Consider the following 115343-nt stretch of genomic DNA (forward strand, 5'->3'; position numbering starts at 1 on the left):
CCCCGGCGTTGTTGCAAGCGTTGAAGGTTCGAAATCTCCCACCACCGAATCGAAGGAGCATGGAGTGCACAGGTGATTAAGCGAAGATCTTTCAACGCGCTGAACTTGAGTCTGGCTCTCTCGCTCTCACTGCTTCTGACGGCGTGCAACAAGTCAGCGCCATCGCAGGCACAGGCGAGTACACCGGTTGGACAACCAGTACCCCTACCGCTTACGCGGTTCCAGCCGTCGGTCGCCAACGGAACACCCGCTCCTCATATCGCGCCCGTAGGCATGGCTTGGATTCCAGGAGGTGAGTTTTCGATGGGTGCGGCAGATGCACCTGATGGGGATGAGGTAGGCATGCAGGCCACGCGCGATTCACGGCCCATCCACCAGGTCTATGTGGACGGCTTCTACATCGACAAGACCGACGTCACTAACGCCCAGTTCGCAAAATTTGTTCATGCCACCGGTTACGTGACCGTGGCAGAACGCAAGCCTCGAGCAGAGGACTTTCCCGGAGCTCCTCCAGAAAATCTAATTGCAGGATCGGTGGTCTTCACCCCGCCCGATCATTCCGTGCCGTTGAACGATCACTTCCAGTGGTGGAGTTTTGTACACGGAGCTAACTGGCGGCATCCGACTGGTCCGAAGAGCAACATTAATGGTAAGGACAACTATCCTGTAGTCCAAGTGGCCTACGAGGATGCGGAAGCCTATGCAAAATGGGCCGGACAGCGACTACCCACAGAGGCGGAATGGGAGTTTGCCGCTCGCGGCGGACTTGCAGGTAAGCCCTTTGTCTGGGGCGATGAGTTTCGTCCCAAAGGGAAGTGGATGGCAAACACCTACCAGGGACACTTTCCCAACTCGGACACCGGAGAGGATGGCCATGTCGGCCTCGCCCCCGTAGCCAGCTTCGCTCCGAACGGATACGGCTTATATGACATGGCTGGAAACGTCTGGCAGTGGACCAGCGACTGGTATCGCCCGGATTACTATCGTCAATTAGCTGCATCCGGTAAGGTCGCGCGCAATCCGCAGGGCCCCGATGCCTCTTTCGATCCAGCCGAACCCAACGAACCCAAGAAGGTTCATCGAGGTGGTTCCTATCTTTGCACGGATCAATACTGCTCGCGCTATATGGTCGGGACACGAGGCAAGGGCGAAGTCAGCACCGGCACAAACCATCTCGGATTTCGTTGTGTCAAAAATGGTGTGTAGCGTAGTTCTTGATGGGCGTATGTGTCGATGGCGATAACGAGAACAAATTCCAAATGCTGGGGCAGCCACAAACCCTGAAGTGCAAACCAATTGGAGATCGCTTCTAGTCCCCAACCTATGTTGCCGAATCCCACTCGATGCTGCGACCTATTCGATGACGGAGTATTCGCGAATCCTAGGGGCCATCAAGATCAAGCGTATAAAGATTACCCGTCCGAGTTCGTGATCGCACGATCGGTACGCTCTCCAGCGTCAGGCCGCAGAAAAAATAGTCTTCCGTATCTCCCCCGTTGAAGTTTGATAGATTCGCAATCTGCTCCAGTCGACCATCTGGAATCGACGCACGGTAGATCGGCTGCATCTCGGCCGACGATGCGTGAAAGAAGATCGCCTTACTATCCGACGACCAGACGGGATCCGCGACCGTAGTCTCCGCGATCGTCCGCCAGGTGTGCAGTACAGTATCAAAAAGCGAGAGCTTACGTTGGTCAAGCGAGACTGCGGCAATATAACGTCCGTCCGGCGACCATCGCGGACTGAACCACCCCTCGGATCCAGGGACCGTCGACAACGCGTGAGTGCGCAGATCGAAGATCTGAATGGCTCGTGGCCCATCCTCTTTCCCCATAATATCGGTCACGCGCCCAAAGGCGATCTGCTGCCCATCCGCAGACCAGGATGGGTCCGCTGCATTACGGCTCTCTCGCAGAAGTTTCTCGGGTGCCCCGCCATCCGCAGGCACCAAATAGATCTGCCATGCTTTACCCGACTCCTTTGCCATAACTGCGATCCTTTTTCCATCGGGCGACCAATGAGCGAGAAATACCTGTAACGAATCCGGTGTTATCTGGATCAACTCCGACCCATCCGCCTTCGCCCGCCATAGCTTTCCCGATGCATCAGTCCAGATGACCCACTGTCGATCGCGCGAATACTCAATCCTGTTTGCCTCCGCGAGGAATCCCGGCATTGCTACAAATTCGTGTCGGCCAGCGTCGTAACGCTGAAGAAGGGACTCGGTTTCGAGCCCCAGGAAGAAGATCCGATGCCCGTTCCGCGAGGTCACTGGCCCAACAAAGCTCAACGGCCCATTCGTCACTCGTTTCGGTTCGCCGATACTCTCTCCCTCAAGCCGCCAAAGATCGCTGCTTCCTCCACGGTCCGATTGAAAGACAAAGTACTTCCCATCGCCGGTCCAGATTCCACAGCACTCCGACGAAGGCTTGGTCCAATTACCAAGAATCGGACGAATCGACTTACCATCGCTCGACGCCTCCCAAAGACCCAACGTGTGTTTTATCGGGTCAAGGAGAGTGAATCTCAGAACTTTCCCGTCAGGCGACCAGCGCAACCAGAATGCGCGTTCAGGCAATTTGGCGAACACGGAAGAGGAGCCATCTTGCGGTCTGTTGATCAACAACTGGTTGCCAGTGGCGTAGAGAATGCTCTTGCCGTCAGGCATCCATGTCGCATCGTGAGCCACAACATTGGCCACCCGCAGCGCACTGCCTCCACCAACCGGTACCGTCCATAGGGACTGCTCCGACTCCGGAGATAAATGATTTCGCAACAGCAGCGTGGACCCATCGGGGGACAGGTCTCCAAGCGTGGCGGAAGAGATCTCGCTCGGCAGCGGAAGGTTCTCGACCGCCCCAGTGCGCACATCTACCTGCGCCAGAACGGATCTGCCTCCTGAAATCACTGGTATATAGATGCGTAGCCCATCCGTCGCCGAGGCCGGAAGGCTCTCCATGGCCTGCACGCCCGGCGCAATCCGTCCGGTCCGCGTCAGGCGCTCGATACGCGGTAGAGGTCCCGAGCTTCGAGAGCCATAATAAAACCCAGCCAAACCCGCCAGGACTCCCACCGGGATCCATAGCCAGAACCCGAACACCTTGCGACGCCGATGCATTAGATCAAGTTCGTTCGGAAGGGAGGAGACCTCAATTTGAGGAGCAGTCCCCGGCTGCCCTTCCAACACGACCGGGGCCGAGCCAGACTCCGAGGTGAGATCAAGGTTTATCGACTCAGTCGACTTGATCGCTGAAGTTCCACTCAGCACCGTAACAGGCGCGATGAACCGGTAACCGCGCTTTGCCAGCGTTTCCACAAATCGCGGATTATCTGCTGTGTCCCCTAGAGCATCCCGAATCTTATTAATCGCAGTGCCAATCGAGTGATCAAAGTCGACGACTATGTTCTTGCCCCAGACCCGAACCTGCAACTCCTCTCGGGTGACCACGTCGCCGGCTTTCTCTAGCAGTACGGCCAGCACCTTGAAAGGCTGACTTTGAAGCTTGATCTTTCGACCCGCCTTCCAAAGTTCGCCGGTCTGAAGATCAGCCTCATAAACTCCAAATCCGAATCTGGAGGCGACTTCAGGATGAGAGAGCATAACCAAGTTCCTTGTAGTCAAACTTTATCACGCTGAAAACCACCTCATCGGATCAACTGCCTGTTGATGACCCTCAAGAATGCTTAGACGAATCAATCACTTACTAGGTGATCAAAGATTTATCGAAAATGGGTGTCCGGGCGATGGCGAGGAACCCAAATAAATTGCCATCGTTTTCCCGCGACCCTGAATTGCACCGCGATTACACCATTCAGGTTGCACCTCTGGAGGCCTCACCATGCACACTGATCTCAACCGACATCGGCAGACACTCGCCGGCAAATTATTACTGCTCCTCTGTCTGCTGCTCTTCCCAGTCCTCGGGCTGCGGGCCCAGACAGACACAGGTCGAGTCACCGGTATTGTTACCGACCCCTCTGGTGCCGTCATCCCGGGTACCACGCTCAAACTCATTAATACTGACACTGGCATTACGCTTTCCGTAATCGCTGGGAACGACGGAAATTTCACCTTCTCCGCCGTCCCCCGTGGCAACTACCGCGTTGAAGCCAGCCACAGCGGATTTCAGAGCGTCAATCAGTCCTTCGCTCTACAGGTCTCCCAGGTCCAGACCATCGAGTTCAAAATGACCATCGGCTCCTCCAACGAAACCGTTGAGGTAACCGATGCCGCTCCAGTCGTCGACGTCTCTACCTCATCCACCGGAGCTGTCATTGAGGGCAAGCAGGTCACCGATCTCCCTCTCAACGGCCGCAACTTTACCAGTCTCGCCAATCTGATCCCCGGCGTCACCCGTGGAGCCTTCAACTCTGACGCCAGCGGGCGCAACGGTAACGTCGAAACTTTCCGCTATTCGGACTCCGGCGGTGGCGCTCTCTCCGTCAATGGACTTCGTCAACAATCCAACAACTTCATCCTGGATGGAGTCGACAACAACGAGTCTCTCGTAAATTCCATCGTCTTCTTTACCCCGCCCGAAGCCATCCAGGAGTTCCGGGTCACCACATCCGTTGCCCCCGCAGAGTTCGGTCGCGCCGGCGGTGCCATCCTTCAGAACTCCGTCAAATCCGGAACCAACAGCATCCATGGCTCGGCCTTCGGATACTTCCGCGATCAGATCTTCGACGCCAACCCCCTTTACTTCAATCCCGGCAATCCAGCGCCAGCCTTTCAGCGCAAACAGTTCGGCGTTGCCGCAGGGGGACCCCTCTGGAAAGACAAGATCTTCCTCTTCGGCGACTACCAGGCACTCCGTCAGAAACAGCCAAAGGACACCGGCTTCTACACCGTCCCCACAGCACTTATGCGTCAGGGCAACTTCTCCGAGTTGCTCGGTCAAAACGTCACCAGCAATCCCGGGGCCTTCTCTTCGGCAACCGGTTGCCCCGCACCAGCCGCAAACGCGACGCTTGTGGTCGGAGCCATCTACGATCCGACAACGTGCCAGCCCTTCGCCGGAAATATCATCCCGCAAAATCGCATCAACTCCGCCGGTCTAAAGTACCTCAACGCGTTCGACGCACCCACCCGCGGCGGCATCCTGAATAACTACTTCGCAGTCCGTAAAGCGATCCAGAACTTCAACGACTTCGACGTGCGCCTCGACTATCACGTCTCCCAGAAGGATTCGATCTTCGTCCGTTACAGCTACGGCCAGGACAACCTCAACGTCAACAGCCTCTTCACCAACCTTCCGGCAGGTTTTGCCTCCGGCGCCAACGTAAACCACCCACGCGGTGGAGCGGCCGGGTACACCCACATCTTTACCTCTAATCTCGTCAACGAATTTCGCTTCGGCTACATCCGTCCCGAGTTCGCCTACATCAACCCAGACCAGGGCACACCCATCTCCGCCAATCTCGGCATCGTCAATGCAAACCGTAACCCCCTTCTGGGAGGCGGCGCTCTTATCGGCGGCAGCAACACGCAGATCGAGTACACCGGTGACGGCGGTCCCTACTCCGTCCCCGAGAAAACCTTCCAGTATCTCGACAGCGTCACCTACACCCGCGGCAAACACACCATGAAAGCCGGCGCCAACGTCCTGCGCCGCGAGGTTGACTTCTTCCAGGGGAATGACTCCAAAGGCTACTTCGTCCTGGGCGGAGTGAACTATCCCGGAACCGGACGCTTCACCGGATATGAAACCTCCGAGATCCTCGCTGGCTTCTCCGACTATGAGATCGGTGCAGCCAGCACCTTCTTCAAAACCTTCAACTACGAGACCGGCTACTTCGTCCAGGACGATTGGAAGGCGACCCGCAGGCTTACTCTCAACCTCGGCATTCGCTACGATCTCTATACTTACCCGTACGAGCAGAACAACAACCAGGCGAACTATGACTTTGCCACTGCATCCCTCCAGGTTGCAGGCGTCAACGGGAACTCACGCTCGCTCATTAATACAGACAAGAACAACTTCGCACCGCGTATCGGCTTTGCCTACGATCTCTATGGCAACGGTAAGACCTCACTCCGAGGCGGCTACGGCATCTTCTACTTCCTCGACCGTGGCGGCGTCGGCAACCAACTCTCCAACCAGCCCGGCTTCAATGGAGTCAATCAGTACGCCGCGACCAACGGCTATCGCATCACCTTCACAGGTCAAAGCCCAACCACTCCTAACGACGCAGCCACCGCAACCGCAGCTCTTCCCATACCTGCCTTCGGACCAGGTGCGATCAACTCCATCAACCTGTCGAACGCTACCGTCATCGCCGTGCCAAAGAACAATCAGAACGGTTCGGTGACGCAATACAACCTGCAAGTCCAGCAGCAGCTCGATCACGCGACCTCGCTCAACATCGCGTATGTCGGCAACAAATCCGATCACCTGATGACCTGGTACAACGCCAACTCGCCTGTCCTCGACGGCACCACGAAGGGCCTCTTCCCCAACCGCGGCACCATCACCGAGGGTCTGGCTGGCGGTTCCTCAAAGTATGACGGCCTGCAGATCTACCTTGACCGCCACGTCGGCTCGAGCTTCCTTGCAACCGTCGCGTATACCTGGTCTCACACCCGCGACAACTCGAGTGGAGCCTTCAGTTCAGGCGCAGGCGCAAGTTCCAGCGGACGCATCTTCATCACCCAGCAGGGAGTCGATCTGCCTGCCAACTACGGCAACTCCGACCAGGATCAGCGTAACGTCTTCGTCGCCAGTGCCGTCTACTCGCTGCCCGTCGGCCGGGGCAAGATGTTCGGCTCAAACATGAACCACGCGCTCGACGAGGTCGTCGGCGGCTGGCAACTCAACACTATCGTCACCCTCGACAGCGGCACGCCGATCGACCTCAACACCACCGGCAGCCCAGGAACCATCGACAACCGGCCAGACCTCATCAGCTTCAGCAAGGTATCCCGCCAGCTGGTCGGAGGCTCGACCAACTCCAACAACCGCACCTTCTTCACCGGTGTCTTCGCGACTCCGCCCATCAACTCCTCCGGCATCTTCACTCGTCCGGGAACCCTGCAGCGCAACGCCTTCGCTGGGCCCGGCTACAAGACCGTGGACCTGGGTCTTTTCAAAGGATTCCACATCACCGAGCGAGTCAACGCCGAGTTTCGCGCTCAGGCATATAACCTCTTCAACACACCGCAGTTCGGCAATCCCGACACCAACATCCGCGACGGCGTCAACGTTCCCGGATCGACAACCATCTTCACCACCGGCGCAAACGCGAGCGGTGCAAATAACGGCTTCGGCAGCATCAACAGCATTCGCCTCAACACCGAACGCCAGCTTGAGCTCGCCGCTCACATCAACTTCTAACCCGCAGCAACCTCAGGCGGCATCATTGAGCTAGTCTCATGATGCCGCTCCTCTTCCCGGCACAATCCGCCATCACTCTTTCCTCTCGGGATTCCAACCATGCGCCGCATTCTTGTAGCTCTTTTACTCACAGTATCGGCGTTCGCCCAATCTCCTCGCATCGAGAAGATCGATCCCCCCAACTGGTGGGCCACCATGCCTGCGCCCATGCTCCTCGTCCAAGGCGAGAACCTCACCTCCGCGCACTTCACTCTAAGCGACGCATCGCTGCACATCAACAAACTCGTCATCTCCGCCAACGGCCACTACGCGCAACTCTGGCTCTCTGCCTCACCCGCGCACTCTCAAACAATCCAGATCAACGTCCGCACACCAAACGGCCGAACCTCCAGCCGCTACTCCTTCGCGTCCCGCCGCAGCTCCTCCGACAGCTTTGCCGGCTTCTCCTCCAAAGACGTCATGTACCTCATCATGATCGACCGCTTCGCCGACGGAGATTCCACCAACGACGGCCCCGACCACGCCGCCGAACTCGCCAAACCCCGCGGCTGGCATGGCGGAGATCTTCGCGGCATTACCCAACACCTCGACTACCTTCAGCAGCTCGGCATCAATACCGTCTGGATCACACCCGTCTACCAGAACCGCGGTAGTCAGAGCTATCACGGCTACGGCGCTACCGACATGTACGCCGTCGACGACCATTTCGGCACCCTCGCCGATCTCAAAGATCTCGCCTCCGCTCTTCACGCCCGTCACATGAAGCTCGTCCTCGACACCGTGCCCAACCACATCGGCCCCAACCATCCCTGGGTTCGCGACAGCCCCGACCCCACCTGGTTTCACGGCACCCTCGAGCATCACACCATCGCCCAGGGCGACTTCGCTCCCCTCACCGACCTCCACGCTCCCTGGCGCGACCAGCACAACGTAACCGAAGGCTGGTTCGCCAACACGCTTCCTGATCTCAATCAGGAAGATCCCGCCGTAGCCCGCTACCTCACCCAGAACTCCATCTGGTGGATCGAGCAGGGCGGCCTCGACGGTCTGCGCATCGATACCTTCCCCTACGTCGCTCGTCCTTTCTGGCAGAGCTTCCACGCCCAGCTCCATTCACTCTATCCGCACCTCACCACCGTCGGCGAAGTCTTCAACGGCGATCCCACCATCACCTCTACCTTCGCCGGTGGCGTCACCCGCACCGGTATCGACACCGGCCTCGACACACCCTTCGACTTCCCCTCATACTTCGCTCTCCGCGACGTCTTTCTCAAAGACGCGCCAATGACGAAGCTCGCCGACGTCCTTCGTCTCGACAATCTCTATCCCCACCCCGAGCGCCTCGTCCCTTTCGTCGGCAATCACGACACCACTCGCTTCCTCAATGACCCCGCGACAACCCCGCACACTCTCGAGCTCGCCTTCGCCATCCTCACCACCATGCGCGGCATGCCCCAGATCTACTCCGGCGACGAGATCGCCATGCGCGGCGGCGAAGATCCCGATAACCGCCGCGACTTCCCCGGTGGCTTCGTCCCCGCTCCTGGCGCTGTGCAGAACGACGCCTTCAACCCATCCTCCCGCACTCCCGAGCAGCAGCAATCCTTCACCGCACTTCAAACCCTCCTCGCTCTCCGTCGCTCTCACCCCGCCCTCCAAACCGGAGACGAGCAACTCCTCCACGCTGACCAGAACGTTCTCGTCTACGTCCGCACCCTCCACACCCCCACCCAGCCCAGCCAACGCATTCTCGTCGCGATAAACAAAGCCGCCCAGCCCTCCGACACCATCGTCAACATCGAGGCCACCGCACTCGAAGGCGCTCAACAGGCCAACACCCTCTACGGATCCTCCGAGGCAACGCTAACCACAAACACCCTCACCCTTCACCTCGCACCTCAAACGGCCGCAATCTTCGACCTCAAGTAGAAGTTCCAACTGTTCAAAATTCTGAGTGCCCCATCCTTCGCGTCTTTTGCGAAGGGTGGGATGAAGCCCGCCAGTACTGCCAAGCCCACCGGCCTAAAACGCTTCGAGCAGACCAAACAACTCCCCCCTGCCAGGCCGCGTCTTTGAAAGCATCAACCCCTCCATCAACTCACAAGACGCCATCCAAGAAACTCTCCAACAAACTCGCGGACAAAGATGTCTCCATAGACCCGCCAACTCTTCCGCTCCACGTCGAGGTCTATAATCTCGGCTACCACAAACTTTGGAGGTCTCTCGTGAAAAAGCTCGTAGCTCTCACCACCCTCGCACTCGCCTTGACCACCGCAGGCGCCTACGCCGAGTCCTTCAAGGGCTTCGTCTCCGACACCATGTGCGCCAACAAAGGCACCAAAAACAGTGCCGACTGCGCAGCCAAGTGCATCAAGGGAGGCTCCGCCCCCGTCCTCGTCGTCGGCGACAAAGTCTACAAGATCACCAACCCCGACACTCTCGTCCCCCACGCAGGCCACGACGTCACGGTCGAAGGCACTCTCAAGGGAGACTCCCTCACCGTCGAATCCGTCAAAATGTAATCAGGCTTCGATCGGGCTGCTGAGCCAAATTCACGAGAAGGGCGCTCTGATTCAGATCAAGTAGCCCGACACAGTTACGAACAACGTACCCGTCGACCCACCCGGGCTGTATCCCGTGACGACGATAAACGTCCCCGGGTCAGCGTACAAACGCACCGCCTGCAGAGCGGCATAAAAATCGTAGCCATTAGAGCTCTGAGCATAGGCAAAGGTTAGTGGGACAAACAAACTAACGTTATTGCCCCCACAGGGTAGTTCACGAAAGCCTCGAGCTGACTCCCCGGCGGACTCACGTCCAACTGCACACTCAAGGTCTCCACCACCAGGTGTCTCCCGGCCGGCACTGCGATAGACGGCGACCCAGTTGCTCCAAAAGGATTTGCCGGTAAGCCCGGTACAGATGCAACGGCGCTGACTACATCAACCTTCTCCATAAACGCCTCCAAGGTATCCCAGTTTTGCCGCTCAACCAATTAGCAACACGGCCTCCAGATAAAACAAAGGCTCAAGAATCCAGAGGTCCAGGCTGTCGGCGGTGGCCCGTGAACGCTACAACCAGACTGTAAACTGTCTAAGGACAATCCTTATGACAGCAACTCCAATGATCGGTAAACCGGTGGCGGATGCCATCGTAGCAAAGGTAGTAGCAGATGTTGCCTATCTGAAAGAAACCTACGACGTTGTCCCGCAATTGAGGGTCATACAGGTCGGAACAGATGCTTCCTCCGAAGTCTATTTGCAAAACAAAATAAAGAGCTTCTCCAAGATCGGCATCCAAGTGCGGCCCCACACCTTTGAGTCATCCGTCAGTGCGGCCGAGATAGAAGACCTGGTGAGTGCCTTGAGTGAAGACAGGTCCGTTCACGGAATCATGATTGGGTTACCGCTTCCAGCTCACATCGAAAACGCCACCGGTGCCGCAAGAGGCAAATTCGATATCTTCGACCGCATACATCAATTCAAAGACGTCGATGGTGTGTCCCGGCACTCCACAGCAGAGCTCTATCGAGGGCAACTCGAGCGCCTCACCTTCTTGCCCTCTACAGCTCTGGCCGTTAGTCGAATACTAAAGTTTTATGGTGTTGAAACGACCGGAAAACGGGTCGTAGTCGTGGGAAGGAATGACATCACCGGCAAGCCGATTCACCACATGTTGGGCGGCCGCATGGGAAACGCAACGGTCTCCTGGTGCCACCGCTTTACACCGAAGGAGACGCATGACGACCTGACGAGAGCGGCGGATATAGTCATTACCTGTGTCGGCAGCGCTCGATATCAATTGAAAGCAGATGTTCTTCGCAGCGGATCCACAGTGATCGACGTAGGCACCCGAGTCGACAAGAACGGCAATCTGATCGGTGATGTACATTTCGACGACGTCAAGCACGTGGCAGCTTTCTTGACGCCTGTACCCAGAGGAGTCGGACCCGTTACCGTCGCATGCCTGATGGAAAACGTAGTCAGAGCTACGAGGTTTTGCGTTGGAGAAGATGTGCGCGGATACCAACTTTAGGCCAACTCTATGTACGTCACAATATAATGGCGTCTCATGCGTTCCCTTCAGGTTGCCCTCTTCGTGTTCTTCGTGTCTTCCTTGCTCTGCGCCCAGGAGCTGGCGACTCGATCTTGGGGAGGGACGCTGCAGAACCAAACCGGTGCCTCGACAAAGGACGCAACCATCCGCCTCGTCTCTAAAGAAGGCGAACTCAAATCCAATACCTCGGCAGACGGAAGTTTTCAGTTTCCCAATCTACCCCCGGGCGATTATGAACTCGATGTAACGGTTGACGGAATCGTTCACCACTCTGTGGAGTCACTCAGCCTCAAAGCGGATTCGCCCCGAGCTATCATAACTCTCTTCGCAGATGGCACCGTCGCGGTTGCACTTCGTTCAGAGGAAACCGCTAAGACTGGCGGAGAGAAGCTCTCAAGTCAAACCGTCAGTGCAATTCCATTGAACAAACGCGACTTTAGCCAGCTACTCCTGCTCGCGGCTGGAACCATGACCGACGCGAACGGCCAGACAAACTTCACCCAGCAGTTCGCCATCAACGGACAGCGCGGCGTCGAGGCAGTCTTCGCCATGGACGGCGCAGACACCAGCGACCCCGAGATGGGTGGCGCAACATTCAGTAACTTCAACGTTGATGCCGTCCAGGAGATTCAATCGACCTCAGGCTGGATGCCGGCCGAGATTGGCCGCGGTGCCGCGGGCTTCACCAACATCACAACCCGTTCCGGAAGCAGTGGCTTTCACGGGTCTATCTTCGAATTCCTGCGCAACTCTGCGCTCGATGCGCGCAACTACTTCGATCATCCCTCGATCGCCGAGCCCGGCCGAATCCCACCCTTCCGCCGCAACGAGTTCGGCTTCACAAATGGTGGCCCGGTCATCCTGCCCCACCTCTACGACGGAAGCGGAAAGACCTTCTACTTCGGCCAGTATCAAGGTTTTCGCCAGGTCCTGGGAACGACGCAGGTCCTTCCGGTTCCTACTGCTTCAGAGCGCCAGGGCATTGACACCACCGCCTTTCCGGGCGATACGCTGGTGATCACGCCCACACCTGCGATAGCGAAGATCCTCTCTCGCTATCCGCTGCCAAATAACCCGACAGGCTCCTACGGTGCTAACACTTATGCCGTGTCCTCGAAGGTAGTCACAAACGCGAACCAGTTCTCCGTGCGCATCGACCAGGTACTCTCGCCTAACAAACACCTCACCGCAAGATTCAACTTCAACAATCTCTTCGGTCCCACCACGAACCCCGACCAGACAACCATCGATCCCAGCTTCGGTGTTGTCTACGTCGATCACCAGCGCAATGGAGTCGTTACCTACAACCAGACAGTCTCCCCGCGCTTCTCCTTCGAGAGTTCCATCAGCGCAACTCGAACGACTCCCCAGTTCCCAACGCCCAACCACGTCGATCCTGCGGTGAAGTTCAACGACGGCCTCTTCGAAGCATTCAACTCGGCTGGCGGCTCGGTGATGTCCGCCTACGGTAACCTCTTTGTGGCACGGCAGAACTTCGTAATCAACATCGGGCGCCACCTCATCAAGGCTGGTGGAGAGTTCCGGGCCAATCGCGATACGACTTACTTCGGCATCAGTCCAAATGGCGAGTACGACTTCGGCGGAGGAACCGCCTACTCCCCTGTAAACATCACCTCGCAGAGCGGTGCTCATAACATCCGCGTCGGCGACCCCCTACCAGATACTCTAAGCGGGCTCCTCACCGGGAGCGCTTTCGTCTACACCACTGCGGTCGCGCCCTCTTACGTCTCGGGTGGTGATCACATCGGCCCCGCAGCAATCTCGCGCAACGGCGGAGCGATCTATGCTCAGGACACTTTCAAGATCACCGACCGCGTCGTCCTCGACTACGGACTCCGCTACGAGATCTACTCGCCCATCACCGAACGTGCGCATCGCACCTCGGGCTTCCTCATGAACGGGTCGCAACAGGAATATCTTGACAATCCGCAGCCCGGATATCGGTTCGACTGGGGCGGTATTGCTCCGCGCGTTCAAGTCGACTGGAGGATCACAAACACCCTTCACCTTCACGCCGGCGGCGGCATCACAACAATCCCGCCCAACATCTGGCAAGACAATTTTCTCACCGGCGCCGTTCCCTTCGTGATTTATCCCCACGTTACCGCCGCCGCCGGAGCGCCAATTCTATACGGCTTCCAGATCACCTCTTCGCAGCTCCCAACCTTCTACACTCCAGCCGGGCAGAATGTCTTCGCCAGTGGCAACACCAAGAGTGTCCCTTCGAACACCGTTCTCGACATAGAGCGCTACCAGAGAGATCTCGGCGCACTCTCGCCAGGCGCTCAGTTCACGCCGTTGAATCTGACAGGAATCGACCGCCGCTTCGGCAACGGGTATCTGCAAACGTGGACACTCGGCGCGGAACGTCAGTTCGGCAAACTCACCGCTGACGCCGCCTACGTTGGCACGGCTTCGGTCAAGCTGCCACGCATCACCTTCCCCAACAGCTACTCCGGTGCCTCTCCGGGATTCGCCCCTTTCACGCAGTTTGACAGCTCCGGTAATGCCGTCGGCGGCTTCGGCACAGAACAGCTGATTACAAATAATGCTCATTCCACCTACCACTCGTTGCAAACCTCGCTTGCAGGGTCGGTCGTTCAGAATGGCCCCAGCGTCCAGGTAAGCTACACATGGTCGAAGTCCATTGATGACACGAGCGGAGTCGGGGCAAACGGAAACACCACCGGCGCAGTATCCATCCCGTACCCGCAGAATCCTTTTGATATCCACGCGGAAAAGGGGCCGTCCAGCTTCGACGTCACCCATGGATTCACCATGAGTCTTGCTCAGGATCTGCAGTTGGAGAAAGTGCAGTTTCTGCAGCCGATCAACCGAAAAGTCACCGCCGGGTGGGAGCTGCTGAGTATCTCCACCATCAGCAGTGGCCAGCCGTTTACGGTCTACTCCGGTGTACAGCAGACGGGAGCCGGTTCCAACGGAGTGGATCGACCGAACCAGATCGCAAAGCCGAATCTCTCCACCGCAAGAAAGGTTCGCGAAGACTACTTCGGGCAGGGAGCGAACAACGCCAACTTCTTCTCAATCCCAATCAACGCGCCCGGTGGTACGGGGCCGAATCAAGGTTTTTTTGGATCTCTCGGCAGAAACACCTTTCGCGGACCGGCGTATTACGACTTTGACTTCTCGCTTATCAAAGACACCCCTGTGGGGAGACGCGCGGGCGGTAGTGAACTATTTGATGTGCAGTTCCGGTCAGAATTTTTCAACCTGTTCAACATTGTGGATATGGGCTTGCCAGCCAACACAATCAAAGGCTCGGGATTCGGTGTCATCAGCAAAACCGCGGGAACCTCCCGGCAGATTCAATTCTCAGTTAAGGTGCTCTTCTGAGTCGCTCCATTTGAGGGAGCAGGATAGGACGTCTCTGTCCTTTTGCACCTAACGTTCATGCGGCGATGAAAGGAATAGGAGAGAGCCTGCATGGCTAACCCCGAGCCTTTCCTTTCGGAGGAGCACGAATTCAGCTGACAGTTGGAGCCGCAGCCGAAATTATGAGGGTTATACTTGTGCGACGATTTCGCCAACAACAGAGGTGAGGCGAGCTGATGGCGCAAGGGCAAGCTCATTCGCATAAAATCCTGCCGATCATCCAACGCTACGGCTTCGCGGTCGTCGCTGTTCTTCTTGCCCTCCTGCCAGGGCTTCTGCTGCAACACTATAAGTTTCGCGACGTAGAGTTGCCGCTCTTGCTCTTTGCGATCGCTCTCACAGCATGGCACGCCGGAGTCGGACCCGCAGTGCTATCGATCATCCTCTCGAGCCTGTGTTTCGATTACTTCTTCGCTCCGCCTCTTTATGTTTTTTCCATAACGCCCGCGGACATCCCGGCGATATTGGTACTGATCTCCTTCGCCGTGTTGATCATCCGTTTCAGTGCCGTAAGACATCGAATCGAGACTCAACTCCTTAAGACTCGCGACAAACTTCAGGCGGAAGTAATTGAGCGAACCCAACAGGCGAGCCTGCTGAATCTCACCCATGACACGATCTTCGTCCGCGACATGAGCGATGTCATCACCTACTGGAACAGAGGAGCCGAGGAGTTATACGGTTGGGCGCCATACGAGGCGATTGGGAAACGTTCAAACGATCTGCTGCACACCGTCTTCAGCACACCAAGCGACGACATCGGCGCGGAGCTATTAGAAACCGGGCGCTGGGAGGGCGAACTCAGGCATGCAAAGTCCGACGGAACTGAGGTAGTGGTGGCAAGCCGATGGTCGTTGCGGCGCGACGGGAACAACCTTCCTGTCGCCATTCTGGAAACGAATAACGACATCACAGACCGTCAACGTCGAGAAGAAGAGATTCGTACCCTCAATACCGAACTCGAAAAAAGGTCGACGGATCTCGAAGCCAGCAATAGGGAACTGGAGGCCTTTGCCTACTCTGTCTCACACGATCTACGCGCACCTCTCCGCCATATGGCCGGATATGCGGAGTTGCTCCAGAAAAACTCATCTGCCGCGTTGGACGAGAAGGGGCTGCGGTACATGCGGATGATTCTGGAGGCCGCAAAGCGAATGGGCAATCTTATCGACGATCTGTTGGCGTTTTCGCGAATAGGACGCGTCGAAACGCAGAAAAACCAGGTAAATCTGGAGCAATTGGTGAAGGAGGCTCTCATCGAGATACGGCCGGAGACCAATGGTCGTAACATCGTCTGGAGAATCGACACACTTCCAGTTTGTTATGGAGACCGTTCCATGCTCAGGCTTGTTCTCGTCAACCTCCTTTCGAATGCGGTAAAGTTCACACGCCCTCAAGCGAAGCCGGAGATCGAGATCGGATGTGTCGATGGAAACAGAGATGAGGTAGTGGTATTCGTAAAAGACAATGGTGCGGGTTTTGATATGAAATATGTAGACAAACTGTTCGGAGTGTTTCAACGTCTGCATCATGCCGACGCGTTCGAAGGTACTGGTATAGGACTCGCTACCGTTCAGCGCATTATTCATCGCCATGGAGGCAAAGTCCGGGCGGAGGGGATAGTCGATCAAGGCGCGACCTTCTATTTTTCAGTTCCTAGAATCTAAAGTCAGGATGAAGCCATGGAAAGACTGGGACGTATCTTGATGGTGGAGGACGACTCTAAGGACGTCGAACTCACTTTGACGGCACTCGAAGACTACAACCTCGCAAATGAGGTCGTCGTCGCTCGAGACGGCGAAGAAGCCCTGGACTACCTCTATTGCCGCGGCAAATTCACAACACGTTCCTGCGATAACCCCGCCGTCATCCTGCTGGATCTGAAGCTGCCCAAGGTCGATGGATTAGAGGTGTTGAAGCAGATCAAATCTGACGAGAATTTGAAGTTCATTCCTGTCGTCGTGCTCACCTCCTCCAAGGAGGAAAAGGATCTGGTGACAAGTTACAAACTAGGAGTGAACGCCTACGTCGTAAAGCCGGTCGATTTTCATCAGTTCGTCAACGCCATCAAGGAACTCGGCGCCTTCTGGGCTGTCATTAATGTTCCTCCGCCAGCGAGCGTGAATAAGTGAGCACGAGCCACCGTCTGCGGATCCTCTCCCTTGAGGACGATCCTAACGACACCGAACTGATTCAGGCCTCCCTCGAGACCGAAGGCATAGACTGTGTAGTTACACGGGTCGACACTCAGGCTGCATTCAGCGCCTCGCTGGAACAAGGCGGGATTGATCTCATTCTCGCGGACTATAAGCTTCCCTCGTTTGACGGTCTCTCAGCCCTGAAGCTCGCGACGAGCATCAGCCCCGAGGTGCCATTCTTGTTTGTCTCCGGAACGCTCGGGGAAGAGGTAGCCATTGAAGCGCTGAAGATCGGTGCCACAGACTATGTTCTCAAGACCAGGCTTTCGAGGCTGGCGCCGTCCGTCCTTCGCGCCCTCCGCGAAGCCGACGGGAGAACCGAACGCAAGCGGACCGAGAAAGCGCTCAGTCGCAGCGAGACATTTTTGGCCGAGGCCCAGCGCCTGAGCCGCACAGGCAGCTTCGGATGGAACATCCGCACCAGGGAAGTCTTTTGGTCCGCCGAGACATACCGTGTCTTTGAATGCGAACCGGGGACAACGCCCTCGGTCGAGCTGGTCGTCGAGCGAACCCACCCCGAGGACCGCGAACGTCTTCAACACGTCTTCGAACATGCCTCTGAGACGGGCGACTTCGACATCGAGCATCGACTGATCTCGGACGACGGCTCCATAAAGCACGTTCGTGTAGTCGCGCGTGTCATCAGAGGCGACGAACCGGAAGATCTGCAAATCGTTGGAGCCGTCACCGACGTCACCGAAGCCAAGCGGGCACAGGACGCCCTGCGACGGAGTGAAGGTTACTTAGCCGACGCGCAGAGATTAACCCGCACTGGCAGTTGGGCCTACGACGTAGCCACAAGACGCGGTATTCACTGGTCGCAAGAGAACTTTCGGTTGTTGGGCTTTGATCCAAAAGAAGGTGTTCCCCCGCACGACAAGTTCTTTCAGCGCATCCATCCAGACGACCAGGAAAATTACAGCAACGCCTTCGAAAGCGCAATCACTCATCAACAGCCCGATCTCGACCTCGAGTACCGGGTCGTTCTTCCCAATGGAGAAACCAGGTACGTCCACTCCGTCGGCCATCCTGTCTTCGACAACTCCGGCAACTTCTCCGAATACATCGGCACCGCAATGGACGTGACCGAACAGCACAACGCGAGAGCAGCTCTGGAGACGGCCTTTCAAGAGATACAAACCCTCAAGGATCAGCTCTACAAAGAGAACATCGCCCTCCGCGAAGAGATCGTTCAGACCTCCATGTTTGAGGAGATCGTTGGCGAGTCGCCCGCTCTGCGCGCCGTGCTCGCCCGCGTCACCAAAGTCGCACCAACCGATTCAACCGTCTTGATCACCGGTGAAACAGGAACCGGCAAGGAGTTGATCGCACGCGCGATTCACAAGCGCTCCCAGCGCTCAGCTCGCGCCTTCGTCAGCGTCAACTGCGCCGCTATCCCTGCCTCACTCATCTCCTCCGAGCTCTTCGGGCACGAAAAGGGCGCGTTCACTGGCGCCATGCAACGCCGTCTCGGCCGCTTCGAGTTAGCCGAAGGAGGCACGCTCTTCCTCGACGAGATCGGAGAGCTCCCGCCCGAGACGCAGATCGCCCTGCTGCGTGTTCTGCAGGAGCGCGAGTTTGAGCGCGTCGGTGGCTCCAAGGTAATTCGTGCGAACGTTCGCGTCATCGCCGCGACCAATCGGGACCTTCAGGGGTTGATTGACGCTGGTACATTCCGCGGCGATCTCTACTATCGCTTCAACGTATTTCCCATCGAGATGCCATCTCTTCGACAGCGCCGAGAAGACATCCCTCTCCTGGTCGAATACTTCATCGATCGCTACTCCGCGAAGACAGGGAAGAAGATTCGAAGTATCGACAAGTCGACGCTCGACCGCCTTCGGCAGTACGCGTGGCCCGGCAACATTCGCGAGCTTCAAAATGTAGTCGAACGATCCGTCATTCTCGGCGAATCCGAGATCTTCACTGTGGATGGAAGCTGGCTCTCCGGAGGAGTCGAGCAACCGGATCGAGCCGGCCCAACCCTTCTCAAAATCCCTCCCTCCCAGGAGAAGCGCGCAATCGAAGCCGCGCTCGCCGAGGCGCACGGTCGAGTCTCCGGCCCGTCGGGTGCCGCAGCAAGGCTTGGAATTCCTCCCTCAACCCTCGACTCCAAAATCAAGACGCTCAACATAAACAAACACCGCTTCACAACGAACTAAGCGTCCGAATCCTCTCCCGCTAATTCACGAAATTCGCTAATTCACGAAATTCGTGAAACCGGATACTCTCAGGTCCATTTAGTATCAGCAACTTACAAACGGTCATGCAGTTGCAAATAAATCGCTCAAATGTTCAAGATTCGAAGATCCGAGGACAAGGGGCTTGTGACCTTCGCCCTCAGTGGCCGAATCCAGGAGGAGCATCTACCGGAGTTACAGAAACTCCTGGAAGTCGAGACTCAAGCCAAATCAACCGCCATAACGCTTGATCTCGTCGATGTGAGGCTGGTAGACCGGGAAGCAATCCGGTTTCTAGCCACCTGCGAGGCTCAGGGAATCATGCTCAAGAATTGCCCATCGTACGTCCGTGAGTGGATTGAAACAGGCAGGGGGTATAAGCAATGAATCAAAGCATTGAGCAAACCATAAGCACCATCGAAGCCGTCTCTTCCCGAGACCTCGGCCCGCTCTTGGGAAAGGTGTCCGCCGGCCCATCCGAGCGCTCGTTTGGTGGAGTTCTGCGCCGGGCTCGTCGCGTTTTTGACGACGGCCTCACCATCTTGCCGAAACTCCGCGCTCCAGGGTGCACCTCTCCAACTATCGAACAGTCTCTCTCCGGATTTCTCGAGAATTTCTCAACCGCTGGAGCACGCTGTCAGATCTGGGTCACCGGAAAGCCGCAGTTACTGGAGCCAACGATCCTCGAGGAGCTCACGTTGATTGGACGAGAGGCGCTGGCCAACGCGTTGCAGCACTCTCAAGCGACACTCATAGAGGCCGAGGTAGAGTACTCGACCCGCGGATTGCGCCTCATCGTCCGCGACAACGGACGCGGAATGGCTCGACCCGACGTGCGCTCGGGAACAGACACCCACTGGGGCGTGTCGGGAATGCGTGAGCGGGCAAGAAGGATCGGCGCACAACTCAGCATATGGAGTCGATTCGGAGCCGGGACAGAGGTCGAGATCTGCATCCCGAACCGCTTCGTCGCCATCACGTGGGCCTGATCGAACTCGTAAAACTCAGGAACAGTTTTCTTTGTGCATTCTTTTCTGAGATAACTTCTCCATCGGCTCTTCGCCCTTTGTCGTCTTCGGACCTCTCGTTGCACCCCAATCGAGCTATCTTCCCCCAAACCTAAATCGGCTTTCCTGCGAAGTCGTTTGCAGCAACAAATGTCTTCAGAAAACCGAGGTTCTGCGCGAGCAATCCTGCACCGAAAGATTGAATTCCTAGTTAGACGAACGCTTCAACCGCGCGGAAGGAAATGGGCCGATCAAACTTATTGCGGTAGACACAAAGTTTTCGGTCAAACGGGCTAACATCTCGAAGAGCATCGACCTACTCCGGCATATCACTCTCATCGCAGGGGTCGCCATAGCGACCACCACATTCGCGTGGGCCGAGTGATGCTCTGCAACCACCCTGCTTAGCGCCTTTCATAAGCAAACACCCAAGAATCGTCATCTCAACCGAACCAACTCCATAACACCTAAAAATCGTCATCTCGACCGAAGCGACGGAACGTCTCATCGTCCGTCGCGCAGTGGAGAGCCCCCGCATTTCGCTCTTGCTGTTATCTGTCCTCCCTCGAACCCTGCAATAATCCAGCTATGATCCAGTAATAAAAAGAATCGAGTCCTGCGCGCTTTTAGCGCCGATTCGCCGTATTCCACTGGATGGCCGCTTAATATGCGGCGGCCAACCCTGTGGATCGGCATCGAATATACTAAGTGCTGGCATGAGCGAAGAAGATCTCAAACAACGGCTTGCGTATTTTCAGCAAAGGCTCGAAGAGGCCAAGCGAAGACACTCCGCGAAAGAGCCGCACCCCCGAACCTTCGATGCTGGTTACACCACAGATACCTTCAAGACCTGGGCAGAATCAATCGCCGTTATCAACGAACGCCTTGCAACCATAAACGATCAGCTAAAGGCGGAGACCCAAAAGTCCCATTCAACTTCAAAAGACCGTTAAAACAACATCACCGTAGCTGAAGAACAGCTGCAAGTCGACTCGGGCCTTGAGTTCCAAGCGGGCCGGGCAACTCCTCCGAGAGTTTACTCATCTGACAACAGAACAACCTAAACCTTCTTGTAAGGGAGATCGTCATGGCTGATCAAGCCTCTGCTACACATCCCCATCGTCCAAAGATGGATGGATCATCTGATTCGATTTGTTTGAATTGCTTAGCGACAGTCGCCGCAAAACAAGAAGCTGACCGGTCCGACGCCGAACTACGCCACGTCTGCAGTCCTTACTTCACAGCGAAGCGGACCTCCCTCCTGCAGCAGCCTGCCTGAATTCGGAAGCCTGAAGGTTCTCGCTCACCAGGTAAGTCCGTAAAATACCGACGCAACGAAGTCAACCGCGGGGATGGAGCTACTATCAACATTCCGGCAGAGACTCGTTTTTCCGACGATTCCCATAAGGGGAAAGCTAAAAAATAAATGCTGAATCGGTGGCGTATTTTTCAGAGCCTGAAAAGTGTCAGTCAAATGACCATCTTTACCACGCAATCCACCACGAGATGACCATCAAAACACCACGTTCTAAAACCCATTTCCCCCAAAATCGCCCCAAAAACACACTTAGTGCCCTTTGAAAAATTTATCTCAAAGCAGCGGTAGCCGAGCTGGTCGCGTTCGTGGGTAAATTGTCGGCCGTGCCCATCAGATGGCCCGTTACGAAGCTTCTGCCTCGCTTCTCCGGACCAAACCAGAAGATCAGAAGCAGCGAAACGATCACCAGCGTCTCGAAAGAACATAGCGCCCACGGATAGCCGAATCTGCTCCGTAGCAGGTTCTGCAGCGGCAACACCGGCGAAGCAAACAGGACGCCTAGTTGATACACAAACCCAGGAAATAGCCCGCGAATCGCATCCGGCGCCAGCTCATTCAAATGCGCCGGAATCACGCCAAACGCCCCCTGCACGCCGCTCTGCATAAGGTACGAGCCAACGACAATCGCCAGCACCGACCCGCCGAACGCCCACATCGGCATCGCCAGCAGACACACCCCAAGCGCAGCCATCACGGCATATCGCCGTCCAATTCGTTCCGACATCGCGCCCACCGCAACCGCTCCAATGATCGCCCCAACGTTGTAAATTACAGGAATTCCAAGCGTAGCTTTCATCCCCAGCACGGTCGCACCATTCATCCACGGCAACGTCTTCAGGAAGTCGGGATAAAGATCCTGAGTGCCGTGGGAGAGGCATGTGATCGCCGCCATCAGCAGCAAAAGGTATCCAAAAACACCGAGGTGTTGGAATAGCGTTCCGAAGATATTTCCAAGGGACGGCGTTCGATGCATCCGCCAAGCGGCCGATTCAGGCGCTACCGCAGCCAGCGCCACAATGACTAGGGTGACCCCGACGCCAACGAAGAACATCGTCTGCCAGCCGAACGCCGGTGCAATCGTCTGCATTCCGATCGCCGCCATCAGATATCCAAAGGGATAACCGCCCTGCATCAGGCCAGAGAGAACGCCGCGTCTGTGCCGAGGTGCGCTCTCCATCGCATAGGAAGCACCAATGCCCCAATACCCGCCCATCCCGAGACCATACAACAGCCTCATCGCCAGAAAGATCCAGTAGGTTGGTGCAAGCCCGCTCAGAACCGTCACGGTCGAGAAGTACAGAACGCATGCGATCAGAGGCTTCTTGCGGCCAAACCTGTCGGCCAGGGCTCCAAAGAAGAGCGCTCCAATCGGCCGCATGGCCAGCGTAAGTGTCATGCTCCACACAATCGCGGCCTTCCCCACGTGAAATTTGCCCATCAGCTCCGATATGAGAAAGACGACGACGAAAAAATCGAATGCGTCGAGAATCCATCCCAGGATGCCGGCTGCCACGGCAAATCTCCATCCTGGAGCTCCAGCTTCAGAAGTTGCTGCAGCTGCTTCGGTCTCTTCAAAATGCATAAAGGCGGTCTCTCTTCCGGCGAAGCTAGGCGATGGATGATCGTCAGTGTCTAGAGAACAGACAAACCTTCGACCACCTCGAACAGCGTTTTTGATCCCTTGCAGGAATACTATCGCGTCGTGGTTCGTGTTGAATGCAGGTCTATTCCAGTCGGCAAGATTTCTCTCGTCATTAAAACCAAGAGTCTTCCATTGGAAGGTTGAGTCTCTCATCAGGGCATCTCCTGTGGCTCACAGAAGAAACGCCTATCTCTCTGCCTTCACTATTCCCGCAATGAAACCAACTACTCGGAAGGGCTTAGATAGCTTTCTGAATGGTCGGAGTCGGTCCAGAGGGAAGAACGACCGATTCGTCAGAAGCGGTCAACGGTGACGCCTGGAATATTTGCAACAAAGATCCTGACGCAGTGATCGTCGGAAGGGGGCTAAAATCTTGAAACAAGAAGAACGAGCGCTCCGTAGATCCATGCGGCGCAGCCGAAAGGAAATGCGAGCACTACCGGGGCCGGCGAACTTTAGGTGTCTGTCTGCTTTCGGTGCCCAGTCAAGAACCGACTCTTTGTTAGATCGATTCATTTGCCCCAATTGCGAAGACCCTCTTTATTCCATTACCTTGGCCCGTCCACGAAATTGGCTGACTGGTATCGTGCCCAAATAGTTGGGTCTCGGGTCCTACCATTCAACGAGAGTGAATCCAGGGAAGGGCAACATGAACAAAGGACGAAGCGTCATCGTCGGCACAGCCGTACTTGCTGGTGCGATGGTCTACGCCGGAGTCACCTTTCCCAACGCATCTGCGATTGCAAAGCCGCCCACTACTACTGAAGCGACACTCGGACCTGTAACGGGAGAGGGTCCTTGGCGTGCCTCCTGTAAATACTGGACCGCCGCGCGTTTAATCAAGCCCTTGGGTCAGGAGGAGACAAATCAGCCGAAGAACGCACAGAGAGAGAGTAAAACCAGCGCGGTTTCTCAGCTCGTGGCATCCATGAGCAGCCCGAAGACTGACTGTGAAGGTGACGATGACTGGGGTATTCCTCAACTACCGTCCGATCACATCGACGCAGCCACGACAACCTCGACGGAAGATCTCCACCAGCCAGAGATCCGCGTCATCCTTGCGTCCGTCCCCGACCCTATTCACAGTCATCTGGCACTCGAGTTCGATAGAACCATCGATTCATTCATGCAGGCAGCAGCCGACCGCCGATATCTTAGCAGTAACTACTGGTTTCCGTGGAAGATTCAGCATGGCTCCGACGCCGTCAATGAATCATCCACCAATGCGACAAACACCGAGGAAGATCGCTACCGGGAGCAACAACCGGGGCTCATCATTCTCAAATACAGTCCCCAGCGAGACGAAAAGAACTTCTCCTGGCTTAGCTACCATCGCGTCATCTATCTCTTTCTGGTAAGCGAGTCTCCCGCCTTGGGCATGAACGGCCTTCAGCTTCGCAATGCGCTCCGTTACGAAGCCATGCTGCGAAGCCGATACGGCGCCAAGCTTTCTATGAGCGACGATGACTCTCAACTTGCCGTCATTGGTCCCGGATCCTCAGGTTCCGCCGCCTCTCTTCGCGAAGGAATTGTTAATGCACCATTTGCCGAAGAGGTCATTCCATCTGAAGAAAAGAGTCGTGAAAAACTCAAGACCAAGAACGGAACCAGAGATGGATTCGAAGGTGCAAATCAGGCCAAACCAAAAGATATAACCAACGTCATCGTAGCGGGTACCACCTCGACACTCATCGCCGACGCCGAACTGAATTCGCCGTCTTCAACCAGATTCATCACGTACTACTCCTTTGGAGAAGACACCGTCTCCGAAGAGCATCGAATCCTCGACTCGTTTAGAAGCGCTCATTCCGATGAGCAACATATCGCTATCCTTAGCGAAGACGACACCGTCTTTGGAGAAGCCAGCAGTCGCCCCAGCGTGCCAGATACATCGGAGGGGCTAAACGCGACCGGGTGGCCATACAGGCCAGCCATGCCGGATGAATCCGCCGCGCCTTATCATCCAATCTATATTCGCTTTCCGCGAGAGATATCGCTCCTGCGAAATGCTCAGGGCGAGAAGCCAGGAAAGAATTCTTCTTCAGAGATCCCCACTCCCTATTTGAATCTGACGCTCAAAGACTCGAGTGCAGATGACACGATGCCTCGGTTTTCTACGACTCAGACGCCGTTATCGCAAGAGGCACAGTTGATGGCCATCGCTCATCAGCTTCAGCGAGCGCGTGTCGAATATATCCTTATCACCGCGTCAAACATCCTGGACGAGCTCTTTCTCGCTGAGTTTCTCCATCGCGCCTGTCCAGACGCCAGGATCGTCTTCTACAACGGCGGCGATCTGCTGGTCGAACGAGACGTTGACAACGCCCGCTACATCGGCTCCCTTACGATCTCTCCGTATAACCTGACGACGTTGAGCAGGCCATTTTATGCGGGCCGCGCCTTCTCGGACTCGCAGGCCGAAGCTACCTATAACGCCGCCAGTTACATCTTGTGGAAGGGATCGAAGGACCCGAAGACCCAGCCGTTAAATTTCTCCGGCTATCTACGTGGGGAGGACAAGATGCAAGCCCCTCTCTGGGCAACGGCCGTCGGTAGCGATGGGTACTATCCTCTTGGACTCGTCAATGGATGCGCCAGCGAGTGGCCCCGGATTCTACCGAGTTTTCATGGCGCAGAACCCGTACCGTGTTCGGAGAGGGAGATATCCTCCATGCAACTCCTTCCTCTTCCGTCTCCGAATGCAGCTCCATCGTTGGCTTGGTCTATTCTCTGCGTCATCCTTACTGGTCTCTGCATCGGTCACGCCGCCATCATGCTTTCAGCAGAGTATTGGTCGCCCTTCACCCGTGATCTGGCGATCGATCAGAACGATCAGCCTCGTCGCAGATCGGTCTACATCAATATCGGAACCTCCGTACTCTTCTGCATGTCGTTCGTCCTGGCCTCGCCGATGTTTCTCATCCTGCGGGTCTACCGATGGGAAAGAAGCAATCTCGTTGTCGCCTCTATGACCCTGCTTGTCGCAGTCGCGGCCGTGCTCGCCACTCTCTACAAGACGTGGCCTTATCTCAAATACGAGCCTCAGAGAAATTCGAAGTATCCAACAGGTCTCTACTTCTTGTTCAACCTGCTCGCGTTTGCCACGCTCATTGTGGTTCCACTGTTCTGGCTTCGGATCTGTCTGCACAATGCTGCGAACGGTGTTCCCACTTATGTAGGCCTCTTCTTTAGTTATCGTTCGCTTCACCCCGGCAGCGGTGTCTCCCCTGTTATTCCGGTTCTTCTGCTGCTCTTTGGCTGGTACCTATGGGCAATCTTTCAGACGGCGCGTCTCCGCTTCTCCACCATGAACCGCCCCAGACTTCCCGATCAAGTCGCCATTGCATCCTCCTATCCCCTCTACGTTCCCGACCGCCAGCTAAGCGCGTGTAGAAATCCGACTAACGTCTGTCTCTTTGAAAACATCAGTTGTCTTCTCATCACCCGCGAAATCCTGCGTCGTTTCACTCGGTGGCCTCACAGAAAACTGAATGTGATCTTCTTCATCATCTACCTGGGCTTGTTTCTGCTTTGCGTTTTCTGCGGCCGTATTCAGAGCCTGGAGCGGTTCCTCTTGCATCCTAGTTACGGGCCTACACCCTACGAGTTCCTCATCGCCGCGCTCTTCTTTCCACTCATTATGGTCGTCCTCACAGGATGGTTGCGCATGATCTTCGTGTGGGGATCCCTCAGTCGCGGCCTCCTCGAGCCACTGGAGCGAATGCCCATTCGCGCTGCCTTCAGCCGCCTCAAGGAGGTTGGGTGGATGACCATGCTTAGCCAGAGCAGCCTCCACATCCGTTGGCGCGACATGGCGCGTTCGAACGAGTCTGTCCGCCAGCTAGTCAATAACGAAGAGCTTCGCAAGGCGATCGACGATGATGCGAAATGGACCGTTTTGAAGAACGCGCATGATGATCTCAGTCTGAAGCTAAAGCAGCTAAGAGAGCACATTCAGTTTCGAAAAAGAGATAAGAGTCTGCCCATTCCTCCAATGGAATATCCGCGGAACGACTGCGACCTCCCGCCGGAGGAACATCGCCAGGATCTTAGCTTCATCTACGCCATTGAGAAACGATATGCTGCTTTCTGTGAATTAATCTTGTCGGATCTGTTGATCCCTTACTGGGATAACCAACGTGTCGGCTTTGTCGAAGACGATGGGGATGACCTCGGCGCAAACCGAGCCAAACCGGAGACCCCCGCGCAGGATCCCCTTCCAATTCTTCTGGCGGAAGAGCTACTTGTTATCCGCTACGTCGCGCTCATCCGGTCTGTGCTCGTAAATATTCGCTACCTCATGCTCTTCACCTGCGCGGCCTTCGTGCTCTCCATCGTTGCGTGGAACTCGTATCCCTTTCAGCCCCATCAACTGATTGACTGGTGTTTCACTCTCCTGCTTGTCTTCCTCGGTACCGGTGTCGTCTGGGTCTTCGCCCAAATGCATCGCAATTCCATCCTTAGTCGCATCACGGATACAGCGCCCAACAAACTCGGTCTCGACTTCTACATCCGAATCGTCACCTTCGGCGCAGCTCCGGTTCTCACGTGGTTGGCTTACCAGTTCCCAGACGCAGGTGGCAATCTTCTCAGAATCCTTCAACCTGGTCTTCAAGTGGTTAAGTAATTTTCCATGCAGTTCTTCTTCAAAGCAGGCCGGGATACATAAATCTTGAATGCTAGTTCAGCTGTGCGAGTGATGCGGATCATTCGGCACGATGACATTCAGAGGTCATATTGCCATCGATAGAATCCGACGAAAAGGTAACCCCTCGGCCTCCCGCATCCCACCAGATGAACCCTCCGGCCGCGTACCGCGCGCCAGAACCTGAAACTACATTCGCAAAGATGAGCGAATGCCCAGAGACGGGAACGATCGCAAGGCTGTTACCTGCTCCGTTAATATATTCAACCGAAAAAACTTCCGCAGGCAGTCCCATTTTACTTCCTTGGGCGTCACAGCGGTACTTCATCATATGCCGCGAGATCGGTTCCGAGCCACTTAGGTGAATCGTTAAGTCAGTCGCTCTCGCAAAAACGGAAAAGGTGAGAACAGCCACACCGGCCAGAAACCTATTAAATGAGGCGCTCATAAATTACCTCTTCGTTCGTGATTGAACCTCGAAAGTGCAAACATCATAATCCCAAAGGTGATGGCTCTCGATAACTTCGTATGGGTCTTCCATAACAACCTGAGTTGGTCCTTGTAAGTTATTCCAGAAAACGCTTGAGCCCAGCGGAGATGATTTCAATCGATAAAAAAGATAGAAACCTGCGGAGGTGATGTCTCCCGTCACCTCTCGCAGGCGTCACCAGCCCGAACAACTCAACTTGGCTGGAACCTAAGATCAATTCGTCTGGACTGCCCTCGAGGCAGCCATTAACTGCTGATGCAGATCCATCAGATTCTCGGTATAGACGACGATCAGATCGATCATTGCAGCGAAGTAGATTCGCTCCGCGCCGCTCGTCCAGCCGGGACGATGAATGACTGACAGCAGCTCTTCATAATAACTTTCACTGGGAAGCCTGCAAACAGCATGTTTAGCTTCGTCGAGCTTCTCTTCAAACCGAAGCTGATTTATCGATGCCTGGGATGTTACCTGTTTCAGCGAAGCCATCAGTTCTCCTGTCAAGTACGTGTCTGCGCAAGCACACCCTGTAGTGACGGTCGGACCAAAATCGTTTCAATTGTGCTGAAACCATTTGAAAAATAGCTAAATCAAGAAAGTCTCTGATTTGAACCTTTTGAAGATTGAGATAAGGCCTCTACGAACCGGCATAGAGTTGAAATGCTGCCCAATACATAGGCTTGCGCGTGACACCATCAGAACGCATCATCGCTAACTTGGCCGTTCGAAGCGCCTCGTCCGGTTTGCTTCCGCTTTCAAGGCCGCCATACAATCGGTCCATGAGTTGCGGTGTCGAAGCGTCGTTCACCTCCCACAACGCTCCGATTACGTTATGCGCTCCCGCCCGCAAGAACGCCCAGGACAAACCCACCAACTCCTCGCCCGCGTAAGCGCGTAACCCTGATCCGTAGCAGGATGAGATAGTCACAAGTCTGGCATGCAACGGATGATGCACGATCTCCCGCGCATACAACTTATACTCCTCGGGGTGAGCCGTTGATGCCGAAAGCACAACCGCCGAATCCAGCGGACTAAGCCGGCTTGCGGTCCCGTGAGCGACGAAGTGGATGTACTCAAAACGATCCGGCCTGACCGTTCCATACGCCGAAGGCACTGCCTCTGCCTGCGTGAGCACTGTCTCGCGATCCACCGTAAAATGCCTCTTGATCTCATCCACTTCAGCCGGCGCGTTTCGCAGGCTTTCATACTCTGTGCCCGACGAGACTGGATTGCCGATCAACAGTAAATTGTCCGCCTCATTTGAAGAAGAGACAGAATCGACCTTCGACAGAAGCCGAATCGAGTTCGCGTTCGTCAGCGTCACATCCTCGATCCAGTAATGAAGCTTTCCGACCCCCGGCTTAAGCAGCGTCTCGAAATTCAATCCGTTGAGGCCGCCGTCAGGAATGATAAATACCTTCGCCCCATCCGGGATCATAGACGCTGCTGGAGCGACGATCGTGTCATAGAGATATCTACCGTCAACGTTCGCCTCCCGCAGCGCATCGCTCGATCTCAAAATCGCCTTCTGGTAGGTCTGGACATGAGATTCGATCTCTTGTTCCTTCGGAAGCAAGAAGAGACTCGTATGAGTTGCTGTGATTGCCCACAGATAAGACTTTTCTGATCCAAGCGAGTAGAAGAGAATTACGGCATTGAGCTTACGCGCGATCGCCTGCGGATTCATCACCTCACGTAGAGTCGGCGAATTCTTTCTCGTCCCGAGCCCCTCGGCCAGAGTGCGCGCTCTCCCAAGGTCGAGAAGCTTCAGGGCTTCGTCTTCCCTATGCGAAGCGATTAAAAAACTAGCGTAGTCTCTGTAAAGATCATTTCCGTTCGCAAAGAAAGGTAATTTCAGTTCTTCATCTGTGACTTCGTTTCTCTTATCCTCAAAGGTCTGAATAGATCTTCGGTACCAGATCTCAGCTTGTTTTTGGTTTTGTCTGACGGTGAAGTATTTTGCGAGGCCGTCTTCAATCTGCCATCGCACATAAGGGGCTCCCTCCGCGCTCTCATACACCTCCATCAACATTCGTTCTGCATCTTGCCCGTTCGGCTGATGTATCGCTAGAAGTGCCTGCACGAACTTGGCGTCAATCTCCGCTCCCTTGTCGCCGGATAAATTCGCTGCACGGACTGCCTCGTCGCTTTGAATCTTCGCGGAATCGAATTGCCCCTCTTGGAAATACAAGAGTGCTAGTTGTGTCTCGATGTCAGAGATCTGATCCGTAGCATTGATGGCGGTTGCGGACTTTAGCGCTCGTTCGTAGCAGGTCTTCGCCTCCTTGAGATCCCCGAGTTTGTAATAAGACGAACCGGCCTCCCATAACCAAACGACCTGTGCGCTTGTAGTACCTATCTCCCTGGCTTCTTTTTCAGCGGCCTGGAAATTCGACAGAGCCTTCTCGTAATCTCCAAGCCGATAGAACGCGTCACCCATATCTCCCATCGCCGCTTCTGTTACCTGTCTTGCCTGCACAGATCTTGCAAATTTAGTCGCTTCCTGCAGCAGAGCCACCGCTTCGTCGTAATGCTCCATCTGCAAAGCCACATATCCAAGATTTAAGAGATCGCTGGCTTCGAGGAAAGCATCCGCATGGCCGCGCGCAGCCTGCAAACTTTTTCTATACAAGTCTGAAGCAGCAGTCAGGTTATTCCGGTTGAGCTGTATCCTCGCTTCGGCATTGAAAACCTCACCGTCTAAATGCGAATTACTCAAATCGCATAAGACCCGCGCCTGGCGTAACTCTTGATCTGATTGTTGGGATTGGCCCAATCCCGCATGCGCCAGGCCACAGAGCAAGTCCCTTTGGATTGCTGCATCCCCTGTGTCGGGATACGAGACCGTCTTATCGTCGAGTAAGTGGAGGACATCCGTTCGGCGTCCCTGATAGGTGAGAATCTCGCCTTCCAGGAGGCGAAACTTCATCGACCAGTTTGCATCTCTGCTGGCGAAGCGTTCGCGTGCCTCCTCCGCTTCCGCTTGTGCCACATCCAGACTGCCATGCAGAAAGTCGCTTCGGATGTGCTCGAACGTCGCCGCTGGATCTTCGATGCCCACCGAGGAACGGCATCCCAAACCGCTAATGGCAAACAGCGAGGCGGTGGCCAGTACTATGGCGGAACAGTACGGCCACCAGTGGTCAACGAAGATATGTTCAGGTTTCCTTCTACATTGCAACCTAGCTCGGCCCGAATCATCGATAACGAAACCGTCCCGCGACTGATAAAAAATTCTCCAAGGAAGATCCTTCCGAACTCCGGAATCTCCAAAACGTGGCCGAAAGATCTGCCTGGAACCGCCTGATCCACGCCATCCACCAAGGAACACAGAACACATCGATCTTCTCCCGGCTTTGGATCCGAATCCATCCAACCAAATCTGTCGCTCACCCATCCGGCTTTCTTTGCGTTAGCGCTCTTGACTATTTTGCGACCCTGATCGCGGCTGGCCTGCTGAAAGTGTTTGTGGGAAAGTGGTTCGTCAGCTTCGCCCCGTAGAGTCATGAACTTTTCGTTCATCACTGGTGCAACGTCGCGCCCAGCTACTCGAAGCTGGTCGAACCGAGATCCAGCAAACGAGATTCGAGGGTATTTGCCGTCTTTGGAGTATTCGATAGAGACCTGGGCCACAATCCGCTCAGCCGTCAAAACCTCCAGAATGTTTAGTCCCTCGACCACAGAAGTGGTCACCATAGACCAGGGGCCGTCCGTCTGTTGTTCTCTACCCGAAACACGAGTATAAGCCGCACGGCACGAGACGATCGAATCATGATTAAACGATCCGGTCGATGTCGTCACATGGCCGCCGACGGCGGGCAGTAAGGAGTGTGCCTGCGACGGGATTATTTTCTGAGAAGGATGTTTGACGAATCCGCCTAGCGAGTGCGCGTCGGATTGAAAGTAGAATGTCTTCGTTGAAACGGGTCGCATATCAGCCCTTCAGTTTCAGTAGTCTAATCCTGAACGTTCAAAGTAAAGCGATAGTGAGCTAGTTCAACAGCGGGCCCGACCGAAGCTCGATCCGTATCTCCCCGTACTACCAAGGTGTAACTGCCCGCCACCTTTTCGACTCCGGGGACTCGTATCGAAACAGTATCCTTCGCTTCCTGCGCAGAGACCTGGACGTGCCAGGCAAGCGAGCCGGAAGGTGAATACAGAGAGCAAGTGTAGCTCATAAAACGGTCTTGTGTAGGAACATCGACAAGTAAAAGAAAGGGTTTAGCTTTCGACACTGTGATCGCCGCCGCGCCGTCGCCGCGGCTATTTCCGTTTACTAAGGAGAGAGAAGGCAGAATCTCTGGAGCCTTCAACTGAGCAATCTCGTTAGTCAAATGTGGATACACCACGATATTTTGGTAAGCGGTTACCAGCAGCGACGCCGCCAGTGCCGTCCAGGCAAATACCGGCTTCCACTGCAGCATAGAGCGGGATCTCTTCGGGGCCTCCGACGCCGGCTTCGAACGGGGAAAAGACTTGAGTTCATGCTTTGCTGTATCAAGGAATGCAGCAGTCGCGCGGAGATCGGCAGCGCACTCCGGACAGTCGAAGAAGTGTGCTTCGAACTCATCACGCTCTAGAGGGGACATCTCTCCCAGCAAATACTTCTCTACCGCTTTGCTCTGTGTGGCTTCGAAATGGTCCATTGGGAAAAATGCCTCAACTCTATAGTGTTTCCGGCCGCAAAATCGTGTCACGAACTTCTTTAGTTCATTCTGCTGTCGCCTAAGTGGCTTATATAAAAAGACTTGAAAGATTGCTTGGCCCGGTGTACCAACACCCTCAGATACTCCCGGTTTATGCCAAACTCGGCGCAAACCTCATCCTTGTCGCGCTCATCCAGCAACACCGATTGCAGCAGCCGCCTATCCCGCTCGGTCAACTCCGCCATAATCTGATGAACGATTCGATGCGCATCCTTCGTCTCAAGAAGACTGAGAGCACTCGGTTCATGATTCACCAGGGACGCTTCCGTGTCGGGGTCGAGGAATGACTCGGTCTTGTTCTTGGAACGGTAATGCTCCAGCAACACATGGTTACAAACCGAATTTACAAACGCCCCCAGGCGGTCAGGCTCCCTCAGGCCATGTGCCGAGCGCACCAGCACCAACACCCGCACAAAGGTCTCCTGTCTCACATCTTCGATGGCTTCTCTGGAGTTTAATCGCGAACGCAGCTTAAGCTGGATCAGTTCTCCGAAGTAGCTTACAAAGTGCTCCTCGGTGCGGGCGTCTCCGGATCGGAGCCTCTCCAGATAAGCCGCGTCGAACGCAAAAAATTGCAAGCTCTGTCCCCCCAGGCGGCTGTACTTGCGCCCAAGTTTACACCGTAGGACGAACTTGTCACGAACCGCTCCGGTAATCGTGGGTTCGGATCTTTTTGTATCTTGATGCCCCGTTCCAATTGACCATTTCGACTAGGTGCGGGTGGTGTTCACCAAGAGTGAATCAAGGCAGAGAAGCGCTGCAAATCGAAATACAAGACTCCCGCCCGTAAAGGCGCGATACCCAGATAGTGCCTGCCAAGTCACGACCGTTTCACAAGTTCCGGAAAAAGAAAGTTGACTTCAAACTGTAACAATCCCTTCCACGTCGTAGGCCCCTGCCGATCGCGCGCCCCATCGACCAGGCGGGATTCGGAGTTCTCTTCCTCCGACTGGTAGGATAGTGCTCTCAAGAGGAGGCCCGCCTATGTCCGCCACATCCACACTGACCCCACCCAAAGCCACTGACCGCCAATTGAGAGAGGTCCACCACTGGGTTAACGGCGAAATCATGGTCGGAGTTTCCGGACAGTTCGGGGACATCTACAACCCCGCTACCGGGAAGATCCAGGCCAAGGTCGCGCTCGCAACCAGCGCCGAGGTGGATGTCGCTGTAGCCGCCGCCGCTGCCGCATTTCCAGGATGGTCGTCACTGCCGGCCCTCCGTAGAGCCCGTGTACTCTTTCGGTTTCGTGAAATCTTCGAGCGCCGTCTCGACGAAGTGGCGACCCTGCTCACCAGTGAACACGGAAAGGTTTTCTCGGATGCAAAAGGCGAGGCGACTCGCGGGCTCGAAGTCGTCGAGTTTGCGACCGGCATCCCCCAGTTGCTCAAAGGGGAGTTCACCGAGCAGGTCGGCTCCGACATTGACAGCTGGTCCATGCGGCAACCTCTCGGCGTAGTAGCCGGAATCACGCCCTTCAACTTCCCCGCGATGGTGCCTATGTGGATGTTCCCCATCGCCCTCGCGTGCGGCAACACCTTCGTTCTCAAGCCAAGCGAGCGCGACCCCAGCGCTTCGCTGCTCCTCGCTGAGATGCTCAAGGAAGCTGGCCTGCCCGCCGGAGTCTTCAACGTCGTCCACGGCGACAAGACCGCAGTCGACGCGCTCCTCGCCCATCCAACCGTACAGGCGATAAGCTTCGTAGGCTCCACGCCGATCGCCGAGTACGTCTACCGCGAAGGAACCAGACACGGCAAACGCGTGCAGGCTCTCGGCGGCGCCAAGAATCATATGATCGTCATGCCCGACGCGGACCTCGATCAGGCCGCCGACGCGCTCGTCGGCGCAGCCTACGGATCTGCAGGCGAGCGATGCATGGCAATCTCAGTAGCCGTGACAGTAGGCAATGCCACCGCCGACAAGCTGATCGGCAAAATCGAGCATCGCATCGAAGGCTTGCAGATGGGCGATGGTATGAAAGAGGGCGCAGAACTTGGCCCGCTGGTCACAAAGGCTCATCTGGAACGAGTCACCGGCTACCTGCAACACGGTGAGTCCGAGGGGGCAGAATTAGTGGTTGATGGACGCAAGAATGCGCTCACAAAGGGGGAAGGCTTCTTCCTTGGTGCTTGCCTCTTCGATCACGTCAAGCCAGAGATGAAGATCTATCGCGAGGAGATCTTCGGTCCAGTGCTGGGCATCGTACGAGCCAGCGACTTCGAAACAGCGCTGCAGCTGATCAATGAACATGAATACGGCAACGGCACCTCCATCTTCACGCGCGATGGCGACACAGCACGAGACTTCGCGCACCGAGTACAGGCCGGCATGGTCGGCATCAACGTCCCCATCCCTGTTCCGATGGCGTTCCATAGTTTCGGCGGATGGAAGCGTTCTCTATTCGGGGATCACGCGATGTATGGCCCGGAGGGTATCCGCTTCTACACCAGACTGAAAACAATCACGTCTCGCTGGCCCACGGGCATACGCAAGGGCGTCGACACTTCCATGCCAACTCTAGGCTAGGGCTGCGGTCCAATCTCCCTCCCGACCAACGGGAGGACCAATGCAACTCACCAGCCAAGGCCGGTACACAAGTCACGAAGTGACCGCCCCACGCGGAGTGGGCCCGTCCGGCAGGACGTACTCAAGCTCCGATAGCAGCGTCAGCCAAGTTCAGATGCCTATCCAGAACCGAGATGCCAAGGTCAATCTGTTCTTTAGTCACAATCAGCGGCGGAGCAATCACAAAGTGTGAAACCCATGCCTGGATCGTGACTCCATCCGCCAGTATCTTCGCCGCGATCTGATCCACTAGCAGTGGCTTCCCAGAAACTTTATCGGAATAAGTGTTGAAAGGCTCCTTAGTGATTTGATCCTTCACCAGGTCGACCGCCCAGAAAAGGCCCTTTCCCCGAACATCTCCGATACTTGGATGTTTAGCCTTCAACTCCATGAGCTTGCCTTCAACATAGGGCGCAAGCTCACGCGCGCGCTCCACAAGACCGAGCCGCTGCATCTCGCGAATCGTAGCGACCGCAGGAGCAAGCGTAAGCGGATGCGCCTCATACGTATGGCCATGGGCGAAGTAATGATCCTGAAAGTAGTCGGCTATCTTCTCACTCGTCGCGCAGAGACCCAGCGGCACATAAGCCGAAGTAATTCCTTTCGCCGTGACCAGAATGTCCGGAACGACTCCCCAATGATTCATCGCGAACCACTCCCCAGTACGCCCCCACCCGGTCATCACCTCATCCGCAATCAGCAGAACGCCATATTCATCGCAGATCCGGCGAAGCTTCGGCATGTACTCTTCCGGAGGAACGATCACACCGTTCGTGCCGACGATAGGCTCCACCAGAACAGCAGCCACATCCGATTCATTGCGGATCATATGCTCAATGTAGTCCGCGCACGCAATGCCACATCCCGGATAGGTATGTTTGATCGGGCATTTGTAACAGTGAACCTCCGGCGCAAAGAGAACACCCGGACCCTTGCCGCCCGGCTCCATAGCCCACCGCCGTGGGTCTCCAGTTGCAGCGATTGAGCCAGCAGTCGAGCCATGGTAAGAGCGGTAGCGAGCGATGATCTTCGTCTTTCCGGTATACATGCGCGCAATCTTGAAGGCCGCCTCGTTAGCCTCTGTGCCGGAAGTGGTAAAGAAAAACTTACTGAGGCCCTTGGGTAACACTTCGAGTAGAAGCTGAGACAACTCCGCTCGTGCCGTAGTAGCGTAGCCCGGCATAGCGTAGCTCAGCTCTTGTGCCTGCCGCGCAATCGCATCAATAACAGCTTGATTCTTGTGACCAAGGTTTGAGCACATCAACTGCGACGAAAAGTCCAGATACCGCTTGCCCGATCCGTCGACGATATAGCAGCCCTCCGCGCCGACGATGTGCATCGGGTTCCAACCTTTTTGGAGTCGCCAAGTGCCGTAGTTATGCTGTCGTGTCAGGTCGACAACCTGCTGGCTGGTGAGCGGTTCTGACTTATTGGAGCTCTTAGGCTCGACGACATCAATGGGACTCATGACTGCATCCTATTCCTGAGAAGTTAAGTGTGTCACGACGCCACTCCCGTGCGAAGATCCGCTCGATACCCCAACATGAGCAGATAGTAGCTGACCGCCGCAACAAAGAAACCAACGAACCACGCGTAATCGTAGAGGAACCGCAAGGAGGGAACAGCAAGACCAATTAGAGCGACAATTACACCGGCGCCCAGCGCAATGATCGCTCTGGGATTGATCCCACGAGTGTACTCGTAGGGTCCTCCGCGACGATACAGAGACACCGTATCCAGCCGCGTCCCACGAATCAAAAAATAATCCGCGACCATGATGCCTGCAACCGGTCCCAGCAATCCCGAGTAGCCGATGAGCCACCCAAAGATGTAGTTGCCGAAGCTGCTCATCAGCTTCCACGGCATCATCGCGAGCCCTAACAGGCCGGTAATCAATCCCCCAGTTCGGAAGCTGATCAGTCCAGGAGCAAGGTTTGAAAAGTCGTTTGACGGCGAAACCACATTCGCGCCAATGTTCACATTCAGTGTCGCAATCAAAAGAGCAACCAGCGCCAGCAAAGCTGCGAACGGTTGATGAAATCGCCCAAGCAAAGTGATCGGCGACCAAACCGGCTCTCCAAAGATAGTGACAGATGCCGAAGTGCAAGCGATCCCGATGAACGAGTAAAGCACCATCGCAACCGGCAGACCGAACGCCTGTCCGACGATCTGCGAATCTTGAGACCTCGCATAGCGAGTAAAGTCCGGGATATTCAGCGACAGCGTCGCCCAGTACCCAACCATCGCCGTCAGCGACGGAAAGAAGAACCGAAGAAAGCTGCCAGTCGTATGGAAATGGCTAGGCGCCGAAAGCATCGGGCCAAACCCACCCGCCTTATGCAGCATCCAGAAGAGAAGCGTCAGCGACATAACGAGCATGAAGGGAGCAGAGAAACTCTGCAAAAATCGGATCGACTCGACGCCTCGCCAAACGACATACATATTCAGGAGCCAGAATCCAAGAAAGCTCGCCCACAACACGAAGGGCATATCTGCGGTCTGAGGCCACAGCACACCGATCATCGCTGCAATAGCCTGCCCTCCAAGCCACGACTGGATCCCGAACCATCCGCAGGCCACAACGGCCCGCAGCATCGCCGGAAGATTAGCTCCCCGTGTCCCAAAGCTCGCACGGACAAACACGGGGAAGGGAATACCGTACTTCGCCCCCGCGTGCGCGTTCAGCAGCATCGGCACCAGTACGATCAGATTCCCCAGAAGGATCGTCAAAATCGCCTGCTTCCAGTTCATGCCGCCCGCGATCAGTGAAGACGCAAGCATATACGTCGTCACCTCCATCGACATGGAGAACCACAGCGCGATGTAGTTATAAGTCCCCCACGTTCGCTGCGCAGCGACAGTAGGTGCCAGATCCGCGTTATAGAGGCGCGAGTCATGTTTCACTGCGAGATCCGCCGCGGATTGATCGAGAGCTCGCGTCGAAATCGAACTCACTGCCATGCCCCTCCCCTTGCCTCTCGCCGTAGATACTGACCGCGGCCAACCGCAGCAACATACCCTCCTCCATCTGCAACAAGCTCACCGCGCGAGTAAACCCGCCGTGCATTGCCCTTCACCTTCCATCCTTCAAACAGAGAAAAATCACACCGCATGTTGTGGGTTGTTGCGGAGATAATGTGTTCCACCTCGGGATCCCACAGAACGATATCTGCATCGGAGCCTGCAGCAATCGTCCCCTTCTTCGGATACATCCCGAAGATGCGCGCTGGCGCGGTGGACGTAATCTCGACGAAGCGCTGCAGCGAAATCTTTCCCGCATTCACGCCGAAGTGATACAGCAACTGCATTCGATTCTCCACGCCGGGACCGCCGTTGGGAATTTTGCTGAAGTCGTTCCTCCCTAGCTGCTTCTGATCCGCAAAGCAGAACGGGCAGTGATCGGTCGAAACCACCTGCAAATTATCCGTAGCCAGCCCATCCCAAAGCTTCGGCTGGTTCTTCTTCTCGCGCAGCGGAGGAGTGAAGACATACTTCGCCTCCTCGAAACTCTTTCCGGGCATCTGGTCTTCGATCGACAACAAGAGATACTGCGGACAAGTCTCTGCAAACGCCGGAACTCCTCGATCACGAGCCTCGCGAACCTGGTTCAGCGCGTCTTCGCTCGAGAGATGAACGATGTACACGGGTACTCCAGCCATCTCGGCCAGGGCGATCGAGCGGTTCACCGCCTCAGCCTCGGCCTTTGTCGGCCTTGTAAGCGCATGATAAACAGGAGCAGTCTTCCCCTCCGCAAGCGCCTGCTGCACAATCACATCGATCGCACTTCCATTCTCGGCGTGCATACACACCAGCGCACCATTCTTCGCAGTCTGCTGCAGCGCTTTGAAGATCGTGCCGTCATCTACCATCAGCACATTCGGGTAAGCCATAAAGAGCTTGAAGCTGGCGACACCCTCCCGCACCATGTCGTCCATATCGTGCAGACCCTGTTTGCCGTTGTCGGAGCCAAGGTCGGTCACAATCATATGCAGTCCGTAGTCAATGCAGGCCTTACCGTCAGCCTTCGCCATCCAGATATCGAGCGCGTCCCGCATACGCGTTCCCTTCGCCTGAATCGCAAAATCGACGATAGTAGTTGTCCCGCCGATCGCCGCTGCACGAGTGCCGGTCAGGAAGTCATCTGCAGAGACCGTCCCCCCAAACGGCATATCCATATGCGTATGCGCGTCGATGCCGCCCGGCAAAACAAAGAGCCCAGCAGCGTCCACAACCGTATGCCCCGCAGGATCGATGCTAGCCCGCACCTCCGATACCGTGCTGCCATCAATCAACACGTCTGCCTTTTCGGAGCGATCGGCCGTGACAACGATGCCGTTCTGAATCAGAGTTCCCATACGTTGCTCCCGACTGTTTGAGCGCTACAGTTCACGACACAAGATGATGCTCCATCCCCCAAAACACATCGAATTATGTATTCGTACTCATCACTTCACTAGCGCCCGTCGGGACCAAGCCTTTGGCAACACGCTCCTCCCAGCTCTCGAACGGAAGATCCTTGTCGATGCGCTCCATCGTGATGCAGTTCTCAACCGGGCAAACCAGCGAACAAAGATTGCAGCCCACGCAATGGTGTTCGTCTACCCGCGGGATACGCTCAAGCGGCGTAATCGCATTCGTCCTGCCCGAAGATCCCGCGTCAAGCTTCGGAATAGGCGTAGTCGAAATTCGCCGCGCAGATTCAGCCTCAACCATCCCCGGCGTTCGCGTCGTATCCGGCGCAGAAGAGGTGCGATCAAGATGGATGCACTGATGCGCGCCATCCCAGCACGCCGTATAGCAAAGCTGGCATCCGATACATAGATCCTCATGAATGCGAGCAACGATCTGGTAGTTGAGATTCAGCTGCTTCCACTCGCGAACATTCGGAAGCGACAATCCGCGAAAGTCTTCAATCGTTGCGAATCCCTTTTCCCCCATCCAATTCAACAGTCCGTCCTGCATATCTTCGACGATTCTGTAGCCGAAGTGCATCGCGGCAGTGCATACCTGCACAGTGTTGCAGCCCAACAAAATAAACTCTGTCGCATCTCGCCAACTTCCAATCCCGCCAATCCCTGACAGAGGAAGCACACTCGCAGCGTCAGCCTGAATCTGTTGAACCATATTGAGCGCAATCGGTTTCACTGCAGGCCCGCAGTACCCGCCGTGTGAACTCTTGCCGTCTACATTTGGATTTGGCTGAAACGTATCAAGATCGATGCCTGTAATCGAGTTGATCGTATTGATCGCGGAGAGTGCATCGGCCCCTCCGCGCTTTGCAGCTCGCGCAGGCACACGAATATCCGAGATGTTCGGTGTCAGCTTAACAATCACAGGCGTTCGAGCCTTTTCCTTCACCCATCCCGTAATCTGCTCACAGTACTCCGGTACCTGTCCCACCGCAGATCCCATGCCCCGTTCGCTCATCCCATGCGGACACCCAAAATTAAGTTCTAACCCGTCTGCGCCCGCATCCTCCGCCCGTTGGACAATGTCATGCCAGCTCTTACGCTTGCTCTCAACCATCAGCGAAGCGATCACTACATGCTTCGGATATCGCCGCTTCACCTCCGCGATCTCCTGCAGGTTCACCTCGATCGGGCGATCCGAGATGAGCTCGATATTATTGAAGCCCATCATCCGCCGCCCCTCCCAATCGATCGACGAGTAGCGCGAGCTCACATTCGTAATCGGCTCGCCAATCGTCTTCCACACCGCTCCTCCCCAACCCGCATCGAAGGCCCGCATGATCTGCTCGCCGCAGTTGGTCGGCGGCGCAGACGCGAGCCAAAATGGATTCAGGCACTCAATGCCGCAGAAAGTGCTCGCAAGCGTCGGTTTAGACTTTGACATGTTGCACCCCCAACCATCCAGCGATTCCGATTCCAGCGCGCTTCCCGTCCGCCACCGCGTCCACGACCTCGCGCCCCCCGTTCGTACAATCTCCCCCCGCAAAAAACTTAGACTGTGAAGTCTGTCCTGTCGCCCGATCGATCACAATCCGGCCACGCTCCAGCTGAATCTTCCCGAACGCACTCGAAGACCCAGAGAGAAAATCCGCATGCGTAGCCTGTCCAATCGACAACACGATCAGGTCAACATCGAGAACAAACTCCGAACCCTTCTGAAACACAATCGAACCATCCTCGGTCGACTCAAGTTTCGTCAGCTCGATCCCCGCCACAACCCCATCCCCGCAAATGCCCGTCGGCTGAACGTGCCAGAGGAATTTCACACCCTCGTTCTTAGCGTGCTCATATTCAAACGTGAACGCCGACATCTGCTCCGCACCTCGCCTATAGACAATGTGCACATCAACTGCCCCGAGTCGCACCGCAGCAATTGCCGCATCAATAGCGGTATTTCCCGCTCCCACCACTACCACGCGCTCCGGTATTGTCGTCATCGAACCGGACTTATACCCGGCAATCAGGTCAAGAGCATTCGTCACTCCCGCAAGTTCCTCTCCGGCGACGCCAAGCTGATGAATCGCACCGAGCCCAATTCCTAAAAAGACCGCATCATGCTTTCGTTGGAGTTCAGCAAGTCCGGATGCATCGATCCGCGTCTCAAAGTGAAAGTCCACTCCCAACTGCGAAAGCATCTCGATCTCCCGCAGACTCTCCACCAGCGGCAGCTTGTACTCCGCAACCCCATACGTGTTCAGGCCACCGGGCAACGGTCGCGCATCATATAGACGTGCACGAATTCCACGCCTTCGCAGCTCGGCAGCGCAAGCAAGTGAAGCAGGTCCCGCGCCGATCAACGCGACCGACAGCCCAGTCTCCGGCCCAGGTTCAAACGGAAGCGGAGCTCCGCTTTCGTACAACGCATCCATCGCGAAGCGCTGAAGCCGCGCAATCTGAATCGGCTGTTTGTTGTAGCGATGCATCACACAAGCCCCTTCGCAAAGCACCTCTACCGGACAAGCGCGAGAGCAACTGGCACCCAGAATATTCGCATCCAGTATCGTGCGCGCGGAGCCAGAAAGATTCCCGCTTGCAATCTTCTTGATGAAGCCCGGCACATCGATGTGCGTCGGACAAGCGATCGTACACGGCGCATCGAAGCAATAGAGACAGCGATTCGCCTCAGGCACCGCCGCCTGCCTGTCGAACGGTGGATGCAGATCGCCAAAACGTTCTGCCACCTTGGGCGCAGTTACGATCTGCAGAGGAAAGGGAACTCGCTCGCTCATCAGAATCCAATCACCTCGTCAGGCTCATCGAAACCGCAGCACTCAATAGACGCATTCCTCATTGATGTCTCATGCATGGGCCTGCTGCAGTTGGCGAAACTTCCATGGAATGAAAGCAACTGCATCATGGAAGACAACATGAATCCTCCTTGGGCTGCATACTCTTCCGTCAGGAGTGACTATTATGCACTATCTCAACCAAACTTACGGCCAGATAAAGAAATCTAAGACTTCACATCGCGCGTTGCATGATCCAGAGATGAGACCAACTCCAATCTCGAATCACGACGCCTGGCCGTTTCTCTCCTGATCCCTCAACCACTTCATAGTCTTCCCGGCAAGCCGGTCAAAGGCCCGCACGGCCAGCATCAAATCTTCGACCTTCGTATCTTCCGCCTTGTTGTGGCTCAGCCCGGCAACAGATTGAGTAAACATCATGACAGTCGGAATCCCGGCGCGCGCCACCTCCGCAGCATCATGCAACGGCCCGGAGGGCAGCCTGTGGAACGTGCCAGCAATCTCAAGGATCGCCTCCTCGCAAAACTCAATCAGTCGCGCATCAAACGGTATCGGCTCAATACTCCAGATCCTCGACCAATCGACTGTGCAGCCTTCTTCCTTCGCAAAGCGTTCACTCGCAGTGCGAGCCTCAGCCAGCATAGAAGCGAGTACCTCCGCGTCGAGATCACGCATATCAAGCGTCGTCTCGCAACGCCCAACCACAGCCGTCACAATCCCGGGAAAAGTCTTCACGCTTCCCATCGTCGCAACGGCGTCCGGGTGTTTTCGTGCAATCGGGCGAATCTCAAGCGCCAGTTTCGCCGCAGCAGCCAGTGCATCCCGCCGTACACTCATCGGAGTAGACCCAGAATGAGCCTCCTGTCCGTGGAACGCAACCGCGTGTCGTTCAACACCCTTGGTGCCGAGCACCGCCCCCAGCGGGATCCCCATACTCTCAAGCACCGGTCCCTGCTCGATATGTAACTCCAGATAAGCGGCGGCGTTTCTCCGTTCCCTTGTCGCTTCTCCAATCTGTTCCACGTTGATCTGACAACTCCGAAGAGCGTCCTCCAGCCGAACTCCATCGCGATCCGTGCGACTACGATCAGCCTCAATCGTATGGGTCCCCGCAAACGCGGAAGATCCGAAGAGACTTCGCCCAAAACGCGCGCCCTCTTCATCAGCCCAATCGACCAGCCGAATCGTGATCGGCGGCTTGCCGTCAAAATCTTCCACTAGGCCGCGCAACACCTCTAAGCCAGCCAGGACCCCAAGACATCCATCCAGCCATCCGCCGTTAGGCACCGAGTCAAGGTGACTCCCAAGAATAAGAGCGCGATCCGAATCTCCGCTAAGCGTAGTCCAGGAGTTTCCAGCGGCATCGTAATGATGCTCCAATGGCAGTCCCTTCAGCTTGCTCTGGAACCACGAACGCGCATCGAGCCAAACCGAAGTCCAGGCCACCCGCTGGGCGCCATTCTCGTCAGCCGTCAGGGCACGAAGTTCTTTAAGATCAGAGACTACTCGTAGTGAATCAACGGGCACGCATCTTCTCCTGAATAATTAACGTTATACCTGCCAACCCGATATATATAGAGAGATGAATTGGATACACGAGACTGTAGGTTCGACATCTCATCCTCAAAACCTGCATTTCGCCACTCCGCGGCGTTGCCAGCTCCGAATCTCTCATCAGCACAGGAGAGGTACACTACTCGCACCGCGACTACTGTATTCGTCTCGTCCAGACGGAGCACACCCATCCCCACCGGAGGCCACGCTGTTTGATCTGCTGCCGACGTTGTCTGAACCTCGTTCTCTCCCTTACGCTCTTATCCTCCACGCTCCACGCAGCCGAAATCGGCGATTCCGCGCGCTGGAAGCGAGAAGCAGCCAATGTCTCCATCACACGCGACGACTGGGGTATCGCGCACATCCACGGTAAAACGGACGCCGATGCCGTCTTCGGCATGGAGTACGCCCAGGCCGAAGACGACTTCAACCGCGTCGAGACGAACTACATCAACGCCCTCGGCCGTCTCGCCGAAGCTGAAGGCGAATCGCGCATCTACCAAGACCTTCGCATGAAGCTCTTCATCGACCCCGTGGCGTTGAAGAAACAATACGCAGCCAGCCCCGCATGGCTCCGCACCCTCATGGACGCCTTCGCCGACGGCCTCAACTTCTACCTCTATAAACATCCCGAAGTAAAACCCCGAGTCATCCAACACTTCGAACCGTGGATGGCCCTATCCTTCACAGAAGGCAGCATCGGCGGCGACATCGAACGCATCGACCTCGCCCAGCTCGAGGCCTTCTACTCTCATCCCGCCGCAATCCACGCCTCCAAACCCATCACCTCTCGCGACGAAGTAGCCTACGTCCACGACAGCGATCCTCCCGAGCCCACCGGCTCCAACGGAATGGCCATCGCGCCCTCGAACACCGCCGATCATCACGCCCTCCTCCTTATCAACCCTCACACCTCCTTTTTCTTCCGCTCCGAACTTCAAATGGCCAGCGACGAAAACCTCAACGCCTACGGAGCCGTCACCTGGGGTCAGTTCTTCATCTACCAGGGCTTCAACGAGCGAGCCGGCTGGATGCACACCTCCAGCGGAGTCGACGCAGTAGACGAGTATCTCGAAACCGTCGAGAAGAAGGGCGACCACTTCACCTACAAGTACGGCAATCAGCAGCGCCCCGTCACCGCCGAGCAAATAACCGTCCCCTACAAAACCGACCACGGAATGGCCGAAAAGAAGTTCATCATCTACCGCACTCATCACGGCCCCATCATCCGCGAAGAGCCCAGCCACGAAGAGCCCAGCCGCGAAGAGAACGCCAGGTGGATCAGCATCCGTCTCATGCACGAGCCCATCAAAGCGCTCACCCAGTCCTACCTCCGCACCAAAGCCACCGACTACAAATCCTTCCGCCAGGCCCTCGAACTCAAAGCCAACTCCTCCAACAACACCATCTTCGCCGACGCCGACGGCGACATCGCCTACTTTCACGGCAACTTCATCCCGCGCCGCGACACCACCTTCGACTTCACCAAGCCCGTCGACGGCAGCAATCCCGCCACAGACTGGAAAGGTCTGCTCACCATCGACGAACTCCCCCAACTCCTCAACCCAGCCAGCGGTTGGCTCTACAACAGCAACAACTGGCCCTGGTCCGGAGCCGGCATCAGCAGCCTTCGCAAGCAGGACTTTCCCCCCTACGTCGAAACCGGAACCGAAACCGCACGCGGCCTCCACGCCATCCGAGTCCTGCAGAATAAAAAAGACTTCACCCTCGACACCCTCATCGCTGCCGCCTACGACAGCTACCTTCCCTGGTTCGACAAAACCATCCCAGCTCTGCTCAAAGCCTGGAACGAAGCACCACTCTCCAGTCTCCTCCGCGCCCGGCTGACCGAACAGATCGCTGCCCTGCGCACATGGGACCAACGCTGGGCCGTCGACTCCATGCCCACCTCTCTCGCCGTCTTCTGGGGCGAAGACATTCGTCGCCTCACAATCGCCGACGCCAAAAAAGCAGGCATCCCCGTCGAAGAGTACATAGCCACCCAAGTCTCCAGCGATCAACTTCTCCAATCCCTCTCCAACGCCTCCGACAGGCTCACCTCCGACTTCGGAACCTGGAAGACTCCATGGGGCGACATCAATCGGTTCCAGCGCCTCACCGGCGATCTTGCCCAGCCCTTCAACGACGCCCAACCGAGCATCCCCGTCGGATTCACCTCCTCGCTCTGGGGTTCCCTCGCGTCCTTCGGAGCCCGGCCCTACCCAGGAACAAAAAAATGGTACGGAACCGTTGGCAACAGCTTCGTAGCCGTAGTCAAGTTCGGAGACAAGGTCCGTGCAAAAGCCGTCACCGCCGGCGGCGAGAGCGGCGACCCCTCTTCCCCCCACTTCAACGACCAGGCAAAGCGCTACACCACCGGCGACCTCCGCGATGTTTACTTTTATCCTTCCGATCTAAAAGGACACATCGAGCGCCAGTACAATCCCGGAAATTAGTGTTCGAATCTCTGACTCCGGTCTCAGTCCTGCTCAATCAATGTCGATCGGCAGGAAAGTAAGTCAGGAAATCTCCCAAAAATGAAAGAAGTCTCGATTTCACGCCACCCATACGAGCTCCAACCTTCGGTCGTGTAGAATCCTCCAGACCACCATCATGATTAAGCTGGCTAAAATCCCAAACCTTACAGAGCTCACCTACCGGAGCATTAAGCAGAGCGTGCTGAATGGGACTTTAGGCGAACTGTCCAGGCTCACCGAAGAGTCCCTTGCCACTCAACTCGGAATCAGCAAGTCCCCGGTCCGCGAAGCGCTCAATCGATTGGAAGCAGAGGGGCTAGTTCGCATTGAAGCCCGCCGCGGGGCCTACGTCCGCCAGTTCTCAGCAAAAGAGATCCGGGATCTCTACGAGCTCCGCGAGGTTCTCGAGGTCCATGCGATCGATGCAGCGACCATCACTCCGAAGTTGCTTAGCGATCTGTCAAACAGCATCAACCGCACCAAAAAGTTTCTCAAGAACGGCAACAAGCTCGAACATATCGAAGAAGACATGCGGTTTCACGGCCTGATCACCGCAGCCACCGGTAACCAGGAGCTCTGCCACGTCCTCGAAAACGTGCAACAAAAAGCTCTTCTCTGCCGTTCCAAATCATATGAACTCTCAGCCACCACCGCGCCCGTAGCTCATACGAAGATCTACCAGGCCCTGAAAAAAGACTCCAAACGCGAGGCGCGACTTGCCATGCGGGACCATATCGTCTTCGTTCGCGAGCGCTTGCTCGCTACCTTCAAGACGCCGGACTGAGCTTCCACTGCACAGCGTCACAGAAACTCCTCTTCAGCGCACGCGATCTGCGACCAGCTCTCAGGCGAAACGATCCTGAGACAAGCGATGAGCCTCCCGGAACTTCGACGTTGTTCTAAAAATCCAACAACTCAAACGTTCACAGCGACGACAAGTCCCCCTGTTTCTGTCCACTCGTTCCCAATTCTTTTCCTGAAACCGTGATTTAAACACCAGCTTCTTGGATCTCCCCTTCTTCACTAAGTCACTGATTCGAAAACCGCGCTGCGCGAATCTCCGCTGCCCATCGGCGTTTGAGGAGACACCGGCGACACATGCGCTGAATTTTCTCCTTGCATGTCAGTACAGTTGTCTATACTATTTGGCCTTCAAAAGAACTGATGATTTTTCGGTCTCAGAAGCGACCCCGAAAGTTCTGTTTTCTGGGTATTTCGGAAGGTTTTTAGGACACAGTTTCATCCGAGGATGTTTACAACACAAGACGCGAAGGATCTGAATTCGCTGCAAGAAGCCACACACTGCAGTGACTCAACCCTAAGGCGCAAACACCAGACAGAAATCTAAGCGACAGTCAAAGTCGCTCGAACAAGAACGTTCCACGAAGTTCGCAACACTCTTTGAGAAAGAAATGGAATTGGAGGCCACCAATGAGAGCACGCATCGCATTATTTAGTTTCTTCACGTTTCTGGTTTGTTCCTTCGCGCACGGGCAGGACATCAGCGCTAAGATCACCGGAACCGTAACCGACGCCTCAGGCGCCGTTATTGCCGGCGCTACCGTCACCGCTCGTGAAAGCTCTCGTGGCACTGTCTATCCCACCAAAACCAACGCCGCCGGTGTCTACTACCTGTCTCCTCTGCCTGTTGGGCAGTACGTGCTCAAGGTGGCAGCTCCCGGCTTCTCCTCCTCAGAGCACCAGGCCATCTCTCTCGACATAGCCCAGACAGCTCGCATCGACGTCGCATTGACCGTCGGTCAGGCCTCGCAGACCGTCGAAGTCTCCAGTGCGCCGCCTCTGCTGCAGACCGATGACAGCTACCTTGGAACTGTTCTCGATGCGCGTGCCAACGTCACTCTGCCGCTCGCAACTCGCAACTACAACCAGCTCACCCTCCTTTCTCCCGGCGCCGTCAGCCTCAATCCTGGCTCCTTCACCGGCTCTCAGGCCAGCTTCCAGGTCGGCCGTCCCTACATCAACGGCAACCGCGAGCAGACCAACAACTACATCCTCGACGGCATGGACAACAACCAGATCGACAACAACGATGTAGCCTTTTCGCCCAGTGTCGACGCCATCCAGGAGTTCAACCTCATCTCCCAGAACGCGCCCTCGTCCTACGGCAACTACCTCGGCGGAATCATCAACGTCACCCTCAAGTCCGGAACCAACCAGTTCCACGGCGACGTCTTCGAGTTCATCCGCAACGACGCCCTCAACGCCAACACCTGGAAAAACGGCCTCACCAAAGGACAGCCGTATATTCCGGGCACCAACAACCCCGACGGAACTGGCCTGAAGCCGATCCTCCGCTGGAACGAGTTTGGCGGATCGGTGGGCGGTCCCATCATCAAAGACAAGCTCTTCTTCTTCGTGGATTACCAGGGCTCGCGTTTTGACCAGCCGGCGACCTCCGTGCCGTACACCGTATTCACCGCTGCAGAACGTCAGGGTAACTTCGCCAGCATCTGTTCCGCGGGCTTCAACGCATCAGGCATCTGCAACAACCTCACCCAGCAACTCTACAATCCGTATTCATCGCCAACGCCCGGCGGCCGTACCCCATTCCTCTACAACAAGATCAACATTCCGCTCAGCTCCGCCGCTTCGAAGATTCTCAACTCGAATCTCTATCCCGCACCCATCAACGATCTGACCACAGGCAACCAGGTCAACGTGACGCACTCCTTCACAAACAGCGATCAAGGCGATCTTAAAATCGACTGGATTGCTAGCCAGAAGGATCATGTCTACGCCCGCTACTCGCAGCAGCACATTACCAACCCAACCACCAACAGCCAGCTGCTCACCGGCGACTCCGACAACGAGTTCCCACTCTATAACGGTGTCATCGACTACACCCACACCTTCAACCCGTCCCTCCTCAACAATGCCCGTATCGGGACCAGCTACTTTCCAGTGACCGAAGGCTACACCAATCCCACCGGACAGAACCTTCCCTCCACCTTCGGCATCGCAGGAGCCGCACCGAATCAAACCTTCCTGCCCCTGCAGATGTTCTCAGGTGCCAGCTACGGCCCGATGTTCGGCAACAACAATCTCGTCTCGCAGTTCCATGACACCGTCGTTCAGGCGGAAGACACCGTCACCATCATTCGCGGCAAGCACACCGTCAACGTCGGATTCGAGTTCTACAACTACCGCACCAATGTTCTCTACGTTGGCAACTCAGGTCTGGCCGGTGAGTTCATCTACAACGGCTCGTTCACCAGCAATCCCTCAGTCGTCATCCCACCCTCTGGCCCAGGCGGAGCCTCCTCGACCCCAACCGGCTGGGCAGAAGCCGACTTTCTCCTCGGCCTGCCCCAAAACGTTGGACTCGGCTCGGGCGGTGGTCGCAGTCTGCGCAACAGTCTTTATTCCGGATTCGTTCAAGATGATTGGCACGCGCTCCCGAACCTGACCTTGAACCTCGGCCTCCGCTATGAAGTCGTTACCCCGCGCGCTGAAGCCCACAATCAGGCAACCAACTACGGCCTCTTCACCGGAGAAGTCCAGATTGCAGGACTGAACGGCAACTCCAAAGCCCTCTACAACCAATACAACGGCCCCACCAACTTCCAGCCGCGCCTCGGCTTCTCCTGGCAGCCAGGCGGAGATAAATCCATGGTCGTCCGCGGCGCCTACGGTATCTCGAACTTCACCGAGAGCACCGGCACCGGCAACCTCCTCATCCAGAACCCGCCCTTTGCCATCCCCCTCAACGTCACCTACGCGGGTGGCACCCAGGCCCTCCCCACCACTACCCTCGACGAAGGCTTCTCCAGCTTCCCAGCATCCGGATGCACCGAAGCCGCTGCCCTCGCGCAGTCACCGCTCTGCTTCTCAGGCTCTGGCATCCACGCCTTCAATCCCAACGAAATCCGCCCCGCCGTCTCGCAGCAATACAACCTCACCGTCCAGCGTCAGATCGGCAACTCCTCCACCTTCTCCATCGGCTACGTTGGCCAGAAGACCGACCACCTCATGACCATCGCCCTCATCAACCAGAAGGTTCTTGAGGCCGACGGCACCATCGCACCCAGCCCCTACCTCAACCCCACCCTGCAGGGACTGATCGGCCAGGCGCGTCTCACCGCCTCCACCGGTTACTCCAACTACAACGCCCTCCAAGCCAGCTTCCAGCAGCGCCTCAACCACGGCCTCGAACTCCAGGGCAACTACACCTTCTCCAAGTGCCTCGGAAACTCTTCAGGCTTCTACGCGCAATACGGCGACACCAACGCCAGCCTCACCCAGGCCGGCAACAACCACTTCTTCTTCCAGAACACCTACAATCCCGCAGCCGACTACGGTCGATGCGACCAGAACGTAACCAACTCCTTCAACGGCTTCGTCACCTATGACCTTCCCTTCGGCCGAGGCCGTACCTTCGGCTCAAACATCAACCGCGCAGCAGATCTCGTCGCCGGCGGCTGGCAAGTAAACTCCATCCTGCAGTTCCACACCGGCTTCCCCATCACTGCACAGGCCTCCGACAACTCCGGCACGACCTCCGGCTTCCCCCGCGCCAATTGCACCGGGCAGCCGATCGAAACCCCGAAGAAGAAGTCCACCATCCCCGGCAGCCCCGGATACGTCTGGTTCGACTCCTCCTCCGTCTCTCAACCCACCAGCGGCTTCGGCGACTGTCAGGTTGGTAGCTTCACCGGCCCCGGCCTCCAGGCGATCGACTTCAGTGTCTCTAAAACCTTCCACATCGTCGAAAGTCAGAGCCTGCAATTCCGCGCCGAAGCCATCAACGCACTCAACCACCCCATCCTGGTCGCGCCGAATTCAAGCATCGGCACCACCTTCGGTCTCGTCAACAACGCCCAGGGCGAGCGCAACCTTCAATTCGCCTTGAAGTACATGTTCTAACCCTCATTTCAAATTTCCCTTGGGGGAGAGCGCATCAGTACTCTGCGCTCTCCCCTCCTTTTTTAAGGAGTAACCAGCGAGAGTCCGGCAAAACTCCGAAACGTCCGACCACTCGCCCTCGAAATCCGACGTGTGCCCGAGGCCGCGCCCCGCAAAGAGCCCGTCAAGCCCCGCGTTGATCGAATGATCCTCACCGGCAGAGAAACTGGTAAGACCAGTAACGGTGAAGAGTCTCGTCAGCCTCTACAGAGTCACCCCGAGACCAAAAACTTTCTTGACAAGCAATAGTCTGATCCAGCAGAATCCTCAGCCGGGGAAGATTGACGACATTTCCCCTACTCAAACGTTTGAAGTAAATGCAGGACGAGCAACATTTGCCCGGATACGGCGACTTCCATCAAACAAAAACCGTAAGCGAAGCATTTTCATTGTGTTGAAGCAGTCTCAAGAGAACTCTGCCAACACAAGCAGCAGAACGTTAGATCGACTTAAACGTTTTACAAACCCAAGAACCGAAGGGCAGGACAACATGATCTACGATTCAACCACCCAGATGACCCGCCTAGGCCAGTGCGGACGCAGACTATCTCGGGGATGGAGCAAGCCGGCATATCTTCTGGCACTCCTGGTCCTCTTCACCTCAGCAGCCTTCGCGCAGCTGACCACCGCCGACATCCTCGGAACCATCACCGATGCCACAGGCGCCGTCGTTCCCAACGCCACCGTCGTCCTCACCAATACCGGGACGAACGAGAAGCGCACCACCACCTCCAACAGCTCTGGCGACTACAGCTTCAACATCCTTCCGGTCGGCCACTACTCCATCTCCGTCAAAGCCACCGGCTTCGAGGCGGCGATTACCAAGGATCTCTCTGTAGAAGCTGGTGACCGCGCCCGCAACGATGTCCATCTCCAGCTCGGCGCAGAATCAACCGTCGTCGAAGTCACCGCCAGCACTCCGCTCCTCCAGGCCGACAGCGCGACCGTCAGCTCCACCGTGACTGCAAAAGCCGTGCAGGATCTTCCCCTCAACGGACGTAACTTCGTTCAGCTCGTGGGCCTCGTCCCTGGCGCCAACGAGGGAGCAGGCAACGGCCTCTCGAGCGGTGGCCGTCCCGACGATCGTCGTACCAATGCAGCCGGTCTCTCCGTCAACGGACAGGATGACACCCTCAACAACTGGGTAGTCGACGGCATCGACGACAACGAACGCATCATCGGCACCATCGGCATCAAGCCGAACGTCGAAGGTATTCAGGAAATCACGATCCAGACCAACAGCTACGCTCCGGAAGCTGGACGTACTGCCGGCGGAGTCATCAACCTCGTCACCCGCTCTGGAACGAACGCCTTCCATGGTTCGGTCTACGAGTACTTCCGCAACGACATCTTTGACGCCCGCAACGTCTTCGCATCCACCGGAAAGAAACCCGAGCTCCGTCAGAATCAGTACGGCGTCAGCATCGGCGGACCGATCTTCCGAGACAGAACCTTCTTCTACTTTGACTGGGAAGGCCTCCGGAACGTCGCGGGCGTTACCTATACCGGTACCGTACCGACTCAGTCTGAATACAACAACGTCAACAGCATTAACGGTGGATCGCCAGAGGCATTTTTTAGCACGGCTAACGGTACCGCCCAGGCGCATGCGGGACTAATCCCAGCCACCGGTGGACCGGTACCCATCAACCCGATCGCACTGAACTATCTGAAGCTGTTCCCGGCACCTACCAACAGCAATCTCTCGAACAACTACATCATCAGCCCGAGTAAGACCCAGGACTACAACCTCTATGACGCTCGCATAGACCACAGGTTCAACGATAAAAACGTGCTGTTTGGCCGCTGGTCCTACAACAAAGTCACTAGCTTTACGCCCCCCAACTTCGGCACTGTAAACGGTGTCCAGGTTTCGGGTGGAAGGTACAACTTTGACGGTCCCGCATCCGACTTCGCAACACAGTTTGCATTCGGCTTCACGCACATCTTCACACCAGCTCTCTTGCTCGATCTCCGCGCAGGCTACACTCGCATCAACAACCTCTCTCTTCCACTCAACTACGGCATCGGGATCGACCAAAAAGTCGGCTTCCCGGCCAGCCAGACCAACTTCAGCCCGTTTGCTGACTCCTTGACCCCGGTCTCAATCGGACCCTTCGGTGATATCGGCGACGGCGCTTACGTTCCTCTGCAGGACATCGACAACACCTTCCAATACTCCGGTACCGTTAGCTGGACCCTGGGCAACCACAACATCAAGGCAGGCCTCGGTCTCATCCGCCGGCAGGCTCGTAACGTGCAAAGTGCCTCCGCGGTCGGAGCTTATGGCTTCAATCTGACCACAGACAGCAACGGCGATCAGCTGACCCAGCAGAACAACCAGATTGCTTCTACTCTGCTCGGCGCCTTCAACAACCAAACCCGCAACTTCAATATCAACTCTCCTGACTACCGCAGCTGGGAGCCAAGTGGCTTCGTGCAGGATAGCTGGAAGATCAACCCCAAGGTGACCATCGTCTACGGCCTCCGCTACGACGTCTTCACACCATTCACCGAAGCTCACAACCACATCTCAAACTATGACTTCCTCGATGCGCTCTCCAACCCGGCGGCAGCTACCTCGTCTGCGTTGAAGATCGCCAATGTGAATGGAGTCAACTCACAGGTCAACATTCCTACCGATCACGGCGATGTTGCGCCACGCGTTGGCTTCTCCGCATCGCTCACCCCCCAAACCGTTCTCCGTGGTGGTTACGGGCTCAGTTACTTCCCCGGGAACTACACCTCCAACGCCGACCTGAAGAACGTTCCGTTCACCTCCATCTTCAGCCCGGCTTGCCAATCCACTCTCGCGGTTAATATCGAAACCTATGTAAACAACGGCACACTCCCTCCAGGCCAGAACCCGGACTGCGCAGGCGGTCCTTTCAATACAAACTCGAACTTTAGCCAGGGAATCGTTGGTCCGTCTGCTCCGAGTCCAGCGCAGCTCGCAAACCTGAGCCTCATCCCCGGTCTTTCGTTCGTCGCGGAAGCACCGCACTTCAAAAACGCCATGATCCAGCAGTACAACCTGCAAATAGAGCAACAGTTCGGCTCCAACGTCTTCACCATCGGCTACGTCGGCAACATCGGTCAGCATCTGCCCGAATCGATTAACAACATCAACCAGCCGCTGCCCTTCAACCCCATCACCAACGCCGCTGGCGCTGCTCGTCCGCTGGATGCAGCCTTCATTGCAGCCAATCCAAACAAGCCGACCAGCTCGAATTTGGGCGGCGTCAGCTACATCAACAGCGGCGGTATCTCCAACTACAACGCTTTGCAGACCTCCTACCAGCGCCGCTTTACCAAGGGTCTGGCATTTGATGCGAACTACACTTGGGGCAAAGCTCTGAGCGACATCACTGGCTTCTCCCAACAGGGCAGCAACCAGGGTTGGAGCAACGCGGATCCGTTCAATATCCGTGCAACTGAATACGGCATCGCGGAGACCGATATTCAAAACCGCTTCGCTCTCGGTCTGAACTACGAACTCCAGTACGGCAAGCAGTTCACCGGCGCCAAGAAACTCGCCTTCAGCGGATGGTCCTTCAATACCATCACCGTCTGGCAGAGCGGAAAACCCTTCACCATCACCAGCACTGGCAGCGGAGCAGATAACCCTGCTGGCGACGACCCTCTACATCCCGCCAAACGATTCGGCTTCAACAACCGCGCCGTTCCCCAAAACAGCGGAGGCAACGACCGCCCCAGCCAGATCGGAGATGCTCGTGGATCGAGGGCGATTCAGCACTTCTTCAACACTGCGGCCTTCGTTCCTCAACCCCTCGGAACCATTGGAAACGTTCAGCGCAACTCGCTGTTCGGGCCCACCTTCCGCCACGTAGACCTATCCGTGTTCAAGACGTTCGCCATTACCGAGCGGTTCGGACTTCAGTTCCGCGCGGAGAGCTACAACATCTCGAACACGCCCAACTTCTACCTGGGCAATGGCCAACCAGGCGATCAATTCGGCAACCCCGGCTTCGGAAGCATATCGCAGGCCGACCCGAACTACACCCCGCGCCAGTATCAGTTTGCCCTCAAGGTGCTGTTCTAACCCGAACGCGACACAACCAGCCCGTCGGCGAAGAGAAACCCTCTTCGCCGACGGGTACTTTTTGCTCCGAGTCTCAGCTCAGGCTGTTGGGATAGGACCAGAGACGCATTCACAGCCACTCCCTCAGAAGTCGTCATCCTGAACGAAGTGAAGGATCCCTGTATTTCCGTTCGCTCCGGCGCACTTCACAAAAATAAATCTCAAAAACCTGTCACATTTTTCGCCCCTCAAAACCCACCATCTCAAACACCACGTTTACCACCCATCTCACCACGACTTCACCATCAAATCACCACGTCTCCGACTAGGTTTCCCCCCAAAACCCTTCTAAATTTGAGTTTTCCCATTCCCCATTTTTTTCGAGCACTTCGTCCCCATAACAACCCGCACGGAGACTACCTGACATGAATCGCCGAAGTTTTCTCGCCCAAACCTCTGCGTGGGCCGCAGCCGCCGCGCTCCCCAGGCTATCCGTAGCCTCCGTCCTCCCCTCACTCGACGCCACCGCCGAGCAAACCCCAGCCGTCGGCGAAGTCAAGTTCCCAAAAGACTTCCTCTGGGGCACCGCCACCGCCGCCTATCAGGTCGAAGGCGCCTGGAATGTTGACGGTAGAGGCGAGACCGTCTGGGACCGCTTCAGCCACTCCTTCGGCAACGTCAAGGGCGCCTACACCGGCGACGCCGCCTGCGACGACTACCATCGCTACCCCGAAGACATCGCCCTCATGAAGCAGATGAATATGCGCAGCTATCGTTACTCCATCGCATGGTCCCGCATCCAACCCACCGGCGAAGGAGCCATCAACCAGAAGGGAATCGACTACTACAAGCGCCTCACCGATACGGTCCTCAAAGCCGGCCTGCGCCCACTCGTCACGCTCTATCACTGGGATCTCCCCCAGCCCCTCGAAGACAAAGGCGGCTGGCCCAACCGCGACACCGCCGCCCGTTTCGCCGACTACGCAGAGATCGCCGTCAAAGCCCTCGGCGACCGCATTCAAACCTGGGCCATCTTCAACGAGCCCTGGGTCTTCACCTATCTCGGCTACGGAAGTGGTGTCCACGCCCCCGGAAAACAAGACTTCGACCTCTTCCTCAAGGCCTCACACACTGTGAACCTCGCACAGGGCGACGCCTTCCGCACCATCAAGGCCATCGCTCCGAAATCCAAGGTCGGCAGCGCCTTCAGTATGTCGTCAACTACCCCCGCAACCTCCTCCCCCGAACACGCCGCCGCCGCCAAACGCTTCGACGCCTTCAACAACGTCTGGTTCCTCGAGACCGCCTTACGCGGCCGCTATCCCGAAGCCTTTGTCCACGGTGTTCCCCTCGAGACCATGGGCTTCCAAAACGGCGACGACAAGCGTATGACTGCACCTCTCGACTACATCGGCGTCAACTACTACTTCCGCCAAATCGTCGCCAATCTCAAAACACCCGCTCCCACCAAACCCTCCTACGACGCCATGGGCTTCGACCACTTCAATGGAAAAGAAGGCCCCCTCACCGAGATCGGCTGGGAGGTCTATCCGCGAGGCATGTATGAGATCGTCCAGCGCGTCTCGCAGGACTACAAACTCCCCATCGAGATCACCGAGAACGGCTGCTCCTACGGCGACTATCCCGACGCCTCCGGCCGCGTCGCCGACGTCCGCCGCATTCACTACTATCGCGAGCACCTTCGCGAACTCGCCCGCGCCATTCACGACGGAGCCGATTTTCGCGCCTACCACTCCTGGTCCATCCTCGACAACTTCGAGTGGTCCGAAGGCTACACGCAACGCTTCGGCATGGTCTTCGTGGACTTCCCCACACAGCGCCGCTTCATGAAGGATTCAGCGAAGTGGTACTCTCGTGTCGCCGCCACCAACACCATCGAAGCCACCCCTGCCACAACATAACCAACCAAAGGACTGGGCACAGAGGTAAGCGATAATACCTCTGTGCCTCCGTCCGATCTTTCTCCCTCCGAAGAGTACAAGCAGCGCCAGCAAGCCCGCGAGCAGAAGGTCGCGCATTTCGAAAAGCTGCATCGGCGCTTCGGAAATCTCCGACTCCTGGTAGTCATTGCAACCCTGATCGCCTGCTGGTTCTCTCTCCACAACACCGCCTTTTCACCATGGTGGCTTCTCACGGGCCCTGTAGTATTCCTCGCGATTGCCTTCCTGCACGCAAAGATCCTACGTCAGCGCACCTGCGCCGAGCGCGCCGTAGACTTCTATCGCAAGGGCATTGCCCGCATCGAAGACCGCTGGAACCTCTCCAGCCAGATCGGCCCTGGCCACACCGGCGAACGCATCGATACCCACGCCAGCCTTTACGCCACCGATCTCGACCTCTTCGGCCCCGGCAGCCTCTTCGAACTCCTTTCGCTCGCTCGCACGCGAATGGGCGAGGACACCCTCGCCACCTGGCTCCTCGCTCCAGCCCCCGTCGCCGGCCTAAAGCAGCGCCACGCCGCAGTCTCCGAACTTCGCACCTGCCTCAACCTTCGCGAAGACGTAGCTGTCCTTGGTGAAGATCTCAAGGTTGGTATCCACGCCGAAGTCCTCACGCACTGGGCAGAGGCTCCCAATCAGCTCAAACACCAAGCTCTCCGCTGGCTCGCTCTCTTCCTCTCTCTCGCGTCCGTTGCCTCAGCTGTCTTCTGGGCGCAACGCGGAGAAAAAACTCCGTTCTTCCTGGTCCTCATCCTCGCAACCATCCTCACCGCGTCCCTTCGCAAGCAAACCGCCGAAGTCCTTCAATCCACCGAGCACGCCCTCAAGGATCTGCAACTCCTCTCCTCTTTGTTGGCCCGTCTCGAGCGCGAACAGTTCGAATCGCCGCGCCTGCAGACTCTCAAGAAGCAACTCTCCTCTCATCACCTCGCAGGCTCTCAAGCTATCGCCCGCCTCCGCACCATCGTGGAGTACATCAACGCGCTCGAAAACCCGATCCTACGCGCCCTCAACGTTCCGCTCGTCTACGGGGTCCAGGTTGCCTTCGCAGCCGAAGCCTGGCGCAGCGCCCACGGAACCGCAGTACGCTCCTGGCTCGCAACAATCGGCGAAGCCGAAGCGCTCCTCTCCCTCTCGGCCTACACTTACGAGCATCCCGCCGATCCATTCCCCGAGTTCGTCGAGGGCGCACCCTGCTTCATCGCCGAACAAGTCGGCCACCCTCTCATCCCCGCCGCAAAGTGTGTCCGCAACAACGTTAGTATCTGTGGCGAAACCCGCGTCCTCCTCATCAGCGGCTCAAACATGTCCGGCAAAAGCACGCTCATGCGCGCCGTCGGCATCAACACGGTCCTCGCCATGGCTGGTGCTCCCGTCCGCGCCGAGAAATTGCAGCTGACTCCGCTACAAATAGGAGCAAGCATCCTCATCAACGACTCGCTACAGGAAGGAAGCTCTCGCTTCTACGCCGAGATCACGCGCCTCCGCCAGATCTGCGACCTCGCCGAAAAAAATCCCCCCGTCCTCTTCCTCCTGGACGAGCTCCTCCAGGGCACAAACTCGAAAGACCGCCTCATCGGAGCCGAAGGCGTAGTCCGCGCCCTGCTCGACAGCGGAGCCATCGGCCTTATCAGCACCCACGACCTCGCCCTCACCAACATCGGAGAACAGCGCGACCCCCGTCTCCACAATGTGCATCTTCAGGACGAGATCGAGGACGGAAAGATGAAGTTCGACTTCAAGTTGCAGGAGGGCGTCGTCACCAAAAGCAACGGCATCGAACTCATGCGCCTCATCGGCCTCAAGGTTTGATCTCCATCTTCCTCCGACCAACGGGAGGACCAACGCACCCATCCAACCAAGACCGGTATACAAGTCACGAAGTGACCACCTCCCGCTCAGGGAGCCAGTCCGGCAGGACACATGCCTTTGGAATGGTTCATCGTGCCTCGTTGACGAACTGAACGATCATTCAGTATCCTTCTCGCGTCGGAGCAACGCTCTTTTCACGAAGCGATCCAAGGTGTTCAAGCGTATCTCTCGATCTCAACAGACGCGGCATCGAATGACAACGCCGCATCGCTCGAAAGAGTCAAACGACACGATGCATAGGATGAGGTAGGAACTACATGCGCATACTGACGTACATTCGGCAGGTTCTCGACGCCGAAGAGAGCGTGCACATCGCGAACAACGCCGTCGCGCTCGAAAACAGCAAGCTCGTCATGGACACCATGGACGAGTACGGGGTCGAAGAGGCGCTGCGCCTCCGCGAGAGCGGCATCGAAGCCGAGATCGTAGCCGTAGCTGTAGGCCCCGCCCGTGTGCAGGACGCCCTCCGCACCGCCCTCGCCATGGGTGCCGACCGTGCTATCCACGTCGAAACCGACATCCGTCTCGACGCCATCGCACTCAGCAAAGTCCTCGCCCAGCTCGCCAAGCAGGAAGAAGCAACCCTCATTCTCTCCGGCGGTCAACAGGCCGACTGGGACTCGCACGCCCTCGCCGCCGCTACCGCCGAGCGCCTCAACTGGCCGCAGGTCACCTGGACCAGTGCCCTCGCACTCGCAGGCACCATCCTCACCGGCAAGCACGACGCCGACGAAGGCAGCGAATCCTTCACGCTCGAGCTCCCTGCCGTTGTCACCACCCAGCAGGGGCTCAACGAGCCGCGCTATCCCACGCTCCCCAACATCATGAAATCGAAGAAAAAAGAGATGCGCAAAGAGTCTCTCGACCAGTTCAACGTAACGCCAAAGCTCAACTTCGTCAGCGCCGAGATCCAGGTCAAAAATCGCCTCAACAAAATCCTCGATGGCAAAGACGCCCCTGCTGCCGCCGCGCAACTCGTAGATCTTCTCCGCAACGAAGCAAGGGTGATCGCATGATTCTCGTCGTCGTGGAGTATGCCAATGGAAAAGTAAGCAAGAGCACCTGGGAGATGATCACCGCCGCCCGCGAGTCAGGCCGCGAAACCCCCATCACCGCACTGGTCCTCGGCAGCAACATCGCAGCAATCGCCGCTGAAGTAGCCAGAGCCGTCGATCAGGTCCTCGTCGCCGATCTCCCCGCACTCGCCCAATACGATCCCGAACTATGGTCCGCCGCCGTCGCCCAGATCGCAACCGAAGGAGAAGCCTCTCTCGTCCTCATCGGCGGCAGTCGCAGCGGCCGCGAGTACAGCCCCCGCGTTGCCATCAAACTAGACGCGCCCCTTCTCGAAGACGTCATTTCCCTCAAGGCCACCGGTGAAACCATCACCGCACAGCGCTACACCTTCCTCGCCCGTGTCACCGAGACCATCGAGTCCACTGCGCCCATCGCGGTAGCCACTATCAAACCCGGCGTCTTCAATGCCGCAACCCCGAAGGCCGAAGCCGCCGAACAGTTCGACGTCGACCTCAGCCTTCCCGCGCCACGACTCAAAGTCACCGGCAAGACCGCCGAGCGCAGCTCACGCATCTCGCTCTCCGAGGCCGAGATCGTCGTCTCCGGCGGCCGCGGTGTAGGCAGCGCCGAAGGCTTCACCCAATATGTCGAAGCCCTCGCCGACCAGCTCGGCGCCGCAGTCGGAGCCACCCGCGCCATCGTCGACGCAGGCTGGCGCCCCTACTCCGAACAAGTCGGCCAGACCGGCAAGACCGTGCAGCCTAAGACCTACATCGCCATCGGCATCTCCGGCGCGGTCCAGCATCTATCCGGCATGAACAAGAGCAAAACCATCGTCGCCATTAACCGCGACGCTGAAGCCCCCATCTTCAAAATCGCCGACTACGGCATCATCGGCGACGTAACCCAGCTAGTCCCAGCCATCCTCACCGAACTCAAAAAATAGTCGCTGGGTTCAAGCTAAAGAGCACTCAGCTTCTGCTGTCAAAAGAGATCTCTTATCGAAGCCAGCCTTTGCCGGAGAGATCGCTTGAAGAGATCCGCCTTTAGTAAAGTCGTCTGGTTTTGCTGTTGCCCGTTCTTTTATTTGTCATTCCGCACCCTGAGCGTAGCCGAATGGGGGAGGAATCTACTGTTACTCCTTCTGCGCCGCGTTATCGCCCGGAGTTCAGTCGCTATAAAGGCAGGTTAGATATTCAAGACACGATGCTCGTCTCAAGGATCTTGCATCTAGGTACCCCAAGGCTTTAGCCTTGGGTCTCTCAATCCGCCACTAACGTGGGACTTTAGCCCCTGGGGGTATGTCTTTCATCCCGCGCTTCGTAGAAAGATCCAACAGCGCATAGAAACGACTCAATTCAGATCGTCATCACAAGCTAGACGAGCGTCTCAAGCCCAATGCTTCCATTCCCCCAGAAGATCGCCTTCCTCCTCTTCGCCGTCGTCACCCTAGCGCTGGGCTTCCACGGCTTCTATCGCCTCTACCTCCGCATCCGGCGAGGCACCCCAGACCCCGAACCTCGCTTCAACAAACTCCCGCGCCGCCTCCTCTATGCCCTCACCACCACGCTCACCCAGCAGCGCACCTTCAAAAAGCGTCCAACCATTGGCCTCTTCCACTCCTTCATCTTTTACGGCTTCATCTTCTACGGCCTTGTCAACCTCGTTGACGCCGCCGAAGGCTACCTTCCTTTCCTGACAATTAACGGCCTTTCTTCAAATCGCATCGGTGCGCTCTATGCCATCATCATCGTCGTCGCAGCCTACAGCTTCCTCGCCGACCTCCTCAGCTTCCTGGTCCTCCTCGGCGTCGTCGCGCTCGTCATCCGCCGCTTCGCCCTCCCCAGCCGCACCGACTTCCGCTTCAACCCGCGCACCCTCCTCCACAAAGACGTCCAACAATCCAAGATCACCCGCGACTCTCTCATCGTCTCCGCCTTCATCCTCTTCCACGTCGGCAGCCGAGCCATCGGAGCCGGAGCGAAGATCGCCGCCGAAGGTCCCGACCCGCTCCAGCCCTTCGCCACCCTGCTCTCCCACCTCTTCACCCCCGCCAACGCCGAAGCCTTCCGCATCTTCGGTTACTGGGGAGCGCTCGGCTCTGTCCTCGCCTTCCTCGCCTACTTCCCCTACACCAAACACATCCACATCTTCATGGCCCCGGCGAAGTACCTCGTCGCCCGCGAACCCTCCTCCGGCGTCCTGCCTCTCGCGGCCCTCAATCTCGACACCGAAGACGAAAGCGAACCCGACACCAAAGCCGAACCCAATCCCAAAACCATCGGTGCCGCCAAGCTAGAAGACCTGGCCTGGCCCCGCCTCCTCGACGCCTACGCCTGCATCCAGTGCAACCGCTGTCAGGACGTCTGCCCCGCCACCGCCACCGGCAAATCCCTCTCCCCCGCCGCGCTCGAAATCAACAAGCGCATGGAACTCAACGACCTCGCCGCCGAGCGAAGCCCCTTCAGCTTCACCCCCGCCCCCTTCGAAAAGAACGCTCCCACCCCCCGCCCTCTCCTCCAATTTGCTCTCTCGCCCGAAGCCGCCTGGGCCTGCACCACCTGCGGAGCCTGCATGGAGGTCTGCCCCACGCAAAACGAGCAGATGCTCGACATCATCGACATCCGCCGCAACCAGGTCATGATTGAAGGTGAGTTCCCCAGCCAGCTTCAATCAGCCTTCCGCGGCATGGAACGCGCTCAAAATCCCTGGGGCATCAACCACGAGCAGCGCCTCGCCTGGGCCGACGGCCTCAACGTCAAAACCACCGACGAAAACCCCAACCCCGACGTACTCTACTGGGTAGGCTGCGCCGCCAGCTACGATCCCCAGGCCCAGAAGACCGCCCGCGCCTTCGTCGAGCTCCTCAACCATGCCGAGGTCAACTTCGCCCTCCTCGGCAAAAAAGAGTGTTGCACCGGAGACAGCGCCCGCCGCGCCGGCAACGAGTACCTCTACCGCCAGCTCGCCGACAAGAACGTCTCCACCCTCAACACCGTCCAGCCCAAACTCATCGTAGCCAGCTGCCCCCACTGCATGAACTCCATCGGCCACGAGTACAAACAGATCGGCGGCGACTACAAGGTGATGCACCACACCGAGTACCTCGAAACCCTCGTAGCCACCAAAAAACTCACCGCCACGCCCAGCGACGCGACCATCACCTACCACGACCCCTGCTACCTCGGCCGCCACAACGGCGTCTACGAAGCCCCCCGCAACCTCCTCAACATCCTCTCGAACTCCACCCCCGAGCTCCCCCGCAACCGCGAAAACTCCTTCTGCTGCGGAGCAGGCGGAGCCCAGTTCTGGAAGGAAGAAGAGGAGGGAAACGAGCGCATCTCCGACAACCGCTTCCGCGAAGCCCAGCAAACCCTCGCCCCCGCCACCGGAGAAAAAGTCCTCGCCGTAGGCTGCCCCTTCTGCAAGAGCATGCTCGGCAGCACCCCCAACAAAGCCGACTCCGAAGACATCGCGATCAAAGACGTAGCCGAGCTCCTCCTCGAAGGAGTCCGCCGCAGCAAAGGCCTCACCACCGCCGTCACTCCGCCGCGAAGCGAAGCCACCCCCCAACCCACACTCGAACCCGCGATCATCACCCCCATCGCAGCCCAGCCTCCTTCAGTTGAACCTCATACTCCGGAAGCCCCTCCGGTCGCCACTCCATCCCCCGAGCGCAAAAAATGGCAACCCAAATCAGCCGCACCAACTCAGCCCGCGGAGAATCCCCCCATCGCGGCTCCCGTCACAGAACAGGCTCCATCAACCGCCGCTGTTCAAACCCAGACCACTCTCGAGCGCAAAAAGTGGCAGCCCAAAACGACAACAACGCCTCTACCGGAACCAGCAAGCGATCAAACTCCAACCCCAGCGATCGCGCCAATCCAACAATCAACCGCCGCCGCGCCCGCATCCGAATCCGCTTCCATTCAGGACGTTCAACCACCGTCCCCCGAACGCAAAAAATGGCAGCCAAAATCCGCTGCCCTCACCGCCGTCCCTGAATCCGAACCCACCCCAACCCCGGAATCAGAAACTCCCGCAACCCCCGCGGACGCAGCCGCCCCGGCGCGCAAAAAGTGGATCCCCAAAAAGCCCACCTAGCCTAGCGACCCGCCTTCACCCAATCCGCCACCCGCCGCAGCATCTCCTTCGCCTGCGGCAAAAACGGAAACTCATTCGCCGAAGCCGCGAACCCATGGTTCATCCCCTCGGCAAACACCTCCGTCACCTCAACCCCTGCCTCCGCCATCCTCTTCGCGTAGGCCTGCCCCTCATCCCGCAGCACGTCATACTCCGCCGTCACTACAAACGCCCTCGGCAGTCCAGCCAGCGAAGTAGCCAGCAGCGGCGCCACCCGAAAGTCCGCCGCCTCCCTCTTGTCGTTTAGATAGTGATCCCAAAACCAGATCATTCCCTTTCGCGTCAGCCCATACCCCTCAGCATTCTCAAGGTAAGAAGCCGTAGGCGGATCATAGTGGGCGGCAGCCGGATAGAGCAGAATCTGCCCCGCCAACCCAGTCACACCCTTATCCCGCAGCAGCAAAGCCACCACCGTTGCCAGCGTCCCCCCAGCACTATCGCCCCCCACCATCACCCGCAAGCCGTCCCCACCCAACTCCCTGGCATGCCCCATCACCCACTCCGTCGCGGCCAGGCAGTCTTCCAGCCCCGCCGGAAACTTGTGCTCCGGAGCCAGCCTGAAGTCCACTGAAACCACCACCACTCCGGCCTCTTTTGCCAACGCCCGGCAGTACGGATCATGCGTCTCCAGCGTCCCGGCCACCCACCCCCCGCCATGGAAGAACACCACCACCGGAGCCGAGCCACCTGATTCCGGCGCAAAAACCCGCACCCCAATCTCCCGCCCTGCAGCACCGATCGTCCGATCCGCCACACGAACATCGGCGTACTCCGGCATCGGAACAAACCGCGCCATCATCTCGGCTCTCTCAGCCCGGGCCTCTTCTGGAGTCTGCAGCTCAACCGGAGGCCGCGCCAACGACTTACCCACATTCAGAATCGCCTGTACCTTTGCATCCAACGGCATGGACCCATCTTATCCCCGTTGGCACGTGATAATCCTTACCCATGCACATCGCCGGATCCTGGATCCTTCTCGTCTTCCTAACCCTCGCCACCGCACTCATTCTGCTCGTCCTTCACCTCACCAAAGCCGGTCAGATCATCCACCAGCAGATCCCCGACCGCCCTCAGCGGCGTCTCTTCCTCGCCTCGGTCAGCTTCTTCATCACCTTTCTCGCCGTACGCCTTCTGGTAGCCTCCATCACCCATCACATTGGACCCTTCGGTTATGTCGAAATGGGCGGCCGCCACATCCACCATCTCGTCTGGGGCATCCTCCTGCTGCTTCTCTGCGGCTATGCCGAACTCGCAGACGTCGGCACCGGAGACGCCTCCATCTCCATCCTGCTTAGCCGGCTCCTGGCTCTCAGTTACGGCATCGGTGCCGCCCTCACCCTCGACGAGTTCGCCCTTTGGCTGAACCTCGACGCCGCAGCCTACTGGTCCCACGAGGGCCGCGAAAGCATCGACGCCATCGTCCTCTTCGGCGCCCTGCTCTCCATTGGCGCCTGGGGAGCACCGCTCTTCCGATGGATCGCGCGGCCACGCCACCGCGCCCAGCCGAATTAAACAACACCGGCGCCCCGAAGGACGCCAGCCCGGACAGTCAAAAAAGACAAAGAGATGAGACTGAAGAAAGTCGAAATCCCGCCGATAAAGCAGCCAGGTCCTAGTTCTGGAAGGTCAGCAACTCCAGCCGCACGGGGTCGACCCCGCTGTTGACCATCCGCAGCTGCCGCGCAGCTCCAAGGGACAGATCGATCACACGACCCGGGAACAGAGCACCTCGATCGGTGATGGTCACAATGACTGACCGATGGTTCCGCAGATCGGTCACCTTGACCTTGCTGCCGAACGGAAGGGTCTTGTGCGCCGCAGTCATCTCGTTCATATCGAAGATCCGGCCGCTCGCCGTACGGCGTCCCTGCCACATCTCCCCATACCAGCTGGCCAAACCGCTCTTTATCCTGGTTAACACTGTGGCCTTTGGCAGTCGCATCGTGGTCACGATCTCGGACGGGGTGACATCATGCATCACCGTCGTTGGTTCTGCCGCCCGCGCAGACGCCGGAATGGCGGTGTCCGTCGCAAAGGCCGACAGAACGACCATCGCCGCCAAAGTAAAAGCGGTCCGGGCCCTCCCTAAGGTGATTGCGCTACGTTCGTTTCCGGGTGTGGGTTCCATCCCTTAAGTATAAGAAATTCAAGGCTTAAAGGGTATTTTTTGTGCACAGAAATCACCCTCGGTTCACCACAGCCAAGGCTCGTTGTCAACCCTTTTCGGGGTTGCCTGAACGTCCAAAAAAAGTCAAAGATTTTCCCGTTTTGGCAACTCCACGTTACAAAGGAGTTACTTCCGTCAAACGGAAGGTAGAGCTACGGCCTGGTTAGTTCTCGTCATTTTTTATTTCTCTCGGCGCGGCAAACAGGCCCCCGCAACCACGTGCCCGAAGATCGGGATCTCCCGGCGCACTCAAAAAACAGCCTCCGCGAACCGAAAACAGCGATCCGTTCGAGTGAATTCCGCCACCGAATGCGACGTTATGCCGCCACTCGACTGGTTGCCGGGTGGGTGTTCAAAATCTCAGCCGCGCCGAAGGCGTGCGCGGGAGATTCGAACTTGGTCAAAACCCCGTTTTTCGCGCACTGGGTTAGGCATTGGTCATTCGAGCGCCTTGATCAGACCGATCTGGTGGCCACATCTGGTACTGTTACAACGATCGCATCCCCGAGTGAAAGGCAGTTTAGTTCACCCGGTGGAAGGTCCGGCTCCAGCGGGTCTCGTCAAAGAAGTGGAGCACGGTGTGGAGCGTGGAACTTGCTCTTTCTGACGGGGAAGTTTTGTACAAATCGTCCTCGGGTGTTTTGAAAGACCAGTAGACGAAAAGTGGACGGCCGATCAGGTTGGCTCGAGGGACCAGGCCCCAGTAGCGACCGTCGTAGCTGTTGCTACGGTTGTCGCCCATGACGAAGTACATGCCGGATGGAACAACGAGGTCTTCACCCTGGATGTGGTCGAGGAGGTCAAGCGACCACTCGGCGGTGACTCCGCGTCCTTTTGCTGGTGAGATAGCGGGGAATTCGTCGTTGTAGGGATCGTAATTAGCGGAGGTGGGCTTGGCTGCGTACGGCTCGTCCAGGGAGAGGCCGTTGCGGTAAACGATGCCGCCGCGGAGGTGGATGCGATCGCCGGGGATACCAATGACGCGCTTAACCAAAATATCGTGCTGACCCTTGGGATTAGGTGCCGGGCGGAAGAAAACGACGGGTTCGTCACGCCGGAGTTCGCGGTACGGGATGAGGTTCGTCCAAGAGGTAGCGGGGGCCAGGGTTGCGCGCTCTACGATTACGTGGTCGCCAACGAGTAGGGTGCTGGCCATAGAAGAGGATGGAATGACGAAGTTTTGAAGTACGAAGCCTATGACAAAGGACCAGATGATGAGCATGCTTATGATGGAAGCCAGCCCTTCGAGATGAGTCTCTTCGCGAGGCTGGCGCTTACTGTTCTGTGGGGCGCTGGGTTGTTTCTTCTGTATCATCATGACGCTTTATTGTAGCCGTGAACAGGTTGATCATTCCCGAATGTCGAGAGATGTCAGACGGAGCTTTACGAGGACCCTATCGCTCATCGAACTGGCCGAAAAGTCATGCCAGCTCAACCGGTCGATGCAACACTATCTAATCAGCTGATCCACAAATGCTTACCCTGAAGAATCGATCTGTTTGGCTGATGTGGCCAAACCTAGTCAGGGTAAGGTTCCGGCTGATCTAACCCTAGCCAGGCATTTAGCTTTTGTTTTCAATGAATGTGGGTCTGAGCTGAGTGTTGCGTCGACCCATTGAGACCACCCACCTTTTGAGCAAGTTCCCAAAAACCAGATCCGACTTTCGAGGACTCGATCTGGATTGGCAGTCCAGATCACGCCGATTTACGTGGCGAGATGCGAGTGTAGTGGGTGGCGGGATTTCATTGCACTGGGTGGCGACATATTGTTGCAGCCAAGTGCTACCGACAAATCCTGTCAAGCCCCGAAACGCAGGAAACCCTCGCCAATCCGGCACTTTCGCGTGGCGTATGAGTTATGTGCAAACCGCTATAATGGATACAGAGAAAGAGAAAGCCCCGGCATCGAGCCGGGGCTTTCTATCTGCAACCGGTAACCCCTTTGATTGGACGAATTTGCGCGTAACCCATTTGTTATGACGATTTTACGAAACGCTAATTTAGGTAAATCACTAGAAATAAAGGGGTTATTAGAAAATACTCCCCCCCCGGGGGGGAGGTACCCTCCCGGAGGAACTATGCAAACACTAGGCACTGCGGTCGAGAGAGAGGAAAACTCTTCCCCGCGTCCGTCAGCTTACCCGTCTTCCCGTCGCGAGCCAGCACCGATATGTTGTCCGACTCCTGATTCGCGATCAACAGCCACCGACCACTCGGATCCAACGTCAGATGGCGTGGAACCTTACCCCCGCACGCCATCCGGTCCACCAGCGTAAGCTTGCCGTCGGTCGGCGAGATCGCGAACGTGACCACAATGTCGTCAGAGCGGTCCGTCGCGTAGGCGAAGCGTGCTCCACGATCGATCACGATGTCGTTCCCGGTGGTTACGCCCGAAAATCCGTCGGGCCTCATCACAACCTCGTGCACCGTCTCGAGCGCCCCTCGCTGCGAGTCCCAGCGCAGCACCACCACCGACGAAGTCATCTCGGTGACGCAGTACGCCACCTTGCCGTTCGGATGAAAGCGCAGCGCCCGAGGTCCCGCCCCCGGAGCCGACTTCCACGCCGCCGGTTCATTCGGGGTCAGCTTCGCCGTCCCAGCGTCCAGCCGGTAGATGTGAATCTCATCGATCCCCAGATCGTTGACCAGCAGAAACCGGTTATCCGGCGACACCGTCACCCGGTGAGCATGCGGAGCCTCCTGCCGCTCCTTATCCGGTCCGTGTCCGCTGTACTGAAAGAACGAGACCGCGGGACTCAACTCACCACCCGCTCCAACTGCGAACGAAGCCGCGCTGCCGCCGCCGTAGTTCGCCGCAAACGCCGCCCTCCCAGTACCGTCGAAGGCGACGTGGCAAGTTCCTCCGCCGCCCGAAGCAACCTGATTGACCTTGGACAACCGCGTCTTGGTTCGGTCCAGAGTAAAAGTCGACACCGCACCGCTGTCCCTGCCCCCGAACTTGTCCAGTTCATTGGCCACAAGGACGGTCCTCCCATCAGGAGACAGCGCCAGAAACGTAGGATTCTCCGCCTCAGCCGCAAGGCCAAGCGCCGTCAGATCTCCGGTCGACGCCACAAAGGAGTACGCGTAGATGCCCTTGCTGGAACCCGAGGTCTGTGTCCCAACCAGCAGCCGGGCCCCATCCTTTGCCGCCGCAAACCCAGCCCTGCCCATCACCGATAACGCTGCCGAACCGAAAATAAATCCACGCCGATTAATCTGTCTCAATCTCAGCTCCTTTTTCCCTCATCCACAATAACGCGATTTGCAGATAGTCTGTTTCTTACAGCGGTTGAGCTTACCTCTCCTCAAAAGCTGCCTCCAAGGAAGCAAACAGTGTCTCAAGGCTCTAACTCTTCCTTCAACTCGCCATTCCATCGACTTCGTGGCTGCGTCATCGTCTCCTGTCAGGCCGCAGAAGGTGATCCGCTCGACGATCTCGACACGCTTACCCGCATCGCAACCTCCGTTCTGCGCGGCGGAGCAGGCGGTCTCCGGGCCGAAGGCACAGCGCGCATCGTTGCCTTTCGTGCCCTCACCCAACTTCCCATCATAGGCATCATCAAGACCTACGACGCGAACGGAGACGTCTACATAACCCCCAGCTTCCACTCCGCCAAAGCCGTCAGCGACGCTGGAGCCGACATCATCGCCCTCGACTGCACCGCTCGCCGCCTCACCGCCCCTGAACCCTGGCCGGAACTCATCCCTCGCATCCACTCCGAGCTGAACCGCCCGGTACTCGCCGACATCGCCTCCCTGGATGACGCCCTCGCAGCCGAGCGCGCCGGGGCCGATGCCGTCGCCACAACCCTCTACGGCTACACCGCCGAGACCAGAGGCATCCGCACTCCTTCCTGGCCCTTGCTCCAATCCCTGGTGGCACACTTGACAATACCCGTCCTCTTGGAAGGCCACATCACCCACCCACCGGAGGCCCTGCTAGCCCTGGACATGGGTGCCACCGCCGTCGTCATAGGGTCCGCCATCACCCGTCCCGAGACCATCGCAAATCGGTTTGTGCAAGCGACTCGACCAGCAGACGGCTAATTTTCCTGCGAACAATTTGGCAAAGCAGTATAGTCATCTAGACAATACGAGAAACGTGTGCACGAACAGGGGATTGAAATGGCACTTGGAGTCACGGGAGAAAGCTCTATCACCACGGTCGAGACCAGCGGCAAGAATTACACCGTTCCACTAATGCTGATGGTCTCTTTGTACTTTGGCATTGGTTTCATCACCGCTCTGAATGACATCCTGGTTCCTCACTTCAAGGATCTCTTTCATCTCACCAACGTCACTGCGCTGCTGGTCCAGTTCTGCTTCTTCGGAGCGTACTTCGTAATGTCGCTCCCGTCAGGATGGATCGTCGGACGGATCGGCTACAAGCGCGGGATCGTGGTCGCGCTGTCAGTCATGGGGCTTGGCCTGCTTCTGTTTCTTCCTGCCTCCATCATCATCTTTTATCCACTGTTCCTCTTCGCACTATTCGTCGTTGGCAGCGGCCTGGCACTTCTCCAGGTAGCCATTAATCCCTACGTCGGTGCATTGGGACCTCCGGAGACAGCGGCTTCTCGGCTAAATCTGGCTGGGTTCTTCAACTCGATTGCTACAACTTCCGCTCCCCGAGTTGGCGCTGCCTTCATCTTCATAGCCGCGGGTGCCTCGACGGCGCAACTCGCCCACTCTGTGCGGAAGCCCTACCTCATTCTCGCCATCTGCGCTTTTGCCATGGCAGTCATCACAGCCTTCGTGCAGTTACCCGACGTCATTGAAAAGGGCGATTCCAAATCCGGTGCTGATGGAAGCGCATGGAGCTTCAGCCATCTAAGACTGGGTGCGCTCGCGATCTTCTTCTATGTGGGAGCCGAGGTTGCCATTGGAAGCATCATGATCACCTATCTTGGCCAGCCATCGATGGGGGGCTTGAGCCACGAGGTCGCTGCGCGATACGTCTCCTACTATTGGGGGCTATCCCTGATAGGCCGCTTCGTCGGATACTTCGCGATGCGCTGGATTCGAGCTCAAAGGGCACTTGCTGTCGTCTCGCTGGTTGCTGCCGGCCTCATTGCTCTCACCGTCGCAGCCCATGGGCACATCGCTATGTGGGCGGTAGTTTTTTGCGGCCTTTGTAACTCGGTCATGTGGCCCTGCATCTTCCCGCTGGCGGTAAAGGGGTTGGGAAGATTCACGAGCCAGGGCTCCGGAATTCTAATCACGATGGTCGTCGGTGGGGCAGTGATCCCGGAAATTCAGGGTTTTCTCGCCGATACGCTTGGCTATCAGCACAGCTTCGCGATTGTTTTGCTTTGTTACGCTTACATTTTCTTCTTCGCAATCAGGGGGCATCGCAATCTGAACTCAGCCGATGCATCGCTCGCTCCGAGCGCAGCCCTTATTCAATAGTCGTGGTTGGCACGCGAATCGAAGCACGATATCTGTCGCCGCGATAACGGGAACAGGCTACCTCGATCGGTGTCTCTTCGGTGGTCATAATGGTCCGCGAGATAGAAAGGATACTCGCCTTCTTTGGGATTGTCAGTAAATCGGATTCTTCGCGAGTCGCGGGCAGCGCCTCGATCACCTCATCGGCCCAAGCCACGCGCACACCAAATGTTTCGCGAAGGACGAAGTAGAGGGATTGCTTCGCGAAATTGATCTTCTCAAGACCTGGAAATTGTTTTAATGGAATATGAGATAGTTCGAGCGCCATCGGAATTCCGTCAGCGAGCCGTAGTCGACGCAACCGCATCACAGCCTCTCCCGTTTCGACCTTCAACTGCTCCGCGAGTTCTGCCGTCGCTTTCACCACCGTTTGCTCGATTAGTTTTGAACTCGGGGCCATACCGAGATGCTTCATATCTTCGGTAAACCCGCGCAAATGCATGATGTTCTTCTCGAGTTTTGGTCGGGTGACAAACGTGCCGCGCCCCTTTTGGCTGATCGCGAAGCCGCTAGTCTTCAACCCGTGTAGAGCTTGCCGGGCCGTCATTCGACTCACCTGATAGATCCGCGCCAGTTCCTCCTCAGAAGCCAGAGGGTCCCCTGTGGATAGCTCCCCCGAGTGAATCTTTTCCATCAAGGCCCGCTGAATCTGGTAGTACAACGGTATGAATCCGCTCTTATCCAGGGGACGTACGGCTGAAACAGTTTGATTTTGAGGCTTCGACACTCTATCTCCTGAGACCTTCCGACATTATTTGTGTCTGCATGGCTCGCAGCGACGCCGGATGGGCAGTTTCAGCCAGCATCTTGTGGACACAACATATCGAAATAATTGACGTCCCTTGTCTTTTTAGTCTTAACGCGGTTCAGTTGTCTATACACACCTTGTCAGACGTGGATAACAACAGGTAGCGGATTCAGCGAGCTGTGTTGGCTGAACGCAAGATAGGAGCGACTCCACTTCATGCAATCATTGATCTTCCCGACAAGAAGGTTTGTATGACCTCCGCAGAAGGTGATAGCACGGTGATATTGGCTTCGCGACCCTCGTCGAGACTGCCCCAGCTGTCATCGATGCCCATCAGTCGAGAAGGATTTCGCGATGCGGCAGCGACAGCGGTATCCATGCTTGCGCTGGTAAAGTTGATGAAGTTCTGCACTCCGCGGTCCAGAGTCAATACGCTGCCTGCAAGAGTGCCATTTGAGGTGCAGCGCCCGTCACGCACTTCAACCTTCATGTCGCCCAGCATGTAAGTCCCGTCAGGCATTCCGGTGGCACTCATACCATCGGTCACCAGAATGATGCGGTCCTTATCCTTTGCTTTGAAGAAGAGCCTGACCATTAAGGGGTCCACGTGAATGCCGTCACAGATGATCTCGGCAAACAGTAAATGCTTATCCAGTACATAGGCCGCTAATCCAGGCTCCCGATGATCAATGGCCCGCATTGCATTGAACGTATGGGTTGCGGAACGCGCTCCAGCCACAAAGCCGGCATCCGCCTCGCAGACCTTGGCATCGCTGTGTCCCATGCTGCAACGAACGCCAAGCGCAGTGGCATGCGCGATCAGTTCAGTCGCCCCGGGCAGCTCGGGAGCAATCGTCATAAGGCGAATCTGGCCTTCTGCTGCCTGCCAGAAACGATCGAACAGTGAGACAGTGGGCACTTGCAGCAGAGCATCCGTATGTACGCCACGTTTCAAGTGAGAGAGAAACGGCCCTTCGAGATGTATTCCCAGAGGCGTGGCGCCACAGACGACAGCCGCCGCTCTCCGCCTGATCTCAGTCGCGAGTCCCGTCAAAGAGCGTAGAGTCTCGTCCGTCGGAGACGTGACCGTGGTCGGAAAGTATGCTCCCACACCCCGGCTGGAAAGATAGGACCCAATCGCGTCCAGCGCCTCCGCGTCGGCCTCCATGACATCGTGTCCAGCGCAACCGTGAATATGTATGTCGACATAAGCCGGTACCAGGGTGGCCTCAGGAAATCTATATGTTGCCTCTGTCAATTTGTGGTCAGCCGCGTTCAGGCTCTCTATCTGGCTGATCCGACCATCTTCTACTCTAACGAGCGGGTATTCGACCGCCGCGTCTGAACTTATGAGTCTCCGCGCCGCTATCGTACTAATCATTGCCGCCCTTTCGTTAACTCCACGCTAAACGCAAGCTCTAGTTAACCATGTTCTGAACCTTCGCGCGGACATCGCGAAGGCTATGAGCCGTCGTCACCACGTTCGCAAACAAAGCTATCCTTGATATCGCAAATCCAGTATAGTCGTACATACAAGTTTGGCGAAGCAGAGATTTCATCTTTCAATACAGGTCATTGTCGATGATGCATAGTCTGCATAAGCTTGATCTAAGCGACTGCTTCCCCCATAGCTCAACGGTAGTGCTCAACCGTCTTCAACGGGTCAGTTGCTCCGCAGCGCTGCCCGCCATCCCTTAACGCAACTAAAAGCAAACGGATGCCAAAGCAAATGACAGAACCGACGCTCACTCCGCAGGAGCTTGTGACATTTCCTCACGCCATGCTGCGTGAGATCTACGAACAGCCCCAAGCTCTCGCCGCGACTATCGAGCAATATGTCCCAGGCGGCGTTTCAACAGCAGAGACGTTTCAACCGGTTGTCGATGCCCTTGGGGGGCGGGAGCGGCTCGTTATTGCCGCCAGTGGCTCTAGCCGACACGCGGGTCTCGCTGGTGAAATCATGCTTGAAGATCTGGCTGGAATCTCTGTCGATGTCGAATACGCCAGTGAATACACCTATCGCTCAACACATACGCTGCATAATCCTGGCGTAGTCGTTATCTCCCAGTCCGGGGAAACAGCCGATACACTTGCCGCTCTCCGAGAGGCCCAAGCCCGGGGACTTGCCACCGTCGCGATCACCAATAATGCTCGTTCCAGCATGGCAACCGAGGCAAGCGCCTCGCTGCCAACTTTCGCCGGCGTTGAAAAGGCCATCCCGGCAACAAAAAGCTTTACCACGCAGCTCGCCGTACTCTACTCTCTAGCTCTTCACCTGGCTCGCGTTCGCGGTCGGATGACGCTGCAGACTGCTGAGGCTCACGGCCGCCAGCTTCAGGAGATCCCCGGTCTCCTGCGGACAGCATTGCCGGAATGGCAGAAACAGATTGACGCGCTGACGCCTCAGCTGGCAAGCTCTCGCGCGCTGCTTTACCTCGGTCGCGGTGCTCATTATGCGATCGCCCGCGAAGGAGCGCTTAAGCTTAAGGAATCCGCATATTTGAATGCCGAAGGATATCCCTCAGGGGAACTGAAACACGGTCCCAATGCTCTCGTCAGCAAGGACTCTCCGCTAATTATGATAGCCACTGCTGACGCTGGCGATCCCGATTCACTACTGCGTTATTCCAAGGTCCTACAGCTAATGAAGGACATGCGGGCGCAAGGTGCAAGAATCATTGCCTTGGCGACTAAAGGAGATCAGGAGGTCCCTCAGTGCAGCGACGCCTGCCTCTTTATTCCTGCTAGCAACGATCTGCTCTCAACAATTCTAGAGGTCGTGCCATTTCAACTGCTCGCCTACTCCCTGGCGATCAGTCGGGGCATCGACGTTGATCGGCCCAGAAATCTGGTCAAGGCCGTCACAGAGGAATAGTTCCCGGACAAGCTTCCATTACCAATCGACCCGTATTCTTAGACGCTGGAAGTAACTTCTGGCTCTAGGAGTGCCTACCCTTGTCCTACTTAGGCGGAGGCGAGTCGTGTCCCATTTCATTTAATAATCTATTCCAAGCGCAATCGCAGCGGGCTTCGTTTGAGTACAAGCAGGCCTCCCCATTGCATTTGTGGGGCTTCCTAACAATATCCAGCGAGATTGGGGCCAAACGAGCCATCGCTATGGTGCAACTTTCGTGTAATAGGTAGTGCCGACTCAGGAGGTTACGGTGGGTACTAAAGTTTGGTCGAAGTAACGAGCCAAGGGGACCCTATGAAGCGCTTGTCTCACCGTTCGCCTTGTTTTTCTGTCTCGGTTTTTAGAGGTATTCGCCGAACACGGGTTCTTTTCCCCCTCGTGTTGATGTCAATTCTTTCCTCCGCGGCCTTTGGAACAACGCCTAACCCAACGCCAACTGTCACGACATTGGCAATCTCAGCGACTACGGTCGCCTATCAGACACCAATTACCTTAACGGCAACCGTTACAGCGGGAAATTCGCCAATCAGTGCCGGTTTGGTGCTTTTTTGTGAGGCGACGGCGAAATTTTGCGAAAATAACTCCGCTTTGGGCATTGCGCAACTGACCTCTCCCGCAGCAACCGCGTCCATAAAAATCGGCAGCGGACCGATTGGAAACCACAGCTATAAAGCGGTCTTCAGAGCGAATAATATTTATGCCAGTAGTGAGTCAAATACAGTCACCTATGCAGTCACGGGCACCTATGCTTCGACCCTGACTCTGGCATCTACAGGCTCCATCGGGAACTACAGTCTCACAGGAACAGTCGCTGGCTTTGGCTCGCTCAATACAGGCCCCACTGGTAGTATTTCGTTCCTAGACACCAGCACAAGTAACAGTTTGCTTGGTACCGAGAACCTTGTCGCATCTACGCTTTCGACAACCTTCCTCCAAAATCAGCCATTTGCCATAGGAGGCAATGGCACCACCCTGAGATCCGTGGCAATCGCGTCGGCCTATCTCGACACCGATAACAACCTAGATGTTGTCACCGGGGACGCTGCCCAAACGATCTCTGTGCTCCTTGGTAATGGAGATGGAACGTTCAAGCCGAAGGTAAACTACGCCGGCTGCGTCGTTGGTAAAGCGCTCCAGATTCTCCTCGCCGATTTCAACCGAGACGGCGTCACTGACATTGCTCTCGGCTGCTCCGATGGTACGAACGGTGGTCTTGTGATCATCCTCGGCAGTGGGGATGGTAAATTCCAGACTCCCGTTTATTATCCGACGGGCGATGTTGCAAGCATTGCCATTGGAGATTTCAATGGTGATGGTCTTCTGGATATTGCGCTCTCCAATAAGTCACAGCAAAACATCACAATCTTTATTGGTGATGGCAGCGGCAAGTTCCTGCCAGAGGCAGTACCTCTCGTTACTCCCGCTCTTGCGCATGGTGTCGTGGTTGCAGACTTTAATCTAGATGGCAAGGACGATGTAGCCTACGCAGTCAACACCGCAACCCCGAATAGTTCGTTGTCAGATCTCTACCTCGCTCTCGGAAACGGTGATGGCACATTCCAACTCCCGACTTCTCCCGTCGCCACCCAGATAGGCGAATTTCTTACCGCTGGCGATACAAACGCCGACGACTTTCCAGACATTATTTCGAGTACGATCACGCGACCGGGAAGCGGCAACAATATTGGAAACAGCCTTTTTGTGCTTCTTGGAGATGGAAAGGGAGATTTCACGACGACGACCTATGTGTCTGACATTCCCTCGGATCCCCACCTTGCCGACGTAAATGGCGATGGAATCCCTGACATCATCGCAGGAGGTAGTACCGGTGCTCTCGTATATCAGGGCAATGGCGATGGAACTTTTCAGAACTATCAGGAGCCTGGCATAGGTGGCTTCGCCCTCACGTACGCTGTAAATGCCGGAGACTATAACAACGACGGCAACGCTGATCTCATCGGAACTGATGCGGACACACCTCGCGCTGCTGTTTCGCTGAGTCAGGTCCAACAGACATCTGTCGCCTCCGCCCTCACTCATGTCGCTGTCTTTCCACTTGGCAGTGGCGTTCATCAAGTGGATGCGAGTTATTCTGGTGACTCCATTTACATAGGCAGCCTCTCAGCCACAGTCCCACTCACTGCGGCGCCTGTAAATACCACACTCACTTTGACGGCATCTTCAACTTCAGCAATTTTGCCTGGACAGTCTGTAGTGTTGACCGCTGTCCTGTCTCCCTACACAGTCGGACCACCGACTACAACAACTGACACTGAGTCTGTTAAGTTCTTCACCGGAACTACCTTGCTTGGTTCCGGAAAGCTTGTGAAAGGAGTAGCCACCCTGACGACAACTGCGTTGCCGATAGGAGCCGACGCCCTCACTGCTACATTCGCTGGAGACTCAAACTACAACCCCAGTAATTCGAACATGGTAACTGCGACAGTTTCTAATGTTCTGCTGAGTTCTTCGCCAAACCCATCAACTTATTTGCAATCTGTTACCTTCACAGGAACCGTAGCTACCGGAAAAACTGGGACGATAACCTTCTTCGATGGCACGAAGAGCATCGGCAGCGGCGTCATATCGGGAGGCACCGCCACACTCACAACTTCTAGCCTTTCGGGGGGTGCGCATAACATCACAGCACAATATAGTTCTAGCAAATCCCCTGTCCTGGTTCAGGTTGTCAATAAGGCAACACCAACTGTAAGTGTCACGACCTCTGGGCCCAGCAACTACGGCGACACTGTTACGATCACAGCTTCGGTCCCCGCCGACGCGACTGGCACAATTGTCTTTACGAGCGGTAGTATCGCCCTTGGCTCTGGAACCATCACGAGTGGCACCGTATCAGTAACTACGAAGCTGCTGACACCGCCAAGCGATCTCATCACGGCCGCTTACAGTGGTGATGGCAACTACAACTCTGCTATAGGAACCACTCTGCAGACGGTGGCTAAAGACAGCCCCACATCGACTCTGACTTCCTCCGCAAATCCGTCCCTACCCGGAGGTCCAGTCACCTTCACAGATACGTTGTCAGCAAACCTATCTGGTACGGTCTCATTTGCGAGCGGTTCAACCCCTCTTGGGAGTGCAATACTGGCGAACGGTGTCGCCACATTCACGACCTCGACGCTTCCACTTGGTAATAATCTCATTACTGCCACATATGGTGGAGACGGAGATGACAATGCTTCCACCTCTACCTTGACTCAAGTCGTTGCGAAGTTGAGTCCTGCGGTGACAGTTACTACTTCCGGTTCGAGCATCTACGGCCATTCGGTCGCGATCACTGCGTCCGTGCCGCCCGGTCCGACCGGCACGATCACGCTAACCAGCGGCGGCGTCACCCTGGGATCAGGCGCAGTCACTTCAACTTCTGGAGCAGTGACGATATCGACCACGATATTGCCGGTAGGAAGTGATCTGATCACGGCAAACTACAGTGGAGACAACGTTAACAATCCGGCGACAGGAGCGACTACTCAGACGGTAACGAAGGCAACTCCTATTGAGACGCTCTCTTCTTCGATCAATCCATCTGCTGCGAACCAGTCAGTGGTCTTTACCGCGTCTGTTCCTTCCAATGCAACCGGTACAGTGACCTTCACTAACGGGTCGACTGTTCTGGGCACCTCAACCTTGATCAGCGGGATAGCGACGGTAAGCAGTACAGTCTTGCCGATCGGTTCCGATACGATCACCGCGACCTACAACGGCGATACGAACAACAACACCGCGACGGCGACTCTGACCCAGATAGTAAATAAGGCGACTCCGACAGTGGTTGTAACTACCTCCGGTTCGAGCACGTATGGCGGTCCTGTCACGATCACGGCGACGGTGCCCCCTGGTACCACTGGCACAATAACGATCACCAGTGGAGGAATGACGCTGGGCTCTGGAACAGTAAATCCGACAACCGGAACTGTAACCGTCAGCACGACGACTCTGCCTGTTGGCAGTGATCCCATCACTGCTTCTTATGGTGGCGATACGAATGACAACCCAGCCACCGGCACTACCACGCAAAGCGTGACCAAGGCCACTCCGATAGTAACTCTAACCTCCTCTGCCAACCCATCTGCGGTGAATCAGTCTGTGACCTTTACCGCTTCGCTTCCATCTGGCGTAACGGGCACGATGACCTTTACCAGTGGTGCAACTCTCCTCGGAACCTCAACGATAACGAGCGGAGCAGCAACCATCTCCACCTCCACCCTGCCGGCAGGAAGCGACACGATCACTGCTACCTACAGCGGCGATACCAACTACAACGCCGCAACAGCTAGCCTCACCCAGTCGGTCGGAAAAAATACGCCGCCCGTAACGGTGACAACCTCTGGATCTAGCACCTATGGTGGTTCGGTCACGATCACGACGACTGTTCCCCCTGGCACAACCGGCACAATTACTGTTACTAGCGGCGGCCTAACTCTTGGTTCAGGAACAGTGAATCCCACAACCGGAACGGTGACGATTACTACGACCACACTTCCGGTAGGTAATGATCCAATTACAGCTTCCTACGGGGGCGATACAAACAACAACCCAGCCACCGGCACCACCACCCAGACTGTGACCAAGGCCTCTCCTCAAGAAACCCTTTCCTCGTCGATCAACCCATCCGCCGCCAATCAGTCAGTTGTCTTCACGGCATCTCTTCCGTCGAACGCAGCCGGAACAGTAACCTTCACCAGCGGATCGGTTGTTCTGGGCACATCCGTATTAGTGAATGGGATAACTACTGTAAGCACTTCGACGCTCCCGATAGGTTCTGATCAGATCACCGCTACGTACAATGGCGATGCGAACAATAACTCTACAACCGCAACTCTGACACAGACAGTTAGCAAAGCTACGCCGACGGTCATTGTCACTACGTCTGGTTCGAGCACCTACGGCAATCCGGTCACGATTACGACGACTGTACCTCCTGGCACAACCGGCACAATAACGGTCACCAGTGGAGGCGAGACGTTGGGATCTGGCACAGTTAATCCCACGACCGGAACGGTAACAATCACCACAACGACGCTTCCGGTTGGTAGTAATCCGATCACAGCCTCCTATGGTGGCGATTCGAACGACAATCCCGCGACCGGTTCAACTACCCAAACTGTGACAAAGGCAACTCCTACAGTAAATCTGACATCTTCCACCAACCCGTCTGCTGTGAATCAAGCTGTAACTTTCACAGCCATGCTTCCGACCAGCGTAACTGGGACAGTGACCTTCACGAGCGGTTCGAACATCCTTGGATCGTCAGCCCTGACCAACGGCATGGCAACAGTAATTAGTTCTACGCTTCCGAGCGGGAGTAATACGATCACAGCCACTTACGGTGGTGATGTTAATTACAACACCGCGACGGCAACTCTTATTCAGTCAGTTGGTAAGACGACTCCGACAGTGGTTGTTACTACCTCCGGTTCGAGCACGTATGGAAGTCCTGTCACGATCACGGCGACGGTGCCCCCTGGTACCACTGGCACGATAACGATCACCAGTGGAGGAACGACGCTGGGCTCTGGAACAGTAAATCCGACAACCGGAACTGTAACCGTCAGCACGACGACTCTGCCTGTTGGCAGTGATCCCATCACTGCTTCTTATGGTGGCGATACGAATGACAACCCAGCCACCGGCACTACCACGCAAAGCGTGACCAAGGCCACTCCGATAGTAACTCTAACCTCCTCTGCCAACCCATCTGCGGTGAATCAGTCTGTGACCTTTACCGCTTCGCTTCCATCTGGCGTAACGGGCACGATGACCTTTACCAGTGGTGCAACTCTCCTCGGAACCTCAACGATAACGAGCGGAGCAGCAACCATCTCCACCTCCACCCTGCCGGCAGGAAGCGACACGATCACTGCTACCTACAGCGGCGATACCAACTACAACGCCGCAACAGCTAGCCTCACCCAGTCGGTCGGAAAAAATACGCCGATCTTGCCCCCGCCCGTTGTGTCGTCGTCTAACCTACCCATCGATACACCTGAGACTATTACCGAGACAGTCCCGACAGGGGTGACGGGTACAGTTACTTTTTCTGACGGCATAACTCCATTAGGGTCAGCGACCATTGTGAATGGAGTTGCAACTCTTACCGTTCCATCGCTGCCGCTCGGAGTTGATCCCATTACTGCAGCCACCTCTGGAGACGCGAATAATAATCCGGCTACGTCGCCACCTACTCTAGTAACAGTAGGAAAGACAGCCACAGTTGTAACTCTGACGTCGTCGACTAATCCATCGGCAGTTAGTCAGCCTATAACCTTCTCCGCGGTCGTACATCCTGGGGCAACTGGTTTGGTGATCTTCCTCGACGGTTCTACCACTCTGGGCACTGGAGTAGTCAATATCTCAGGAGTCGCAACCTTTTCCACATCGACATTGACGATTGGGTCTCACCCCATCACTGCATCCTACGGGGGGGACTCGAGCTATAGTTCATCCATCTCCTCGGTGTTAGTACAGGTCATCAGTAAGATCCCGACTATTATCACGATTACCGAAAGCACACCTGCCCAACTGATCAAGACTGGAATAACCTTTACGGCAAACGTCACGGCTTCTAGTCCTAACGCAACGGGCACGGTAACCTTCTTAGATGGTACGACCGTATTGGGAACGACTTCGCTTACCTCAAACGGAGGTGTCGCGGTGTCGCTCAACACGAATGCGAATGCGGCCCTGCTCACCGCGAATCTGGCAATGGGGACACATCAGATCGTAGCGGTGTATTCCGGAGACAGCACCTTCGCATCCAGCACGTCAGCTCCCGCGAACGACATTGTGGAAGACTTCACAAACACAAATAGTGGTCCCGCTAGCCAGAATGTCTTTCCGGGCGCGGCGACAAGCTATAACTTTAGCCTCGCTCCCATAAGCGCGACAACCTTCCTCAATGATGTGACAGTCACGGTCACAGGCTTGCCACCGGGTTCAACCTATACTTTTACTCCATCTGCCATCGCAGCTGGTAGTGGCCCCACGGGAGTGGTTCTCAACTTGCAAACCAGCAGTTCTCTCAGTGCGCGAAATTACTCACCCCAAGGACCTATTTCATCAAAGAATGAACTGTCAGTCGCACTCGGAATGCTTAGCCTTCTCGGCCTCGGAACAATGCGGACACTTCGAAAGAAGATGCCTCGTACTTTGATGCTGGCCCTCCTGACGCTCGGTTCTCTTCTGCCAATCGCCGCACTTAGTGGCTGCGCAGGCGGGTATTTCACTCTCACCCCCACGACCTACACCGTCACGGTAACCGGTATCGAAGGTACCGTCCAACATGCGGCAACCGCCACTTTGATTGTGCAGTAGGAGAAGGATGATGCATCTTCGAAGCGTCCTGTTAGTGGCACTTCTATCCGTTTTGTCCGGGATTCTGCATGCCCAGGCCATATCCATGGGCGGGATTCACGACGACATACCTCGATTCGAGCTCGGAGCCAACTATAACTATTTCCATGCGAACGCCCCTCCAGGCCAATGCGGCTGCTTCTCGCTGAGCGGAGGCAGCGGAACAATACTCATGAACGTGACCCCGAGGTGGGCCGCTGTAGCGGATATTGCTGTTGCGCATGCTAACCAGGTGGACAACACTTCTCAGAACATCACCATCGTCAACTATCTCTTTGGTGCGCGATACACTCGCCGCAACTCAAGTAGATTTGTTCCTTACGGGGAAGCGCTGTTTGGCGGCGCGAAGGAGGATGTTAACTTTCAGTTCACCATCAATCGCAACTCGTTTGGCCTGGCAGCAGGAGGAGGCGTAAGCGCACAACTTAAGCGACGATTGGGTGTTACCCTGGCTCAATTTGACTATGTCTACACCCAGATCCCGAACGCTAAGAACGATCGCCAAAACAATATCCGAGTAAGTACCGGCGTCACCTATAACTTTGGTTTCAAGTAGCTTGACATCTGTCGATTTTAAGTACTTCTGCTTTACCAATTCAATCATGTAGTCTATCCGTGCACCCCTTACTCACTAATGGGACACAACTAAATTAGTGATCTCGTTGACCTGACTAGCAATGTCGTTCTAGGTAGGATTCGCCAAAAAGATCTTACCGAGCAGGTGACCGTACCAAGCGATCCGCCAGATTAAACTACAATTGATACCGAAGGTAGGTCTTTTCGGATCAGCTTCGGATGCCTTTGTAGCGAAATCCATACACAACCGAGCCCGCTGCCAGGATCAGCCCGGCTGTCCGCATCTCTCGCAGGAAGTTCGGTCGTGAAAAGAGGATGAAGACAAATCCACCCAGCGCCAGCAGCACAGGCAGCGGATACGCTGGCATCCGGAACCCTCGCGTCTTGCGCTCGCGGCGGTGCTTTGGTAGCAACGCGGCTGTTCCCTGTAGTAGGAATTGAAACAAAATGCGAATCACTACAAGAGTCGTGATGACTTCCTGCAACCTGAAGATGCAGCACGTCAGTGTTATGCCACCGAGGGTCAAAAGGGAATGCATTGGGACTCGATGTTTCGGGTGTACCGCGCCAAACCATGAAGGGAAGTTACCATCTCGTGCAGCAGCGAAAGGGATACGCGAGTATCCGAGCAATAACGCAAACACAGATGCAAGTGCTGCCAGAGCGATTAGCAGAACGATCACTCCGGCGGCAGTATGCCCATACAGCTTCTCCATGAAGACGGCCATAGTAAACGTACGGGCGTGGCTGTCGCTGTACTGTGCCATCTCTCGCCATGGGAGCACGCCGAGAACGCTAATGTTCATCAGCACGTACAGAGTTGCGACAAGACCGATTGAGCCGAGCACTGCGCGGGGGATGGTTTTTGCGGGGTCGCGGACCTCGGCGCCTAGGAAGCAGACCCCGTAATAACCCCAATAATCGTAGGCTGAGATCAGCATTCCAGCGCCGAGGCCCGCGAAGAATGCATGGTTGATGTGAAAGGCACCGGGCGGAAAGTCGAAGGCTAGACGAGGGCTGAAGTGCATAAATCCAACCACGATCAATAACACCAACGTGAGACCTACAACGACTCCGAGCCAGCGTGCGATTCGACCGATGGCGAAGATGCTCCGGTGCAGAATGACCAGGGCAGCAGCGCATGCACTCATCGCAATCAGCGTCTGTCCGCTTAGTACTACTGGAACCCCAAAAAGCGATGCGGATGCAAAAGGGTGGCCCGCGTTTGGAAGAAAGAAGGAGACGTATTGTGCGAATCCGATGCATCCTGAGGCGATCGAGAGTGGCGCGCTGATCAGTACCTGCCACGCGTAGAGAAAAGAAAACGCCCGGCCCCAGGTCTTCTCTCCATAGAGGTGCTTTAGGTAGGCGTAGGAGCCGCCGGCCTCAGGGTAGGCGGTGCCGAGTTCGCTCCAGATCAAGCCGTCGCAGAGAGACAGGAGGGCACCCATCATCCAGCCGAGCATCGCCTGCGGTCCGCCCATGACTCCGACGATCAGAGGGAGCGTGACGAACGGGCCGACTCCGACCATGTCGATGACGTTGAGGCCGAGCGCAGCGCCGGTTGAGAGGCCGCGATGGAGCTCATTTGCTCTGGGCTCGGAGTTCATCCGGCGCTGGCCACGATCCGTTTGCCGAAGAGTGCGGTCCCGACTCGGACGCAGGTGCTGCCTTCTTCGATGGCTACCTGGAAGTCGTTCGACATTCCCATCGAAAGCTGCGTCAGCTTCGGGAAGCGAGCGAGCGACTGGTCTCTCAGGCCGCGAAGGTCGCGGAAGTAGGGCCTCGCCAGCTCTGCGTCCTCGGACCATGGTGGAACCGTCATCAGGCCTACGGCTTTGATCGACTCGAGCGGCTCCATCGCCTCCAGGAGAGCGGGTAATTCTGCCGGAGCGAATCCATGTTTTGACTCCTCGTGGCTCAGCTTAACCTCTACCAGGATTGGCAGCTTCTTTCCTAGTGCTTTAGCGGCTGCGTTCAGCCGTTGTGCGATCTTCAGCGAGTCGACTGCATCGATCGCGTGGAATAACTCGGCTGCGCGGGCTGTTTTGTTGGATTGAAGCGGGCCGATGAGATGGAATTCAGCGTCAGTCAGTGCGGCGAGATGGAGAGATTTTTCTTGAAACTCCTGTACCCGGTTCTCACCGAAGAGGCGCTGTCCGGCGGCGTAGGCCTCCAGGATGACCTCGACCGGATGGACCTTGCTGACTGCCATCAGGGCTACTTCGCTGTAGGAGCGATTGGCTCGGCGGCAGGCTTCGTGAATCTGTTGATGGAGGTGCTCGAGGTTTCCGGCGATGGACATGCTCTTTGCATCTTATCGTTAGCTTCCAATTAGATTGACTGGAGACAGAAACGAACTATGTGGACCATCTTTTTGCTGATTGGGTCGAATATTTTTATGACCTTCGCCTGGTATGGTCACCTCAAGTTCAAGGAGGTGCCGCTGTGGAAGGTGATCCTGGTCAGCTGGGGCATCGCCTCTTTGAGTACTGCCTGCAGGTACCAGCCAATCGGATCGGGTCGAAGACCTTCAGTCCGGATCAGCTCAAGGTGATTCAGGAGGTGATTACGCTGACGGTGTTTGACGTCTTTTCGACCTTTTACTTTGGCGACAAGTTGCACTGGAACCACTTTGCTGCCTTTGGGTGCCTCGGCCGGCGCGTTTTTTATGTTTCACAAGTTCTAGACCTCGGCTGACCCTCACCCCCCCTCCCCCTGGGAGTATTTTTGGCGTAAAGTATTTGGATGGAGTGGTTTACAGAAGTAATAATATACTTGACTGAATAAGTCTGCTATGATTCAGCATGCCTTACTGCCGAGGTGCGCATCTCAAGATCAAACGGGCCGACAAACACATTGCGGATCTTGAATCTTGCATTCACCGCCTGAAAAAGGGACTGATCGTTGCGGCTCATGTAGACGCGAGTAGTGGATGTGAATACATCGAGTGCGACTTTGCAGGTATCGAGGAAAGAGATATTCGAGATGATCTCGCCACAATCATCGGTGACGCCGTCCACAATCTTAAGTGCGCTCTCGACCATGTTTGGCTTGAGACGATTACCCGCCTGATCCCGTCCTACGATTGGGAAAAGACTAAGTTCCCCGCCTATCCCACCTCTGATTTGCTTGAACTTAAGCTCAGGGAAGTGACCGCCCTCCGCGTAGGAGACCCGTTCGGCAGGACATCAGCAGGGCAGCCGAACCGGAACCCCAGCACGCTGCAACTCCGCCTTCAACTCCCGTGAGTCCGTCACGCCGAAGTGAAAGATACTAGCCGCCAGCGCCGCATCCGCTCTCCCCCTTCCAAACACCTCAACAAAGTGCCCTGCAGTCCCCGCACCACCCGAAGCAATCACCGGAATCTGCAACGCCCCGCTCACCATCGCGGTCAACTCACAATCGAAGCCACCCCGCATCCCATCGGTATCCATCGAAGTCAGCAGAATCTCCCCCGCCCCTCGCTCCTCCGCCTCATGAACCCAATCCAACACCCGTCGCCCGGCAGCCTTCCGACCACCACTCACAAAAACTTCAGCCTCTTCCACCCCGCGTCCTTCAATTCGCCGAGCATCGACCGCCACAATCACCGCCTGCGCTCCAAAGCTTCCACCGATCTCTCCAATCAACTCCGGCCTCGCAATCGCCGACGAGTTAATGCTCACCTTATCTGCGCCCGCATCGAACACAGCCGCAGCATCCTCCGCACTTCGAATCCCTCCACCAACCGTGAAAGGCACAAACAGCGCCGCAGCCGTCCGTTTAACCGTCTCGAGCAGTGTTCCGCGCCCCTCATGTGTAGCCGTAATATCCAGCAGCACAATCTCATCCGCTCCCGCCGCAGCATGACGATGCGCCAGTTCCGCCGGATCGCCCGCATCGACGATGTCCACGAACTGCACACCCTTCACGACACGGCCGCCTCGCACATCGAGACACGCGATGATCCGCTTAGTCAACATCGGCTATCCCAATCTCAGCGGCACCGCCGCTGGCACGGTCGCCGACTCACCCTCACACACAATCCGCGCCAGCGAGTCTCCATTCTCGATCACCGCCCCATGCTCCACAAACCACTCCACCAGCAAACCCTGCCTCGGCGCCGGTACATGAAATTCCATAGCCCCATCCGTCAAAGTACAAACCGCCTGCCCAGTTCCCACAAGCGACCCCGCCGGCACCAGCTGTTGAACAAACGTGTAAGAAGGTTCTTCCGCCGCAATCTTCAACTCATACAAAAAAGGCATATTCTACAGCTCCACAAAGTTCTTCAAAACCTGTAATCCCACCGCGCTCGACTTCTCAGGATGAAACTGCACTCCCATCACATTGTGCTTCTCGACCACTCCCGTAAACGCCCCGCCATATTCTGTAACCGCTGCAGTTGCATGAATCACCGGGGCGCGCCACGAATGAGTGTAGTAAACAAATCCACCATTTTCGATCCCACGCATCAACCTGGAATCAGCACTCACCCTCTCAAGCGAGTTCCATCCCACATGTGGCGACTTCAACTCCGCGCCCTCGAACAGAGCAGGGAACCGCTCGCACATTCCCTCAAAGTGTCCCAACCCCTGCACACCCGGAGCTTCGGTCGAACCCTCAAACAACCACTGCAACCCAACGCAGATCCCCAGGAACCATGAGCCCTTAGCAACACTCTCCCGCACCGCATCCGCCAACCCAAGCTCGCACAACAGGGAAGTAGCCCGAAAGTGTCCTACCCCTGGCAGCACCACCTTCGCCGCTCCAGCCACCACCGCAGGATCCTGAGTCACCACCATCTCGCGCGCACCAAGATAGTGCAGCGTCTTTACAACACTGGCCAGGTTTCCCGCTTTGTAATCGATAATCGCGATCATACAATCAGCCTTATTCGTACATGTGACGAAGAAGAAAATTAAGTCCGCTAAAGTAGTCCCTTCGTACTCGGCAACATCTCCCTCATCCGCTCATCCCGAGAACAGGCCCCACGCAGCGCCCTGGCAAACGCCTTGAAGATCGCCTCGATCTTGTGATGATTGCTGCGCCCATACATCGTTTTCACGTGGACATTTGCTTTGGCGCCGCGCGCGAAGCCGTCGAAGAAGTCGGCCAGCAATTCGCTCTGAAAATCTCCCACCAGCCGCACCTTCACTTTATCGTCGACAACATAAGCAACTCGTCCACTAAGATCTACCGCTGCGACAGCAAGAGTCTCGTCCATTGCCATCACAAAGTACCCCGCGCGCATGATGCCCTTCTTGTCACCCAGCGCTTTCCCAAATGCCTCGCCAAGAGCAATCCCCACGTCTTCCACGGTATGGTGCTGATCGACATCAAGATCACCCGAACACTTCAACGTGAGATCAAACCCTCCATGGCGCGTAAACAGCTCCAGCATGTGGTCAAAAAAACGAATGCCGGTCGACACTTTGTACGCACCTTGCCCGTCAATAACGAGCCTCAACGAGATCTGCGTCTCTGTAGTATCGCGCTTGATTATTCCAGAGCGCACCTTCAAAGTCTTCGCCGCCGTCATACCGCAGCGCTCCATTCAATCTCCTGGAGGGAAGTCTTCAACGCATCCAGTCCACGCGTCACGTGTTCTTCAATTCCAATGGTGATGCGCACAAAACCATCACATCCAGGATCGGTCGATCGATCTCGCAGCAGTACCCCTTGCCTTCTCATCGCGCCTACCAGCGCCGCATGCTTTGGCCCAATATTCATAAGAACAAAGTTTGCATGACTAGGAAAGAAGGGAACCCCCAGCTCTCGCAGCCCATCCATCATTCTCTGCCGTCCAATACGAACCTGCTCTGTGTACCAGGAAAGATATTCCTCATCGGCAACAGCAACTGGCAGACAAGCCAACGCTACTCCATTCACGTTATACGGCGACGACACCTTGCGCAGACTCTTCAAAAGCGCTGCATTCCCGGCCAACAAGCCGACTCGCAAACTAGCCAATCCATAGGCCTTTGAAAACGTCCTGGCTACGATCACGTTCGGCACCGTCGACAGATCTTCAAGTATCGACTCGCCGTGGAAATGGTAGTAAGCTTCATCAACCATCAACACCGCGTGAGGAGCCGCAGCGGCGATCGCCAGCAGATGCTCTTTGCTCACCGTTGCTCCGGTCGGATTATTTGGCGAAGCAACGATAATCAGCTTCGTCTTATCCGTGATAGCAGACATAAAGCGTTCGAACGGAAACTCCATCGTCGCATCTGCCTGTACCTTTCGCAGGTGAGGCGTCATCATCTTGATACTCACGTCGTACATGAAAAATGTCGGGGTCGCAATCAGCGCTTCGTCATCCGCCTCGAGAAACGCCACACACATAAGGTGAATCGCTTCATCGACGCCGTTTGTCAGCAGTACCTCCTCTGTCTTTAATCCGAAATGCGTTGCAACGACCCTCTCCACCGGTTCCCTCTCGGGATACTTCGTTAGCCCCTCGGCTGTAAGCGCCAGTAACTTCTCTACGACCCGTGGCGAAGGCGCAAACGTGTTTTCGTTGAAGTCCAGACGCAACGCGTCACGTCCAGCCAACGGGGGATGGTACTCCGGCATCTCTAGTACAGCCTTGCGCGGCTGCACGATTTTTCTATCTGTAACCAAGTCAGTAGCAAGACTCATTTCATCCTCACCCGCACGCTCTCTGCATGTCCCTTCAGTCCCTCAGCTTCCGCCAGTGCGATCGCATGGGGACCCAACTTCTTCAATCCTGTCTTCGTGTACTGCTGCACTGTAATGACCTTTACAAAATCCACCACACTCAATCCACCTCGGACCCGGCCGAAGCGCCCGGTCGGCAATACATGATTCGGTCCTGAGACGTAATCACCCATCGACTGCGGCGCGAACGCTCCGACAAAAACAGACCCAGCATTCTGAACCCACTTCAGATCGGCCTCCGAATCGACGGTTAAATGCTCTGGCGCAAGTCGGTTCGTTAGCTCCTGAGCTCCGCGTACTGAGGCGGTCACAAATAAGCATCCGCGCGCCGCCAGTGACTGCTTCGCAATCTCATTCTCTCGCGTCCGCAACTTCACCTCTGCCTCAACAGCCTTCGCCAGCTCTTCCTTGCTCGTAATCAGAACAGCCAATGTCTCCGGGTCATGCTCTGCCTGCGCAACCAGATCTGCCGCGATCCCCGCCGCGTTTCCGCTTTCACTGGTTACCACAATCTCCGTTGGGCCAGCCGGCATATCGATCCCGCATTCATCCGAAGCCAGCATTTTGGCCGCAGTCACATAAAGATTTCCCGGCCCAACAATCTTATCGACTCGCTCAATAGTAGTCGTGCCGTAAGCCATAGCTGCAATCGCCTGCGCTCCGCCCACCCGATAAAACTCCGTTACCCCGGCGAGCCATGCCGCAGCCATTGTCTCTTTTGCGGGCTTCGGCGAACACACCACAATCCGTTCCACCCCAGCGACTTGCGCAGGAATCACTGTCATCAACAGCGTCGAAGGCAGTGGATAGCGCCCTCCCGGCACATAGCAGCCAACGCTGCCCAACGGCCGCACGATCTGCCCCGTCCTCACTCCATCCACCGGGGAGATCGTCCACTCCTGCGGCAGCTGCGCCTCGGCGAATGCAAGAATATTTCCTCGCGCCACCATCATCGCCGCTTGCAGTGCCGGTGCAGTCGAATCCCAGGCCTCCTTCATCTCATCCCGCGACACCAACAACGTCTGACCCTTCGCAAGCCCATCGAACTCTACCGCATACTTCGCCAACGCCCGATCACCGCCCTTGCGCACCGCTGCGAGAACGCGTCGCACCACTGGCTCCACGCGCGCCGTGTTCACAGCCCCTCGCCGCTCCAGCGATTCGATCAATGCATCTGCCGCAGCTTTGCCGCGGCCAAACGTCTTTACCAGCTTCATCACAAAACTCCAGAGGCAACTCGTTAGCCTAAAGCAGGAACGATCTCCTACAGCACAACCTTACTCAGTGGATACTCAACAATGCCGGTAGCACCTGCAGCTTTAAGCTTAGGAATCACCTCGCGCACCAAAGCTTCATCCAAAATCGTATTCAACGCGACCCATTCCTGATCGCTCAACTGCGATACTGTCGGCGAGTTCAACGCAGGCAACTCACCAACGATCTTCTCCAAATCGGCCTTCCGCGCATTCAACATCAAACCAACTCGTCCCTGTGCAGCAATCGCGGCATTCAGCATCAGGGAGATATTCTCAATCTTCTCCCGCTTCCAGGCATCTTTGTACGCCGTTTTATTTGCAATCAACTGAGTCTCGCTCTCCATCAGCGTCTCGATAATTCGCAGCCGATTCGCGCGCAACGACGACCCTGTCTCGGTCACCTCGACAATCGCATCAGCCAGAGTAGGAGGTTTCACCTCGGTCGCGCCCCAGCTAAACTCCACCGTCACAGGAATCTTCTTCCCGGCAAAGTACCGCTTCGTAAACTCAACCAGCTCAGTAGCAATAATCTTCCCCGCAAGGTCCTCCGGCTTCTGGAACGGTGAGTCTTCCGGCACCGCCAGGACCCACTTCACCTTCTGACGGCTTTGTTTCGAGTAAGTCAGACTCGTGACGTACTCCACGTCCGTCTCATTCTCTAGCACCCAGTCATTACCCGTCAGCCCGGCATCCAGCGCCCCATGCTCCACATACCGCGCCATCTCCTGCGCCCGCACCAGCATGCATTCAATCTCCGCATCATCGATAGAAGGGAAGTAGCTCCGCCCGTTAGCGAAGATCCTCCACCCAGCGCGTTCAAACAGCGCAATCGTCGCGTCCTGCAGACTGCCCTTCGGTATTCCCAGCTTCAACCGCTTCGTTTCGCTCACTTCGCCTCCATCGCAATATTTTTCGTAAAGCAGCTCACTGTACCCTCGTGACAAACCAACCCATCGCCCTCGACTTCAACTTTGAACAAAAGCGCATCGTTGTCGCAGTCGGTCGACGCCTCGATCACCCGCAGCCGATTACCGCTGGTCTCACCCTTCATCCAAAGCTTCTGCCGCGTCCGGCTCCAGAAAGTGACAAATCCAGATTCCAGCGTCTTCGCGTAGCTGACCTCATTCAAAAAACCGAGCATCAGCATCTCGCCCGTCTTCGCATCCTGAACGATACCCGGGACAAGGCCATCCATCTTCGCAAAATCTATCTTCACTGTATTCACCATCTCAGTCTCCCATCTTCATCCGCGCAAGAAAAAGGCCCGCTCGCGGTATGCGCGTCAGCGGGCCTTTCGAAATCCTTAGTAAGCGTTCGTTACTTCGCCACTCCGGACACAGCCGCCAACACGCTCTTTGCGTGATGATGCGAATGGCCGTGATGGAGGTGCAGTCTGCTCATCTCCCCTTCAGGGTAGCGTTCAGCCTTGGAGAAGTCAACCCGCGCAGCGCCAGCCGCACACTTCATCGCCCTTAACCCAACTTGTTCGTTGACGCAGCCCACACACTCTCGTACTCTTCCGCTGTAAAGTATTCAGCCCAAAGTAGGAGATCCAAGATGCTCACTCTTCGCCACAAACTTCTCGCCGCCGCGCTCCTGCTCTTCGTCGCCCCGGTCTTCTCGGTTGCCCAGGCCTCCAAAGCAGGCACGCCAGCCGCCGCCGCAGCCGCCGCGCCGCTCGACATCAACACCGCCACCGCTGACCAGCTCAAGGCCTTCCCAGGCATCGGCGATGCTTACTCGAAACGCATCATCGACGGACGCCCCTACACCGCAAAGAATCAGCTCGTCACCAAGGGCGTCCTCCCCAAGGCCACTTACGACAAGATTAAGGACCAGATCATCGCCAGCCACCCCAAAAAATAGGCGGTAGCTCGAGCCCTTGCTCAGGCGGGCATCCGGACCAGGATGCCCGTCCCATTTAACCCGTTATCTTTATCCTCGAAACTCCCACGCCGCTGCTACCATCTCTCCAACTGGCCTATGCCCCAGAGATCCGCACGCCTCCAGTATTTTCTTCTCGCTGTCGTAGCCGCACTTGCGCTTCTGCATGCGTACGGTGCTGCTATTCGCGACTTCAACGTTTTCGTGCACGGCCAGTCCATCGTTCGAGCCCCGTTCGAAAGCGGCGCGCGCCTGGCGACCACGACCAACCTCCGCGAAGAGGCTCTTGCCGCAGGTATCAAACCTTTCGACACCATCCTCACTATCAACGGCCAGCCGTACACCAGTCGCAGTATGCTTCTCGGCCAAATCCGTCGGGCCTCGCCGGGCGACCCAATGACAATCACCTACCGCCACGGCTCTGACGCAGCAATTGAATCAACCAGCATCCGACTAGCCGCGCTTCAGTCCCAGAAGCTCTCGCCCTTCCAAATCTCAGTCAACGTCATATTCGCCGTATTGCCTTTCTTCTGTCTTCTCATCGGTTTGTGGGTGGTCTTCGCTCGTCCGAGAAATTTAAATGCCTGGCTAATTCTGGGGATCCTCTGCTACTTCGACGCTCTTATCATCAACCCGACCCTGATCGTCGGACCCTACCTCCTTCCCCTCGCCTTGACCTGGAATATCGTGGCGCAGGCGGCAATGCCGATCTGCCTTATGTTCTTTGGGGTCTACTTTCCTGATCGCTCACAAACCGATATCAAGTTCCCCTGGGTCAAATGGGTCATAGCGATTCCCCTCATCCTCCTCTGCTCCACGGATTTCATCGCCAACTACGGCGACATGTGGAGCTTCGCTTCGATCTCCTGGTTCGTTCCTTACATGTACCCCGTCAACGTTACGGAAAATGTCTTGAGCGCCATCGCAATCTGTTGGTTCTTCTTAAATCTCGGTCCAAAGATCGGGCAAGCCACCGGAGATGCCCGTCGCCGCCTCCGCGTTCTCTTAGTCGGAACTTCGGTCGGACTCACCCCACTGTTTCTCCTCCTTGCGGTATCCATCTTTCGCGAAAGCGACGTTGGACAGGGAATCCCTGAGTGGGTCAATATCTCCGTCTTCCTCACTCTTCTTATGTTCCCGCTCTCGCTCGCCTACGTTGTCGTCGTACAGCGTGCAATGGATCTTCGCATCATCATCCGCCAGGGAACCCGCTACGCCTTCGCCCGCGAATCTCTTACGGTGGTAAGAGTTGGACTCGCCATTTGGTTGGCCTTCTCCCTCAACGACTTCTTCAGGCACCCCGACCATCAACGCAACGACATCATTCGCATTCTCTGCATCATCGGAGTCTTCTTCGCCTTCCGCTTCGTCGTCTCCAAACGTCTGCAACAGATGATCGACCAGCGCTTCTTCCGCGAGGCTTACTCCACCGAGCAGCTTCTCTCCGAGCTATCCGACGAAGCCCGCAACTTCACCGAAGTCACTCCGCTCCTCGAAACCATCACCCGCCGCCTCAGTTCAACCCTGCACATCGACCGCATCGCCGTCTTCCTCCGCTCCGGCGATAACTATCATCTCCAACTAGCCACCGGAATGCCCATGCCCGCCGCTGGTGGACCCCAGTTCTTCTCTCTTCCGGCCGCCTCGACCACCATCACCACGCTCAGCCGGGCTAAAGCCCCCGCCAATGTCTATCGCGACGACCCTTCCAGCTGGCTCATCGACGCCACCGACGCCGAACGCAACGCCCTAAACGACCTGTCCACTGAGCTCCTCGTTCCTCTGCCCGGCCGCACTCGCCTCGCCGGAGTCATCGCCCTCGGCCCCAAAAGCTCCGAGGAGCCCTACACCAAAACCGACCGCCAGCTCCTCCAGACCATCGCCTCACAGACCGGCCTCGCCCTCGAAAACGCCGAACTCCTCCAAAACCTCACCACCGAGGTAGCCCAGCGCGAACGCATCTCTCGCGAGATCGAGATCGCCCGCGAGGTCCAGGAGCGCCTCTTCCCGCAGACCTATCCCAAACTTTCAGGCGTAGATCTCGCAGGATTCTGCCGCCCCGCTCAGGTCGTCGGAGGCGACTACTACGACTTCTTCCTCCTCCCTTCAGACTCAACCACAGACTCCCGCCTGGCCCTCGCCCTCGGCGACATCTCCGGCAAAGGGATCTCCGCCGCGCTCCTCATGGCAAGCCTCCGAGCCAGTCTTCGCAGCATCGCCGGCCTGCAGCAGAGCGATCTCGCCGCTCTCATCTCCCACGTCAACAAACTTGTCTATGAGTCCTCCACGGCTAACCGCTATGCCACCTTCTTCTACGCCGAATACGATCCCATCAATCATCTACTCACCTACGTCAACGCCGGTCACAACCCTCCTTATGTCCTCCGCGGCACCGAAACCATCGCCCTCGAACCCACCGGAACCGTAGTTGGCCTCCTCCCCGACGCCGAATACTCCCAGGCTACGCTCCAACTGCATCCCGGTGACGTCCTCCTCGCCTTCACCGACGGCATCTCCGAAGCCATGAACCACGATGAAGAAGAGTGGGGCGAAGACAACATGCTTGCATCGGCCCGCCAACTCCTCAACCGCCCGGAGTGCACCACAACCGCTGACCAACTCCTCACCTGCATCTTTGACGCTGCTGACAAATTCACCGCCGGCGCTCCGCAGCACGACGACATGACCCTCCTCGTCTGCACCATCAGCCGCACAGCTACTAATAATTGAAATCTCCAACCGCAATCCAGTCACGTCGCTTTATGAAGTGAAGCAGCGTATCTCCGCACCGTGCGGCAATCGGTCCGACTCGCGCGTTACAAAGTCCTGGCAATCACAAACAAAATCTGATGATTACCCCGTATCCCACAGATTGGTCATACCCTCCATCCGTTCTGCACTCTCCTGCGTAGTGAAATCGAGTAAAGTGGAAGCAGCGCGGCGCCTCCATCAACTTGAGGATCACTAGTCGACGGTCTATGTTCAATCTCATTCATCTCGTCGCTCGCGTCGCCGCGGCCATAGCGATCCTGCTCACACTTAGCGGATGCGGAGCCATCGTCAACACTGCTCCCGCACCTCAGGTTCGCGTCGTCACCGCCTCCCCTGACGCTCCCAGGCTCGACATCTATCAGGGCTCCAACGCCCTCGCTCACAACCTCGGCTTCGGCACCATCACGTCCTATATTCCGCTCTCACCCGGCAGCGACACGATCGCCGCAAACACGGCCGGAACCAGGCAGCTTCTCTCCATATCGAGGATGAACTTCGCAGCCTCTGGTCAATACACCGTTCTCATTGGCAGCACCGCCGCCAGCATGCAGCAGCTCACCCTCACCGATCAGAGCCAACCCGCACCCCAGGGCCAGATCGCGCTCCGTTTCCTCAACCAGGCCACGCGCTCGGGTGCCGTCGACATCTATCTCGTCCCCGCCGGTCAGAGACTCACCGCCGTCGCGCCCACCGTGACCAACATTTCCTTCGGCGCGAACACCGGCTACCTCAACATCCCGGCCGGTGCCTACTCATTCGTCATGCTGCCCGCCGGAACCGTCCCCCCCAATTCATCTCTCGCGGTCTACAACGGTTCGCAAGTCACATACTCCTCCGGCTCAGCCCATACCGTCATCCTCATTGATCAACAGCCGGCCTCCGCACCGGGCCTCCAGGTCATTACCGCCAGCGACTTCGACCCCGCCACGAACTAGCGCCGCCAGGCCGTTCTCGCAAAGTAAATCCACAGCAAGCCTCGCGCATACCCATAGAGCGCGCGAAAGTCGCGGCGTTTCGAAAAAATATACTTCTTCGATTTACCACAACACCCGCAAAGCCCCTGTGTCTATTCCCTCCGTAAGCGGTAGCAGCAAGATTGAAGCGACCGCAATAAATTACAGGAGCGCCACCATGAACCTCACCAAACTTGCCCTCATCGCCTCTCTCACTCTCGCCCCCGCCGCTATCTTCGCGCAGACCCCCACCCCTGGCCAGAACGACTACAACATCAACCAGCGCAAAGCCGACCAACAGCAGCGTATCGGCCAGGGCGTTCAGAGCGGCCAGCTTACCGCCGGCGAAACCGCTCACCTCGAGCATCAGGAAGCCGGCATCAATAAAGAAGAGCGCGGTATGCGCGCCCAGGACAACGGCCAGCTCACCAAATCCGACCGCCAGACGATTCACAAGCAGCAGAACCAGGAATCCCGCCGTATCTACCGCGACAAGCACAACAACAAGGTGCGGTAACGGATACGCCTCCCCGATCTTCCACTGCAATCCTGAATACTGAATGAACGTGCCTTGTTCTCTCCATGCAGCAAAACAAAAAGGCCGCCGAGGAACTCCTCAGCGGCCCTTTGTTTCGTCTTGAAGCTTAGTACCGGTAGTGATCCGCCTTGTACGGTCCTTCCACCGGAACGCTCAGGTAATCCGCCTGCTTCTTGGAGAGCGTCGTCAGCTTCACGCCGATCTTCTCCAAATGCAGCCGTGCAACCTCTTCGTCCAGCTTCTTCGGCAGAATGTAGATCCCGATCTTGTACGTATCCTTGTTCTTCCACAGATCAAGCTGCGCCAGCGTCTGGTTGGCAAAGCTGTTCGACATCACAAAGCTCGGATGCCCAGTCGCGCAGCCCAGGTTCACCAGCCGGCCCTCGGCCAGAACGAAGATGCTGTTGCCGCTCTCGAACGTGTACTTGTCCACCTGAGGCTTGATGTTCAGCTTCTTCACGCCCTTCAGCGCATTCAGCGGCTCCATCTGAATCTCGTTGTCGAAGTGGCCGATGTTGCACACAATCGCCTGGTCCTTCATCAGCTTCATATGCTCAACGGTAATGATGTCCACGTTGCCCGTGCAGGTAACGTAGATATCGCCACGGCCCAGCGTCTCTTCAATCGTCGTGACCTCGTACCCTTCCATCGCAGCCTGCAGCGCATTGATCGGATCGATCTCCGTTACGACCACTCGCGCCCCAAGGCCACGCAGCGAAGCAGCCGAGCCCTTGCCCACATCGCCGTATCCGCAAACGACTGCAACCTTACCCGCAATCATCACGTCAGTCGCGCGCTTGATGCCATCCACCAGCGATTCGCGGCAGCCATACAGGTTGTCGAACTTCGATTTTGTAACCGAATCGTTTACATTGATCGCCGGAACCAGCAGGGTGCCCTTCTCGAGCATCTTGTAGAGCCGGTGGACGCCCGTCGTCGTCTCTTCCGAAACGCCGCGCCACTCCTTCGCCACATCCTGCCAGCGCCTCGGATGCTCGGCATGCACCTTCTTCAACAGAGCCTTGATCACATCCTCTTCGGTCGAGCTCGAAGGCGAGTCAATCCACTTGTCGCCCTTCTCCATATCAACGCCCTTGTGGATCAGCAGCGTCACATCGCCGCCATCATCGATCACAAGCTGTGGACCAAGCAGTCCACCCTTTCCATCAGGGAACTTCAACGACTCATTCGTGCACCACCAGAACTCCTCCAGCGTCTCGCCCTTCCAGGCAAACACCGGCACGCCTGCCGCCGCAATCGCCGCCGCCGCATGGTCCTGGGTTGAGAAGATGTTGCAGCTCGCCCAGCGCACATTCGCGCCCAGCGCCACCATCGTCTCAATCAGTACAGCCGTCTGGATCGTCATATGCAGCGAGCCCGTCACGCGAACGCCAGCCAGCGGCTTACCCGCGGCATACTTATTGCGGATCGACATCAACCCGGGCATCTCCTGCTCGGCGATCTCAATCTCCTTCCGGCCAAAATCCGCCAGAGAAATATCGGCTACTTTGTAGTCCGCTGCTGCCTTATCGACTGTCGCTGTCGCCATAATAGGAAACCTCAAAATGCTGAATTTTTACTTGATCCAGAATATCATCGCAACCATTATTCCCCGATGAAATAAGCGTCGCTGCAATTGGCCCCATCGAACTCTTCCTAAGTCTTTTCAGTGAGATGACCATGCTCTCTGTTTATCAAAATCACGCAGCCGTTAGACATCTCAGGGATGCAAAGCAATCAAGAAAACTTGGCCCACGAAAATTGCTAGTGCTCATTCTCCGCAATCGCCCGAGTCTCTTTACTCCTTGCCACCAGAGCCAGCCCCGCAGCACCCAGCGCCATCGCACTGATCAGATACAGCCCCCCGGTAAAGCTCTGCGTCGCATCTCGCAGCCGCCCCGTCATATATGGTCCCGCAAATCCCCCCACTCCCCCAACCATCTGCAGGATCGCCACCGCCCCCGCTGCCGCCGTCCCACTCAGCATGCTCGTCGCCAACGTCCAGAACGGCCCCATCATGCTCCAGAGTCCAATCGCCGCCAGCGTCATCGCGCACAACGCAACTACCAAAGCATGCGCCCACGCTGCCCACGCAAACCCCACCGCCGACAACGTCAGACATCCAGCAATATGCCATCGCCTCTCATTCCGTCTATCCGAACTCCACCCCACCACCACCGTCATCACCGCTGCCGCCAGATAAGGAAACGTCGCGTAGCGCGCAATCAAGATCGCATCTCGCTCCCCGCCATGCGAGAAGCTCTGCAGAATAAGCGGCATCCACAGATTCACGATGTACACACCCACTTGACTCACAAAATAAACACCCGCAAGCACCCAAAGCGCCGGCAATCGAAATGCATCGAGCAGCTTATGGTGCGTCGATGCCCCAAACCGCTCCTTATCCCTCTGCAACTCCCCCTCAAGCCACGTGCGCTCCTCAGGCCGCAGCCAACCGGCCTTCGACGGCCCATCCTTCAACACAAACAGCACCGATATCCCCAGCAGAATCGTAGGAACTCCCTCCGATACAAACAGCCACTGCCAACCCGCCAATCCCCCCACTCCATCCAGCTTTAGCAGATAACTCGAAAGCGGCCCACCCACCACTCCCGCCAGCGAAGTCGCCGTCATAAACTTCGCCACCGCCCGCGCCCGCTCCTGCGTAGGAAACCAATACGTCAGGTAAATAATCATCCCCGGGAAAAATCCCGCCTCACTCACACCTAGTAAAAACCGCAGCACATAGAACGACTCCTTCGAGTGCATAAACATCATGCAGGTCGAGATCACGCCCCAAGAGATCATGATCCGCGCAATCCATATCCGCGCACCAACACGCGTCAGCATCAAATTACTAGGCAGATCGAACAGCACCGACCCAAGAAAGAAAATCCCCGCGCCCGTCCCATACACGGTATTGCTGAAGTGCAGATCCCGCTGCAGATCATAAGCAGCAAACCCCACATTCACCCGATCCAAATACGCCACAATGTAAAGCAGAAAAATATAAGGAATCAGCCGCCACGTAATCTTCGAGTAAAGCGCCCGTCCATCCACCGCCATCTCAGGAACCGCTTTCGACATCGCTCTACTCTAATCTTTCACGTGCGCAAGATCGAGAATCTTCTCGGGTGAACACAAGGCAGTAATTGAGAGACATTCTTTGTGAGTACAATCCCCAAATGTTCAGTTTGAAGACTTATGCGCAAGCTCCTGGGTGTGGAGCGCACTCCCCAGCACTGTCCTGCGCATTCTCAATACCTCCAGAGCTGCCGACACTGTCGGTCAGCCGAAAAGCGAGTTGCGAAAACATGGGGACGTTACTGGAACACCGGCAGTTCGCCGAATCCCTACCTAAATCCTCCCAGCTTTGACACAGTCCCCATTCCGCCAGCGTCCGACTCCGGTTTCACTGGGTTCGGCGCTGGAGATAGCGGCGGGGGAGGCGCTAGTTTCTAGCGTTGTCTCACTCTCGACGGATCGATCCATTAGTCGTGGCTATCGCTTTAACGCGCCGGCGGAATAATCTGCACTCGCTTTGACTCTGAATAAGATCGCCATCCTGCGAACGCCAAAAGCACAAACAGCCCCGCGAACCCAAGTACCACGCCGAATGCACCCGCTACTCCCAGCAGCGTGACCCAGAGCGGATTCGTCTTCTCGGAAAAATAAGCGAACGCCGCAACAATATCCCCGAGCAAGAGCATGAGCGAAAACAGCAGCACCGATACGCTCGCTATGATCCAACTCTTGAACCCATCCGGCAGCGGTTTGCTCCTGGCAGCACTCATCGTGCAATCATTGTCGCTCACCAGCAAACCTCACGCCCGCTCAGCCTCCAGCAGCCGCCTCTTCCGCTCAACGCCCCATCGATATCCAGTGATCGCCCCACCCTTACCCACCACACGATGGCAAGGCACCGCAATCGCAATCGGATTCGCCCCACAGGCCCCCGCTACCGCACGCGAAGCCGAAGGCGCGCCCAACTGCAACGCCACCTCCGAGTAACTCCTCGTCTCCCCCCGCGGAATAGCCTGCAGCGCCTTCCACACACGCTGTTGAAACGCCGTAGCCCTCACATCCAGTGGAAACGTAGCTGCCAGCGGATGCTCCCCAAGCTGACTCGACACAAACGCCACCGCATCCGCCAGCCACCCCGTGTTCCCCTTAGCCACCACCAGCTGCGCCTTCGAGAACTGCTCCCGCAGCCCAGCAATCAACTCCTTATCATCCTTCCCAAACGCAATCGAGCAGATCCCCACATCCGTCGTCGCCACCAGCATCCGCCCCAACCGACTAGCCGCCGTACAGTACCGAATCAACAACCCAGCCCCACCCTCCCGCATCACCCGCGGAGTCATCCCCAGCGTCGCCTTACTCTTCTCATACAACCTGCTGCTCGACCCAAACCCCGCGTCGTAGATCGCATCCGTAATCGGAGCCTTCACCTTCTTGGGTTCCCTCACCCTGCTCTTGAACCGTTCCAGCCGAGCCTCCTTCGCATACTGCCCCGGACTCACCCCCAGCACGCGCTTGAACCCACGCAGAATCGTCAGTCGCCCCACACCCGTAGCCTTCGCCACATCGGCCAGTCTCGTCCTCTCCTCCGCATGATCCTTCAAATACTCCGTCACCGCCGCAATCGCACCCGCCTGCGGATCAGCCTTCGCCTCGGCACTCTCCGGCTCACACCGCTTGCAAGCCCGGTATCCCGCAGCCTCAGCCAGCGCCGGGGTAGGGAAGAACGTCACATTCTTCCGCGAAGGCCGACGGCTCGCACAGCTAGGCTTGCAATACACCTTCGTGGACTTCACGGCGTACACAAACTGCCCATCCGCGCTCGCATCCCGCCCCAGCACCTGCTGCCACTGCTTCCCGGGAAAGTAACTCGGAACCACCACATCGCTCTTCGCTGCACTCGTCATCGTCATTGTCTCTGTCATTCCAGTATCCTCCCACCCACCGAAGATCCGCACACTCCGTTTCGTGTCTTCAAAGTAGTGAAACCTCTACGGCGTAAACTACGGTCGATGAAACTGCGAACCTCTCTCCGTCTCTCCGTCTCCGCGACTGTCATCTTTGCGGCCTTCTCCTCCGCTCAAAGCCCCACCGATCTGTCAATCACCGTCCCGCCGCCCCCGCAACGCCCCATCCTCACCGTCGCCGGCAAAGGGGTACAGGTCTACGCCTGCCAGCAAACCGACACCGGCCCCCAATGGATCTTCAAGGCTCCCGAGGCCACCCTCACTGACGAATCCGGCCTCACCGTCGGCACCCACAGCGCAGGTCCCATCTGGATCTCGAAAGATGGCAGCTCGACAAAGGGCGAGCTCCTGCAAAAAAGCCCATCTCCCGAACCCGGAGCGATCCCCTGGCTTCTCCTCAAAGCCGCCAGCCCCACCGGTTCCGGCATCATGACCCACGTAGAGTTCATCCGCCGCTCTGACACCCACGGCGGCATCGCTCCCACCACCGGGTGCGACGCCCAACACCTCACAGCCACCACCCGCGTACCCTACACCGCCACCTACACCTTCTACTCCGCCAAACCCTGAACCGCTCCCGCCGAGCCGCGATTCGCCGACGTCACCAGAGGCTCCTGCGCTATCGCACCTGGCAGGCTTGGCACCGTCGTCCCATCCGCGAGCACCTCATAGCTGTCCACATAAAAGTTCGTCAAAATCGCATTCCCGAATGAAGTCGTAATCGCCACATCCGCAGCATCCCGTCCCACAGCCATCAGCACTCGCCCCACCCTCGGTTCGTTATGCCGTGCGTCCATCGTCATCCAGCGCCCATCAAGAAACACCTCATACCACGCGCTAAAATCCCCCGCCCCGCTATAGGGCCAGCGAATATCCCCGAGATACCCCGTCACATACCGCGCCGGAATATTCTGGCACCGCGACAGCGTGATCGCCAGATGCTGATAATCCCGGCAAACTCCAATCCGCTCCGCATAAACATCCATCGCCGTCTTCGTCGGCCGTGCCGTCTTGTAGTTGAACATCACCTTCTCATGCACCCAGTCGCGTATCGCAGAAGCCTTCGTCCACCCCGGCGTCATCCAGCCAAAGAGATCCTGCGAGATCGGCCCAAACATGTCCACCTCGCAGTACCGGCTCGCCAGCAAAAACTGCAATACCTCAGACGGAAGATTCTCCACCGGAGCCTGCTGCGCATAGGCGTTGATCGGATCGGCCAACCCCTCCATCTCCACAACGCTCGTCCCGCTCAAACGAATCGCACCCGCCGGCGTAACAAACCGCGTGCACCGATTCCCAAACACATCGTGGTACTCCGACAACGGAACATCTGTCTTCGCGTCCTGGTCGATATGTTCGACCTTCAGTTCATTCCCCGCGCGCACCTGGGGCTCCAGCGACGGGTGCAGATGCAACATCGCCACCATTGGAGTAGGCATAGGAAGGTGAAATTCAATATCGTATTCAGACTTAACAAGCATCGAAAACCCTCATCTCTATTGGGGTTGGTATTGAATGTGATGCAATTAAGCGATAGCCAGCAGTCTACTGCATCTCCCCCTGAACCCCACCACCAAAAAGAAAGAAGCAAGTTCACCAGTTCGAGTCGATCCCGCGGCGTGACCTCACACAAAAGGGCAACGCGACGGTGCGTACATCGCGCCGCGCAGAAAATTTGACTCGGCGACAGGTTGAGGCTCTTTCGGTAAAATGGCGCATCTCGTAAGATCCGTTTACTTCCGGAGGCCCTGCAAATGCAAAGCCCTCTGCCAAATCGCTATACCCGCGCTCTCCTTGCGATCTCCCTGGGGTTTTGCACGCTCCAGGTCTGCACGGCTCAGGCAACAGCGCAGGGGTTCGGCACTACGGATCGCCTCACCGCCAAACTGGTCAAGCAAACGCCTCCTGACTTCCCTCTCTTCGAGAAGCGCGTGGCGTTCAATATCAGCGGAGTCGGTTACCCCGAACTGGCAACCAGCCTCTCCACCAGGGTTGCGGCCACTCTTGCCTCGCGCGGAATCTCTGTCGTCAACGCTTCTGACATAGCCACCCGAATCGATCTCTCTCTTTCCAATTACCGGAACTCAAGAGCACAGGCCGCACCGCCCGAGCAGCCCAAAGCGACCTCGGAACCCCAATCGGCTGCCGACAACAACTGGAATGGCTTCCTGACAGTGACATGTGTCCTGCGCGAGCCTGGAGCCACGCAGGACAGCAAAAAAACCTTCAACGTCGAGGCGTCCCTTGACTCCGGGCGCGCGACCCTTCAAAGTCCAGACGCCGAGCTGCTAAACGCCAGGCTGGTCGACAACTTCATCAGCCTCTTCACGCAAGAGTTCTTCGGCGGCAAGCAGGAGATCGAGGTGCCTCTTCCCGTAGGATCGCTTCGCGAAGCCAGCCTGCTCGGCCAACAAGGACGGTGGTTCGATATGTTCACCATGCTGACCCACAAAGGCCCTCTCCCAAACCAACTGGATGAGTCCTACAGGCTCTATTCCTTGGGAGTCACTTATGAGGCAGTCGCCAACCTCGAGCCTTACTCCTCCACCGCAACCGGACAACTCTTCTCTAACGCTTACATGGCGTACTCTCAGGCTTATCTCAAAAACCCTAAACAACCGGTTTTCGTTCAAGCGGGGAGTCGGGTCCTCGCAGCGGATGGCGCCGTAGCCGCTCGTTCGGGCACTCTCTCCATCCTGCAGTCGATGCAGCGCACCGTCGAACAGCAAAACAGGTACTCCGCGTCGGCTAACCAGAGCATGCGGGACGAATTCCAAAAAAATATGGAAGCGCCGTCACGGCCCCTCTCGCCCTCTTTCCCTTGGCCGCCTCCACCCAGCACCAGTATGCAGGTTCTTCCCGAAGACCTCTTCAAGCAGCAGCCTCCCCTGCATTCGATCGACGATGCCAATCACCTTCTCCTCTCTGCGCTGGAATCCAAAGGCTACGTCGAGCACAGCTACTACTCCGTCCCCGGTGGATTCGCCCTTGTCACACGAATCGAGCAGATCGACTCCACCGGCGCGCCCTTGCCGCCTCCGGATCGTTGGGCTCTGGGCAAGGTACAGCTGCGCCAACCTTCTCTCCAGGAATGGGCGAAGGCTCTCTTCAACGCTCGCCCTGGCTTCTACCGGGTCATCGTCTTCGTCATCTCGAACAAACCTTTCAGTCAGAGCGGCGCAATGCCGGACCAGACCCAGGCGCGGCAATGGATTACAGAGGGGTCAAACGTACTCGACAGCTCAGTCGCCTCCACACCCATCGCTCCCGGCTACAACTGCACGGCTCTCATCTATGAGTTCAGGCGAGACCTCGACCACGGCACGCTCTTTGTCGAGGACAGTGCGCCGGACGCTCGGACGCAGCTCAAAAACGCAGGTATCTGGTCAGCTCTCTCGCTCCGCTGAGACACGCATTACGTCAGCGAGCTTTCCGGTGGTGCCGCCTTAAAGAACAGCACCCCAATCACTGAAGCCACCAGAGTCTGAACAGGAGCCAGCCAGTATTTGGAGATTCGCATCAGCTCAAAAGAGTCCGCCGCGACGAAAGGTTCTATCGCGATGGTCAGTACGACCAGCAGCAGGTAGACAATCGAGAGCGCATAACACAGCCTCAAAAAAGATCGTCTCACCACATACTTCAGCCGTCGCGCGTCGAGCGCCGTGTAGCAGAGCGCACCGACGATAACGCCCACCGTCGGCATGACCGACCCCAGAAACCACTTCCACGCTGGCTCAGGATCTTCCCCGTAATGGCCCGACAAGGACTGGGCAATCAGTACCAGGCCAATCACTAATGCGGAGATCAGCCAGAGTTTTGAGAGAGACGACCTCACCTGCTCCAAAGAGGCGAGCTCGCTATCGGCTAACTCCTGCATGTTCTTTGCTGGCGCCATAGGTTGATCGATGCGAATGCTTCAAGGGAAGTGTCAAGCCCGACCAGAGTACCCCATCTCCGGCCAATACGACACCCGTCCCTTCGGCTTGCGTCTCAACCTTCGCAAAAACGGTCCTCGGCAAGTCGACATTTCCCCCCAAAAAAAGAGCAGGCCCGAAGGCCCGCCCTTTCTCAGCGAATTCAACACAGCTTACTTCGCAGTAGCCTGCTTCACCCCAGCCTGCTCCGCCAGCGCAGCAGCCTTGTCGGTCTTCTCCCACGTAAAGCCCTCGCCCTTGCGGCCAAAGTGACCATACGCTGCCGTCGCCTTGAAGATCGGCTTACGCAGATCGAGCCCTTCGATGATGCCCTTCGGCGTCAGCGAGAAGTTCTTCCGAACCAGGTCCTCAAGCTTCGACTCATCGACCTTGCCCGTGCCAAACGTATCCACCAGCACGCTCACCGGCTCTGCCACGCCAATCGCGTAGGCCAACTGCACCTCGCAACGATCCGCCAGCCCAGCCGCGACGATGTTCTTCGCCACGTACCGCGCCATGTACGCCGCCGAACGATCCACCTTCGTCGCATCCTTACCGCTGAAAGCTCCGCCGCCGTGCCGTCCCATGCCGCCATACGTGTCGACGATGATCTTCCGACCCGTCAAACCCGTGTCGCCCATCGGTCCGCCGACCACAAACCGGCCCGTCGGATTGATGTGGTACTTCGTATCCTGGTCCAGCAACGCCGCAGGAATCACAGCCTGAATCACGTGCTTCAAAATATCCGCGCGCAGCTCTTCATTGCCAACGTTCTCCGCATGCTGGGTCGAGATCACCACCGCATCCACCCGCTTCGGCTTGTTATCCGAGTCATACTCCACCGTCACCTGGCTCTTGCCATCCGGCCGCAGGTACGACATCAGCCCCGACTTGCGAACCTCGCTCAGCTTTTGCGCCAGCTTATGCGCCAGCGAGATCGGCGTCGGCATCAGCTCCGGGGTCTCGTTCGTCGCATACCCGAACATCATTCCCTGATCGCCCGCGCCGCCTGTATCCACACCCATGGCGATATCGCCTGACTGCTTGTTGATCGTCGAGATCACCGCGCAGGTGTTCGAATCAAACCCATAGAGCGCGTTGTCATACCCAATCGCGGCAACAGTCCCCCGCACCAGGCTTTGGAAATCGACATAAGCCTGCGTCGTGATCTCCCCGGCGATAACCACCAGACCCGTGCAGGTCAGCGTCTCGCACGCCACGCGGCTATAGGGATCCTGCGCCAGGCAGGCGTCCAGAATCGCATCGGAGATCTGATCAGCGATCTTATCCGGATGCCCCTCAGTGACAGACTCACTCGTAAACAAAAAACGGTCGCGTTTAGCCAAAACTCCTCCAAAGAGTACCTGCCCGGACACTTAGCCCGTAACAGCGTGCGTTCTGTCTATTCTACCCACGCTCGCCCAACCGGGCAAAAGGACGCATCCGTCGGCGAAGATGATCATTCAACGGCGATATCCTGCATCAACCGGCAAAACTCTCTGGTTCGTGATACGCAAAATCGCCGCTTCAACCTAAGCCACTGCTTTTCGTACACCTCGTAGCTGGCCACCGCAACCAGCATTGTCCCCGCAAACATCATCAACACAAATCACAGCCCACCCAGCATCACGGACCTAAACGCGCCTGAAACCAAGGCTGAATCCAATCCTTTGCGCAAGCTAAAAACAACGCGGTAAGCATGTATCCCACAGACACATCGGCCGATAAACCGTAGTGCGGATCGCCCACCCGGTCTCAACGAAATGGTAAATGAAGGAGCAGACAGCCGCGCTTGGCCGGCGAAATGTCACTGCACTCAGGCAAGAGAAAAGAGTTCCGTCAGGGGATCAACCGCCCATGCAACGCAAACTTCCACACCGCCCAGCCCAGAACCCCCAGCATCGTCACCATGGTTCCGACGCCCATCCATCGAATGTTCGTCTTCGATTCGACACCACTTCTGTTCCTTCGCACATTCTCCGCGAACTCAGTCCAATCGGTATCTTCGCTGCCCGCGCCACTCTCCCTCAGGGTCGCCTCGAACCGTTCGATCCACGGAGCCTCTTCCAACCCCACCGCTGCTAAATAGCTGCGAAGAATACCTTTTCGGAACACCCCGCCCGGCAAAGCGTCGTACTCTCCGGCCTCAAGCGCCTCCAGGTGACGCAGCGACACCTTCGTCTCGTCGGAGATCCTCTCCATCGAGACCTTGCGCCTCTCCCGCTCCCGCCGTAGCTCGTCGCCGAATCGTTCCATTCGCTCCGTCTAACCCTTATCGGCGCAGGCCTCATTCCTGCGCGGCACACGCTAATTCATCGAAGAATAGACCGGGTCATTTGTCAAAGTCAAAGCTACTTTTGGGTTACGCGTGCCCGCTTACCATATTGGAACCAGAGTAGTTAGGCATGTTTACTTCGAAGTCGTCACTATCCACTCCCACTTAAGAGGGATTCCTTTGACGATCCATTGCCCAATCGCTATCATCGCAGTTGAAGCGTCGATCGAAAATCCTCCAGCTTTTGACGGTCCAAACGTAGAGTTCCCTACCTGCGATCGCAGACCTTCTCGAAGCCGTCCCAGTCCTGGTTGAGAAAGAGAACGAGTGCGCGTCCCCTTTCCCGAAAGCATTCCGATCGTCCCCGTATTCTTCTTTGCGGCGACCCTCCTGGTCATCCAGCTCTCTCAAGGCACCAGCCCTACCTTCGCTCTCGGCTGCTTCTTCTATATTCTGGTCGCCACGCACGCCTTCAACGTCGCCGGAGGGTTCACTCGAACCTCCGGCGCCTTCATCTTCTTCAACTCCGTACTCGGCGTCATCGTTGGTCTCTGCGTAAAGGCTTATCTCGACGAGCCGGCAGACTCCAACCTCTTCGCTCCCGACCTCACTATCAGAGTCCTGCTCGCCGGAATGTGCATGATGCTGGTGGCCGTCTACCTCACTAAGAGATTCGCGCCCCGGCGCGCGCTCCTGGGAAAAATGGTCACTGACGCCAAGATGCAGACAGCTACCGTCGGCAGTCTCATCGCGGGCCTTGTCCTCAATATCGCTTTTAGCCTGATCCCCTCCGGCAGCGGGTCGGTCCTCAGCGCTCTCAGTCAGCTCAATCGCTTCTTCCCCATGGCGATCGTACTTGGTGTCATCAACACGATTCGCCGCAGCGGCGGCAGACGCAGCGTCAACCTGCCCGTCCTGCTCGCCGGCGCCATCATGTTCATTATTGGCGTCTTTGGTTTCTCGAAAGAAGGAATGTTCGCTCCCTTCGCCTGCTGGGTGCTTGCTATAGCCTCCCAGCGATACAAACTCAATCGCGCTCAGGTCGCCGGCGCAATCCTCGTGACCATCTTCGTCTTTCGATACCTCGTCCCCTACGCCCAATACGGAAGAAACTTTCGCGAGGAGAACGGGGGCGCCAGCGTTTCAACTGCGATCTCGCTCCTCTCAAACCTGGGCTACGTCCGCCAGCAGTTCTTAGAAACCTCCGCCGAGTCCTATGACAACCGCGTTCTCGGCTACTTCAACAACCCCCAGGGACTCTTCGATCGCCTGCAAATGATCTCGGTCGATGACGCTCTCATCAACCGAACCGCGGAGTTTGGAACCTTCGGCCTCTACCCCATCTTCGAGGCCTTTGAGAATCTGGTCCCTCACTTTATCTGGCCGAATAAACCCATCCTGCTCAGCGGAAACATCTACGCGCATGAAGTCGGGCTCCTCGGAGAACAGGATGAGAGCACCGGCGTCTCGTTTTCTTCTACCTCCACCGCGTTCCATCTCGCAGGATGGAAGGGGGTCTTTCTCCTTGCCCCTGCCATCTGGTTCCTTCTCTTCTTTGTCTTCGAATCACTCTGCGGAGACACCCGGCAATCCCCCTGGGGGCTCCTCGTCCTGGTCCTCTATAGCCACACCGCCCCGGAGGGCGACATCGGCAACATGGTATACACAGCCACTTACGCCGCGTTCGGTATCGTCTTTGCCGCAGTCGTCGGCGCCTATGTTGCACCCCTGATCGGAACCCTCTTTATCGGCCCCGAAGGCATCGAACTCCGTCGGGGAGGATCTGTCCGAAGCATCGCCGGACGGCTTCTCCTCCCCCCTCCCGCAGAGCCGGATCAGGCACGATAAGCGGGCGTTCGCACGCCTTTTTAAAGCTTCGCCTGGTCCTCCCGTTGGTCGGAATCAACTTCCTTCGCGACCAACGGGAGGACCAGGCGAAGCGGTATACCCGCCACGAAGTGGCCGCCCTCCGCGCAGGAGGCCCGTCCGGCAGGACATTCCCATACACTGATACAAGAATGAATAAATTAGTAGCCGGCAATCTGGTCCACCGTCCCCTCCGCTCGCTCATCAGCTGCCTCGCCATCGCCATCGAGGTCATCATGATCCTCTCCATCACCGCGATCCTCATGGGCAAGCTCAACGGCTTCAAGACCCGCCAGAACGGCATCGGCATGGACATGTTCGTCCGCCCCAACACCGCCAGCAACCTCATCGGCATGAGCCCCGCCGGAGCTTCCATCAAGGTCGCGGACGTCCTCGCCAAGATCCCCCACGTCATCGTCTCCGCCCCCGTCAACGTCCAGATCAACAGCTCCCTCGACACCATCTACGGCATCGACTTCAAAAGCTTCGACGCGCTCCTCCCCTTCACCTTCCTCTCCGGCACACCCTTCCAGGGCCCCGACGACGTCATCCTCGACGACTACGCCGCCGCAGGTAAGAAGGTCGGCGACCACATCAGCATCCTCAACCACCCCTTCCGCATCTCCGGCATCGTCGCCCACGGCAAAGGCGGCCGCAAGTTCGTCCCCATCGACACCATGGGCTCGCTCACCGGCACCGAAGGTAAGGCCACCATGTTCTACCTCCGCACCGAAGACCAGCCGAAGTACCAGGACGAGGTCCGCAAGGACATCCTCGCCACCCCCGGCATGAGCACCTACAACGTCGCCACCGCCGAGGAGTATCTCTCCTCCATCTCGCCCGATCGCCTTCCCGGCTTCAACATCGGCCTTCAGGTCGTCATCGGCATCGCCGTCATCATCGGCTTCCTCGTCATCTTCCAGTCCATGTACACCGCCGTCATGGAGCGCACCCGCGAGATCGGCATCCTCAAATCCATGGGAGCCTCCCGCTCCTACATCGTCGGCATCGTCCTCCGCGAGACCGGCGTCCTCGCCACCATCGGCATCGTCCTCGGCATCGCGGCCAGCTTCGCCCTAAGCGCCGCGCTAGAAGCCCGTTTCCCCACGCTCGACTTCGTCATCAACGTCCCCTACGTCTGGAAGGCCACCGCCATCGCCTTCATCGGAGCCCTTCTAGGCGCACTCTACCCAGCCCTCAAAGCCGCCAGCAAAGACCCCATCGACGCCCTCTCCTACGAGTAAGAACTGTTTGGACGTTACCCAGTCTTCCTCGGTCGCAGAAGTTTGCTCGCGGCTGGGGTTGATGTAGAGGCCTAATGTAGAGGGCTAAAAAAGCACACCGATCCATTCGATCTTTACCAAGTATTGAATTGACCCCTCTTGGCACCCGGCGTAAAATTTGCCCGTCGCGTAAGTGATCTTCCCTCGCGACTCTCGTCGGCCCTGGTCCCCCAAGAATCTATTGCCCCCCTGAATCCCCCAGGAATCCACCGGCTACCCGATTCATTCCACTAAAACGGCGCCTCATCGAGAGCCCTTCCGCTCTCGAAAAGCTGTTTGCCGCATGGTGCATCAGCTAAAGGGGCTCTGGAACAAATTCAGGTCAACCATTGTGCTCGGTTATCTCCCTACGTGGGTTGCTATTTCGGCTTCGGGCCTCTCCGAAGTTCACTCTCAACAGCAACGAATCTCATCCATTGGAGAACATACATATGAAGCGCAGAGACTTCCTGAAAACCACCGCCGCCGTCGCAGGCGCCAGTGTCGCCACTCGCCTTGGTTTCTCTCAAAACATCACACAACCAGGAGCGAAACCCAACGTCATCTTCATCCTCGTCGACGAGCTCCGTTGGCCCTCCGTCTTCCCCGTCGGCGTCAACAGCGCCGAAGAATACTTCAAGCGCTTCATGCCGAACCTCTACAAACACGTCTGGAAGCGCGGCGTAAAGTTCTCCAACTACCACACCGCGGCCTGCGCCTGCACACCTGCCCGCGGCACCATCATCACCGGCCTCTACTCACATCAAAGCTGGCTCATCACCACGATCCTCAACAATCCCAACCTGCCGGTCCTCAATCCTGCATTCCCTACCTTCGGCAAGCTCCTTCAGGCAGCCGGCTACAAAACCCCCTACTTCGGCAAGTGGCATGTCTCCGTCCCCAGTGGCCCCGCCGACACCGCCCCCTACGGATTCGACTGGAACAGTCCCCCCGACCCCACCGGAAGCAACCTGCAGGGCACCTACGGCGACTTCAACAACACCCCCCAGTACCACAACGATGCCTACACCACCAACCAGGCCGTCAATTACCTGCAGAACGTCAAGACCAACGATGCCCCATTTTTCCTGACCATCGGCTACGTCAACCCGCACGACCGCGAGTTCTTCCCCGCGGGAACGGAGTTCCTCACCTACACCGACCTCTTCGCGGACTACAACAAGAACAAACCCACAAGCGCCCAGCTCGCGCAGTTCACCGACTACACCACCACTCCGCCGATTGTCGACTGGAACACCAACAAGCTCAAATCCCCTCCCCCCTTCGGCTACTCCTTCCTTCCGGACAACTGGCAGAACCCCAACCACTACGCGGCATTCAACAAACCCACCACCCACACCTTCATCCAGCAGTTTCAAGCAGCCATCTGGGGAGGCATCACTCCTGACCCGTTTCAGTTCGGCTTCCGCGTCACTCCTTACGGCAACGGAAACCTCACCTTCGGCACGGGCGTCGCGCCTTTCTACTACTGGCAACGCGGTCTCGACAGTTACACCCAGATCACTAAGATCGTCGATGAAGAGATCGGTGACGTCCTCGATCAACTCCACAAGCTGCCGCAGAGCGTCATCGACAACACCGTCATCATCTTTGCCTCCGACCACGGCGAGTACAGCGGCTCGCACGGCCTCGTTCAGGGCAAGATCGGCACCGTCTATGAGGAGGCCACCCACATCCCGCTCATCGTCATGGACCCCAGCGGCCGCTTCACCGATGACACCAACACCATCCGAACCGGCCTCTGCTCCTCCGTCGACCTGCTGAACATGTTCGTCACCCTCGGCCACAAGGGCGACACAACCTGGCTAACGAGGTATCCTTACGACCAGATTTACAACAACCGGCACGACATGTACTCCATGCTGAAGTCGCGCTGGGCTCCCGGCCGGTCTTACCTCCTCTTCGCCACCGACGAGATCGCTCCCGACTTCTACAACTTCAACGGAGCACCAACCAACATCCTCGCCCTCCGTACTGACGACACCAAGGTTGGTGTCTACGCCGACTGGAAGCCGCACTCCGTCGACATCGACCCCACCACCGTACAGCTCGAGTTCTACGACTACTCCACCAAAGCCGGTCAGCTCGAGCTCTTCAGCCACCCCAACGCCCCCCGTGCTCAGGAGGGCTACGAGGCGCTCATCAACAACTACCTTCCCAACGAGCTCGCCGCACCGCTGCCCGGCAATCCACTCGATCCCAACTCCCTGCGTGCCCAGCAGATCAAGGCGGAGATCGCACACGTCGCCTTCCGCGATTTCATCAAGAACCAGCCGGACTCCACTTGGCAGAAAGGCAACGGCCTGCGTCTGTTGCTCGGTTACGGCGGGCCATTCTAATCAATCGACCGAGCCGCAAAAACTCAAGGGAGGCGCTCATTCCGCGTCTCCCTCTTTCTTCTGTTCAACACCTGACGCCTTTTCGTAGGCAGCCGCTGACATCTTTAGCGTCCCGAGTATGTGGTTGGCGAGCCGGAAGTTGCCGCACTTCTTTCTCAATTGTTGCTAAATCGCAAATGCACTCGTTGAACTTCGTGCACGCTCAACAGTTCCGCATCGCTCCCGAGTAACGAGCTGACCGGAGACTGACCCACTTCCAAAAAGCCTACCCCCTTGACAAACAGCCGCCCCAAATCCCCCCACTTTTAGCCTGCCGCACCCGCAATAAAAAATCCACCACCAAAACGCGAAAAGCCGCCACTGGCGCGTCCTCCACCACAAAAAGACGCTGTCAAAACACCACATCTCACCACCAGAAAACCACCTCATTACCACCATCCACCAGCAACCAACAGCTCAGAGCGATCCCGACGGCGCATCCACCCTCACCGGTAGAAACCGCTGCATCGCCAACTCCACCGTCAGCGGCGCCAGCGCCAGCGCAAACGGCAGAAAGATCCGCACCTCCTTCACCCTCCCCACCACCAGCCACATCCCCAGAAAGATCAGTGCTCCCGCCAAAACC

79 protein-coding genes and 2 pseudogenes (1 of these 81 running past the window's edge) are annotated in these 115343 nt (G+C 56.8%); 40 read left to right on the top strand and 41 right to left on the bottom strand.

All coding sequences use genetic code 11. The features are described 5' to 3' along the window. The first annotated feature begins 72 nt into the window (after window positions 1–72). Window positions 73–1206, top strand: a complete 1134-nt coding sequence (locus HDF12_RS04515) for a formylglycine-generating enzyme family protein (RefSeq protein ID WP_373563841.1) — start codon at window positions 73–75, stop codon at window positions 1204–1206. 175 nt (window positions 1207–1381) lie between these two features. Here HDF12_RS04515 and HDF12_RS04520 read toward each other — a convergent pair whose 3' ends face one another. Beyond that, window positions 1382–3601, bottom strand: coding sequence for a winged helix-turn-helix domain-containing protein (locus HDF12_RS04520; RefSeq protein ID WP_179581413.1), 2220 nt, complete (start codon window positions 3599–3601; stop codon window positions 1382–1384). Window positions 3602–3839: 238 nt separating this feature from the next. Between HDF12_RS04520 and HDF12_RS04525 the strand changes: the two genes are divergently transcribed. From HDF12_RS04525 to HDF12_RS04575, 11 genes are all read left to right on the top strand, one after another. Beyond that, window positions 3840–7334, top strand: a complete 3495-nt coding sequence (locus tag HDF12_RS04525; RefSeq protein WP_179581414.1) for a TonB-dependent receptor — start codon at window positions 3840–3842, stop codon at window positions 7332–7334. A 99-nt stretch (window positions 7335–7433) separates the two neighbouring features. Further along, window positions 7434–9263, top strand: a complete 1830-nt coding sequence (locus HDF12_RS04530; RefSeq protein WP_179581415.1) for an alpha-amylase family glycosyl hydrolase — start codon at window positions 7434–7436, stop codon at window positions 9261–9263. 296 nt (window positions 9264–9559) lie between these two features. After that, entirely contained in the window at window positions 9560–9856 is a 297-nt protein-coding gene (locus HDF12_RS04535; protein ID WP_179581416.1) for a hypothetical protein, read from the top strand. Window positions 9857–10457: 601 nt separating this feature from the next. Then, window positions 10458–11369 (top strand): bifunctional 5,10-methylenetetrahydrofolate dehydrogenase/5,10-methenyltetrahydrofolate cyclohydrolase, encoded by a 912-nt coding sequence (locus HDF12_RS04540; RefSeq protein ID WP_179581417.1) that lies wholly within the window; start codon window positions 10458–10460, stop codon window positions 11367–11369. Between the two features lie 36 nt (window positions 11370–11405). Further along, window positions 11406–14765: a TonB-dependent receptor gene (locus tag HDF12_RS04545; protein ID WP_179581418.1), complete on the top strand. Its 3360-nt coding sequence runs from the start codon at window positions 11406–11408 to the stop codon at window positions 14763–14765. A gap of 215 nt (window positions 14766–14980) precedes the next feature. Then, entirely contained in the window at window positions 14981–16471 is a 1491-nt protein-coding gene (locus HDF12_RS04550; protein WP_179581419.1) for an ATP-binding protein, read from the top strand. A gap of 15 nt (window positions 16472–16486) precedes the next feature. Further along, the gene (locus HDF12_RS04555; RefSeq protein WP_179581420.1) at window positions 16487–16936 is read left to right on the top strand and encodes a response regulator; all 450 of its coding nucleotides are present in this window, start codon (window positions 16487–16489) and stop codon (window positions 16934–16936) included. Further along, window positions 16933–19164: a sigma 54-interacting transcriptional regulator gene (locus tag HDF12_RS04560; protein ID WP_179581421.1), complete on the top strand. Its 2232-nt coding sequence runs from the start codon at window positions 16933–16935 to the stop codon at window positions 19162–19164. The genes HDF12_RS04555 and HDF12_RS04560 overlap by 4 nt, the downstream gene beginning before the upstream one ends. Window positions 19165–19293: 129 nt before the next feature. Next, window positions 19294–19569 (top strand): STAS domain-containing protein, encoded by a 276-nt coding sequence (locus HDF12_RS04565; RefSeq protein ID WP_179581422.1) that lies wholly within the window; start codon window positions 19294–19296, stop codon window positions 19567–19569. After that, on the top strand, window positions 19566–20171 hold the full coding sequence (locus HDF12_RS04570; protein ID WP_179581423.1) for a sensor histidine kinase: 606 nt from the start codon (window positions 19566–19568) through the stop codon (window positions 20169–20171). Before HDF12_RS04565 ends, HDF12_RS04570 begins: the two co-directional genes overlap by 4 nt. Window positions 20172–20905: 734 nt before the next feature. Next, a complete protein-coding gene (locus tag HDF12_RS04575; RefSeq protein WP_179581424.1) occupies window positions 20906–21142 on the top strand; it encodes a hypothetical protein in 237 nt (78 codons plus the stop codon). 633 nt (window positions 21143–21775) lie between these two features. Here the strand turns inward: HDF12_RS04575 and HDF12_RS04580 are convergent. Then, window positions 21776–23089, bottom strand: coding sequence for an MFS transporter (locus tag HDF12_RS04580; protein WP_179581425.1), 1314 nt, complete (start codon window positions 23087–23089; stop codon window positions 21776–21778). A 709-nt stretch (window positions 23090–23798) separates the two neighbouring features. Between HDF12_RS04580 and HDF12_RS04585 the strand changes: the two genes are divergently transcribed. Beyond that, the gene (locus tag HDF12_RS04585) at window positions 23799–27776 is read left to right on the top strand and encodes a hypothetical protein (RefSeq protein ID WP_179581426.1); all 3978 of its coding nucleotides are present in this window, start codon (window positions 23799–23801) and stop codon (window positions 27774–27776) included. Window positions 27777–27855: 79 nt separating this feature from the next. Here HDF12_RS04585 and HDF12_RS04590 read toward each other — a convergent pair whose 3' ends face one another. The 6 genes from HDF12_RS04590 to HDF12_RS04615 all read right to left on the bottom strand — a co-directional run bounded on the left by HDF12_RS04590 (window position 27856) and on the right by HDF12_RS04615 (window position 33565). Continuing rightward, window positions 27856–28242: an MliC family protein gene (locus HDF12_RS04590; protein ID WP_218892297.1), complete on the bottom strand. Its 387-nt coding sequence runs from the start codon at window positions 28240–28242 to the stop codon at window positions 27856–27858. A gap of 255 nt (window positions 28243–28497) precedes the next feature. Then, a complete protein-coding gene (locus tag HDF12_RS04595) occupies window positions 28498–28770 on the bottom strand; it encodes a hypothetical protein (RefSeq protein ID WP_179581427.1) in 273 nt (90 codons plus the stop codon). A 148-nt stretch (window positions 28771–28918) separates the two neighbouring features. Next, on the bottom strand, window positions 28919–31342 hold the full coding sequence (locus HDF12_RS04600; protein WP_179581428.1) for a CHAT domain-containing protein: 2424 nt from the start codon (window positions 31340–31342) through the stop codon (window positions 28919–28921). 53 nt (window positions 31343–31395) lie between these two features. Then, entirely contained in the window at window positions 31396–32214 is an 819-nt protein-coding gene (locus HDF12_RS04605) for a hypothetical protein (protein WP_179581429.1), read from the bottom strand. 23 nt (window positions 32215–32237) lie between these two features. Further along, window positions 32238–32927, bottom strand: a complete 690-nt coding sequence (locus HDF12_RS04610) for an anti-sigma factor family protein (protein ID WP_179581430.1) — start codon at window positions 32925–32927, stop codon at window positions 32238–32240. Between the two features lie 59 nt (window positions 32928–32986). After that, the gene (locus tag HDF12_RS04615) at window positions 32987–33565 is read right to left on the bottom strand and encodes an RNA polymerase sigma factor (protein WP_179581431.1); all 579 of its coding nucleotides are present in this window, start codon (window positions 33563–33565) and stop codon (window positions 32987–32989) included. A gap of 406 nt (window positions 33566–33971) precedes the next feature. On the opposite strand from HDF12_RS04615, the gene HDF12_RS04620 reads away from it, so the two are divergent. Next, window positions 33972–35513, top strand: coding sequence for a CoA-acylating methylmalonate-semialdehyde dehydrogenase (locus tag HDF12_RS04620; protein ID WP_281376761.1), 1542 nt, complete (start codon window positions 33972–33974; stop codon window positions 35511–35513). 121 nt (window positions 35514–35634) lie between these two features. Here HDF12_RS04620 and HDF12_RS04625 read toward each other — a convergent pair whose 3' ends face one another. From HDF12_RS04625 to HDF12_RS04650, 6 genes are all read right to left on the bottom strand, one after another. Further along, the gene (locus tag HDF12_RS04625; RefSeq protein WP_179581432.1) at window positions 35635–37020 is read right to left on the bottom strand and encodes an aminotransferase family protein; all 1386 of its coding nucleotides are present in this window, start codon (window positions 37018–37020) and stop codon (window positions 35635–35637) included. Between the two features lie 32 nt (window positions 37021–37052). Beyond that, the gene (locus HDF12_RS04630; RefSeq protein WP_179581433.1) at window positions 37053–38513 is read right to left on the bottom strand and encodes an NCS1 family nucleobase:cation symporter-1; all 1461 of its coding nucleotides are present in this window, start codon (window positions 38511–38513) and stop codon (window positions 37053–37055) included. Further along, window positions 38504–39907 (bottom strand): dihydropyrimidinase, encoded by a 1404-nt coding sequence (hydA, locus tag HDF12_RS04635; RefSeq protein ID WP_179581434.1) that lies wholly within the window; start codon window positions 39905–39907, stop codon window positions 38504–38506. The genes HDF12_RS04630 and hydA overlap by 10 nt, the downstream gene beginning before the upstream one ends. A 73-nt stretch (window positions 39908–39980) precedes the next feature. Further along, window positions 39981–41405 (bottom strand): NAD-dependent dihydropyrimidine dehydrogenase subunit PreA, encoded by a 1425-nt coding sequence (gene preA / locus HDF12_RS04640; RefSeq protein WP_179581435.1) that lies wholly within the window; start codon window positions 41403–41405, stop codon window positions 39981–39983. Beyond that, window positions 41392–42750 carry an NAD(P)-dependent oxidoreductase gene (locus tag HDF12_RS04645; RefSeq protein WP_179581436.1) on the bottom strand — a complete coding sequence of 453 codons (1359 nt, stop codon included), beginning with the start codon at window positions 42748–42750 and terminating at the stop codon, window positions 41392–41394. Before HDF12_RS04645 ends, preA begins: the two co-directional genes overlap by 14 nt. A gap of 282 nt (window positions 42751–43032) precedes the next feature. Next, a complete protein-coding gene (locus HDF12_RS04650; RefSeq protein ID WP_179581437.1) occupies window positions 43033–44295 on the bottom strand; it encodes a Zn-dependent hydrolase in 1263 nt (420 codons plus the stop codon). Between the two features lie 239 nt (window positions 44296–44534). Here HDF12_RS04650 and HDF12_RS04655 point away from each other — a divergent pair, with 239 nt between their 5' ends. From HDF12_RS04655 to HDF12_RS04695, 9 genes are all read left to right on the top strand, one after another. Beyond that, the gene (locus tag HDF12_RS04655; RefSeq protein WP_218892298.1) at window positions 44535–46778 is read left to right on the top strand and encodes an acylase; all 2244 of its coding nucleotides are present in this window, start codon (window positions 44535–44537) and stop codon (window positions 46776–46778) included. A 157-nt stretch (window positions 46779–46935) separates the two neighbouring features. After that, window positions 46936–47583: a GntR family transcriptional regulator gene (locus tag HDF12_RS04660; RefSeq protein ID WP_179581438.1), complete on the top strand. Its 648-nt coding sequence runs from the start codon at window positions 46936–46938 to the stop codon at window positions 47581–47583. Between the two features lie 647 nt (window positions 47584–48230). Further along, complete coding sequence (locus HDF12_RS04665; protein ID WP_179581439.1) at window positions 48231–51683, top strand: carboxypeptidase-like regulatory domain-containing protein; 3453 nt, start codon at window positions 48231–48233, stop codon at window positions 51681–51683. A gap of 529 nt (window positions 51684–52212) precedes the next feature. Continuing rightward, complete coding sequence (locus HDF12_RS04670) at window positions 52213–55785, top strand: TonB-dependent receptor (RefSeq protein WP_257025347.1); 3573 nt, start codon at window positions 52213–52215, stop codon at window positions 55783–55785. A gap of 404 nt (window positions 55786–56189) precedes the next feature. Further along, on the top strand, window positions 56190–57686 hold the full coding sequence (locus tag HDF12_RS04675) for a GH1 family beta-glucosidase (RefSeq protein WP_179581440.1): 1497 nt from the start codon (window positions 56190–56192) through the stop codon (window positions 57684–57686). A gap of 42 nt (window positions 57687–57728) precedes the next feature. Then, window positions 57729–59537, top strand: coding sequence for a MutS-related protein (locus tag HDF12_RS04680; RefSeq protein WP_179581441.1), 1809 nt, complete (start codon window positions 57729–57731; stop codon window positions 59535–59537). 317 nt (window positions 59538–59854) lie between these two features. Then, on the top strand, window positions 59855–60613 hold the full coding sequence (locus HDF12_RS04685; RefSeq protein ID WP_179581442.1) for an electron transfer flavoprotein subunit beta/FixA family protein: 759 nt from the start codon (window positions 59855–59857) through the stop codon (window positions 60611–60613). Beyond that, on the top strand, window positions 60610–61560 hold the full coding sequence (locus HDF12_RS04690; protein WP_179581443.1) for an electron transfer flavoprotein subunit alpha/FixB family protein: 951 nt from the start codon (window positions 60610–60612) through the stop codon (window positions 61558–61560). Before HDF12_RS04685 ends, HDF12_RS04690 begins: the two co-directional genes overlap by 4 nt. A 452-nt stretch (window positions 61561–62012) precedes the next feature. After that, entirely contained in the window at window positions 62013–64718 is a 2706-nt protein-coding gene (locus HDF12_RS04695) for a heterodisulfide reductase-related iron-sulfur binding cluster (protein ID WP_179581444.1), read from the top strand. Between the two features lies 1 nt (window position 64719). On the opposite strand, the gene HDF12_RS04700 is transcribed toward HDF12_RS04695, so the two are convergent. Then, window positions 64720–65664, bottom strand: coding sequence for an alpha/beta hydrolase (locus tag HDF12_RS04700; protein ID WP_179581445.1), 945 nt, complete (start codon window positions 65662–65664; stop codon window positions 64720–64722). Window positions 65665–65705: 41 nt separating this feature from the next. On the opposite strand from HDF12_RS04700, the gene HDF12_RS04705 reads away from it, so the two are divergent. Then, entirely contained in the window at window positions 65706–66269 is a 564-nt protein-coding gene (locus HDF12_RS04705) for a hypothetical protein (RefSeq protein WP_179581446.1), read from the top strand. A gap of 100 nt (window positions 66270–66369) precedes the next feature. On the opposite strand, the gene HDF12_RS04710 is transcribed toward HDF12_RS04705, so the two are convergent. The 3 genes from HDF12_RS04710 to HDF12_RS04720 all read right to left on the bottom strand — a co-directional run bounded on the left by HDF12_RS04710 (window position 66370) and on the right by HDF12_RS04720 (window position 70152). Further along, window positions 66370–66810: a septal ring lytic transglycosylase RlpA family protein gene (locus tag HDF12_RS04710; RefSeq protein WP_218892299.1), complete on the bottom strand. Its 441-nt coding sequence runs from the start codon at window positions 66808–66810 to the stop codon at window positions 66370–66372. A gap of 634 nt (window positions 66811–67444) precedes the next feature. Next, window positions 67445–68242, bottom strand: a complete 798-nt coding sequence (gene lepB, locus HDF12_RS04715) for a signal peptidase I (RefSeq protein ID WP_257025348.1) — start codon at window positions 68240–68242, stop codon at window positions 67445–67447. A gap of 758 nt (window positions 68243–69000) precedes the next feature. Continuing rightward, a complete protein-coding gene (locus HDF12_RS04720) occupies window positions 69001–70152 on the bottom strand; it encodes a lactonase family protein (protein WP_257025349.1) in 1152 nt (383 codons plus the stop codon). Between the two features lie 108 nt (window positions 70153–70260). Here HDF12_RS04720 and HDF12_RS04725 point away from each other — a divergent pair, with 108 nt between their 5' ends. Together HDF12_RS04725 and HDF12_RS04730 are read left to right on the top strand one after the other, a co-directional pair. Beyond that, a complete protein-coding gene (locus tag HDF12_RS04725; RefSeq protein WP_179581448.1) occupies window positions 70261–70974 on the top strand; it encodes an N-acetylmannosamine-6-phosphate 2-epimerase in 714 nt (237 codons plus the stop codon). 78 nt (window positions 70975–71052) lie between these two features. After that, the gene (locus tag HDF12_RS04730) at window positions 71053–72333 is read left to right on the top strand and encodes a sugar MFS transporter (RefSeq protein ID WP_179581449.1); all 1281 of its coding nucleotides are present in this window, start codon (window positions 71053–71055) and stop codon (window positions 72331–72333) included. Here the strand turns inward: HDF12_RS04730 and HDF12_RS04735 are convergent. Further along, window positions 72323–73099 carry a UTRA domain-containing protein gene (locus tag HDF12_RS04735; RefSeq protein ID WP_179581450.1) on the bottom strand — a complete coding sequence of 259 codons (777 nt, stop codon included), beginning with the start codon at window positions 73097–73099 and terminating at the stop codon, window positions 72323–72325. The genes HDF12_RS04730 and HDF12_RS04735 overlap by 11 nt on opposite strands. Window positions 73100–73334: 235 nt before the next feature. Next, a complete protein-coding gene (nagA, locus tag HDF12_RS04740; protein ID WP_179581451.1) occupies window positions 73335–74501 on the bottom strand; it encodes an N-acetylglucosamine-6-phosphate deacetylase in 1167 nt (388 codons plus the stop codon). A 381-nt stretch (window positions 74502–74882) separates the two neighbouring features. On the opposite strand from nagA, the gene HDF12_RS04745 reads away from it, so the two are divergent. The 4 genes and pseudogenes from HDF12_RS04745 to HDF12_RS04755 all read left to right on the top strand — a co-directional run bounded on the left by HDF12_RS04745 (window position 74883) and on the right by HDF12_RS04755 (window position 83964). Further along, window positions 74883–75995: an SIS domain-containing protein gene (locus HDF12_RS04745; protein ID WP_373563842.1), complete on the top strand. Its 1113-nt coding sequence runs from the start codon at window positions 74883–74885 to the stop codon at window positions 75993–75995. A gap of 423 nt (window positions 75996–76418) precedes the next feature. After that, window positions 76419–76760, top strand: a pseudogene (locus HDF12_RS23035) (Ig-like domain-containing protein); the annotation flags it as partial. 255 nt (window positions 76761–77015) lie between these two features. After that, window positions 77016–83369 (top strand): Ig-like domain repeat protein, encoded by a 6354-nt coding sequence (locus tag HDF12_RS04750; protein ID WP_373563843.1) that lies wholly within the window; start codon window positions 77016–77018, stop codon window positions 83367–83369. Window positions 83370–83376: 7 nt separating this feature from the next. Further along, a complete protein-coding gene (locus HDF12_RS04755; protein WP_179581454.1) occupies window positions 83377–83964 on the top strand; it encodes an outer membrane beta-barrel protein in 588 nt (195 codons plus the stop codon). 229 nt (window positions 83965–84193) lie between these two features. On the opposite strand, the gene HDF12_RS04760 is transcribed toward HDF12_RS04755, so the two are convergent. After that, complete coding sequence (locus tag HDF12_RS04760) at window positions 84194–85594, bottom strand: APC family permease (RefSeq protein WP_179581455.1); 1401 nt, start codon at window positions 85592–85594, stop codon at window positions 84194–84196. After that, window positions 85591–86289 carry a YggS family pyridoxal phosphate-dependent enzyme gene (locus tag HDF12_RS04765; RefSeq protein ID WP_179581456.1) on the bottom strand — a complete coding sequence of 233 codons (699 nt, stop codon included), beginning with the start codon at window positions 86287–86289 and terminating at the stop codon, window positions 85591–85593. The genes HDF12_RS04760 and HDF12_RS04765 overlap by 4 nt, the downstream gene beginning before the upstream one ends. 96 nt (window positions 86290–86385) lie before the next feature. Between HDF12_RS04765 and HDF12_RS04770 the strand changes: the two are divergent. After that, a pseudogene (locus HDF12_RS04770) lies at window positions 86386–86684 on the top strand (DMT family protein). A gap of 95 nt (window positions 86685–86779) precedes the next feature. Here HDF12_RS04770 and HDF12_RS04775 read toward each other — a convergent pair. The 10 genes from HDF12_RS04775 to HDF12_RS04820 form a co-directional block, all read right to left on the bottom strand. Further along, entirely contained in the window at window positions 86780–87031 is a 252-nt protein-coding gene (locus tag HDF12_RS04775; protein ID WP_179581457.1) for a hypothetical protein, read from the bottom strand. Between the two features lie 144 nt (window positions 87032–87175). After that, window positions 87176–87949, bottom strand: coding sequence for an imidazole glycerol phosphate synthase subunit HisF (hisF, locus tag HDF12_RS04780; RefSeq protein WP_179581458.1), 774 nt, complete (start codon window positions 87947–87949; stop codon window positions 87176–87178). Between the two features lie 3 nt (window positions 87950–87952). Beyond that, window positions 87953–88234, bottom strand: coding sequence for a biotin/lipoyl-containing protein (locus tag HDF12_RS04785; RefSeq protein ID WP_179581459.1), 282 nt, complete (start codon window positions 88232–88234; stop codon window positions 87953–87955). A 3-nt stretch (window positions 88235–88237) separates the two neighbouring features. After that, window positions 88238–88849, bottom strand: a complete 612-nt coding sequence (gene hisH, locus HDF12_RS04790) for an imidazole glycerol phosphate synthase subunit HisH (RefSeq protein ID WP_179581460.1) — start codon at window positions 88847–88849, stop codon at window positions 88238–88240. A gap of 47 nt (window positions 88850–88896) precedes the next feature. Beyond that, entirely contained in the window at window positions 88897–89508 is a 612-nt protein-coding gene (gene hisB, locus HDF12_RS04795; RefSeq protein ID WP_179581461.1) for an imidazoleglycerol-phosphate dehydratase HisB, read from the bottom strand. Further along, window positions 89505–90611 (bottom strand): histidinol-phosphate transaminase, encoded by a 1107-nt coding sequence (gene hisC / locus HDF12_RS04800; RefSeq protein ID WP_179581462.1) that lies wholly within the window; start codon window positions 90609–90611, stop codon window positions 89505–89507. The genes hisB and hisC overlap by 4 nt, the downstream gene beginning before the upstream one ends. Further along, window positions 90608–91867 carry a histidinol dehydrogenase gene (gene hisD / locus HDF12_RS04805; protein WP_179581463.1) on the bottom strand — a complete coding sequence of 420 codons (1260 nt, stop codon included), beginning with the start codon at window positions 91865–91867 and terminating at the stop codon, window positions 90608–90610. Before hisD ends, hisC begins: the two co-directional genes overlap by 4 nt. 47 nt (window positions 91868–91914) lie before the next feature. After that, a complete protein-coding gene (hisG, locus tag HDF12_RS04810; protein WP_179581464.1) occupies window positions 91915–92796 on the bottom strand; it encodes an ATP phosphoribosyltransferase in 882 nt (293 codons plus the stop codon). Next, a complete protein-coding gene (gene hisI / locus HDF12_RS04815) occupies window positions 92793–93134 on the bottom strand; it encodes a phosphoribosyl-AMP cyclohydrolase (protein WP_179581465.1) in 342 nt (113 codons plus the stop codon). Before hisI ends, hisG begins: the two co-directional genes overlap by 4 nt. An 89-nt stretch (window positions 93135–93223) precedes the next feature. Then, complete coding sequence (locus HDF12_RS04820) at window positions 93224–93373, bottom strand: hypothetical protein (RefSeq protein WP_179581466.1); 150 nt, start codon at window positions 93371–93373, stop codon at window positions 93224–93226. 90 nt (window positions 93374–93463) lie between these two features. Between HDF12_RS04820 and HDF12_RS04825 the strand changes: the two genes are divergently transcribed. The 4 genes from HDF12_RS04825 to HDF12_RS04840 all read left to right on the top strand — a co-directional run bounded on the left by HDF12_RS04825 (window position 93464) and on the right by HDF12_RS04840 (window position 98032). Beyond that, window positions 93464–93772, top strand: a complete 309-nt coding sequence (locus HDF12_RS04825; RefSeq protein WP_179581467.1) for a ComEA family DNA-binding protein — start codon at window positions 93464–93466, stop codon at window positions 93770–93772. Between the two features lie 117 nt (window positions 93773–93889). After that, the gene (locus HDF12_RS04830; protein WP_179581468.1) at window positions 93890–96520 is read left to right on the top strand and encodes a SpoIIE family protein phosphatase; all 2631 of its coding nucleotides are present in this window, start codon (window positions 93890–93892) and stop codon (window positions 96518–96520) included. Window positions 96521–96768: 248 nt separating this feature from the next. Further along, the gene (locus tag HDF12_RS04835; RefSeq protein WP_179581469.1) at window positions 96769–97497 is read left to right on the top strand and encodes a DUF4397 domain-containing protein; all 729 of its coding nucleotides are present in this window, start codon (window positions 96769–96771) and stop codon (window positions 97495–97497) included. Window positions 97498–97693: 196 nt separating this feature from the next. Next, on the top strand, window positions 97694–98032 hold the full coding sequence (locus HDF12_RS04840) for a hypothetical protein (RefSeq protein ID WP_179581470.1): 339 nt from the start codon (window positions 97694–97696) through the stop codon (window positions 98030–98032). 127 nt (window positions 98033–98159) lie between these two features. On the opposite strand, the gene ahcY is transcribed toward HDF12_RS04840, so the two are convergent. From ahcY to HDF12_RS22630, 4 genes are all read right to left on the bottom strand, one after another. After that, a complete protein-coding gene (gene ahcY, locus HDF12_RS04845) occupies window positions 98160–99602 on the bottom strand; it encodes an adenosylhomocysteinase (protein ID WP_179581471.1) in 1443 nt (480 codons plus the stop codon). A gap of 215 nt (window positions 99603–99817) precedes the next feature. After that, window positions 99818–101140 carry an MFS transporter gene (locus tag HDF12_RS04850; protein ID WP_179581472.1) on the bottom strand — a complete coding sequence of 441 codons (1323 nt, stop codon included), beginning with the start codon at window positions 101138–101140 and terminating at the stop codon, window positions 99818–99820. Window positions 101141–101562: 422 nt separating this feature from the next. Continuing rightward, entirely contained in the window at window positions 101563–101847 is a 285-nt protein-coding gene (locus tag HDF12_RS04855) for a hypothetical protein (RefSeq protein ID WP_179581473.1), read from the bottom strand. Between the two features lie 30 nt (window positions 101848–101877). Then, window positions 101878–102999: a bifunctional transcriptional activator/DNA repair enzyme AdaA gene (locus HDF12_RS22630; protein WP_306457995.1), complete on the bottom strand. Its 1122-nt coding sequence runs from the start codon at window positions 102997–102999 to the stop codon at window positions 101878–101880. 87 nt (window positions 103000–103086) lie between these two features. Here HDF12_RS22630 and HDF12_RS04865 point away from each other — a divergent pair, with 87 nt between their 5' ends. Then, window positions 103087–103611, top strand: coding sequence for a DUF3455 domain-containing protein (locus tag HDF12_RS04865; protein ID WP_179581474.1), 525 nt, complete (start codon window positions 103087–103089; stop codon window positions 103609–103611). Here the strand turns inward: HDF12_RS04865 and HDF12_RS04870 are convergent. Continuing rightward, window positions 103593–104522, bottom strand: a complete 930-nt coding sequence (locus HDF12_RS04870; RefSeq protein ID WP_179581475.1) for a transglutaminase-like domain-containing protein — start codon at window positions 104520–104522, stop codon at window positions 103593–103595. The genes HDF12_RS04865 and HDF12_RS04870 overlap by 19 nt on opposite strands. A 273-nt stretch (window positions 104523–104795) precedes the next feature. Here HDF12_RS04870 and HDF12_RS04875 point away from each other — a divergent pair, with 273 nt between their 5' ends. Further along, window positions 104796–106448 (top strand): hypothetical protein, encoded by a 1653-nt coding sequence (locus HDF12_RS04875; protein WP_179581476.1) that lies wholly within the window; start codon window positions 104796–104798, stop codon window positions 106446–106448. 8 nt (window positions 106449–106456) lie between these two features. Here HDF12_RS04875 and HDF12_RS04880 read toward each other — a convergent pair whose 3' ends face one another. The 3 genes from HDF12_RS04880 to HDF12_RS04890 form a co-directional block, all read right to left on the bottom strand. Beyond that, window positions 106457–106936: a hypothetical protein gene (locus HDF12_RS04880; protein ID WP_179581477.1), complete on the bottom strand. Its 480-nt coding sequence runs from the start codon at window positions 106934–106936 to the stop codon at window positions 106457–106459. A 192-nt stretch (window positions 106937–107128) separates the two neighbouring features. Beyond that, entirely contained in the window at window positions 107129–108301 is a 1173-nt protein-coding gene (gene metK, locus HDF12_RS04885; RefSeq protein WP_179581478.1) for a methionine adenosyltransferase, read from the bottom strand. 493 nt (window positions 108302–108794) lie between these two features. Then, complete coding sequence (locus HDF12_RS04890; protein WP_179581479.1) at window positions 108795–109211, bottom strand: helix-turn-helix domain-containing protein; 417 nt, start codon at window positions 109209–109211, stop codon at window positions 108795–108797. Window positions 109212–109557: 346 nt separating this feature from the next. On the opposite strand from HDF12_RS04890, the gene HDF12_RS04895 reads away from it, so the two are divergent. The 3 genes from HDF12_RS04895 to HDF12_RS04905 all read left to right on the top strand — a co-directional run bounded on the left by HDF12_RS04895 (window position 109558) and on the right by HDF12_RS04905 (window position 114718). Beyond that, entirely contained in the window at window positions 109558–111078 is a 1521-nt protein-coding gene (locus HDF12_RS04895; protein WP_179581480.1) for a hypothetical protein, read from the top strand. A gap of 170 nt (window positions 111079–111248) precedes the next feature. Continuing rightward, window positions 111249–112340: an ABC transporter permease gene (locus HDF12_RS04900; protein WP_179581481.1), complete on the top strand. Its 1092-nt coding sequence runs from the start codon at window positions 111249–111251 to the stop codon at window positions 112338–112340. A gap of 470 nt (window positions 112341–112810) precedes the next feature. After that, on the top strand, window positions 112811–114718 hold the full coding sequence (locus HDF12_RS04905) for a sulfatase-like hydrolase/transferase (protein WP_179581482.1): 1908 nt from the start codon (window positions 112811–112813) through the stop codon (window positions 114716–114718). 456 nt (window positions 114719–115174) lie between these two features. On the opposite strand, the gene HDF12_RS04910 is transcribed toward HDF12_RS04905, so the two are convergent. Next, window positions 115175–115343 carry the 3' portion of a hypothetical protein gene (locus tag HDF12_RS04910; protein WP_179581483.1) on the bottom strand. The gene runs 836 nt beyond the window's last position, so only the last 169 of its 1005 coding nucleotides appear in the window; its start codon lies beyond the right edge, outside the window; it ends in the stop codon at window positions 115175–115177.

Origin of the sequence: Tunturiibacter gelidiferens, assembly GCF_013410115.1 — a bacterium.
Lineage (GTDB): Bacteria > Acidobacteriota > Terriglobia > Terriglobales > Acidobacteriaceae > Edaphobacter > Edaphobacter gelidiferens.

Coding starts and splice junctions, on each gene's coding strand:
- HDF12_RS04520 (WP_179581413.1), bottom strand. CDS start 3,601: ATGCTCTCTCATCCTGAAGTCGCCTCCAGATTCGGATTTGGAGTTTAT.
- HDF12_RS04525 (WP_179581414.1), top strand. CDS start 3,840: ATGCACACTGATCTCAACCGACATCGGCAGACACTCGCCGGCAAATTA.
- HDF12_RS04530 (WP_179581415.1), top strand. CDS start 7,434: ATGCGCCGCATTCTTGTAGCTCTTTTACTCACAGTATCGGCGTTCGCC.
- HDF12_RS04540 (WP_179581417.1), top strand. CDS start 10,458: ATGATCGGTAAACCGGTGGCGGATGCCATCGTAGCAAAGGTAGTAGCA.
- HDF12_RS04545 (WP_179581418.1), top strand. CDS start 11,406: ATGCGTTCCCTTCAGGTTGCCCTCTTCGTGTTCTTCGTGTCTTCCTTG.
- HDF12_RS04550 (WP_179581419.1), top strand. CDS start 14,981: ATGGCGCAAGGGCAAGCTCATTCGCATAAAATCCTGCCGATCATCCAA.
- HDF12_RS04555 (WP_179581420.1), top strand. CDS start 16,487: ATGGAAAGACTGGGACGTATCTTGATGGTGGAGGACGACTCTAAGGAC.
- HDF12_RS04565 (WP_179581422.1), top strand. CDS start 19,294: ATGTTCAAGATTCGAAGATCCGAGGACAAGGGGCTTGTGACCTTCGCC.
- HDF12_RS04570 (WP_179581423.1), top strand. CDS start 19,566: ATGAATCAAAGCATTGAGCAAACCATAAGCACCATCGAAGCCGTCTCT.
- HDF12_RS04575 (WP_179581424.1), top strand. CDS start 20,906: ATGAGCGAAGAAGATCTCAAACAACGGCTTGCGTATTTTCAGCAAAGG.
- HDF12_RS04580 (WP_179581425.1), bottom strand. CDS start 23,089: ATGCATTTTGAAGAGACCGAAGCAGCTGCAGCAACTTCTGAAGCTGGA.
- HDF12_RS04585 (WP_179581426.1), top strand. CDS start 23,799: ATGAACAAAGGACGAAGCGTCATCGTCGGCACAGCCGTACTTGCTGGT.
- HDF12_RS04590 (WP_218892297.1), bottom strand. CDS start 28,242: ATGAGCGCCTCATTTAATAGGTTTCTGGCCGGTGTGGCTGTTCTCACC.
- HDF12_RS04595 (WP_179581427.1), bottom strand. CDS start 28,770: ATGGCTTCGCTGAAACAGGTAACATCCCAGGCATCGATAAATCAGCTT.
- HDF12_RS04605 (WP_179581429.1), bottom strand. CDS start 32,214: ATGCGACCCGTTTCAACGAAGACATTCTACTTTCAATCCGACGCGCAC.
- HDF12_RS04610 (WP_179581430.1), bottom strand. CDS start 32,927: ATGGACCATTTCGAAGCCACACAGAGCAAAGCGGTAGAGAAGTATTTG.
- HDF12_RS04620 (WP_281376761.1), top strand. CDS start 33,972: ATGTCCGCCACATCCACACTGACCCCACCCAAAGCCACTGACCGCCAA.
- HDF12_RS04625 (WP_179581432.1), bottom strand. CDS start 37,020: ATGAGTCCCATTGATGTCGTCGAGCCTAAGAGCTCCAATAAGTCAGAA.
- HDF12_RS04630 (WP_179581433.1), bottom strand. CDS start 38,513: ATGGCAGTGAGTTCGATTTCGACGCGAGCTCTCGATCAATCCGCGGCG.
- hydA (WP_179581434.1), bottom strand. CDS start 39,907: ATGGGAACTCTGATTCAGAACGGCATCGTTGTCACGGCCGATCGCTCC.
- preA (WP_179581435.1), bottom strand. CDS start 41,405: ATGTCAAAGTCTAAACCGACGCTTGCGAGCACTTTCTGCGGCATTGAG.
- HDF12_RS04645 (WP_179581436.1), bottom strand. CDS start 42,750: ATGAGCGAGCGAGTTCCCTTTCCTCTGCAGATCGTAACTGCGCCCAAG.
- HDF12_RS04660 (WP_179581438.1), top strand. CDS start 46,936: ATGATTAAGCTGGCTAAAATCCCAAACCTTACAGAGCTCACCTACCGG.
- HDF12_RS04665 (WP_179581439.1), top strand. CDS start 48,231: ATGAGAGCACGCATCGCATTATTTAGTTTCTTCACGTTTCTGGTTTGT.
- HDF12_RS04670 (WP_257025347.1), top strand. CDS start 52,213: ATGATCTACGATTCAACCACCCAGATGACCCGCCTAGGCCAGTGCGGA.
- HDF12_RS04675 (WP_179581440.1), top strand. CDS start 56,190: ATGAATCGCCGAAGTTTTCTCGCCCAAACCTCTGCGTGGGCCGCAGCC.
- HDF12_RS04685 (WP_179581442.1), top strand. CDS start 59,855: ATGCGCATACTGACGTACATTCGGCAGGTTCTCGACGCCGAAGAGAGC.
- HDF12_RS04690 (WP_179581443.1), top strand. CDS start 60,610: ATGATTCTCGTCGTCGTGGAGTATGCCAATGGAAAAGTAAGCAAGAGC.
- HDF12_RS04695 (WP_179581444.1), top strand. CDS start 62,013: ATGCTTCCATTCCCCCAGAAGATCGCCTTCCTCCTCTTCGCCGTCGTC.
- HDF12_RS04700 (WP_179581445.1), bottom strand. CDS start 65,664: ATGCCGTTGGATGCAAAGGTACAGGCGATTCTGAATGTGGGTAAGTCG.
- HDF12_RS04705 (WP_179581446.1), top strand. CDS start 65,706: ATGCACATCGCCGGATCCTGGATCCTTCTCGTCTTCCTAACCCTCGCC.
- HDF12_RS04710 (WP_218892299.1), bottom strand. CDS start 66,810: ATGGTCGTTCTGTCGGCCTTTGCGACGGACACCGCCATTCCGGCGTCT.
- lepB (WP_257025348.1), bottom strand. CDS start 68,242: ATGATGATACAGAAGAAACAACCCAGCGCCCCACAGAACAGTAAGCGC.
- HDF12_RS04730 (WP_179581449.1), top strand. CDS start 71,053: ATGGCACTTGGAGTCACGGGAGAAAGCTCTATCACCACGGTCGAGACC.
- nagA (WP_179581451.1), bottom strand. CDS start 74,501: ATGATTAGTACGATAGCGGCGCGGAGACTCATAAGTTCAGACGCGGCG.
- HDF12_RS04755 (WP_179581454.1), top strand. CDS start 83,377: ATGATGCATCTTCGAAGCGTCCTGTTAGTGGCACTTCTATCCGTTTTG.
- HDF12_RS04760 (WP_179581455.1), bottom strand. CDS start 85,594: ATGAACTCCGAGCCCAGAGCAAATGAGCTCCATCGCGGCCTCTCAACC.
- HDF12_RS04765 (WP_179581456.1), bottom strand. CDS start 86,289: ATGTCCATCGCCGGAAACCTCGAGCACCTCCATCAACAGATTCACGAA.
- HDF12_RS04775 (WP_179581457.1), bottom strand. CDS start 87,031: ATGGTCGAGAGCGCACTTAAGATTGTGGACGGCGTCACCGATGATTGT.
- hisF (WP_179581458.1), bottom strand. CDS start 87,949: ATGTTGACTAAGCGGATCATCGCGTGTCTCGATGTGCGAGGCGGCCGT.
- HDF12_RS04785 (WP_179581459.1), bottom strand. CDS start 88,234: ATGCCTTTTTTGTATGAGTTGAAGATTGCGGCGGAAGAACCTTCTTAC.
- hisH (WP_179581460.1), bottom strand. CDS start 88,849: ATGATCGCGATTATCGATTACAAAGCGGGAAACCTGGCCAGTGTTGTA.
- hisB (WP_179581461.1), bottom strand. CDS start 89,508: ATGACGGCGGCGAAGACTTTGAAGGTGCGCTCTGGAATAATCAAGCGC.
- hisC (WP_179581462.1), bottom strand. CDS start 90,611: ATGAGTCTTGCTACTGACTTGGTTACAGATAGAAAAATCGTGCAGCCG.
- hisD (WP_179581463.1), bottom strand. CDS start 91,867: ATGAAGCTGGTAAAGACGTTTGGCCGCGGCAAAGCTGCGGCAGATGCA.
- hisI (WP_179581465.1), bottom strand. CDS start 93,134: ATGGTGAATACAGTGAAGATAGATTTTGCGAAGATGGATGGCCTTGTC.
- HDF12_RS04820 (WP_179581466.1), bottom strand. CDS start 93,373: ATGAAGTGTGCGGCTGGCGCTGCGCGGGTTGACTTCTCCAAGGCTGAA.
- HDF12_RS04825 (WP_179581467.1), top strand. CDS start 93,464: ATGCTCACTCTTCGCCACAAACTTCTCGCCGCCGCGCTCCTGCTCTTC.
- HDF12_RS04830 (WP_179581468.1), top strand. CDS start 93,890: ATGCCCCAGAGATCCGCACGCCTCCAGTATTTTCTTCTCGCTGTCGTA.
- HDF12_RS04835 (WP_179581469.1), top strand. CDS start 96,769: ATGTTCAATCTCATTCATCTCGTCGCTCGCGTCGCCGCGGCCATAGCG.
- HDF12_RS04840 (WP_179581470.1), top strand. CDS start 97,694: ATGAACCTCACCAAACTTGCCCTCATCGCCTCTCTCACTCTCGCCCCC.
- ahcY (WP_179581471.1), bottom strand. CDS start 99,602: ATGGCGACAGCGACAGTCGATAAGGCAGCAGCGGACTACAAAGTAGCC.
- HDF12_RS04850 (WP_179581472.1), bottom strand. CDS start 101,140: ATGTCGAAAGCGGTTCCTGAGATGGCGGTGGATGGACGGGCGCTTTAC.
- HDF12_RS04855 (WP_179581473.1), bottom strand. CDS start 101,847: ATGAGTGCTGCCAGGAGCAAACCGCTGCCGGATGGGTTCAAGAGTTGG.
- HDF12_RS22630 (WP_306457995.1), bottom strand. CDS start 102,999: ATGACAGAGACAATGACGATGACGAGTGCAGCGAAGAGCGATGTGGTG.
- HDF12_RS04865 (WP_179581474.1), top strand. CDS start 103,087: ATGAAACTGCGAACCTCTCTCCGTCTCTCCGTCTCCGCGACTGTCATC.
- HDF12_RS04870 (WP_179581475.1), bottom strand. CDS start 104,522: ATGCTTGTTAAGTCTGAATACGATATTGAATTTCACCTTCCTATGCCT.
- HDF12_RS04875 (WP_179581476.1), top strand. CDS start 104,796: ATGCAAAGCCCTCTGCCAAATCGCTATACCCGCGCTCTCCTTGCGATC.
- HDF12_RS04880 (WP_179581477.1), bottom strand. CDS start 106,936: ATGGCGCCAGCAAAGAACATGCAGGAGTTAGCCGATAGCGAGCTCGCC.
- HDF12_RS04890 (WP_179581479.1), bottom strand. CDS start 109,211: ATGGAACGATTCGGCGACGAGCTACGGCGGGAGCGGGAGAGGCGCAAG.
- HDF12_RS04900 (WP_179581481.1), top strand. CDS start 111,249: ATGAATAAATTAGTAGCCGGCAATCTGGTCCACCGTCCCCTCCGCTCG.
- HDF12_RS04905 (WP_179581482.1), top strand. CDS start 112,811: ATGAAGCGCAGAGACTTCCTGAAAACCACCGCCGCCGTCGCAGGCGCC.